Origin of the sequence: Microbacterium sp. SSM24 (assembly GCF_025989145.1) — a bacterium.
Lineage (GTDB): Bacteria > Actinomycetota > Actinomycetes > Actinomycetales > Microbacteriaceae > Microbacterium.
Genome location: NZ_JAPDNQ010000001.1, coordinates 792972 through 905208 on the forward strand (window position 1 = coordinate 792972; position 112237 = coordinate 905208).

Consider the following 112237-nt stretch of genomic DNA (forward strand, 5'->3'; position numbering starts at 1 on the left):
CGGGCCCCTCGAGCTGCTGTACACCCGCACCGCCGTCATCATCGGCGTCGTCTACAACTACCTGCCGCTGATGATCCTGCCCCTGTTCGTGGCCTTCGACCGCGTCGGCCCGGCGCTGCGCGAGGCCTCCAAAGACCTCGGTGCAGGCAAGCTCATGACGTTCTTCCGTGTCACGCTGCCCCTGTCGCAGCCGGGCATCGTCGCCGGTGTGCTGCTGGTGTTCATCCCGCTGATGGGCGACTACATCACCGCGACGGTCCTCGGCGGCGCAAAGGGCAACATGATCGGCCAGCTCGTCGCGGGGCAGTTCCAGACCGCGCAGAACTGGGCGCTCGGATCGGCGATGGCGGTGCTGCTCATGCTCATGATCATGATCACCGTCGCGGTGTGCGCCCTGCTCCTCTGGCTCGTGGCGATGCCGTTCCGCGCCCGCAACCGGCTGATCCTCGGGCCTGCCACGGAGTCCGATGAGACGGATGCTGCACCCGCAGCCGCACTGGAGGCGACCTCGTGACCGCGCAGACCCAGACCGAGACGATCCTGCAGGCCCAGGCTCGCGAAGGCCGTCGGAGTTCCTCGCCGCGGCGTCGCGCGCGCAAGCCGTGGTCGGACGTCGCGTTCGGCGTGTGGGGAGTGCTGGTCATGCTCTTCCTGTTCCTGCCGATCATCGTGATCGTCGTGCACTCCTTCAACACCGGGCGTCTGCTCGCAGTGTGGGACGGGTTCGGCTTCGACGCCTTCGGCACGATCCTGACGAAGCCGGCGATCCAGAACGCGGTGCGGGTCTCGCTGATCACCGCCCTCATCGCCGCGATCATCGCGACGGCGCTGGGAACGCTCGCCGGCATCGCGATGGCACGCCACCCCGGCAAGTGGGTGTGGTGGTTCCTGGGGCTGCTGCTCCTGGTGTCGGTGACGCCCGAGATCGTCGACGCGGTCGCGCTGCTGCCGTTCATGGTGTTCCTCGGACAAGACCTCGGCATCACCATGTTCAACGACGGCATCGTGCGCCTGTCCGTCGGCTCGTCGCTGTTCGCGACGGCGGTGGTCTCGTACATCGTCCGCGCCAGGCTGGTGGGTCAGGACGCGCGCCTGGAGGAAGCATCCGCCGACCTCTACGCGAAGCCCTTCACGACCTTCCGACGGGTCACGCTCGCGCTGGCGATGCCCGCGGTGCTCGCCGGGTTCCTGCTCGCCTTCACGCTGAGCCTCGACAACACGATCGTCGCCGCGTTCGTGCAGGTGTCGGGCACGACGCCGTGGCCGGTGTACGTGCTCAGCGCGCTGCGCACCGGTCTTCGGCCCGAGATCGCGGCCGTGTCGACGATCATGCTCCTGCTCACGCTCGTCGCCCTCGCGCTCGTCGCGCTGGTGCTCAAGCGCGCCGGAGACTCCGCGACGCAGATCGCCCGCACGATGACCGGCGGCTGATCGCCGGTCATCCGCACCACGGCCGAGCCGCGGCATCCGTCCCCGATCGCGAAGGTTCCTCCATGCCGTACGCCGACCTCGTCTTCACGGGCGGACCCGTCTTCACCGCCGACGCCGTTCGCTCGCGCGCCCGGACGGTGGCGGTGAAGGACGGGCGGATCGTGGCCGTGACGGGCGACGACTTCGCGCACTTCGTCGGACCCAGGACCGAGCTGGTGGACCTGCGAGGACGGATGCTGCTTCCCGGCTTCCAGGACGCGCACGTGCACCCGGTGTGGGGCGGGCTCGACATGCTGCGGTGCGACCTCGCCGAGTACGGCACGGCGGACGAGTACCTCGAGGCGATCGCGGGGTACGTCGCCGCGCATCCCGACGACGAGTGGATCCTGGGCGGCGGGTGGCAGATGTCGGCCTTCCCCGGCGGCACGCCGACCGCGGCGGCGCTCGACGCCGTCGTCCCCGATCGACCGGCGTTCTTCCCGAACCGCGACGGCCACGGCGCGTGGGTCAACTCGGCCGCGCTCCGCCTCGCCGGGATCGACAAGCGCACGCCCGACCCGGCCGACGGGCGGATAGAGCGCGACGCCGACGGCTCCCCCTCCGGCACCCTCCACGAGGGCGCGATGGGCCTGGTCAACCGGCTGCTCCCCGAGGAGCCGCTGGAGCGCCTCACCGAGGCGCTCCTCGTCGGCCAGCGATACCTGCACTCCTTCGGCATCACCGCCTGGCAGGATGCCATCGTCGGATCGTACGGGGATGCCGGCGACCCCGGCCCGGCGTACCTGAAGGCAGCGGCGGACGGGACCCTGACGGCCCGCGTGGTCGGCGCGATCTGGTGGGACCGCACGAAGGGCCTCGAGCAGATCCCGTCGCTCCTCGACCGTCGCGAGCGCTATCGCGGCGGGCGCTTCGCGGCGACCTCGGTCAAGATCATGCAGGACGGCGTCGCCGAGAACTTCACGGCCTCGATGCTCGAGCCCTACTGCGACGGACACGGCCATTTCACCGACAACTCGGGCATCTCCTTCGTCCCGCCCGAGGTGCTGAACGAGGCGGTGCCGATGCTGGACGCCGAAGGGTTCCAGGTGCACTTCCACGCCATCGGCGACCGGGCGGTGCGCGAGTGCCTCGACGCCGTCGAGCACGCGATCGACCGCAATGGCCGCGGCGATAATCGCCACCACATCGCGCACATCCAGGTGGTGCATCCCGATGACATCGGGCGGTTCCGCGAACTCGGCGTCGCCGCGAACATGCAGTCGCTGTGGGCGGCACTCGAGCCGCAGATGGTGGACCTCACCCTGCCGTTCCTGGGCGAGCCGCGCAGCGCGTGGCAGTACCCCTTCGGCGACCTGCTGCGCGCCGGCGCGGTGCTCGCGGCGGGCAGCGATTGGTCGGTGTCGACACCCGACCCGCTGGCGGCGATCCACGTCGCCGTGAACCGCCGGTCGGCGCCGGGTCACGAGGAGGGCGAGTACGACGCGTTCCTTCCCGAGCAGGCCATCGATCTCGCCACCTCGCTGACGGCCTACACGGCCGGATCCGCGTGGGTGAACCACCTCGAGCACACCACCGGCACGATCGAGGCGGGCAAGTTCGCCGACCTCGTCGTCCTCGACCGCGACCCCTTCGCGCGCCCGGCCGAGGAGATCGGCGCGACGCGGGTGCTGCAGACCTTCGTCGAGGGCGACCGCGTGTACGCGGCGCCCGACGCCTAGCGCGGCATCCGTCCCTTCCGCCCCTCCCCGCCCGCCCCTCCCGCCCGCCCCTCCCCTCCCCTTCCGTTTGTGCGGGCGAATGTGCGCTGCGCCTTGTGGCCAGGCGCACATTCGCCCGCACAAACGGACGGGGGTCGCACAGGGCGTCCGGGCGACGGAAGGATTCGCGACACCGGGGGCTCCCACGTCGAGCGCCCGGCGGCCATGATCGAATCACCCGACCTGACAGGGAAGTGATATCCGTGGGCACGACCGTCTTCGAACGACAGCGGCCGGCAGCATCCGTCATCCGTCACGCGCTGGCGGACACCGCGCATTCGGTGTTCTGGCGCGACGACCTTCCGCCCGAGCTCCTGCCCGACCGGCCCCCGCTCGCCGGCGCGCACCGCGCCGACCTCGTGATCGTCGGCGCCGGCTACACCGGGCTGTGGACGGCGCTGCTCGCGAGCGAGCGGGACCCCGGCGCGCGGATCGTCGTCGTCGAGGCTCAGCGGGTCGGCTGGGCGGCATCGGGCCGCAACGGCGGATTCTGCGAGGCGAGCCTCACGCACGGCCACGAGAACGGCATGGCGCGCTGGCCAAAGGAGATGCCCACGCTCGATCGCCTCGGGCTCGCCAACCTCGACGCGATCGAGGCATCCGAGGCGCAGTACGGCATGGACTTCCACTTCGAGCGCACCGGCCAGTTCGCGCCGGCCGTCGAGCCGCACCAGGTCGAGTGGCTGCGGGAGTGGGCCGCCGAGGGCGAGGACGGCGTCGTCTATCTCGATCAGGCCGAGGCACAGGCATCCGTCAACTCGCCCACCTATCTCGCCGCCGTGTGGGAGAAGAACGCCTGCGGGATGCTGCACCCTGCCCGTCTCGCCGCGGAACTCGCCCGGGTGTGCGAGGAGCGCGGCGTCGAGATCTTCGAGCGCACGCACGTGACGGGACTCGAAACCCCCGGCCCGACCGGCGTATCCGTCGTGACGGATGCAGGTCGCGTCGACGCCGGCCGCGCCGTGCTCGCGACGAACGTGTTCCCGTCGCTCATCAAGCGCAACCGACTGATGACCGTGCCGGTGTACGACTACGTGCTCATGACCGAGCCGCTCACCGACGCGCAACTCGCCTCGATCGGCTGGGGCGACCGGCAGGGCATCGGCGACATGGCCAACCAGTTCCATTACTACCGGATCTCGAAGGACAACCGGATCCTCTTCGGCGGCTACGACGCGATCTACCACTACGGCCGCAAGGTGCGCCCCGAGTACGAGAACCGCCCCGAGACGTGGGAGACGCTGGCGAACCACTTCTTCACCACCTTCCCGCAGCTCGAGGGCCTGCGCTTCACGCATCAGTGGGCGGGCGCGATCGACACCTCGACGCAGTTCACCGCGTTCTTCGGCACCGCTCGCGACCGGCGCGTCGCGTACGCGGCCGGCTTCACGGGTCTCGGCGTCGGCTCGACGCGCTTCGCCGGCGATGTGATGCTCGACCTGCTCGACGGCGTCTCGAACGAGCGGACCGAGCTCGAGATGGTGCGCAAGCGGCCCCTCCCCTTCCCGCCCGAGCCGGCGGCGGCGATGGGCATCAACGCCACGCGCTGGTCGCTCGACCGCGCCGACCACAACCTCGGCAGGCGCAACCTGCTCCTCAAGACGCTCGACGCGCTCGGTCTGGGGTTCGACTCGTGAGCCCGCTCGCGCCGGGTGCGGGAACGGATGCCGCATCCCTCGACCTCGCGCTCGCCCCGGTGCCCGCCGAGCAGGTCGTTGTGGGCGCACCGCGGGCCGGCGCCGTCGAGCTCGGCGAGCTCGGCGGCGTCGAGATCGGCGTCTGGGAGCACACCCCCGGCGTCTCGACCGACGTCGAGGCGGACGAGGTCTTCGTCGTGCTGTCGGGCGCGGCCACCGTGTCGTTCGACGACTCGGCGCTGCCCGACCTCGAGCTGCGCGCGGGCTCGGTCGCGCGTCTCACCGCCGGCATGCGCACGACCTGGACCGTGCGCGAGACGCTGCGCAAGATCTATCTCGCGCCGTAGGCCCCGGGGCGAGCCCGCCGAGTCGCCAGAACACGCCGAAGCGGGTACCCGCCCGCCGGCGTGTCTTGGCGACTCGAGGCCGTAACGAGCGCGCGCGAGGTCAGCGGCCGGCGCTGCGGCGCACGAGCAGCGCGAGGTGCAGCGCGGTTTGCGTCTCGCCGTCGTCGAGGTCGGCCCCCAGCAGCTCCTCGATGAGCGCGATGCGCTGGTAGAACACCGAGCGCGAGAGGTGCGAAGCGGATGCCGCGGCCGTGCGATTGCCCGGATGCGCGAGCATCGCCTCGAGCACGTCGAGCAGGTCGCCCGCGCGCGTCAGATCGTGCACGATCAAGGGTGCCAGCATCCGCTCGCCGTGCTCCAGCACGCGGTGGTCGTCGCGCAGCGCCGTCACCAGCTGCACCAGCGGGCGGTTCTCGGCCCGGCGCAGGTGTGGTCCCTTGGCGCTTCGGCGGCGGCGTCCGCGCGCGAGGTCGACGGCGTCGTGGAGCGAGGCGAGGGCCGCGTCGAGTCCCTCGGCCGCACGGCCGACCGACACGGTGAAGCGGTCCGCGTCGGTGCCGGGCTCGACGAGCGAACCCGCGAAGGCGATCGCCGCCTCGTCGTCGAACACGGTGTCGGCGGGGAGCGAGAGGAGCATCGCCGTGGCGGGAGCGACGACGCCGTCCGGCGCCGAGCCGGCGAGGGCCCGGCCGCGAAGGGCGCGGGCCGCGGCATCCGCTCGCTCCGCGGGCACCGCAGCGCCCGATGCCACGATGCCGTACAGCCGCGCGCCGCGCAGCGGGAGACCCGCCGCCTCGAGCCGGGCGGCGGCACCGCCCGCACCGGCGAACCGGCCGGCGAGGAGGCCGTCGACCAGGCGGCGACGTCCGACCCGTCCCCATTCGTCGGACTCGCCGTCCGCGAGGCGTCCGACCGCGAGCGCGATGGCGCCCTGTTCGAGCACGGCGGTGCGTCCCGCCGGATGGTCGGGCCCGGGAAGCGCGATCAGGTTGCCCCAGCGCACTCCGCGCGCTTCGACCGGCACGATCAGCCAGTCGTCGGCACCGGGCGCCGCCCCGCGCTCGCGCCGCTGCTCGGACCGGCGATGGGCGGACCGCGAGCGCAGCTCCCATTCGGTGAAGAGCTCCTCCTCGAGTGCGAGCGGCACTTCGGCGGCGACGACCTCGTGCCCGAGGTTCTCGAGGATCACGGGAGCGCCGAGCGTCTGCGCGAGTTGATGCACGATGAAGTCGGCGGGCGAGCCGCGCAGCACCAGCGCAGTGAAGCGCTCGCGCACCTCGTCGCGCGAACGCAGCGCGTCGCTCTGGCCCGTGATGATGCGCCCGTGCACGGCCTCGGTGATCGTGATGAACTTCAGCTCGCGGTGCAGGACGATCAGCGCCAGATTGCGCTCGCGCGCGGCCTCGACGACCACGGCGGGCACGTAGCGGTAGTGGGTGCCGAGCTCGAGGATCAGCCCCGAGAGGCCGGCGTCGTCGAGCTCGCCGATGAAGCGTCGCAGGTCGGCGGGATCGGCCGGCCACGACGATCCGGTCGAGAGCAGGAGCTCGCCGCCGTCGAGGAGGCGGGCCACTCCGGCGTTGTCGGAGACATGCAGCCAGCGCACCCGCGCGTCGAGCGCGTCGTCGCCGACGAGGACCTCGGGAACACCCTGGACGACCGCATCGAGCGAGATCACCTCCCGCACGGTGGGGAGGGTCTCGAGGGCGGATCCGGCGACCAGACGATCCGTCTGGATCGCTCGATCTTCGCGACGGTCGGGCACCGTGGCACCAACTTCTGCTCTGACAAACTGGGCGCACTCAGCCTAAACCATCCCCGGTCGATTTGTCCGGACGAGTCTCTGGGAGCACCCCATGATCCCGACGAACCGCGCGTCTCGGAGCCCCCGGTGACGGACGTCCTGGCGCGCCCGACCGCTGACGCCGGCGCAGACGGCCCCGGGCGCCCCCTCCCCGACCTCGAGTCCGATGCGCGCATCCGGGCGGACGACCGCGGTCACGTGTTCCACTCGTGGAGCGCACAGGCCGTCATCGATCCGCTGCCCGTGGCGGCCGGAGCAGGCTCGACGTTCTGGGATTACGCCGGGAACGCGTACCTCGATTTCAGCTCGCAGCTGGTCAACCTGAACCTCGGGCACCAGCATCCGGATCTCGTCGCCGCGATCCAGCGGCAGGCCGGACGCCTGGCGACCATCCAGCCGTCCATGGCCAACGACGTGCGCGGCGAGCTGGCACGGCGGATCGCCGCTGTCGCGGGCGACGGCTTCGAGAAGGTGTTCTTCACCAACGGCGGCGCCGATGCGAACGAGAACGCCGTGCGCATGGCGCGACTCGTGACCGGTCGCCGCAAGGTGCTCTCGATGTACCGCAGCTACCACGGCAGCACCGGGGCGGCCATCGCGCTCACCGGCGACCCGCGCCGATGGCCGAACGAGCCCGCCGACGGCTCGACGGCGAAGTTCTTCGGCCCCTACCCGTACCGCTCGGCGTTCCACTCCTCCTCGCCCGAAGAGGAGAGCCGGCGCGCGCTGGAGCACCTCGAGCAGACGATCGTCCTCGAGGGCGCGAGCACCATCGCCGCGATCGTGATCGAGACGATCGTCGGCACGAACGGCGTGCTCGTGCCTCCGCCCGGCTACCTCGCCGGTGTACGCGAGCTCTGCGATCGCTTCGGGATCGTCTACATCGCCGACGAGGTCATGGTCGGGTTCGGGCGCGTGGGCGAGTGGTTCGCGTTCCAGGCGTTCGACGTGCAACCCGACCTGATCACCTTCGCGAAGGGCGTCAACTCGGGGTACGTGCCGCTCGGCGGCGTCGTCATCTCCGACCGGATCGCGGCGCACTTCGACACCCTGCCGTTCCCCGGCGGACTCACCTACTCCGGGCATCCGCTGGCGTGCGCGGCCGGAGTCACGACCTTCGAGGTCTTCGAGCGCGACGGCATCCTCGAGCGCGTCCGCGACCTCGGCGCGCGCGTCGTCGAGCCACGCCTGCACGACATCGCGTCGCGGCATCCGTCCGTCGGAGACGTCCGCGGCAGGGGCCTGTTCTGGGCGATCGAGCTCGTGAGCGACCGCGAGACCCGCGAGCCGCTCGTGCCGTTCAATGCGAGCGGACCGGATGCCGCGCCCGTCGCCGCCGTCGCCGCCGCGTGCAAGCGCGACGGCGTGTGGCCCTTCACCCACTTCAACCGGGTGCATGTGGCACCGCCGCTCGTGATCGGCGAGGACGACCTGCTGCGCGGGCTCGACGTGATCGACCGCGCCCTTTCGCACGCCGACGCGTACGTCCGCTGAGCCCCGGCGACGTCCCGCCCACCGGGGGCAATCCGCCGAGTAGCCCGGCTCCGAACAAAAAGCAACCCCGTGCATCCGAGGCATCCGATGCGCGGGAATGAATAGAGAGCAACTGAGGTTATTCCTGTACTCAGCGCAATCAGGTGCTGCAGGAGGGGACTGTGGGTAAGAACTACGTCGACATCGAGAACGACCGCGGAGAGATGCTGCGCTACCGCAAGCACACCAACGGTCGCGGCCTGATCGCGCATGGCGCGAAGGTGCACCCCAGCGCCGTCGTCGAAGCCGGGGCGTACGTCGAGCCGGGCGTGCAGATCGCGGCCGGCGTTCACGTCGGCCGCGGGGCATGGGTGGAATCGGATGCCGTCATCGGCCCCGACGCCGACATCGCTCCGCACGCGCACATCGGACCGCGCGCCGCCATCGGCGCCGGAGCGAAGATCGGCGTGCGCACGCACGTCGGCAGCGAGGCGCGGGTGGCCGTGGGCTCCCTCATCGGCGACGACGAGACGATCGGCGACGGCGAGCGCGTCGCGACCGATCCGCGCGGACTCCGCCTGGCCGCCTAGTCACCCTGCCACCGCGCTAGGGTGGCGCGAATGAGGCGCGGGGTGTGGGCGGCGGCCGTGGTGCTCGGCGCCGCGGCCCTGATCGCCGTCGCCATCTGGGTCTCCCAGTCCATCGACGAACCCGGGGATGCCGCGCCCGGGCCCTCCGCGACAGCGGCGCCCGACGGTCCGGCCGCACCCGAGCGGCCAGCCGCCGCCTTCCCGCTCACGGTGCTGTACGTGTACGACGGCGACACGATCCAGGCGCGGATGCAGCAGCCCAACGACGTCGTCACAACGGCGAATCCGATCCGGATCCGGCTGATCGGCGTCGACACCCCCGAGGGGACTCCGACCACGGAGTGCTGGGCCGACGAGGCGCGCGCCCATCTCGCGCAGCTGCTCCCCGAGGGCTCGACCGTCTGGGCCGCGCCCGACCGCGACACCTGGGACGACTACGACCGCCGTCTGTTCAACCTCTGGACCGAGAACGGCGCCTTCGTGAACCTCGAGCTCGTCGCCGCCGGAGACGCCGAGGCGATCCGCGTGCGGCCCAACGTCGCGTTCTACGACCTGCTCGCGAGTGCGCAGGCCGAGGCCGAGGCATCCGGAGCCGGACGCTGGGGCGCGTGCGACTGAGCGCTACGCGAAGAGGAAGAGCACGAAGCCGATCAGCGGCAGGGTTCCCTGGGTCGCCGCAGCACGCAGGTACTTCGCCCCCGTCGTGATCAGCACGAGCGCGGCCGCGACCATCGAGCCGAGCGAGAACAGCACGAGCGCGAGTCCCGCCGCGCGCAGCGCGGAGTCCTCACCGCCCGCCAGGTAGAGCACCAGGCCGATCGCGGTGCCGATCGCGAGGAAGAGGTTGTAGAAGCCCTGGTTGTAGGCCATGGGCTTGGTGATGTCGGCCGCGGTCTGGTCGGGCAGGCCGAAGCGCTTCCAGATGCGGGGCTGCGACCACTGCACGCTCTCCATCACGAAGATGTAGACGTGGAGCAGCGCGGCGAGCGCGGCGAAGAGTGTGGCGAGGATCGCGACCATGAGCGAACGATAGCGCCCGGCTACGCTGAGGCCTATGACGAAGGGCGGCGGTTCGCACCCGCGAAAGGGCGGAAAGGGACGGGATGCCGCCTCCGGCCGTCCCGCGGGCAAGCGGCCCTCCCCCGGGAAGTCGCAGCCGAAGTCGCAGCCGAAGCGCACCCCGCGTCCGTCGCCCGCGCCGTCGCCCGAGCCCCCCGCCCCACCCGCCGAGCGCTTCGTGCTCGGTGCGATCCCCGGTGCGACGCCCGGCAAGTGGATCGACCTGTGGAACGAGCGGATGCCGCACACGGCCCTCGAGCTGATCCCGCTCGCCGTGCCCGATCAGCGCCGCGCTCTCCTCGAGGGCGAGGTCGACGCGGCGCTCGTGAGGCTGCCGCTGGACCGCGCCGACCTCCATGTCATCGCGCTGTACGACGAGGTGCCCGTCGTCGTGACGGCCGCGGACTCCGCTCTGACGGTGGCCGACGAACTCGATCTCGCCGATCTCGAGGGCGAGATCGTGATCGTGCCGGGGGACGACGTGCTCGGGCTCGAGGTTCCCGGCGCGGTCGCGCCGTCCTTCGCTCCCCCGGCCGACACGGCCGAGGCGATCGCGACCGTGGCGGCGGGCGTCGGCGCGGTGATCGTGCCGATGTCGCTGGCGCGCCTGCACCGCCGCAAGGATGCCGACTACCGGCCGCTGCGCGACGGCCCGATCTCGTCGGTCGCCCTGGCGTGGGTGGCCGACCGCACGACCCCCGAGGTGGAGGCGTTCGTCGGCATCGTCCGCGGCCGCACCTCGAACTCGTCGCGCTGATCGCATCTCGGGTGCTTCTGCCGGGCGCGGCCCGCTCTGGACAAGAAGGTCCGCACAGACGAAAGCGGGGGATGTCGCCGACCTGGGTCTCTGCGACATCCCCCGTGTTCCTGCCCTGAGAGCCGTGCGCCCCCCGACGCGTCCCCAAATCTCCGGCCCTCCGCTCCCAGTCGCCGTCGTCCCCAGAACTCCGGCGTGCGTGAGCAGTCCCGATGATCAAGAGCCGCTCCCCTGAGGGCTGATACATCGATGCGAAGAAAATTCTGCGTGACACCTCCGACATCGCATCGATGCCCGAAGTCGCCGCGTCAGAATCCGGCGCCGTGCACCTGGAACGGTGCGACGATGCCCGTGCGCTCGACGGCGTCGGCGAGTGCTTCGGACGGTGCGACGCCGAGGGCGAGCCCCTCGTGCATCGCGCCCAGCAGCTCGCATGCGACATCGTCGGCCACGATGACCGGCGCGGCGACGACGGAGCGCGTGCCGGCGTGCAGCCAGATGCGCGCCATCCCGATCGCCTCCTCGCCCCAGCGCACCGACGAGCGCCCGACCTCGCACGCGGACAGCACAACGGTGTCGGGCACCTGGCGCATGAGATCGATGTCGTAGCCGAACAGCGTGCCGTCCGCGAGCTCGAGACCTGAGAAGAACGGGTTGTCGACGGCGTGCCGGCCGTGTGCGGCGACGTGGAGCACGTCGACCGACGACGCCAGCGCGGTGACGCGGTCGACGGATGCCTCACCGACATCGAGCGTCGAGGCTCCCGCCCACACGGATGCCGCCGCCTCGACCTCTTCGCGGCCGCGGGCCACGCGCGGCCCGACCGCGAATCCCGCCGTCGCGTGCGCGAACGTCCCGCCGCGGCGCACCCGCATCCGCATCCACCGCGAAGCCGATACGGCGAGGGCGAACGGGTGCGACCGCATGCCGGGCAGCATCGCCCACGGGATGCCGCTCAAGACGCCGGGAGCGGTGATGACGATGCGCCGGCGGCCGGCCCGTGCGATCGGGGCGTCGAGCAGGGCGGCGGAGAGTTCCGCGAGCCGCGCGTCCAGCGAACGGCGCACGATGGGCGCCATCGGTCCGCTGCGGACGGATGCCGCCATGTCGAGGTCGGCGCGGAGCCCGGCCGGCGAGCGGTCGCGGTCCCAGCCCGGCAGCCGCACGACCTCGGCGGTCTCCGAGGTCACCACGAGCGCCACCAGCTCCGCGCGCGAGTAGACGTATGCGATGTGCGCCGCGTCCGCGGGGAGCGCGGCCTGCAGCGCGTCGAGGGTGGCGGGTCGCTCGAGCGCGGCGCCGCCCGTCGCCGACCACTGGCGTTCCCGCGCCCGCTCGCGCAGTGCGGCGGCACGCGGCTGCGCGAGCCACTCGTCGCTCAGGTCGTCGGCGCGGATCAGGCGGAGCTCCGACAGTTCGCCGGCGAGCTCGGGATCGGGCGGAGGCCGCAGCGGCACGACCTGCTGGCTCAGGTGACGTGCGCGCTCCGACCACTCGAAGACCACCGCCGGGTCGCCCGACTCCACGGCCGAGGCCAGGCCGGCGTAGATGAGTCCTGCCCCGTGCATCCCCACCGAGCTCTGCAGGTCGAGGCTTCCGAACGACCCCTGCCAATCCGCGAGGGTCGCGAGGCCGGATGCCGCGTGCCTGCGCACCAGCGCCGGGCGCCGCGCCGCGCGAGCCCGCGCCGCCCGCGCCTCGTGAGCGAGCAGCCGCACGTCGATCGAGGCGGACGCGGAGGGCCGGATGCGTCGCACCGCCGGCTCGCCGTGGTCGGCGAGCCAGAGCTCCAGCGCGAGCCGGAGGGCGGCGGCCTCGTTGCGGAAACGGTGGCGATCGAGCGCGGCCGCCGCGTCGGAGACCTCGTCCGTCGAAGGAGGGTCGGCAGCGGCATCCGCTCGCAGCAGCGCCCGGAGGCGCACGCCCTCGGCACGCACCAGCCAGGCGTCGTTGCCCAGGGCGCGGAAGCGGTCGGCAGCGGCGCCGGCCGCCACCGCAGCGCGATCCGGCGCGTGATGCAGCAGGGACCGGGCGAGGTTGAGCTCGGCCTGCGCGCTGTCCGACGGCATGTCGAGCTCCCCGAACGTGACCGCGACACGGCCGAGGATCGCCTCGGCCTCGGTCGTCAGCCCGGCATCGCGCAGGACCTCGGCGCGATCGAGATCTCCGACGGCGGCCCCGACCGCGGTGTCGCCGACGTTCGCCGCGGCGCTCACCATCGCCTGCAGCGCTCCGACGAGATCGCCCGAGAGCATCGCCACGTACCCGAGGTTGTGCCGCGCCTGCGCCTCGGCCACCGGCATCCCCGCGGCGGCGAACATCTCGGCCGCGCGACCCAGATCGTCCTCGGCGTCCTCGAGCCGGCGGTGCCGCATACGTACGAGACTGCGATTCACGCGGGTGTTGGCCTCGGCGACGGGATCGTCGGCGAGCGCCTCGATGGCGCGCGTGAGCCATCGCTCGGCATCGTCCAAGCGCCCCGCTTCCGTGGCGAGCGCTCCCAGCTGGCCGGCCAGGATCGCGACCGTGTGATCGGTCAGCCCGCCACCCGCGAGCGCCTCGCGGCAGATCCGCTCAGCCTCGGCCACGTGACCCGTGCGCGCCAGGACGTACGCGCGCGTCCCCGTGATGCGCGCCCGCAGATTGGCCTCCTCGGCCGCCGCAGCGGCGCGGTCGAGCACCTCGCCGGCCGCGTCGAACCGGCCGCGGTTGACGAGGTCCACGGCCTGCTGATGGAGATCATCCGCCGAGCCGGTCACTCCCCTATCTTGGCGGCTACGGCCTCGGCGTGAACTCCAGCTTCTTCGCAGCCTCCCGCAGCGCCTTCTTTCGCTCGTCCGGCGTCTTGAGCGATCCGTGCATCAGATCGGCCGCGATCGCCTGCGCGAGCCGCCCGGCGATGTACGGCGCCGCGAACGACGTGCCGCTCCAGATCGCGAAGCCGCCGCGCCAGTCGTCGGGGTCGAGGCTCTGCCGCGGCAGGGTCCCGGTGATCCCGGCCATGTCGCTGAGGTCGTCGCGCGTTCCGGCCTGGATACCGCCGACGAAGCCGGGCGACGTGCTGAACACCGCGACCCCGGGCGCGTATGTCCGCACCCAGTCGCCGACGTTGCTGAACAGTGCCACCGATCGGTCGTTGGGATTGAGCGCGCCGACCGACACGTGCGGCGCGGCGTCCACGAGCTCCTCCATGGCCGCCGGGGCGCCCGGGTAGGCCCAGAGCGCGGCGGGGAACGCAGGACGCTCGGTCGAGTCGTTCCCGGCGGAGCAGACGATCGCGCACCCCAGCGCGCGCGCCTCCTCGAGGAGAGCGCCCAGGGTGGCGTCGTAGTGCTCGTCGTCGGGGGTCTCGTGGTAGTACCCGAGAGAGATGTTCATCACGTCGATGGCCTTGCCCTGGGGGTGCTTCATCCACTCCACGAGCAGGCGCACCGCCTCGAGGAAGTCGCCCTCGAGCACCGTCCCCTGGCTGTTGGCGACGCGGACGGCGACGATCTCGGCGTCGGGGCACAGCTGGTGCACGACGCCCGCGACGAACGTGCCGTGACCGGCCGCCTCATCGAGGAAGCCGTCGAGCGGTCCCGCCTGATCGGGGTAGACCTCGGGGTTCGTGTCGGGATCGGTGAGTCCGATCGGACCCGCCGGCGACATCGGGTCGCGCATCACGACGGGGGCCTTGAGCCACGCGTGGTCGCCGCAGCCCGTGTCGAGCACGGCCACCACGGGGCGACGGCCCTTCACGTGGGCATCGGAGGTCCGAGCGGGACGGGGGCCGACGTACGTGACGATCTCACGGCCGCCGCTGCCGGGTTCGGCGTACGCGTCGGGCCCCGGAGCGTTCGTGCGTCCATACGGGTTCGTCCGACCGAACGGGTTCGTGCGACCGAACGGGTTGGTGCGACCGAACGGGTTCGTGCGGCCGTACGGTCCCAGCGAGAGCACGTGGTCCAGGCCCACGCCGCGCGGCAGCGTCGGACGGGCCGCCTTGAGCAGGCGCCACGCGTCGACCGGCGGCACGGGCTGATCGTCGGCGTCCTCCTTCGGATCCTGCAGGATGTCGGCACGGAACAGCGGCGGCACCCGGCCCGCCTCGCGATCGGCGCCTGCCCCGCGCTCCGCCTCGCCGAGATCGATGCGACCGCCGTGGAGCGGGCGCACGCGCACCGACCAGCCGAACTGACGCGCCGCGACGTTGAGCTCCCGCTCGACGCGGCCGAGCTCCTCGGCCGCGCTCACCAGCAGGTGCTTCGGGGCGTAGTCGGTCGGATAGGCCGTGATCCCGGGCTCGGGCTCGATCGACGGATCGAGACCCACGCCGAGCGGCTTGGTGGCCTCGTATCGGCTCTGCCATGTCTGGTTCGGCGGGCGCCGCGGGGGGTTGTCAGGCGTCTGGTCCGACATGCACTGCTCCTCTCAGGGCGGAGCCGCGCCCAGTCGCGGCATCCGTCGTCATCACACCTCGAACTGCGGCGTCTGGAAGTCGCGCAGCTCCCCGGTGGCATCCTTCACGACCAGGCGCAGTCGCGCGACCCCCGGCGTGACCTCTTCGAAGGCGAAGCGGCCGTGCTCACCGGGCTCGGCGGTCCACTCGCGGTCATCCTGCACCAGGCGGATCGCAAGGGCTGAGGCATCCACCCAGCCGTCGACGCGGCGTCCGCCGCCCTCGGTGCCCGACAGGTGCAGCAGCACGCTCGTGGTCCCGTCGCTGAACTGCAGCGTGGATGTCTCGGTCTCGCTGCGCACCGCACCCAGCGCCTCCTCCACGAGGGTCAGCAGCGCGTACTCGCGCGACAGATCCTCGACGGCGACGGCGGCGACCATCTGGTCGACCAGATCGGCGGGCATCGGATCGACGTCCTCCCACATCCGGCGCATGCGTGCGAAGAGGGCCGCGTCCGCGGCGAAGTCCTCAGTCTCCATCGTCGTCTCCTGACCATCCGTCGCCTTCGAGTACGGCGCGGAGCTTGGCGAGACAGCGCTGGCGGGTCGGCCCGATGGACCCGATGGGCATCGCCAGATCCTGGGCGATGCGCGCATAGTCGGGTCGTTCCTCGAACGCGACGATCCGCAGCAGGCGCTGGCATCGTTCGTTGAGCGTCGCCACCGATGTCCACAGGCGACGGGATTCGTCGTCTGTCGCGGCGGTCTGCTCGGCGGATTCGTGGACGGGCAGATGGGGTTCGAGAGACTCGGCCTCGGTCGCATCGGCTCTGCGGTGCTGCTTGCCGACGCGCCACGCCTCACGGCGCGCGCACATCGTCAGCCAGCCCGAGACCGCCTGCGGGTCGAGGATCGTCTCATGACGGCGCACCAGCGTCAGCCACGTCGTCTGCACGACGTCCTGAGCGAGCGCGGCATCGAGACCGTACGCCCGCACGACGTGCCACAGGGGCGGCGTCATGAGGCGCACGAGCTCGTCCATGGCGCGGCTCTCGCCTTCGCGCCACCGCACGAAAAGTGCGGCGGCACGCTCCCACCGCGCCGGCTCGACGGAGTCGGCGCGGGCGTCGGGGCGCGCACGCGTCATAGGGCCCATTGTGTCCACACCAGACAGGAGTGCGATAGTGCGGGACTGATACACGCCGTCATGAGGTTTTCGCAAGATCGCACGATCGGATGCCGCCGCCTAGAATTCACGGCATGACGACCGCTCCGCTGCTCTACGTGTGCGTGCGGCCGCAGCTCGGCGCCGCGGCCGCGGAGTACGAGTCGTTCCGCACCGCGATGCACCTCGACGACGACACCCTCGGCCACCACGATCTCGTGCGCCAGCCGCTCCCGGATGACGTCTTCGAGCGCTACAGCGGGTTCCTGATCGGCGGCAGCCCGTTCAACCTCGCCGATCCCGAGTCGACGAAGACCGAGGTGCAGCGCCGCCTCGAGGCGGACCTCGAGCGCATCGCAGCGCGGGCCGCGCAGGCCGACGGCCCGGCGGCGCTGTTCACCTGCTACGGCATCGGGGTCGTGACGCGGATGCTCGGAGGCGAGGTCAGCCGCGCCTACCCGGAGGACACCGGCCCGGTCTCCGTGGAGCTCACGCCGGCCGCGGCATCCGACCCGCTCTTCGGAGGGCTCGCCCACCGTTTCACCGCCCTGACCGCGCACAAGGAGGGCACGGCGACGGTCCCTGCCGGCGCGAAGCTCCTCGCGGTCAACGACGCGTGCCCCGTGCAGGCGTACCTGGTCGGCGACCGCCTGTACGCGACGCAGTTCCACCCCGAGCCGACGACGAAGGCGTTCACGGAGCGCATGGCGGTGTACCGCGACGACGGCTACTTCGAGGCGAGCGCCTACGAGGAGATCGCCGGACGCGTGCTGGCGGCATCCGTCACCGAGCCGGTGCGTCTGCTCCGCGCCTTCGCCCGCCGGTTCGGCGCGACGGCCTGATCAGACCTCGGCGTTGCGCACGTCGGCGGCCCGATGCAGCACCGTGCCGACCAGCGGCACCGCGATCACGATGACCGCGACGATGATCGCGGTCACGCCGATCGCCGTGCTCTCGGGCTCGAACGCGAGGCGGCCGACGCCGATCCACACCAGTCCCCAGGCCATCGCGAGACCCGGCGCGATGCGCCAGTGGCTCGCCCACGCGATCGCGACGCCGATGACCGCGACCACGATCAGCACCAGGATGCCCCACAGCGTCGCCGACTCGTCGGCATCGGCCGGCACGATGGTCGTCAGCCACGCGGTGGTGTTGGCGACCGTCGCAAGGGTCACCCAGCCCAGGTGCAGTCCCGTCACGCCGTCGATCAGCAGCGCGTCGATCCAGCCGCGTCCCGGCTGCACGACCGCGCGGCGGAACGTGACGCCCAGCAGCGCCAGGAGCAGGACGATCGCCAGCACCGTGAGGGGCAGCGTCGCGAATTGGGCCGTGACGAGCCAGAGCCCGTTCAGCACCATCGTGCCGGCGATGAGCCAGCCCAGCGCGCGCTGCCGCGTGCGTGAGCGCTGGCGCGGGAACGCCTGCCACACCGAGTAGGCGAAGAGCCCGACGTAGATGACCGACCAGATCGAGAACGCCGAGCGCGCCGGCGCGAGGTACGACCCGTCCGCGTCGAGCGCCCCGTTCTGCAGATCCTGCACGGCCGTGCCGCCGAACAGGCCGGTGCCTACCATCGCGGCGACGATCATGAAGCAGAAGGCGCTGATGACGACGATCTGGCGGAGGAGATCCTTGGCGGCCATTCCTCCACGCTAGGAACCGTCGGCTCCGGGTGCACCCGGTTGACACCCCGCGCGGGCGGGTATACCCCGCGCTCAGGCCCCGCCGGGAGGGTCGAGCAGCAGGCCGATGCGCTCGTCGAGGTACCGGTCGAGAGCGACGTAGCCGCCGGCCGCGCTCCAGCGCACGCTCGGCACCCCTTCGACGAGGGCGAGTGGACCGGATGCCTCACCCCGGTCGACGGCGTCAGGCTGCAGCATCCGCCACCCGATGTGCACCGTCGCGCCCTCGTCGAATCCGCCGCGGCGGGCGGCCGCCGCGAGCTCGGCCCGCGCGCGCTGCGCCACCGCCGTGTAGCCGCGACGCGCCTCGGTGCGGGCACGCACGATGTCGCCCGTCGCGAGCACGCCGTCGTCGGTGAGCAGCAGCACGCCGAGGTGCCAGGCGGTGCCGCGGGGAACGATGCGCGGCGCGCGGGCCAGGCCGAGGATGCGGCGAGGCTCGACGAGCTCGCCGAGCCCTTCGCGCGGGGCACCCGCCAAGCGGACGCGCGCCGTGCCGAGCAGGTCGGCGACGGTCATGCCGCGTCGTCCTCGACGGGGACGGCGGGACTCTTGCTGCGCTCACCCCGGATCGTCATGGCGATGAGCGGGAACAGCAGCACCGACAGCATGCCGGCGCCGACGAGCAGCGCCGCGGAAGCCGACGAGAGGATGCCCTCATCGACGCCGATCGCGGTGACCGCGACGATGATCGGCAGGCCGGTGGCCCCGAGGAAGGCGATCGAGAGGCGGTCGCGGCGCGTCGCGCCGGGTGGTGCCGCAAGGGTCGACGGCACCCCGCGCACGAGGAAGAGCACGACCAGCACGACCGGCAGCAGGAGGAAGAGCACGGGGTTCGCGAGGAGCGACGCCAGGTCGAACGTGACGCCGGTGTAGATGAAGAACACCGGCACGAGGAACCCGAACGCGACGGCCTCGACCTTGCTCTCGACCGCCTCGCGATCGGCCTCGGCCGCGTCGCGCATGATGAGCCGCCACACGATGCCGGCCGTGAACGCACCCAGCAGGATGTCGAGATCCAGCACGACGCTCAGCGCGATGAGTCCCGCCAGGATCACGAACACGACGCGGATCGCGAACTGGCCCGACGTGTGCAGCGTCGCGTTCACGAACCGGTGCATCGCGCCGCGCGGCATCCGGAAGGCGAGCCAGATGGCGAGACCGGCCACCACGCAGAACAGCACGAGAACGATCGTCTCGACCCCCGGCGACTTGCTCCCGAGGAACAGGGAGATCGCGATCAGCGGACCGAACTCCCCCACCGCGCCGATCGCGAACATCGTGCGGCCGAACGCCGTCTTCGACTCCCCCGCATCGCGCAGGATCGGCAGGATCGTTCCGAGAGCGGTCGAACACAGCGCGATGCCGATGATCACGGCCTCCTCGCCCGGCGCGATGAGCCACGCGAGGGCGATGCCGAGCGTGAGGCTGATCAGCCAGCCGCCGACGGAGCGTCGGCCGGTGCGGCCGCGGAACACGGTGAACTCGATCTCGGAACCGGCGACGAAGAACAGCATCGCCAGGCCGTACTCCGAGAGCGTGTCGATGAACGCGTCGGGCTGGGCCCAGCCGAGGACGCTCGGTCCGACAAGGATGCCGAGGACGAGCTCGAACACCACGATCGGCACCCGCACCCAGCGCCCGATCCCGCGAGCGAGCAGCGGCGCGAGCACCCCGAGGATCGGGATCAGCAGCAGGGTCGGCTCGAGGTCGTCCACGCACACACCCTAGCGAGCCGGCCGTCCTTCCGTTTGTGCGGGCGAATGCGCGCCTGCGGGCGATGCCAGGCGCACATTCGCCCGCACAAACGGAAGGGGCAAGGGGGTCAGGCGGGGTGGGGCTCGGCGACGGGCTCGGCGGGGGCGTCGAGCTGCTCGGGGTGGGGGGTGAGCTCGGCCGCCTCACGGTGGTGTCCGATCAGCGCCAGGATCACACCGCCGACGAGCCAGCACGCCAGCACGGTCCACTGCACGGCGGTCGCGGCATCCGGGAAGTACATGACCGACCGCAGCAGCGTCGCCGACGCGCCCGGCACGAAGAACTGGCCGATCGCGCCCCACGGTTCCGGCAGGAACTGCGGCGGCTGGGCGGCCGCGGCGATGGGGTTGGCGATGAGCATCGTGATGACCGCGCCCACCGCGATGCCGGGAGGACCCATCACAGCGGCGAGGCCGACGATGAGAGCGGATGTCGCGCTCACCCCGAGCGCGATCACGGTCGCGTTGAGCAGCCAGTCGCCCGTCAGCATCCCGAACCACGTCTGCATCACGAGCGTGATGAGCGCGCCGGCTGCGGCGCCGAAGACGACGAGCCCGACGAGACGGCGCACGACACCCTGCACCAGCAGGGTGAGCAGGATGCCCCCGATCATTCCGCCCAGCACGAGGGGGAAGACGGATGCCGCGAGCCCGGCGCCCGTGCTGTCGCCCTCGGCGAGCGGCACGACATCGGTGATCGTGACGGTGGGGATCTGCGGGGGTGCGCCCGCGGCGCCCTCGGGAAGCTGCGGCATCTGGCCGGCCTGGAGAGCCCCGACGATCGCGGTCAGCTGGTCGGTCAGCGCCGTCTTCGCGGCGGAGTCGATCTGCGACTGCAGCTGCGTCGCCACCCCGCGCAGCGCGGCGGCGGCGACGGGACTCGCGGCCGTCGCGACGAGCACCTCGGGCTGATCGCCCAGGAGGATCGCACCGTAGATCTGCCGCGTCTCGATGAGGTCCACGGCCTCGTCGCGCGAGTCGACGGCCTGCAGGGCGAAAGGCGCGGGGTCCTGCTCGGCGAGCTTGCCCTCCACCATCGACACCGCCTCGGCCGGCCCTGCGATGCCGACCGGCAGGTTCTGCGGCTGCGAGGTGGCCGCCGGCCACACGAACGCCATCACCACAACCGCGACGACGAGCGCGCCGATCACACCGAACAGGGCCGCGACGCTCCACGTGGTGCGGGGCGGGCGTCCCGCGATCGAGCTGTTCATGGCAGCTCCTTTCGAAAAGAGAATGGTTATTCTGTTTGCCAGAATAACAGAACCGGTATTCTCTTTCCATGCCCAAGGTGACGGAGGCCTACCGCGAGGCCCGGCGCGACGAGATCGCGCGAGCGGCTTTGCGATGCCTGGAGCGCAAGGGCGTCCACGACACCTCGATCGCCGACATCGTCGAGGAGTCAGGGCTGTCGACGGGCGCGATCTACTCGCACTTCACCAACAAGGCCGAGCTGGCCAAGTACATCGTCGGCCGCTACCTCATCGTGCGGATCGACGCGCTCGAGGCCGCAGGGCGCGCCGGTGTCGTTCAGCCCCCGCGGCAACTCCTCGCCGCGATGCTCGGCATCCTGACCGAGGACGGACTTCCCGCGCCCGTCATCGTCCAGTTCTGGGGCGAGGCGATGGCCGACCCCGAGATCCACGCCGCGATGACGAGTACGGCCGGCCGCCTGGGCGCCTCGCTCGCCGCCGCCGTCACCCCCTGGGTTCGCGAGAGGCTCGGAGACGAGGCATCCGACTCCGCCGTCGCTGAGCGCACCGCGCAGACGGCCCGCACCATCGCCTCACTCGCGCAGGGGTACATCGCCAACACGGCGGTGTTCGGTCCGCGCGACGTCACGGAGTACGTCGAGTCGGTCGTCGACGCACTCGGCGACTGAGGCTCAGGCCTCGATCGCGCGACGCGGTCCTGCCGGACGCAGCCGCGGCGGGCGTACGTGCGAGCCGCCGCGGATCTCGCCGTGCAGGCGCTCCATGCGGTCGTCGAGCTCAGCGGCCGTGTCGGCGGCATCCTTGAGACTGTCGAGCAGCTCGGCCGGGACGTTGGTGTCGTACTTGTAGTAGATCTTGTGCTCGAGGCTGGCCCAGAAGTCCATCGCGATCGTGCGGAACTGCACCTCGACGGGAACGTCCACACGCCCGCTCGAGAGGAACACCGGCACCGACACGATCGCGTGCAGGCTCTTGTATCCGTTCGGCTTCGGCTCGGCGATGTAGTCCTTCACGGCCAGCACTTCGATGTCGTCCTGCGCGGTCAGCAGGTCGAACAGCCGGTAGGCGTCGGCGACGAAACTGCACGTGACCCGCACCCCGGCGATGTCGGTGACGCTCTGGCGGATCGACGCGAAGTCCGGCTCGATCCCCTTGCGCTGCACCTTCTCGACGAGGCTGTCCGGCGACTTCACGCGGCTCGACACGTGCTCGATCGGGTTGTAGTCGTGAACGAGCTGGAACTCGTCGCGCAGGATCCCGAGCTTCGTCTCGACCTCCTGCATGCCGAATCGGTACTCCATCAGGAACCGCTCGAACTCGTCCCGCAGCTCCCGCAATTCGGCCGCCGAGACCGTGATCGCCATATCGTCCGGACTCGCTGCGTGCGCCGAGGGCGCCGTGTTCGCCATGCGCTCCACGCTAGGCATGGTGCCTACGAGAGTGCTGTGAACGGGGCCTCATTCCTTCAGCGCATCGAGCGCCCGCTGCGCATCGGCCGCGGCTGTGCGGGCTCGGGATGCCGCGTTCCGCCGCTCGTCCTCGATGGCGGCGAGTGCGGACTCGGCGGTGGCGCGGTCGCCCTCGAGCCGCTCGAGATCGCGGCGCAGATCGTCGATGCGCTCGGACACGTGATCGACGCGCTCCTGGAGCTTCTGGTGCTTCGCGTCGATTCGTGCGAGCTCGCGCTCGGCCTCGTTCGCGGCCCGTTCCGCCTCGCGCGCCGCCTTCTCGGCCGCCTTGCGCGCGCGGCGCTCCGCGAGGTCGTCGGGCGCGGGAGCGGCCGCGACGCCCGGCAGCGAGCCGCCGACGGCATCCGCGAGATCGGACGGCTCGAACGTGCCGGCCTCGATCGCCGTGACGAGGCGCGCCGTCATGACGGCGGCGGCGGCCGCGGCATCCATCACCGCGGCGTTGACCGTCTTCTCGACATCGTCTCGAGCCGCACCGCTGACCGCCACACCCGCGTCCTTCGCCAGGTCGACGGCCTGGGTCGCGAGGGCCGCGACGAGCTGGCGCCGCTGCCTGCCCAGGCGGGAGAGCTCGGCGGCATCGAGGTCGTCCTGCGCCTCGCGCAGCGCCGCCGACAGTTCGAGCGCGTCGGCGAGCTGCCCCTCGCGGGCGAGCAGGTTCACAGCCCACGCGGCCACGGTCGGCTTGCGCAGCGCCTTCACCTGCGCGGCGATCGATCGGTCGGCCATGCCCGCCTCGCGGTTGCGCGCGGCGGTGAACTCGGCGGGCGGGAGCGCATACAGCTCCGCCGCGATCGCGTCGAGATCGGAGCGGTCGGTCACACGCCCATCCTGTCCCACCGGTCGCGGTTGCGGCTGCCCGGTCGCATAACTCCTGCACTTCCGTGCGCGGGTGAGGCGTGTGGGCCGGAGTCGCGCGGCGAGAGCGCCCGGGACCTCGCGAAGTGCAGGAGTCATGCGCCGCGATCGCGATCCGGATGCCGCGGCCCGGCCGGCCTCAGCCCACCAGCACCGACGCCGCCTGGCGTGCGGCGCCGAGCGCGACGTACTCGCCCGGGGCCGGCACCTCGACGTCGAGACCCAGGACGAGCGGCGCGATCGCGCGCACCGCCTCGGACTGCGCGCCCCCGCCGATGAGCAGCGCCCTCTCGAGCGGAACCTCCAGTCCACGAAGCGCCTCGAGCCCGGCGGCGAGGCCCGAGAGCATGCCCTCGACCGCGGCGCGCGCGAGGTTCTCGCGCGTCGTCGAGGCCAGCGTCATGCCGGTGAGCGCGGCCGTCGCATCCGGAAGATTCGGCGTGCGCTCGCCCTCGAAGTACGGCACCAGCGCCAGTCCGTCCGCTCCGGGCTCGGCCGTCAGCGCGAGCCGTGAGAGCTCGGCGTGGTCGACCCCGAGGAGGCCGGCGACCGCGTCGAGCACGCGCGCGGCGTTGAGCGTCGCGACGAGCGGCAGGAACCGTCCCGTGCAGTCGGCGAACCCGGCGACGGTGCCGGTCGGGTCGATCGTGCGCTCGTCGCTCACCGCGAACACCGTGCCGCTCGTGCCGATGGAGACGACGACGTCGCCGGAGCCGGCGCCGAGCCCGAGGGCCGCACCGGCGTTGTCGCCGGCTCCGCCGCCGACGCGTCGGCCGTCGCCGTCGAGCACCCACTCGTGCGGGCCGAGGACGCGAGGGAGAACGGCGTCGCGACCGAGCGCCGCGATGAGGAGCTCTCGGTCGTAGCCGCCGGTCGCGGGGTCCCAGTATCCGGTGCCCGAGGCATCCGACCGGTCCGTCACGAGCTCGTCGAGCACGGGACCTCTCGGCGACTGATCTGCCGGCCCGAAGCCGCGCAGGCGCCACGTGAGCCAGTCGTGCGGCAGAGCGACGGCCGCGACGCGCGCGGCGTTCTCGGGCTCGGCATCCCGCAGCCAGCGCAGTTTCGTGATGGTGAAGGAGGCGACCGGCACCAGGCCGGTGCGCTGAGCCAGCGCGTCTGCTCCGAACTCGGCGATCAGGTCGGCCGCGGCGCCGGCCGAGCGAGTGTCGTTCCACAGCAGGGCGTCGCGGATGACCCGGCCCTCGGCGTCGAGCACGACCATGCCGTGCTGCTGTCCGCCGATGGCCCACGCCTCGACGTCAGCGAGCCCGCCTGCCGCGTCGACGGCAGCCCGCAGGGCGCTCCACCACGCCTCGGGGTCGACCGAGGATCCGGCCGGGTGCGACGCCCGCCCCTCTCGTGCGACGGCGCCGGAGGCGGCATCCGTCACGACGACCTTGCACGACTGCGTCGACGAATCGACTCCCATGACGAGGCTCATGTGCGCTCCTTCACGCGATAGATCAGACCGAGTCGCCAAGACACGCCGGCCGCGTGCGCGAGCAACGACGTGTCTTGGCGACTCGATGCGGGTCAGCGAGCGCCGAGCAGGTGCTCGGTCGCGAGCTGCTGCAGCCGCACGAAGCCGCCGCCCTTGCCGCCGAGGTACACGTCGGTGTCGAAGTCCTCGTAGGCCGAGCGGTCGGCGAGGAAGTCGTCGTACGACTCGCCCGGGTTCAGCGTCGGGGTGGAGAGCTCGTCGACCTTCGCGGCGGCGAGCGCCTCCTGCACCTCGGGGTCGGCGCGGAATGCCGCGGCACGCTCCTTGAGCAGCAGGTAGGTGCGCATGTTCGCGGCGGCCGACTCCCACACGCCCACCTCGTCCTCGGTGCGCGAGGGCTTGTAGTCGAAGTGGCGCGGTCCGTCGTACGCCGGCACGCCCCCGGGCCCGCCGTTCTCGAGCAGGTCGACGAGCGCGAACGCGTTGTGCAGGTCGCCGTGACCGAACACGAGGTCCTGGTCGTACTTGATCCCGCGCTGGCCGTTGAGGTCGATGTGGAAGAGCTTGCCGTGGAACAGCGCCTGCGCGATGCCGGCGGCGAAGTTGAGTCCGGCCATCTGCTCGTGGCCGACCTCCGGGTTGAGGCCGACGAGCTCAGGACGCTCGAGCGAGTCGATGAAGGCGATCGCGTGGCCGAGCGTCGGCAGCAGGATGTCGCCGCGGGGCTCGTTGGGCTTCGGCTCGATCGCGAAGCGGATGTCGTAGCCCTTGTCGGTGACGTAGTCGCCGAGCAGGTTCACGGCCTCGCGGTAGCGCTCGAGCGCCTGGCGGATGTCCTTGGCCGAGTCGTACTCGGCGCCCTCGCGCCCGCCCCACATGACGAAGGTCTTCGCGCCGAGCTCGGCGCCGAGGTCGAGCTGGCGGAAGACCTTGCGCAGCGCGAAACGGCGCACGTCGCGGTCGTTCGCGGTGAAGCCGCCGTCCTTGAACACGGGCGCCGAGAAGAGGTTGGTGGTGACCATCGGCACGATCAGGCCGGTGTCGGCGAGTGCGCCCTTGAGGCGGTCGATCTGGTTCTGACGCTCGGCCTCGGTCGATCCGAAGGCGAACAGGTCGTCGTCGTGGAACGTGAGGCCGTAGGCGCCGAGCTCGGCGAGCTTCTCCACGACGTGGACGACGTCGAGGGCGTGGCGGGTGGGGCCTCCGAACGGGTCGGTGCCGTTGTAGCCGACAGTCCAGAGACCGAACGAGAACTTGTCGTCGCGAGTGGGGGTGGGCATGACGCTCCTGGGTTCGACGGTGAACAAAATGTTGTTGAAGACAACCTATACGAGATCGGATGCCGCGTCCAGCGTCGGTCGTGCGGTCGACCGGTGGCGAGAGATCCTGTCGCGCGTCCGATACTTTCGAGCGTTAGCATCGACCCATGTCGGACACTCCTCGCGTCACGCTGGCCGAGATCGCCGCCGAAGCCGGCGTCTCCCTCGCGACGATGTCGAAGGTGCTCAACGGTCGCACCGACGTCGCCCCCGCCACGCGCGCCCGGCTCGAGGAGCATCTCAACCGCCACGGCTATCGGCGCCGCACCGCCGCCCAGCGCAGCGAGGTCGTCGAGCTGGTCTTCCACGAGCTCGAGGCGAGCTGGTCCATGGAGGTCATCGAGGGCGTGGAGGAGGTCGCGCACGCGGCGGGCCTCTCCGTCGTGCTGACGGTGAGCGGCGACCGGCACGCGCCGTCGTCCGACTGGATCGACGGCGTCCTCCGCCGCCGTCCCGTGGGCGTCGTCCTCGTGTTCTCCGACCTCGAAGCCGGATACCGCGAGAAGCTGCGGTCACGCGGCATCCCGTTCGTGATCGTCGACCCGGCGGGCGACCCGTCGCCCGACGTGCCCTCGGTGGGATCGGCGAACTGGTCGGGCGGCCTCATGGCGACACGCCACCTCATCGAGCTCGGCCATCGCCGCATCGCCGCGATCACCGGCCCCGAGGACATGATGTGCTCGCTCGCCCGCGTCGACGGCTACCGCTCCGCGATGAACGCGGCCGGGCTCCCCATCGACCCCGGGCTGATCCGGTTCGGCGATTTCCATCCGGGCGGCGGCGAGCGCCACGCGCGGGAGCTGCTGGAACTGGCGGACCCCCCGACGGCGTTCTTCGCGGGCAGCGACCTGCAGGCGCTCGGCGTGATCGCGGCGGGATCGGCCGCAGGACTCAGCGTGCCGGACGACCTCTCGGTCGTCGGTTACGACGACATCGCGCTCGCGCGGTGGATGAGCCCGCAGCTGACCACCGTGCACCAGCCGCTGCGCCGCATGGGCGAGGAGGCGACGCGACTCGCGCTGCGCCTCGCCGACGGCGCGACGGTCGACACCCTCCGGATGGATCTCGCGACGCACCTGGTCGTGCGCGGCAGCACGGCGCCCTTCGCGCCCTGAGCCCCGGTCGCGGCCGTGCCGCGTCACACGAATGGCGGGTCAGGCGGCGCCGGACCGACCATTCGTGAGACACGCTCCGCCCGCACCGGCGTGTCTTGGCGACTCGAGTCAGTGGTCGGGCGTCACCTCGACCGCCGCGTGCAGGGCGCGGGTGTGGTCGACGTATCGCGGGGCGCCGGTGATCCGGACCGACCGGGTCGCGACGATCTCTCCGCTGGACCGGCCGAACCCGAGCACGATCTCGCCCGGCTCGACCACCCGTCGCCCGTCCTGGCCGGTGAACGCCGCAAGGTCGGCCGGAACCTCGAACGACACCCGGACCCGCTCCCCCGCCGCCAGCGGCACGCGCGTGTAGCCGATGAGGCGCTGCACGGGCCGCACGGTCGACGCGACGGGGTCGTGCAGGTAGAGCTGCACCACCTCGACCCCGGCGCGATCGCCCGCGTTGCCGACGTGGATCGACACCGCGACCGATCCGTCCGGCGCCATCGACGACGCCGAGGATGCGGCATCCGACCACACTGCCGGCGCGTAGCCGAGACCGTGGCCGAACGGGAACGCCGGGGAGGGATCGATGCTCGACACCTCGGTGCGGCGCGCGAGCGTCGCCGCGAGGTACGTCGACGGCTGCGCGCCGGGGTCGCGCGGGATGCTGACGGGGAGCCGCCCGCTGGGATTCACCCGCCCGCTCAGCACACCCGCGATCGCGCCGGTTCCCTCTTCGCCCGCGAAGAACGTCTGCACGATCGCCGCGGCGCGCTCGGGCGCGTCGCCGAGGGCGTACGGACGCCCGGCGAGCAGCGTCACGACGGTCGGCACCCCGGTGGCGAGGATCTCGTCCAGCAGCCGCTGCTGCGCACCCGGGAGCGTGAGGTCGGCGACGTCGCAGCCTTCGCCGCTCGTGCCCCGCCCGAAGAGCCCGGCTCGATCGCCGAGCGCGAGGACGACGAGGTCGGCTTCGGATGCCGCGTCCCGCGCAGCCGCGAAGCCGTCGGTCTCGCCGCCGTCGATCGAGGTGCCCGCCGCCCAGACGATCTCGGCGTGCGGGAACTCCGCGGCGACGGCCTCCCGCAGCGTCGGAAGGTCGATCCCGACGGGGAGTTCCGGATGCCGCACCCCGACGTGGGCGGGGAACGAGTAGCAGCCCAGCACGGCGAAGGGATCGACCGCGGTCGGGCCGATCACCGCGATCCGCGCGGCGTGCGCGATCGGGAGCAGCCCGTCGTTCTTCACGAGGACGACGGCCTCCTCCGCGATGCGCCGGGCCAGCGCGCGGTTGGCCGGAGGATCGAGATCGACGAGCCCGCGGACGTCGTCGGCGGCGGCATCCGGGACCGCGGCGAGGGCCTCCGGGACCGGCGTCCACGACGGGTCGAGCATTCCGAGCGCCGCCTTCTGGAGCAGGACCCGCCGGAGGGCCCGATCGACCAGGGCCGGGTCGACGCGGCCGTCCTCGACCGCCGCGACGAGGTCGGGCCCGAAGGTCTTCACGGTCGGGAGCTCGACGTCGATGCCCGCCGCGAGGGCGGCGGCGGCGGCATCCGTCCACCCCTCGCTGTGCCCGTGCAGCTGCGACAGGAAGGCGATCGAGAAGTAGTCGGCGACGACGGTGCCGTCGAAGCCCCAGGTGTCGCGCAGAAGTCCCGTGAGCAGCGAGGCGTCCGCGGCGGTGGGCACCCCGTCGAGATCGGTGTACGAGTTCATCACCGAGCGCACGCCGCTCTCGCGCAGCGCCATCTCGAAGGGCGGGAGCAGCACGTCCGCCAGCTCGCGGGGTCCGACCGACACGGGCGCCAGGTTCCGTCCCGCTCGCGACGCCGAATAGCCGACGAAATGCTTGAGCGTCGCGATCACGCCGGCCCGCTCGATCCCCTGGATGTACGCGGTCGCGACCGTGCCGACGAGGTACGGATCCTCGCCGATCGTCTCCTCGACGCGCCCCCAGCGGGCGTCGCGCACGACATCGAGCACCGGCGCGAGGCCCTGGTGCACGCCGACCGAGCGCAGGTCGGCGCCGATTCTCGCACCGAGTTCGCGCACGAGATCGGGGTCGAAGGTCGCGCCCCAGCTCAGGGGGACGGGGTACGCCGTCGCGCCCCACGTCGCGAAGCCCGCGAGGCACTCCTCGTGGGCGACCGCGGGGATCCCGAACCGGTTCGCCGCCATGATGCGCTGCTGCGCGCGCATGAGCGACAGCGCCCCCACGGCGGGGTCCACCGGCGCCGTGCCGAACGGACGCGTGAGCTGGCCGAGGCCCGCGGGAAGGATCGCTTCGAGATCGATGTCGTCCGACAGGTCGTGCTGGTGCGGAGCGACGTCTTCGCCGTCGTCGGATGCCCCGACCCACACCCCGTAGAGCTGCGCGATCTTCTCGGCGACGGTCATCGCACCGATGAGCGCATCGACGCGCTCCGCGAGGGGGCGCGCGGTGTCGCGCCACGCGGCATCGACCTGGACGTCGTTCAGCGTCATCCCTTCACCGCCCCGGTGAGGCCGCCGACGATCTGCTTCTGCATCGCGAGGAAGAAGATCAGCGCGGGGATCATCGCGAGCGACGTGTAGGCGAGCACGGCTCCGGTGTCCTGCGAGTACTGCGACGAGAACTGGGTCACGCCGAGCGGCAGCGGCCAGAGCTCCTGCGGGAGCGTGCCGGTGCTGATCACGAGGAGGGGCAGCAGGTAGCCGTTCCAGCTGCCGACGAACGCCAGGATGCCGACGGTCACGAGACCGGGCCGCGACAGCGGCAGCAGGATGCGCCAGAAGAAGCCGAGACGCGTTGCGCCGTCGATGACGGCGGCCTCCTCGAGCTCGTCCGGGATCGCGCGCAGGAAGGGCACGAGGATGATGATCGTCGTCGGCAGCGCGAAGGCGATCCCCGGGATGATCACGCCGAGATAGGTGCCGTGAAGGCCCATCGTGCGCAGCAGCAGCGTGAGCGGCAGGGCGGCCACCGTCAGCGGGAACATCAGTCCCGCCGCGAACAGCGTGTAGAGGCCCTCGCGCCCGCGGAACGAGTATCGGGCGAGGACGAACGCCGCCATGATCCCCGCGATGACGACGCCGGCCGTCGTGGCGAAGGCGAGGACGCCGCTCGCGAACACGTTGCCCCAGAACCGCGGCGCCGACAGCACGGTGAGCCAGTTCTGCATCGTCCATGGATCGGGCATCCCCGCCGGGTGCGCGTTGAGGTCGGCCGTGGTGCGGAAGCCCCCGATGAAGACGTAGAGCACCGGCCCGACGGCGACGGCGGCGATGACGAGGGCGATCAGGTAGACGAACGGCTGACCCCAGTCGAAGCGGCGGCCGGCGGGCTCGGCCGCGCGCGGCATCCCGGTGACGAGAGTGGTGGTGGCGGTCATGGTCAGCGGACTCCGCTCGTGAGGGCTCCGCGCAGGTCGCGGCGCAGGGCGAGGCGCTGGTAGACGAGGGCGACGACGAGCGAGATGACGAAGAGGATCACGGCGATGGCGCTGCCGTAGCCGGGCTGACCGGCGAACTGCCCCTGCTGCACCATGTAGGTCGCCATCGTCTCGGTCGCCATTCCGCGGACCGTGGGGGCGACGGTGACCCAGACCATGTCGAAGACCTGCAGCGAGCCGATGATCGACAGGAAGGCCCAGATGCGGATGGTCGGGGCGAGCAGCGGGATCGTGATGTGCCGCTGGATCTGCCACCACGAGGCGCCGTCGAGCTGCGCCGCCTCGGAGAGCTCGTCGGGCACGCCCTGGAGTCCCGCGAGGAACAGCAGGATCGCGAAGCCGATGTACTTCCACGTGAGGATGAAGAAGATCGTCCACAGCGCGATGCCGGGATCGGCGAGCCAGTTGCGGGTGAGCGCTCCGAGACCCACGGCCTCCAGGATCGCGTTGACCGCGCCGTTGGGCTGGAGGAGGAGCTTCCAGGACAGTCCGGCGATGACTTCGGCGAGCACGTAGGGCACGAAGATCAGCAGGCGGAGGGTCGCGCGGCCGCGCAGAGGCCGGTTGAGCAGCAGGGCGATCCCGATCGCGATCGGCCCCTGCACGAGCAGCGACATGATCAGGATGAAGAAGTTGTTCCCGATCGCCTTGAGGAATTCGGGGGTCGTCAGAGCGCGGACGTAGTTGTCGAACCCGACGAACCGCTCCGGATCGGCGAGGTCGTCCCATTGGAACGCCGGCGGCAGGTTGTAGAAGCTGTAGACCGCCGCGAGGATCACGGGCAGGATCACGAAGCCGAGGAACAGGATGAGGGCCGGGGCGACGAGGATCAGGATCTCGAGGCGCTTGCGGCCTTCGCGCCGAGGGGTCCGGCGCCGGGAGGGTGAGGGACCCGGGCCCGCGGAGACCGCGGGCCCGGGGGTGAGAAGAGCCGTCATCGTCAGAGCGTCGCCGCAGCGTCTTCCATCTTGGTGACGACGTCCTCGGGGGTTCCGGCTCCGCCGAAGAGGTTGACGATTCCCTCGTTCATCGCGTTGCCGACCGTCGTGCCGTAGGCCGTGTCCAGCCACAGCTGGACGAACGACGAGGCGGCGAGACCTTCGGCGACCATCTTGAGGTTGGGGTCCTCGAGGGATGCCTGGGCCTCGGCCACGGTCGGAATGCCCGCGCCGCTCGCGGCGAACTTCGCCTGCACCTCGGGGCTCATGATGTAGGCGAGCAGTTCGGCGCACTCCGGCGGTGCCTCAGCGGAGCATCCGAATCCGTCGCCGCCGCCGAGAGCAGCGGTCGGGTCGCCCGCGGAGCCCTCGATGCCGGGGAACGGGAACCAGCCGAGGAAGGCGGGGATCTCCTGGTCGGGCGTGAGTCCGCCGATGACCCCGGCGTTCCAGTGGCCCATGAGCTCCATGGCGGCCTGGCCGTTCGCGACCAGACCGGCCGAGCTGCCGGCCCCGGTCTGGGCGGGCGTTCCGAGGAAGCCCTCCTGGAACGGGTCGATGCCGAGGAAGTCCTCGAGCTGCTCGCCGGCCTCGACGAAGCACTCGTCCGAGAAGTCGAACTCCGTCTCGGCGGCCTGCAGCGTCTCGGGCGAGCACGTGTGCAGCGCGAACTGGTACCACCAGTGCGCGGCTGGCCACTTGTCGCCGGCGCCCACGGCGATGGGGGTGATGCCGGCCTCGCGCAGGTCCCCGACCACGTCGATCAGCTCGTCGAGGGTCGTGGGGACCTCGACGCCGGCCTGCTCGAACAGCTCGGTGTTGTACCAGAAGCCCTCGATGCCGAACGTGAACGGGATGCCGTAGGTCTCACCGCCGACCTGCCACGGGTTGACCGTCGCGCCGACCGACGCCACGGTGTCGCCGATCACGTCGTCGAGCGGCATGAGGTAGCCGTTCTCGACCTGGTCGCGCAGCTCGCCTCCCGGCCACACCTGGAAGAGGTCGGGCGGGTCTCCGGCGGCGAGGGCGTTGGGGATGAGCGTGCGCTGCAGCTCCTCGTTCTGGTAGCCGGTCTGCTCGACGGTCACGCCGGGATTCGCAGCCTCGAACTCGGCTGCCACCTCCTCCCACACGGCGGGCATCGGGCCGGAGGTGGCGTTGTGCCACCACGTGATCGTGACGTCTTCGCCGTCTTCCCCGCCGTCGCCGCCGTCGCCGGAACCGGCGCAGCCGCTGAGGGCGCCGATGGCGAGACCGGCCGCGGCGAGACCTGCCGCGAGCCGCATCCTGCTGCGTGTGTTCATCTTCGAACCTCTCGAAAGTTTCGACGTCTGCGTCGAAAGTGATGTGGACGGTGCCAGAGTACGTCCACGGGGATTTGGAGTCAAGAGCAACAAATACCGGGCGGGTGCGCGCTCGCCCGTACAGTGAGGGACGTGACCGATCCGTCCCCCGCCGAAGGCGTCCGCCAGCGCAACCTCGCGAGGCTGCTGCGGCTCGTCCACCTCGAGGGACCCCTGTCCCGCGCGACGCTGACCGAAACGACGGGCCTCAATCGCTCGACGATCGCCGACCTCGTGGCCGAGCTCGTGCGCGCCGGGCTGGTCGAGGAGCGCGCACCCGACCCGTCTCGCCGTGTCGGCCGCCCCTCCCCGGTCGTGGCGATCGCGTCCCGCGTCGTCGCGGTCGCCGCGCACCCCGAGGTCGACGCCCTCACGATCGCGGCGGTCGGTCTCGACCGCGAGATCGTGCGACGCGAGCGGATCGACCTCGATCACGTGCTCACGCCCGAGGAGACCGCCGCACTCGTGGCGCAGAAGATCGCCGAGTGGCGCGCCGGGCCGCTCGGCGACGCGCACATCGTCTCGGTCGGGCTCGCCGTGCCCGGACTCGTCCGCACCGCGGACGGGCTCGTGCGCAACGCTCCACACCTTCTCTGGACCGACTCCCCCGTGCGCGACCTCGTCAGCGCAGCGACGGGCCTGCCGACGGTCGTCGGCAACGACGCGACCCTCGGCGCCCTCGCCGAGCACCTCTACGGGGCGGCGCGGGGCATCGACCACGTCGTCTACCTCAACGGCGGCGCGAGCGGCATCGGCGGCGGGCTGATCGTGCACGGGATGCCGGTGGCCGGCGCCGGCGGCTACGCCGGCGAGTTCGGGCAGAACCGCCCGGGCATCGCCGCCGAGACCGACCGCCGCGCCCGCGGCGGCGTGCTCGAGGATGAAGTCAGCCGCACGCTGCTCCTCGACGCCGTCGGGCTCACGGCCGCCGACGAGCCCACGCTCGCCGAGGCGCTCGCGGCCTCGGCGGATCCCGCCGTCGCCGCCGAGGTCGCCCGGCAGCGCGGCATCCTGTCCACCGCCCTCGCCAACGCGGTCAACGTGCTCAACCCCTCCGTCGTCGTGCTGGGAGGTTTTCTGGCCACCATCGCCGCCCCCGACCTCGACGGGCTCATCGCCGCGGTCGGCGCCCAGGCGATGCCCGCGAACATGGAGGGGCTCGGCATCCGCGTCGCCTCCCTCGCCGAGGATCGCCTGCTCATCGGGGCGGTCGAGGCCGCGTTCGAGCCCCTGCTCGCCGACCCGACCGGCGCCGCCTGAGCGGTACACCCGTCTCCGCGCACCCGCGTATGCTGCGGCCCGTCGGGTCCGTTTGTGCGGGCGAAATGCCGCGCCGCCGGCCCGTGAGGCGGCCACACGCCCGCACAAACGGAACCGGCGCCTGAGCGGTACACCCGTCTCCGCGCACGGTCAACCGGGGGGACGGATGCCGCGCCCCCGCGCATGCTGAGGGCTGGAGGTCCTTCATCATGAGCGATCCGAACCCCTTCCCGTCCGAGCCGCTGGCACCGCACCCTGACGAGCCGCTCGCGCCCCACCCCGTCGAGCCGACGTTCCCGTCGCCACCCGAGCCGACGGTGCCCACCGCCGCCTGAAGCCGCCCGTCGGCCCCCGCCGGGTCCGTTTGTGCGGGCGAAATGCCGCGCCGCCGGCCCGTGAGGCGGCCATACGCCCGCACAAACGGACGTGACCCCTCCGGGCGGACGGTCCGCCGCATCCGGCACACGAACCGGACGAACCGTCATGGCCGCGGTGCGGGCACGCGGGTATCGTCGGGGAAAAGCCCGACGGAAGGCCCACCATGTCGACCACGACCGAACGCCAAGCCCGCACCGAGGCGGAACTGCAGCAGATGGCCAAGGACCATCTGTGGATGCACTTCGCTCGCCAGTCGGTGATGACCGACGGCCCCGGCGTCCCCATCATCGTCAAGGGCGAGGGTCACCACATCTGGGACTCGAAGGGCAAGAAGTACATCGACGGCCTCGCGGGTCTGTTCGTGGTCGCGGCCGGGCACGGCCGCAAGCGCCTCGCCGACGTCGCCGCCAAGCAGGCCGAGCAGCTCGCGTTCTTCCCGATCTGGTCGTACGCGCATCCGGCCGCGATCGAGCTCGCCGACCGCATCGCCTCGTACGCCCCCGGCGACCTCAACAAGGTGTTCTTCTCGACCGGCGGCGGCGAAGCCGTCGAGACCGCGTTCAAGCTCGCCAAGTACTACTGGAAGCTCAAGGGCCAGCCCACCAAGCACAAGGTCATCTCGCGGTCGGTGGCTTACCACGGCACGCCGTCCGGAGCCCTCGCGATCACCGGCATCCCGGCGATGAAGTCGATGTTCGAGCCCCTGACGCCCGGCGGCTTCCGCGTGCCGAACACGAACTTCTACCGCGCCGAGGACATGGGCGCGCCCACGGGCAGCCTCGAGGAGTTCGGCGTCTGGGCGGCGGACCGCATCGAGGAGATGATCCAGTTCGAAGGCCCCGACACGGTGGCCGCGGTGTTCCTCGAGCCGGTGCAGAACTCGGGCGGATGCTTCCCCCCGCCCCCCGGCTACTTCCAGCGCGTGCGCGAGATCTGCGACAAGTACGACGTGCTGCTCGTCTCGGACGAGGTCATCTGCGCGTTCGGGCGCATCGGCCACATGTTCGCGTGCGACGCCTACGGGTACCAGCCCGACATGATCACGTTCGCCAAGGCAGTCACCAGCGGCTACTCGCCCCTGGGCGGCACCGTCATCAGCGACCGCATCTACGAGCCGTTCGCCCACGGCGACCGCGCGTTCTACCACGGCTACACGTTCGGCGGGCACCCGGTCTCGAGCGCGGTCGCCCTCGAGAACCTCGACATCTTCGAGGAGGAGGGCCTCCTCGAGCGGGTGCGCGAGAACTCGCCGGTGTTCCGCTCGACGCTCGAGCAGCTGAAGGATCTGCCCATCGTCGGCGATGTGCGCGGCGACGGTTACTTCTTCGGCATCGAGCTCGTGAAGGACAAGACCACGAAGGAGACGTTCGACGACGACGAGTCCGAGCGCCTGCTGCGCGGGTTCCTGTCGAAGGCGCTCTTCGACGCCGGACTGTACTGCCGTGCCGACGACCGCGGCGACCCCGTCATCCAGCTCGCGCCGCCGCTGACCATCGGCCCGAGCGAGTTCACCGAGATCGAGCAGATCCTGCGCTCGGTCCTGACCGAGGCGTGGACCCGGCTCTGAGTCATCCCGTGACGCCCGGTGGGAATGCCCGCCGGGCGTCGCGGCGTTGTGCCCCGGCATGACCACAGTCGGAATCATCGGAGCAGGACACATCGGATCGACCCTCGCACGGGGCCTCGTCGATCGCGGCTACACGGTCGTGATCAGCAACTCGCGCGGACCGGAGACGCTCACGGCCCTCGTCGACGACCTGGGCGCGAACGCCTCGGCGGCGACGGTGACGGATGCCGCGGCAGCCGGCGACGTCGTCATCGTGACGGTGCCGCTCAAGGCGTACCAGGACATCCCGGTCGAGCCCCTCGCCGGGAAGATCGTGCTCGACACCAACAACTACTACTGGGAGCGCGACGGCCGGATCGCGGTCCTCGACGACAAGCAGGCCACGACCACGGGTCTCCTGCAGGACCACCTGCCCGGCGCGAAGGTCGCCAAGGCCTTCAACCACATCACGTCGAGCGACATCCTCACGACGGGCTCCACGGCGGGCACCCCCGACCGCCGCGCTCTGGCCACCGCGAGCGACCACCCGGATGCCGCGGCCTTCGTCGCCGCGCTGTACGACGAGTTCGGATTCGACGTCGTCTACATCGGCTCGGTCGGCGAGAGCTGGCGCGTCGAGCGCGACCAGCCCGCCTACGTCACCCGTCAGACGAAGTCCGAGCTCGAGGAGAACCTCGCCCGCGCGACCCGCTGACGCGGTTCTTCCACGCCTGCGGGCGCATAACTCCTGCACTCTCGCGCCGGGCGCCGCGCGCGGTCCCGTAATCTCGCGCACGCCGCCGCGGGACGTCGAGGATCTTCAGGAGTTATGCGCCCGCGGGCGGCTAGAGCGTCGCGGCGAAGGGGTCGAACTCGGCGGGCAGGGAGCCGACCTCGTCGACCGTGCTCTCCACCTCGACGAACGCGCGCGCCTCGACGGACTCCTCGATCGAGAGGAGCGTGTCGAGCACGTGGTACCCGAACCGGCCGGTCGCGACGTGCGGGCGACCGGCCCGGATCGAGCGGGCCATGTCGAGCAGGCCGAGTCCGCGCCCGGCGAGCACCCCCTCCTGCGCCACCTCGTCCACCTGCTGCACGATCGGCGCAGGCGGCACGACCGCCTCGCTGAGCGGGCGCGTGATCGTGATGGCGCCGCCGAACGTGTTGGGATCGGGGATCACGAGCGTTCCCTCCGTGCCCGTGATCTCGACGACGCCGTGCCGCAGCAGCGGCGAGTCGGTGCTGTACAGGCTCTGCGCCTGCCCGCCCTGCTCGAACGCCATGAGCAGCGAGACGGTCGAGGGCACCTCGACGGGGAACTCGTCCCCCGCAAGGGGTCCGACCTGCACCGCGCGGGACTCGCTGCCCTTCAGGCCGAGCGCGGCGACGGCGGCGACCGGTCCGAACACGTGCACCAGCGCCGAGACGTAGTACGGGCCCATGTCGAGAAGGGGGCCGCCGCCCACGGCGTACAGGAACGCCGGGTTCGGATGGAAGATCTCCGGCCCCTGCCACTGGAACGACGTCTGAGCGAACAGCGGTCGCCCGATGTCGCCGCGGGCGATCGCACGCTTGGCTGTCTGCACGCCCGGGCCGAGGACCGTGTCCGGCGCGACGCCCACTCGGAGGGATGCGGCATCCGCCTTCTCCAGCAGCCCGAGCGACGACGCGCGGTCCACGCCGATCGGCTTCTCGGTCCACACGTGCTTGCCCGCGGCGATGATCGCCTCGGACACCTCGACGTGCACCGCCGGGATCGTCAGGTTGACCACGATCTCGATTTCGGGGTCGCCGAGCACGACGTCGACGCCGCCCGCCTTGGGCACGCCGTACTTCGCCGCCTGCTCGCGCGCACGGTCCACGAGGAGGTCGCCGATGGCGATCACCGTCACGTCCGGGAAGCTCGTGAGGCTCTTGAGGTACTGGTCGCTGATGTTTCCCGCGCCGATGATCCCGACGCCGACGGGCGCCGCCATCAGCGGGCCGCCCGCTCGTCGAGGAAGACGCGGCTCTGCTCGATGCCGTCGAAGAGGTCGCCCGAGTAGGCGTCGAACTCCACGATGGCGAACTCGAGAGCGGATGCCGCGTCCAGCGCCTGCGCGAGGGGGACGGCGCCCGTTCCGGCGGGCACCTGGTCGGCCGGCGGATACGCCTCCACGGCTTCGGGGTCGAGCGTCCCGTCCTTCACGTGCACCGCGACCACGCGGTCGCCGAGCCGCGTGAGCAGCTCGGCCGGGTCCACGCCGGCGCGGGCCGCCCAGTAGAGGTCGACCTCGAGCACGACGCGCGGGTCGAGGAGCTCGGCGAGCAGCTCGAGGCCGGTCTGCCCGTCGATGTGCGCCTCGAGCTCGTGGGCGTGATTGTGGTAGCCGACGCGGAGCCCGCGGCCCGCCGCGATCTCGGCCGCGGCGTTGAGCAGGCGCGCGGTCTCCTCGATCTGCGCGCGCGACTCCCAGCGGGCGGGCTCGGTGTAGGGGTCGATGACCGTTCCCATGCCGAGGGTCTCGGCGGCGTCGAAGACCTCGTCGGGGCTCGGCACGGGGATCTTGGTCCCGCTGCCGTCGGGGTTGACGAACGACTCCGAGGCGAGGAACGCGTGGCCCGTCGGTGCGACCAGGCCGTTCGCGGCGAGGGCCGCGGCGAGGGGCTCGGCGCGGCGCACGAAGTCGTACGGCTCGACGGCGGTGAAGCCGCGGCGGGCGACCTCGGCGAGGGTGCCGTCGAGATCCGCCTCGAGGGCGTCCTTGACCGTGAACAGCTGGACGGATGTGAGTGCCGGCATGGAACCTCTCCTCGGCGGTCGACGATGACGCGCGCCCGCTGTCGAGCGCTGCTCAGAAACGCTACCAGAAAACCTCCACTCGGAGGTTTTCAATCGCATAGGATGCCAGCATGCCCGCAGATCCCGCACCGGACGACGCCGCGCCCCGCACGCGCGGGCCGTACGCGAAGGGACTCGCCCGCCGCCAGCAGATCCTCGACCTCGCGATCGACGTCTTCGCGCGGCGCGGCTCGGCCGGGACGAGCCTGCGCACCATCGCGCAGGAGCTCGGCGTCTCGCACGCCGCGCTCACCCACTACTTCACCTCGAGGGAGCAGCTGCTCGTCGAGGTGTACCGCGAGGCGGAACGCCAGAACGCCGAGGCGCGGCCGCACGCCGTCGATGCGTCGCCGGTGGAGATCATGACCGCCTCGGCGCAGCGGAACCACTCCGTCCCCGGGCTGGTGCAGCTGTACTCGACTCTCGTCGCCGCCGCGCTCGAGGACGGGCACCCCGACGCCACCGAGTTCGCGACCGAGCGCTTCGCCCGCGTGCGCGCCGACCTCGTCGAGCGCGTCGCGCGCAACCAGGCGACGGGGCGCCTGCGCGACGACGTCGACCCCGAGGCGGTCGCATCGCTCGTGATCGCGGCATCCGACGGCCTGCAGGCGCAGTGGATGCTTGACGAATCCGTGCCGCAGTCGGAAGCACTGGATCTGCTGGCGCGTCTGCTCGCGCCCCACCGTGCTGGGAGCACGTCGCAGGACTAGAATTCCTGCGTGGGGACCATCTACTACGGCGGCGCGGCCACCCCGATCCATATCGAGGACCGCGCCCTCGCGCACCTCAAGGTCGTCATCGCGACGAAGCTGCGCCGCGACGAGAGCTTCACGCTGTCGTGGCGCCATCCCGACGACCAGCCTCGGGGCCGCAGCACGATCTGGCTGCACCCGTCGATCCCGCTGCGCTTCGTCTTCGACGATCCCGAGCCGACGAACCTCAGCCGGGAGTGGATCGAGCACCTCGCCAACTCCGCGAACTCCTCCGGCGGGATCTCCCTCGTCGCCGAGCACTTCGACACGGGTCCCGTGCCGCTCCCTTCCACCGAGAGCACAGCGGATGTCGCGCTCGGCACCGTCGAGGTCGAGAGCCTCGATGTCGAGCGGCTTCGTGTCGCCGGCGAAGAGGTCACCGCGAAGGACGTGCCCTCGAGCTGAGCTCGATCACTCGGGTGCGGGGGCGCTCTCCTCGGGCGGCTCCGGGAGGATGGTCAGGCCCGCGGGGCCGCTGGCCGCCTGCATCAGCTCCTCGACCCACAGCCGGTTGATGCGCGGCATCCGGCTTCCGAAGAAGTGGAACTGGAGCGGCACCGACGGGTGGATCCAGAAGCTGCGACGACCGCTGCCGTCGCCGACCTCGACGTCGAACATGAAGGGCTCGGCGCGGCGCAGCTTGTTCATGACCACGATGCGGAGGTGCGCCAGCGTGCGGTCGTCGATGTCGACGGCGTTCGACGCGGTGTCGTAGATGAACCTGCCCATGCGAGGAGCTTACGGGTGCGGGGTCAGCGCGGCGCGAAGGCCGCGTGGAACAGTGCACGAGCGCGGTCGGCGACGGCGGGCCGAGCCGGGGGGTCGGCGCGCGCGATCTCGGTCGCGAGCATGCCGATCGCCATCATCACGTCCTCGGCCTCGAGGTGGGCGCCGATGCGTCCGGCCGCGCGCTCGCGGTCGACCAGCCGCGAGACCACGGCCGCGAAACGCTCGCCCAGCGGGACCACGCGCACGTCGTGGAGGTCGGCGGTGATCAGCTCGATGAGGGCGGTCGAGACGACGGCCTGATCGACCACGCGGTCCATGAGGTCGTCGATCGTGCGCTCCGGCGGGGACGTGTAGTCCTCGAGGTCGCCGACGTTCTCCTCGAACACGGCGACGGCGAGCGCGGTGCGGTCGGGGAAGTGGCGATAGAGGCTGCCCTGCCCCACGCCGGCGCGCTTGGCGACCGCGCTGAAGGGCGCATTGAGGCCGCCGTCGGCGTACACCTCGCGGGCAGCGGCGATGAGGGCTCTGCGGTTCTCGGCAGCGGCTGCCGGACCGCGATTCGCACGGGGGGACGCGGGGCTCGGCACGGGTGTAGCCTAGTACCGGACACTGATGTCCGGTCGAAAGGATGACATCATGGGCAACCCGAAGCCGCTCACGGGCGACTCTTCGATCGCAGACTGGCTGGCCGATCCGGCCGGGAACGCGATCCTGACCGACATGCTCGCCCAGGGCGGCCAGACTCCGGACGTGTTCAAACCCGTCCGCCGGCTGGCGATCAAGCGCCTCGTCAAGATGAGTCGCGGCGCGTTCACGCAGGAGATGCTCGACGACCTCGTGCGACGGGTCGCCGCAGGCGAGCTCCCGGAGGGCGGCGGCGAGGTTGCCGAAGGTGGCGCGGGCGCGGCATCCGTCGAGACCGGTGCCGACACCGACGCGGCCGTCGCTCTGCGCGAGTGGACCGAGCGCATCGACCAGGGCCGCTTCTCCGGCCGCACCGTGATCGTCACGGGTGCGGGCTCGGGCATCGGACGCGCGACCGCATCGCGCGTCGCCCGCGAGGGCGGCCGCGTGATCGCCGTCGACGTCAGCCAGGAGCGCCTCGACGAGTTCGCGACCGAGCACTCGGGTGCCGACATCGTCACGCTCGTCGCCGACATCACCGACGACGCGGGCGTCGCACGCATCGTCGAGGCGGCGGGCGACACCATCGACGGTCTGGCGAACATCGCCGGGATCATGGACGACATGACACCCGTGGCGGACGTGACGGATGCCGTGTGGCAGCGCGTCTTCCGCGTGAACGTCGACGGCACCATGAAGCTCATGCGCGCGGTCGTGCCGGCGATGCTCGCCCAGGGCGGCGGGTCGATCGTGAACACGGCGTCGGAGGCCGCGCTCCGGGGATCCGCGGCCGGGGTCGCGTACACGGCGTCGAAGCACGCGGTGGTCGGGCTCACGAAGTCGAGCGCGTTCATGTACGGCCCGAGCGGGGTGCGCGTCAACGCCGTCGCCCCCGGTCCCACGATCACGAACATCGAGGCCAGCTTCGGGTCCCCCCTCGGGGCCGACCGCATCCAGACGGCGATGGCCGTCATGCCCGATCCCGTCGAGGCAGACGCGCTCGCGGCATCCATCACGTTCCTGCTGTCGGACGACGGCGTCAACGTCAACGGCGTCGTGCTCGCGAGCGACGGAGGCTGGTCCGCGGCCTGAGTCGCACCCCGCCCTTGAGTCGCCAAGACACGCCTCGTGGGGCGACGCCCGTACGGCGTGTCTTGGCGACTCGGCACTCAGGGCACGTCAGAAGGGCCAGACGAGGGGCACGTAGAGAACGGCGACGGCGAGGAAGAGCGCCACGAGCGGCAGTCCGAGTCGCCAGTAATCGCCGAACCGGTAGCCGCCGGGCTCCATCACCATGAGGTTCGCGGGGGTCGCGATCGGCGTGAGGAACGCCGCCGCTCCGGCGACGGTGAGCGCCATCATGAACGGCTGCACCGACACCTCGAGGGCCGAGGCGACCGCGACCGCGATGGGCGCGACGATGAGCACCGTGGCCGTGTTGCTGATGAGCTGCCCGAGGATCACGGTGATGAGGCAGAGCGCGAGCAGCGCGATGCGCGGACCGGCATCGCCGAGCGCATCGAGGAGCGCCTGGGCGAGCAGTTCGGCGGTGCCGGTCTGCAGGAAGGCCGTCGACAGCGGGATCATCCCCGCCACGAGCACGACGGTGGTCCACGAGATCGCGTGATACGCCTGCCGCGGCGACACGGCCCGCGTCAGCACGAGCGCGCACGCCGCGAGCAGCGCGGCGACCGCAGGGGGCACGACTCCGGTCGCGAGCAGGACCACCATCGCGACCAGCACGAGCAGCGACCGCTTGGCGCCGTTGCCGAGGGGGACGGACCGACGCAGCCGCGACGGGTGGTCCACCGCGAGCACGCCCGGCGCGTCGGAGTGCCGCGAGAGGTCATCCCACGCGCCCTGGAGCAGCAGCGCATCGCCGGCCTGCACCACGAATTCGCCGCCGCGCAGGAGCTCGTCGCCGCGGCGCGCTGCGAGCACGACGAGGTCGCCGTCGGGCGTGGTCATGCCGGCGCACACGCGCGAGCCGATGAGGGGCGAGCGGGGGGCGACGACCACTTCGGTGACGCCCGTGGACGGTCCGACGATCAGCCCCGTGTCGAGCGAGAGCGAGTACTGGTCGCGCAGAAGCCGCGCATGACGCACGAGGTCGACGGGCATCAGCGCCCCGGCCCGTACGGGAAGGACGCGTCGGCCGAGAAGCAGGATCACGACCGTGCCGAGCACGATGGGGATGCCGACGAGCGCGAACTCGAAGAACCCGAACGGACGACCGCCCGCCGATTCGGCGAACTCCGACACGATGATGTTGACCGGGGTTCCCGTCAGCAGCAGCAGGGACCCGGCGGATGCTGCGAACGCCAGCGGGATCAGGAGCTTCGACGACGCGATCCCGGCGCGGGCGGCGACGACGACGACGAGCGGCAGCAGCGCGGCCGTCGCCCCGTTGACGCTGATGAGGGCCGACACGCCCGCCACGAGCAGCGCGACGACCACGAGCAGGCGACCGGGGCGCTTGCCTGCGCGGCCGATCACCATCTGACCCGCCCACGCGGTGACCCCGGACGCATCCAGCGACTCGCTCACCACGAAGAGCGCCGCGATGAACAGCACCGTCGGATCGCCGAATCCTGCCAGCGCCTGCGGGAGCGTGAGGATCCCCGTGAAGTAGAGGGCGAGCGACACCCCGATCGCGACCACGCCGATCGGCACGCGATTGCTCGCGAACGCGACGATCGCGAGACCCAGGATCATCAGGGTTGCGGCGACGGGGTCCACGTCGCCACTGTATCGAGCGGGTCTCGACCGCGTGCGTCGCCGCGACTCCGCTGCGGTTCCGTCCGCGGCGGGCGGAGGGCGGGCAGGCGGGCAGGCGAGCTCGCGGGTGGATCAGCTGCGGAGGGTCGCGAGGCCGGCGACGTCGTAGGCCAGTTCGACGGCCTCGAAGATCGCGGCGTCGATGGAGCGGGGCGCGAAGGCGTCGCCGATCGTGACGACGCGGGGGGCGGCATCCATCGTCTCCAGCACGACCGACGCGCGCGGCTCGATCGCCACCACGGCGTCGAGACCGTCGAGTCGGGCGCGCTCCCCCGTGAGCGTGTCGCGGAGGTCGAGGGCGCCGGGTTCGACGAGATCGACGCGTGCGGACGAGCGACGCCGGAATCCGCCGTGCGACCCGAGCCGCTCGAGCAGCAGCGGCCGGTCGTAGCCGGCGCCGATGTGGGGGAACACGGTCTCGAACGGCGTGATCAGCTCGAGCTCGTCGACCGCACCGAGAAGCGTGAGCACGACGCCCGCGGCGTAGGCGGTCCCGTCGGCGTCGACCACGGCGATCCGGCGGCCGAGGTGTGCCGGTTCGGTCGCCGCCGTGAAGGCGTCGACCGTCCCGCTGGGCGGGAAGCCGTCGCGGTACGCCCCGCCGAGCGCGAGGGATGTCGTGACGGGGGCGGTGGCACCGGTCGCCACGACGATCCCGTCGGCACCGAATCCGCGAAGCGCCTCGGCTGTCGCGTCCACGCCGAGGCGCACATCGACCCCGGCCGCCGCGAGGTCGCGCACGAGGTCGTCCACGAGCAGACCGACGCTCTCGCGGCCGGGCACGCGGCGCGCGAGCCGCAGCTGGCCGCCGAGGTCGGCGGTGCGCTCGAGGAGCGTGACGTCGTGGCCATCCGACGCGAGTTCGACGGCGGCGCGCATGCCCGCCGGCCCGCCGCCGACGACGACCCACCGCTGCGGAGCCTCGGCGCGAGGGCGCTCGCCGCGCTCCGCCTCGCGCCCCGCCAGCGGATTCACCGTGCACGACATCGGGAGACCACGGCTGCCGCGTCCGAGGCATCCCTGGTTCAGGCGGATGCAATGACGGATGCCGCTCCCCACGGCCGCCGTGCCGTGGACGAGCTTGCGGCCGAGGTCGGGGTCGGCGATCTGCGCGCGCGTGAGCGCCACCATGTCGGCGATGCCCGAGGAGACGACTTCCTCGGCCTCCTCGACGGAGCGCGCGGCCCCCACCCCGAACACGGCGACGTCGAGGTTGGCGGCCTTGACCGCGGCGACGTCGTCGCGCAGCCATGCGTACGGCATCGGCGACGACGGGAAGACGTAGTGCACGTTGTGGTACCCGCCGGCCGCGAGGTCGAGGAAGTCGATCCGCGCGTCGGCTCGCAGGCGCGTGATGATCTCGAGCATCGCAGCGCCGTCGAGACCGTCGGGGTGGAACTCGTTCGCGACGATCCGGATGCCGACGGGATAGTCGTCGCCCACGCGATCACGGACCGCGCGGAGCACCTCGCGCGGGAAGCGGGTGCGCCCCTCGAGGTCGCCGCCGTACGTGTCCGCGCGGGCGTTGTACAGCGGCGAGAGGAACTGGTGCAGCAGGTACCCGTGCGCCATGTGGATCTCAACGCCGTCGAAGCCGCCGTCGCGGGCGTTCTCGGCCGACACCGCCCACCCTTCGACGACCGATCGGATGTCGTCCACGCTCATCGCCCGGGTCGCGTGCGCCGTCGACGGCGACAGTATGCGCGACGGGGCATACACCGTCCCGGGACCGTCGGGACGGTCGGACTGCGCCTGCGCGCCGTGGTGGTTGAGCTGCACGAACACGCGGGAACCGGCATCCCGGATCGCATCGGTCATGCGTCTGCTCGCCGCGACCGACTCGGGACGGAACGCATCCTGGAAGCCGCGGATCGACCCCGACGGATGCACGAAGTGGTTGCCCGCCACGAACAGGCCGCAGCCGCCGCGCGCGCGCCGCACGAAGTAGGCGGTCTCGCGATCGGACTCCACCCGGTCGGAGTACTGCTTGGAATGCGCGGTCTGCATGATGCGGTTCGGCACGGTGACCGACCCGATCTGCAGCGGCTCCGACAACACCCGCGACGTGGCGCTCATCCTCCGAGCCTACGTCCGGTCCTCCCATTCCGTTTGTGCGGGCGAATGCGCGCTCAGCGACAGCACCAGGCGCACATATGCCCGCACAAACGGACGAGACGGTCGGGAGGAGGGTGTCAGAGCGAGGCGAGGGCGCGGTCGAGGTCGGCGATCAGGTCGTCGACGGACTCGATGCCGACCGACAGGCGAACGAGCTCCTCGGGCACGGCCAGATCAGTCCCCCGCACGGACGCGTGCGTCATCTCGTCGGGGTAGTTCATGAGCGACTCGACGCCGCCCAGCGACTCCGCGAGCTGGAAGAGCCGCGTCGACTCGGCGAAACGGCGAGCGGATGCCGCATCCTGCAGCTCCGCCGAGACGATCCCGCCGAAGGAGCGCATCTGCCGCGCGGCGAGGTCGTGCCCGGGGTGTCCGGGCAGCCCCGGGTAGTGCACGCGAGCGACCTTCGGGTGGCGGTCGAGGAACTCCGCGACGGCCTGCCCGTTCTCGCTGTGCCGCTGCATCCGCAGGGCGAGCGTCTTGACGCCGCGCGTGGTGAGCCAGGCGTCCATCGGACCCGACACGGCGCCGGCGGCGAACTGCAGGAACTTCGCCTGCTCGTACAGCCCGTCGTCGTTGAGCACGAGCGCCCCGCCGACGACGTCAGAGTGCCCGCCGAGGTACTTGGTGGTCGAGTGCACCACGACGTCGGCGCCGAGGGCGAGCGGCTGCTGCAGCGCCGGGGTCGCGAAGGTGTTGTCGACGACGACGAGCGCGCCGGCCGCGCGACCGAGCCGCGCGAGGCCCGCGATGTCGGTGATGTGCAGGAGCGGATTGCTGGGCGTCTCGACCCACACGATGCGTGCCGGACGCTCGCCCAGGGCGGCCTCGACAGCGCCGAGGTCGCGCATGTCGACGACCCGCACCCCCACGCCCCACGGGCCGAGGACGCGGGCGATGAGACGGTAGGTGCCGCCGTACACATCGTTGCCGAGCAGCACCTCGTCACCGGGCTTGAGCACGGCCCGCAGCAGCGCGTCCTCCGCGGCGAGACCCGACGCGTAGGACAGCCCGTGAGCGCCGCCCTCGAGTGCGGCGAGCTGCGTCTCGAGCGCGGTGCGCGTCGGGTTGCCGCTGCGGCCGTACTCGTAGCCTTCGCGGAGTCCGCCGATGCCGTCCTGCGCATACGTGGTCGAGAAGTGCACGGGCGGGATGACCGCGCCGGTGGTCGGGTCGAACCTCTGGCCCGCATGCACGGAGCGGGTCTCGAAGCCGGGGAACTGGGTCGGGTCGCTCATGCGCGTGATCCTTCTGTCGGGTCGGCGGTGCCGGGGGCGTCGTCGACGTCGAATCCGCGTTCGCGCATCCAGTCGTCGTCGTAGATCTTGCTGAGGTAGCCGCGGCCGTGGTCGGGCAGGAGCACGACCACGACGGCCTCGGCGGGGAGGTCGCGGGCGACGCGGAGCGCGCCGACGACGGCCATCCCGCTCGAGCCGCCCACGAAGAGGCCCTCCTCGCGGGCGAGTCGCCGGGTCATCGCGAAGGACTCGGCGTCCGTCACCCGCTCGTAGCCGTTCACGACGGAAGGGTCGTAGGTCTCGGGCCAGAAATCCTCGCCCACCCCCTCGACGTGGTAGCCGTGAACGGGTCCGCCCGAGTAGATCGAGCCCGCGGGATCCACGCCGATGACCTGGACCTCGTCCCGCGAGACCTCGCGCAGGTACCGGCCGGTTCCGGTGATCGTGCCCCCGGTGCCGATCCCGGCGACGAAGTGCGTCACACGGCCGTCGGTGTCGCGCCAGATCTCCGGGCCGGTGGTCTCGTAGTGGCCGCGCGGTCCGTTCTGGTTGGCGAACTGGTTCGGCTTGAACGCACCGGGGATCTCGCGGGCCAGGCGATCCGAGACGCCGTAGTACGAGCGAGGATCGTCGGGCGGCACATCGGTGGGGGTCATCACGACCTCGGCGCCGTAAGCCTTGAGCACCTCGACCTTCTCGCCGGCGAACTTGTCGGGCACGACGAAGATCATGCGGTATCCGCGCTCGACGGCGACGAGCGCCAGGCCGACGCCGGTGTTGCCGCTGGTGGGCTCGACGATGGTGCCGCCGGGACGCAGGAGGCCGTCGCGCTCGGCGGCGTCGATGATGGTGCGGGCGATGCGGTCCTTGGCGGAGCTGCCCGGATTGAAGTACTCGACCTTGGCGAGCACCGTGGCGGAGATGCCCTCGGTGACGCGGGTGAGCTGGACGAGAGGGGTGTTGCCGACGAGGTCGGCCACGCTTCTGGCGTAACGCACGGATGTGTCCTCGGTGTCGCCGCGCGCGGGCGCGGGGTCTGCTGTCGGGGTCGCGGAGGCGTGCCTGGAGGCACTCAGCGACAACAGCGACAGGTCAACACATCCACGAGTCTAGCCCGAGGCCCTGCCGGGCGTCACGGACGAGGACGTTCGTTCCCCTCCGTGACGCTCGACGGGGTCACCACGTGGTGACGTACTCAGACGGCCGCGACTGCGCCGCCTGTTCGATGAGCGGCAGCGACCTCCCCACCGCCTGCGAGACGCGGCGGCGCACGTCGGGCGACGTCAGCTCGTAGGCGTCGAAGTCGGTGTCGGACGCGTACACCCCGATCGGCAGCGTCAGAGCCTGGAAGAACCCGAACAGCGGGCGCAGCTGGTGCTCGAGGATCAGCGCGTGACGCTCACCGCCGCCGGTGGCCGCGACGAGCACCGGCTTCCCGACCAGCTCGTACTGCCCGACGAAGTCGAACAGGTGCTTGAACAGCCCGGTGAACGACGCCCGGTACACGGGGCTGGCCGCGACGAGCACGTCGGCGGATTCGATCCGCTGCAGCGCCCGCTCCACGTCGGGTGCCACGTCGTCGCGGCGCAGCGCCCCCGCGAACGACGGACCCAGCGCCGCGATCTCGACGAGCTCCGTCTCCGCGCCGGTTCTCGCGGCGACCTCGTCGAGGATCGCCCGCACGAGCGCCGTCGTGCGCGACGGCTCGTGCAGCGACCCCGAGACTCCGACGACCCGCAGCGGCTGCACGTCGGTCACGATGTCTCCGCAGCGGGGGCGACGGGCCGGCCGATCGACAGCATGAGCCGGTTCGCCCAGTTGAAGAACGCCGCCGCGTGGATGACGTCCGAGATCTCCAGGTCGTCGAGACCGGCATCCCGCAGCCGCTGCACGTGCACCGCGTCGAACGCGATCGGGGTCGCCGTGAGGGCGGCCGAGGCCGCGACGATCGCGTCCCATCGCTCGCCGAGCTCCGCCGAGATGCCCTCGTCGAGGAGCAGGTCGACCAGGTCGGCGCGCTTCGAGTAGTGCGCCGCGAAGCGCGCGTGCACCGAGGCGCAGAACACGCAGCCGTTGACGCGGGATGCCGCGGCGGCGGCCAGCTCGCGCTCCGCTCGCGGGAGTCCCTCCCCGACGTTGTAGAAGATGTCCTTGTCGACGAGGGTGCGCGCCCGGAGGATCTCCGGGTCGCGCACGAGGAGCCGGAAGTAGTCGCTGGACGCGCGCGGGCGGTCGACGAGCCCGTCGTAGTGGCGTTCGGTGAGCTCGTCCGCGGGGAACGGCTCCAGCCACGGCACCCAGCCCACCTCGGCACGCGTGAAGGCGTGGGGGTGCGGGGCGTCGTGGACGAGCGTGCGGACGTCGGTCGTGGTGCCGGTCATGCCGGGACCTCCTCGAGGGCGGGGGTGGTCAGCTCCAGCACGCGCAGCCCGGCGGCCACGCGCTGCTGGAAGGCGAGGAACGAGACGAGCTGGGACAGCGTGACGATGCCGTCGACGCTCCACCCGGCATCGAGCAGTCGGTCGAGGGCGGCGGAGCCGGCCTCACGCGGACGCACGGTGAGCAGGTGCGCGTGCGCGAGGGCGGCGGTGAGCCGCTCGCCGAGGGCGTCGCGGGCCGCGAGACCGGGTTCGTAGCGACGGCCGTCCGTGCTCTCGTCCCGCAGGCCCGCTTCGACGTAGGTGCCGAACGGGCCGGCCGTGGCGGAGGCGGATGCTTCGCCCGCGACGACCTCCGCGCGCGCAGCATCCGCCGCCGAGGCAAGGCCCGCGTAGTGGGCGGCCGTCGCGTCATCGGCGGTGACGCGCGTCGCGAAGGCGGCGACGAGCAGCCGCTCGACCAGCGGGAACTCGCGATCGTCGAGGGGCGCGATCAGCGCGTCGGAGCTGGCCTGCAGCTGCGCACGGGTGACCGGCCGGCGACGGCGCAGGTGCGCGATGTCGCCGTCGGGGCGCAGGCCGGCGAGCCGGTCGACCGTGTCGGAGGTGAGGGTGGTCATGCGTTCTCCTTTTCGAGAGGGGTGAGTGAGACGTCGCGGGTCGACCAGCCGAGCGCGGGGGCGACCTCGCCCGCGAACAGCTCGATCGACCGCAGCACGAAGTCGTGCGGGGCGTCGACCGAGTGCACCTGGAAGGCGACCTCGGTGGCCCGGGCGAGGGTCGCGTCGGCGGCCAGGGACTCCGCGACCTGCTCGGGCGTGCCGAGGTGCGTGTCGAGCGAGGCGATCAGCTCGTCGAGGGTGTCGCCGGGGATCGTCTGCCCGGCCCGGCGGAATCCTGCGGCGGCGCGGCGCAGACCCACCTCGGCGAAGCGCAGGGCGTCGGCGCAGTCGTCGGCGACGAACACGGTCCGCGACGCCGTCACGCGCGGCGCGACACCGGTCGGCAGCGCGTCGACGTACGCGTCCACGATCGGATCCTGCAGCCGGGCGAGCGGGGCCGTGAGGTCGTCGGCCGGCCGCGGCTGCGTGCGCGAGAGGAGGAGACCGTGCCCCGCGAGGCCCGCGCGGGTTCCCCCGGCCACGGAGAAGGTCGCCTGCCAGAGGCGATCGGCGAGGGACGCGGCATCCGGATACAGCGTGTTGCCCCCGCCGATCTCGCGTCCCGCGAGCGCGTCGAGCAGCACGGCGAGCTTGCGGTCGTACGCCGCAGCCTTGTCGGCGACGTCCAGCCCGAACGGGACGAAGGACGACGGGGTGCCGCCGCTGCCGAGCCCGAGGTCGATGCGGCCACCCGAGAGCAGGTCGGCGACCGCCGCGTCCTCGGCGACGCGCACCGGGTCCTCCAGCGGCAGGGTGACGACCCCGGTGCCGAGTCTGATCTCGGTCGTCGCCGCCGCCGCGTGGGCGAGGAAGACGAAGGGCGACGGAAGCCCGCCCTCGGCGGCGTGGAAGTGGTGCTGCGCGACCCACGCACGCTGGATGCCGAAGCGCTCGGCGTGACGCACCTGGTCGGTGGCGAGACGGAACCTCTCCGCCGCGGGGGCGTCGTCGAGAAGGCGCGTGAAGAACGCCAGTGTGGGTGCGGTCATGCCGCGACCTCCGATCGTCCGGGCACGGCGGCGAGCAGCTCGCGCGTGTAGTCGTGGGCGGGGCTGGTGAAGATGTCCTCGGTGGTCCCGGCCTCCACGACGCGTCCCCGCCGCAGCACCGACACCGTATGGCTCAGACGCCGCACGACGGCGAGGTCGTGCGAGATGAACAGGTACGTCAGGCCGAGCTCCTGCTGCAGCGACTCGAGCAGTTCGAGGATGCGAGCCTGGACGGTGACGTCGAGGGCCGACACCGCCTCGTCGAGCACGACCACCTCGGGGTCGATGGCGAGGGCGCGCGCGATCGCGACGCGCTGGCGCTGTCCGCCCGACAGCTCGCGCGGCGAGCGCTCGAAGACGTCGGCGGGGAGGGCGACGCGCTCGAGGAGGGCCGCCGCACGCTCGCGGCGGGACGCGCGGGTACCCTCGCGGAAGTTCTGCAGCGGCTCGGCGACGATGCGCCCCACGCTCTGCCGCGGGTCGAGCGACGAGAACGGGTTCTGGTACACGAGCTGGATGCGCCGGCGCAGATCCCGCAGCGCGGACCCGCGCAGGTCGGCGATGTCGGACCCGTCCAGCGCGATGCTGCCGCCGTCGGGGTGGAGGAATCGCGTGACCAGCCGGGCCGTCGTGGTCTTGCCCGATCCCGACTCCCCGACGAGCGCGTGGGTCGTGCCCCGGCGCACCTGGAACGAGACGTCGTCGACGGCCCGGAACGGTTCGGCGCCACGCACCGCGAACTCCTTCACGAGGCCCTCCGCGACGATCGCGTACGGGTTCTCGGCCGCGGCGGCCGCGGCGTCCCGCAGGAACAGCGGCGGTGCGGGGCGGCGGAAGTCCGTCGCGGCGAGCGCCGGCGCATCCGCGAGGAGCTGACGCGTGTACGCATCGGACGGAGCGGACAGGATGCTGTCGCTCGCCCCCTGCTCCACGATCTCGCCGTCCTTCAGCACGACGATGCGCTGCGCGCGGTCCGCGGCGACGCCGAGGTCGTGCGTGACGAGCAGCACCGACGTGCCCTCCTCGCGCCGGAGGTCGTCGATCAGGTCGAGGATGCGCCGCTGGACGGTCGCGTCGAGCGCGCTCGTCGGCTCGTCCGCGATGATCAGCCGCGGACGCAGCGCGATGGCGATCGCGATGAGCACGCGCTGGCGCATGCCTCCCGACAGCTCGTGCGGATACTGGCGGGCGCGCAGCGCCGGGTCGTCGAGGCCGACGCGCTCGAGCAGCTCGAGCACGCGCGCACGGATCGCGGCGCGGTCGCGCTCCCCGCCGCCGGAGCGGCGATGCAGCCGCAGGATCTCGCCCACCTGCACGCCGATCGGGCGCACCGGGTCGAGCGAGGCGGCGGGATCCTGCGGAACCAGCCCGACCTGCACGCCCCGCACGCTCTGGAGGCGCTTCGGGGACCAGCCCGAGATGTCGACGCCGCCGAGCGTGACGGCGCCGCCGTCGGCCCGGCCGCCCTCGGGCAGCAAGCCGAGCACCGCGTGCGCGGTGGTCGACTTCCCCGATCCGGACTCCCCGACCAGCGCGACCACCTCGCCTTCGCCGACCTCGAAGCCGACGCCGTGGACGACCTCCCTGCGGCCCGTGCGGGTCGCGTACGAGACCCGCAGGCCCTCGATGCCGAGCACGCTCATCGCGGCCCCCTTCCGATGGACTGGCTGATGCGGTTGGCGCTGAGCACGACGATCACCACGACGAGGCCGGGGAGGGTCGTGAGCCACCACGCGGTGGCGACGTAGTTGCGGCCCTCGGCGATGAGCAGACCCCACTCCGGCGTGGGCGGCGGTGCGCCGTAGCCGAGGAAGCCGAGCGTCGAGATCGCGAGGATCGCGGCGCCGAACTGCAGCGCGGCGAGCCCGATGACGGCGCTCAGCGAGTTGGGCAGCACGTGGCGGGAGAGCACCGAGACGAACGTTCCGCCGGTGCCGAACGCGGCCTCGACGTAGTCGGTCCGGCGCACGCGCACGACCTCGGAGCGCGAGAGCCGGGCGAACGAGGCCACGCTCCCGACGCCGACCGCGATGGCGGCGTTCACCGTGCCGAAGCCGAGCAGGATGATGATCGACAGCGACAGCAGCAGGCCGGGAATCGACAGCAGCACGTCGACGACGCGCATGAGGATGTCGTCGAGCACCCCGCCGACGGACCCGGCGATGACGCCGATCAGGGTTCCGGCCGCGAGCCCCACGGTGACCGCGATGAGCGCCCCGGACAGCGAGTGGATCGCCCCGTAGACGACCCGTGCGTACAGGTCGCGGCCGATGGCGTCGGTGCCGAACCAGTGCGCCGCGCTGGGCGGCAGCAGCTTGTCGGCGGGGACCCCTTCGATCGGGTTCTGCGTCGTGAACAGCCCCGGCACGATCGCCCACAGCACCGCGACGGCGACCACGGCGATCGCGAGCACGAGGGTCCACGACGGGCGGCGCCCGAGCGCGAACAGCCGGGCCGCGGACGAGCGCCGCTCGGGCTGCCCCTGCGGAGCGCCGGCGTCGCGCGCGAGCGGGTCGAGGACGGTTCCGGATGCCTCGTCCTCCGCGGATCGCCGCGCGGCGGCATCCGCTGTGTCCGTCGTCAGCTGTGCGCTCATGCGGGCACCTCCACAGGGGTCGGAGCGGTCCCCACGGCCGGCCCGCGGCGCGAGGTCTCACGCAGTCGCGGGTCGAGCACGGGGTACAGGAGGTCGACGACCAGGTTCACGACGACGAAGGTGAAGGCCGCGAGCACCACGATCCCCTGCAGCACCGGGATGTCCTGGTTCGCGACGGCCTGCTCCGTGACGCGGCCGATGCCCGCACGGCCGAACACCGTCTCGGTGACGACCGCGCCGCCGATGAGCTCGCCGAACAGCACGCCCGCGATCGTGAGGGTCGGGAGGATCGCATTGCGCGCGACCGACCTCCACAGCACCCACGACGGCGACGCCCCCTTCGCACGCACCACCGTGACGAACGGCTGCAGCTGCACGTCGTCGATGCTGCGCACCAGGATCTGCGCCAGCGGCGCCGAGATCGGCACGGCCAGTGTGATCACCGGGAGGATCAGCCCGGCCACGGGGTCGGCGCCGACGATCGGCACCCACCCCAGGCCGAACGAGAACACCTGGATGAGCAGGATGCCGAGCCAGAACACCGGCACCGAGACGAACACCCCCGGCAGCGACCGCAGCCCCGAGCGCAGCCATCCGAACGGCGACAGCGTCGACAGGAACGCGATCGCCGCCGCGATGACGGCCGCGAGCAGGAACCCCAGGCCCGCCAGCGCGGCCGTCGCCGGCAGCGCCTCGCCGATCAGGTCGAGCACGCCCGTGCCGAACTGCGTCGAGTAGCCGAAGTCGCCCTGGACGTAGCCGCTGAGGGTCGCCCAGTACTGCTCCCACCACGACGAGTCGGCGCCGTACGCGGTGCGGATCTGCTCGATCTGCTCGGCGTTGAGCCCCAGGGACGGGTCGTCGTACTTGATCAGGATCGCATCGCCCGGCAGCAGCTGCAGGAGGATGAAGGTGGCCGTGAAGGCCGCGATCAGAACGATCGCGGCCTGCCCGGCGCGTCTCAGCGCGTAGCGCATCTGCTGGCTCCCGCCGCCTACTGCTTGTCGAGCCAGACGTCGTAGAAGAGCGGCCGTGCGACCGACTCGAACTCGACGCCGTGGACATAGGGGGCGGTGCCGTACACCTGCGGCTCCTCGAACAGCGGGATGACGTACGCCTGCTCGGCGAGGTAGTCCTGCACCGCCTGCGAGGCCGCGATCCGCTCGTCGGGGTCCGGCGTCGACGCGACGGCCTCGAGGAGGCGGTCGAGCTCCGCGTCATCCGACAGCAGGGTGTTGCGGTTCGTCGTGTGGTACTGGCTCTTGATCACGTCGAGGTCCGCGCGTCCGACCATCGAGTGGTAGAGCGGGGTCTTGAGCGGGTCCTTGATGTCCTCGGCGTAGGTGCCGGCATCCGCCGCCTTCACGTTCAGCTCGACGCCGACCTTCTTGAGCTGCTGCGCGACCAGTTCGAGGGTCTGCTTCGAGAGCGGCTGCGGCGCGGCCTCGTACACCGTGAGCGACAGGCGCTCGCCGTCCTTCTCGAGGATGCCGTCGTCGCCGGCCGTCCAGCCGGCCTCTTCGAGCAGGGCAGCCGACTTCTCCGGGTCGTACGCGTAGAACGCGGACTCGTCCTTGTAGCCGACGGCCGACGAGCTGAGCGCCGACGTCGCCACCGGGTAGTTCTCGGTGAAGATCGTGTCGACGACCTCCTGCGCGTCGACGGCCGCGACGAGCGCCTGGCGCACGCGGATGTCGCTGAGCAGCGGGTTCGTGAAGCGCAGGCTCAGGGCGTTGTTGACGCCGCGGGTCTGCGGCGCGTGCACGTCGAATCCGGCGGAGGCGACGCGCTCCTCGTCGAACGCCTGCACGTAGCGGATGTAGTCCGCCTGGCCGGCGAGCAGCGAGCCGATGCGCACGCTGTCCTCGGGGGTCACGATGAGGTGGATCTCGTCGAGGTACGCGCGGCCCTGGTGGTCGAAGCTCGGCGGCGCCCAGTTGTAGTCCTCACGCGCCGCGAGGGTGAGCTCGGTGCCGAGCTTCTCGTCGGTGATGACGAATGGTCCCGCGCCGACGATGTCGGTGGCGTTGCCGGCGCCGAACTCCTCGAGCGTCAGGTCGAGCGTGTCGGGCGAGAGCAGGCCCGAGTTGATCGTCGACGTCGCCTGCAGGAAGCCGGGCGCGGGAGCCGAGAAGCGGAACGTCACGGTGTCGTCGTCGACGACCTCGCTCGAGGCATAGTTGTTGATCGCCTCCGAGACCGTCAGTCCGAGATCCTCGTTGCCCAGGCCGTAGGTGTCGAAGTTCTTCGCCACGGCTTCGGCGTCCAGCGGCGTGCCGTCCGAGAAGGTGACGTCGTCGCGGATGTCGAACGTGTACTCGGTCGCGTCCTCGTTCACGGTCCACTCGGTGGCGACCCACGGCTCGATCTCGAGCGTCTCCGGGTTCTGCCACGTCAGTCGCGCCGCGATGTTGTTGACGAGACCGCCATTGGGATAGAACCCGGCCTGCGGCGGGTAGAGGTTCGTGTAGGTCTGGTGCTCGAGGTAGGTGAGCGTGCCTCCGGTGACGGGATCGCCGGCGGCGCCTTGCGGTTCGCTCGTGGCGGCGCCGGAGGCGCACGCGGTGAGCGAGGCCGCGACGGCGACCGCGACGACGCCGGCGAGGGCGCGTGCTGCGGGACGGGACATGGTTACTCCTGAGTGGTTCGGATGCCTGGTGCGGCGGGACGGTGTGGCCACGCTACGGACGGTCCCGGGCCGCTCGCGCGGCCGTGCGTCACCGCCCGTCACCCGTTGCATCGGGGGGTCACGCCGCTTCACGGGGCGTAACACGCGGTGCGCGCGGCGCTCGGGGTCGTGAACGGAGGAGATGTCACGAAAGGAGGAGGAAGGGCACGGCATCCGTCCTCCTTTCGCGACATCTCCTCGTTTCATCACCGCGCGAGCCCCCTGCCCGCACGCGGAAACCCCGCGCCAGCCCGTGACGGGGCTCAGCCGACGGCGACGGGGGCGTGCGCGAGCCGGGGCGCGCCCAGCGAGAGTCGATCGCGCAGGGTCGCGCCGCTGCGGCCCAGCAGTCCACGGCGGCGCAGCTCCGGCGCCGCGAGCGCGGTGAACGCCTCGAACTGCGCCGGCTGGAACGCCGACAGCACGTTGAAGCCGTCTGCAGCGCCGGCGTCGCGCCACTGCTCGAAGTGATCGGCGATCGCCGCGGGCCCGCCGACTACGAATGCGGCGGGCACGGCGTGAGCGGCGATCAGGTGCCGCCAGGTCAGGTCGACCCCGGCCCGTCGTCCGGTGCGGTCCTGCACCACTCGCACCGTGCTCGCCGCGACCTCGGCGAAGGCCCGGGCCGTCGCCGCCGGGACCGTGTCGTCCACGGCGGCGCGCCGCGACGGATCGTCGCCCGCCGCGCCGGCAGCGTCGAGGAACGAGGCGAGCGATCGGTTCGGCGGAAACGCCACCCGGTCGCGGTTCCCGCCGCCGTCATCGATCGGCACGAGCAGCAGCAGCCGCTCGACGATCCCGCGGGCCGCGGCATCCGTCTCCGCCACCACCGGGAGCACGGGCACGACGACCTTCAGCTCGTCGGGATCGCGACCGGATGCCTGTGCCAGGCCTCGCAGCTCGGCGCGCGCGTCGATCGCCGAAGCCAGGGTCGGCGCGGCGATGAGCGCGAAGTCCGCCTCGGTCGCGGCGAGCGCGCGGGAGCGCGGGGACGTGCCCGCGTGCACGAGCGGAAGGTGTCCCTGCGGCGGACGCGCGACGTTCAGCGGACCCTCGACCCGCACGTGCGCGCCCTCGAACGCCGCGGCGCGCAGTCGCTCGGGGTCGATGAGCACGCCGGCGGCGGCATCCGCGATCCAGGCGTCCTCGTCCCATGACTCCCACAGCAGCCGCAGCGCGCGCACGAACTCCTCGGCGCGGTCGTAGCGCGCGGTGTTGTCGGCGTGGGAGTCTCGGCCGTGGTTGGCGGCCGCGCGCGGCTCGGCGCCGGTGACGAGGTTGACGCCCGCGCGCCCTCCGGTGAGGACGTCGAGGGATGCCGTCGCCCGCGCGGTCGCGTACGGATCGGCGTACGTGGAGTTCACGGTGGCGATGAGGCCGATCCGCTCGGTCACTCCCGCGAGGTACAGCACGGCGCTGAGCGGATCGATCCGCGCGAGCAGGTACGGATCGCGGTACTCGAGATCCGGTCCGGTGGCGAGCCAGTCGCCGAAGAAGAGGTAGTCGAGCCCGGCATCCTCGCCCAGCCGGGCGATCCGGCGCAGCACCGCTGCGTCGGTGTGCGGGTCGGCGTGGGCTCCCGGATGCCGCCACCCCGACGGGTACGCGCCCAGGGTGCGGACCATCGCACCGACGATCAGCGGCTCGCTCACAGACGCGTGACCTCGGCCGACGGGGTGGTGCCGACGGCGACCAGGCGGCCGCGCGAGTGGGACCACTGGCTCCACGAGCCGGGATACACGGTCACGTCGATCCCCGCGATCGCGCCCGCCAGCGCCGTGTGCGACGCGGCGATGCCGGACCCGCAGTACGCGGCCACGGCGACGCCGTCCACGACGCCCGCCGCCGCGAACTCGGCGCGGATCTCGTCGGGCGAGCGGAAGCGCCCGGCGACGAGGTGCGTGGTGGTCGGCAGGTTGACGGCGCCGGGGATGTGCCCGGCCACGGGATCGAGCGGCTCGGCGTCGCCGCGGTAGCGCTCCGGCGCGCGCACGTCGAGGAGGACGCCCTTCCACGGCCAGTCCTCGACGTCGTCGATGTCGGCGACCCCGTGCTCGATCTCCTGCAGCTCCACATCGCCGCGGCGGGGGAGCACATCGCCGGTGTCGAGCGGAAGCCGCTCGGTGAGCCAGCCGCGCAGGCCGCCGTCGAGCACGCGCACGTCCGGGAGACCCGACCGCGTCAGCACCCACCACGCACGCGCGGCGGCGACCGAGTGCAGATCGTCGTACGCCACGACGATGTCGCCCTTGTTCACACCCCACCGGCGGGCGGCCTCCTGCAGCTGCTCGCGGGGCGGGAGCGGATGCCGCCCCTGCCGCGGATCGTCGCGGCGCGCGAGTTCGCGGTCGAGGTCGACGTACACGGCGCCGGGCAGGTGGCCGTCGAGGTATGCGGGGCGTCCCTCGGGCACGTCGAGGCGCCAGCGCACATCGAGCAGCCGGACGGTGCGCTGCTCGCGCAGGAGGTGTGCGAGGTCGAGCGGCGAGATGAGCGGGGAGGCCATGCGCCCATGCTCACGCCCGCGAGCGTTACCGGGAACCGTGCGCCGTCATGCACCGCGACGAGGCGTCACACGACGTGACGCAGCGCAACACGGCGTCACGCAGGAATACCCGCGCGATTCGTTTGTACGAAATCGACGTTGCATTCGCCTCTCACAGTCGATTTCGTACAGACGAACCGTCGCGGCCCGTCACGGGCCGTCACGGGCCGCCGAGGAGCACCTTCATGCGCGCCAGGCTCGCCTCGGACTCCGCCAGCAGGCCGCGCAGCTCGTCGACGGTCGCCGTGTCCGCGGCGGGGTCGGGTGCCGCAGGCGCGGGGACGGATGCTGCCACCGGCGCATCCGCGGGGGCCGGCGTCGCAGGGGCCGGCGTCGCGGCATCCGTCGCTGCATCCGGCGCAGCCGCATCGCTCTTGCGCGGCGAGAGGAAGAGGTTCGCGAGGTAGCCCGTGAACGTGCCGAAGATGCCCACGCCGATCACGATCACGCCCGATCCGACCAGGCGCCCCAGATCGGTGACGGGGTACTGGTCGCCGTAGCCGACGGTGGAGATCGTGACGATGACGTACCAGAGGGCGTCGGACGCCGAGGTGATGTTGGCGCCCTCGGCGTACTGCTCGATGCGCAGGATCGCGAGGCTGCCGAACTCCAGCACGAGGATGCCCATCAGCAGCAGCACCAGGAGCGCGCTCCCGGCCCGGTCTTTCGTGACCGTGTTCCAGACCGCGCGGATGCCCACCTCGCGGAGAAGACGCGACACGCGAACCAGCCGGAAGACGCGCAGGATCTTCACCTGCGGGAAGGGCAGACTCGCAAGCAGGTCGGCCCAGCCGAAGTGGCGGAAGAAGTAGGCGCTCGCCGACGGGGCGGTCAGGATCCGGTAGATGAAGTCGCCGAGGAAGATCGCACTGAACAGCGCGTTCATCACGGTGAGGATCTGCTGGAGTGCGGGGTCCTTCACGAAGGCGTAGACCAGGACCAGGTTGAAGATCGAGATCACCGACAGGATGCCGATGAAGATCTCGTAACCGGTGTTCTTGAGTTCGGAGCGCGGTGCGGACATGCCTGGATTCTGGCACCGCGGGCATCGCCGTCCCGGGGTGATCTTCCCGAGCCCGCAGGCGCCGAGAGTGTTAGCGTGAGGCTCGATCCTGTCGAGAGGCGGTGGCCATGACCGAGACGCTCGGCGTCGTGCTGCGCCTCCTGCTCGAGCTGATGGCCGGTGTCGCCATCCGCGAGCCGAGTGCCCTGGCCTTCGCCGCCGCCGCGATCGCGGCCGTCGCGGTCCTCGCCATCACGCTCGCCCGGGTCGAGCTTCCGGTGTCCGCGACCGGGTCGTCGCCGCACCCGCTGCGCGCGATCGACGTCTCGGTGCGGCTCACGCAGAGCGATCCGGATGCCGCGGGCCACGCGCGTCCGCGAGCGCCCGGCGCGGCGGCCCCGGCCGCCTGATCCGAGTCCGCCCTCCGCCCGCCTGCGGGCGCCGTTCGGCGCACCCGGTGTCTCGTGGCCACTCGCCACGACCCAGACACCGACCGAACGGACATTCCCATGGACCTCTACGCCTTTCCCCCGCTCGCCGCGATCCTCGACGCGGCGTACTCCGGCCTCCTCCTCCTCGCCGAGCTGCTCCAGCCCCTCGCCGGCGACGCCGCGGCCGCGGCATCCGTCATTCTCGTCACGCTGCTCGTGCGCACGGCGCTCATCCCGATCGGCATCGCACAGGCCAAGGCCGAGCAGAACCGCAGCCGCCTCGCGCCGCAGCTGCGCGAACTGCAGCGGCGCCACCGACGTGATCCCGAGCGCCTGCAGCGCGAGACGATGAAGCTGTACTCCGATGAAGGCGTCTCGCCGTTCGCCGGATGCCTCCCGATGCTCGCGCAGGCTCCCGTGCTCGCCGTCGTCTACGCGCTCTTCGCGTTCGCCGCGATCGCCGGACACCCGAACGCACTGCTCGCCGAGCATCTCGCCGGCGTCTCGCTGGGCACGGGACTGTTCGCGGCGGTCGGCGCAGGCACGGCGACGCTCGCGACGTTCGCCGTCTTCGGCGTGCTGATCGCCGTGATCGTGGTCACCGCCGAGATCACGCGGCGCGCGTTCCGCGCACCCGATGCGGAGAGAACGGATGCCGCGCCCCTGGCGGGAGCGGCCGGACGCCTGGTCGGCGCCCTGCAGTTCACGACGGCGGTGATCGCGGTGTTCGTGCCGTTGGCCGCCGCCCTCTACCTCGCCACCACCGTGGTGTGGACCCTGGTGCAGCGCCTCATCCTGCGCCGCCGGTACCCGCTCTCGCCGGCGTGACCGCGCGGAGAGAGTTGTCACGAATCGAGGAGATGTCACGAGGGGAGGATGCCGCGAGCCCGAATTCTCCTCGTTTCGCCACATCTCCTCCTTTCGTGACCCGAACCCGTGCGAGTCCGGTCAGGCGTCGGACTTCTCACTCCGGCCGTGCTTGACCGCCATCGTGAGCAGGCGCACCCCCGCGCCGAGCAGGATGAGGTTGATGACCATCTGGATCGTGACGATCACGCGTCCCGTCTGGCTCACCGCCGCGATGTCGCCGAACCCCACGGTCGCGAAGACCGTCACCGTGAAATACAAGGCGTCCATACGGGTGAGCTCCTGCGTGAAGCTCGACGGGACGTTGTGCTCCAGCAGGAAGTACGTCGCCGCGAAGACGAGCAGATAGAGGGGCGCGATCACCGCGAGCGCCTCGATCGCCCGGAGGCCGGGCTCGACCGCCCGGATGATCGCCAGCACCTGCCACACCGAGACGGACACGAGCACGCCGGCGGCCACGACCATCGCGACCGCGGGCGGGAGCGTGTCGAGCCACTCGAGGGGGATGACGAAGTACAGCGTGACGAGGACGACGGCGGCGATCAGCGCGCGCAGCAGTCCCCATGCGACCACGCGTCGTCGCTGAGCCCGGCTGAGCCGATCGATCGGGGGCTCGCTCATCCACGCTCCTTTCTGTCGAGTCAACGTTGGCCCCGCAGGCGCCCGCGGGCCATCACCCACGCCGAGTGACGTGCGACCCGGCGGCACACGTTTTCGGCACGGCGCGCGGCGGTGGGATACTCGTCGGGTGCCGCAGCCCTCTCGCGGACCCCGATCATGAGCATCCCGGATCCCCGCACCGTCGCGCGCCTCAGCGTCGTGGGTCCCGGCCGTGTCGGCCGGGCCGCCGCCCTCGCGTTCACCGCCGCGGGCTACGCCGTCTCCGGTCCGTCCGGCCGCGGCGAGCCCGTTGCCGAAGCCGACGCCGTGCTGCTGTGCGTTCCCGACCGCGAGATCGGCGCCGTCGCCGCCGCCCTGCGCGGCCGAGGAGCGCTGCTCGGCCACACCTCGGGGGCGACGCCGCTGGCCGGCTCGGGCGTCGACTTCGGCCTGCATCCGCTGCGCTCGTTCGCGGGCGCGGAGGGAGCGGATGCCTTCGCCGGCGTCGGCTGCGCGGTGGCGGGAGTCTCCCCGCAGGCCCTGCGCACGGCCGAGGAGCTCGCCCGGGCGGTCGGCGGGACCCCGTTCGAGGTCGCGGACGACCAGCGCGCGGGCTATCACGCCGCGGCATCCATCGCCTCGAACTTCCTCGTCACGCTCGAGGCCGCCGCCGAGCGGGTGGCCGCGGCGTCGGGACTGCCCGCCGACTTCCGCGCACACCTGGCACCGCTCGTGCGCGGGACCGTCGAGAACTGGGCCGCGCACGGACCCCGGGCGGCGCTCACCGGCCCGATCGCACGCGGGGACGAAGAGACCGTTCACCGTCAGCGCGAGGCGGTCGCGGCCCGGGCACCCGAGCTGCTCGCCCTCTTCGACGAGCTGTCCGACCGCACGCGCGCGCTCGTGCGCAGCGAGGAGACACCGGCATGAGGATCGTCCGCACCGTCGCCGATGTGCGCGCCGCCGTGCGCGACGCCCGTTCGCGCGGCGCCTCGATCGGCCTCGTGCCGACGATGGGCGCACTCCACGACGGTCACCTCTCGCTCGTCCGCGCTGCGCGGGCGGCGAACGGCCTCGTGGTGATGTCGCTGTTCGTCAATCCGACGCAGTTCGGCCCGAACGAGGATCTCGCGGCATATCCGCGCGACGAGGAGCGCGACGCGCGCCTCGCCGAGGACGCGGGAGTGGACGTGCTCTTCGCTCCGCCGGTCGCGGAGGTGTACCCGCAGGGGTTCGCGACCTCGATCCATGTCGCCGGCCTCACCGACGTGCTCGACGGCGCGTCGCGCGGTGCCGGGCACTTCGACGGGGTCGCGACGGTCGTGACGAAGCTCTTCCAGATGGTCGCGCCCGACGACGCGTACTTCGGGCAGAAGGACGCGCAGCAGGTGCTCGTGATCCGGCGCCTGGTGCGCGATCTCGACATGCCCGTGACCGTGGTGGCCTGCCCGACGGTGCGCGAGCCCGACGGCCTCGCGATGAGCTCGCGCAACGTGTACCTCGACCCCGAGTCCCGCGAGCGGGCGACGGCGCTCAACCGCGCGCTCGACGCCGCCGAACGGGAGGTGGCGGAGGGACGGACGGATGCCGCAGCCGTCCTCGCCGCGGCATCCGCTGTGCTCGGCGCAGCCGGAATCGAGCCCGAGTATCTGGAACTGCGCTCCCCCGACGACCTCCGCGAGGTCGCCCGCGTCGCCGGGCCGACGCTCCTCGCTGTCGCGGCCCGCGTCGGACCTGCGAGACTGATCGACAACCGCATCCTGGAGGCCGCCCCATGAGCACAGGACCGCTGAGCCCCGCCGCTCCCGCATCGCGCCCGCGCATGACGTTCGGTGGACTCGCCGCCCTCAAGGCGAACCGCGAACCCATCGTGATGGTCACGGCGTACGACTACCCGAGCGCGCAGATCGCCGAAGCCGCCGGCGTCGACATGGTGCTCGTCGGCGACTCGGCCGCGATGACCGTGCTCGGGCACGAGAGCACCGTCCCGGTCACGGTCGACGAGATGGTCATGCTCACGGCGGCCGTGCGACGAGGCCTCTCGACGCCTCTCCTGGTGGCCGATCTCCCGTTCGGCTCGTACGAGGGATCCGACGAGCAGGCCGTCGCGACGGCGCAGCGCTTCGTCAAGACGACGGGATGCGACGCCGTGAAGATCGAGCGCGGGGGCTCGTCGGTCGACCGCGCCCGCGCGATCGTGGCAGCCGGGATCCCGGTCATGGGCCACGTCGGACTGACGCCGCAGACCGCGGCGACCATCGGCGGCTACCGCGCACAGGGACGGACCGCCGAAGAGGCGGTCGCGCTGTGCGAGAGCGCGGTCGCGCTGCAGGATGCCGGGTGCTTCGCCATCGTGTTCGAGGCCATCCCGTCCGCCGTGACCGAGGCGATCATGCCGCGTCTGGAGGTGCCGGTGATCGGCATCGGCGCCGGACCCGCGGCCGACGGACAGGTGCTGGTGTTCCACGACCTGCTCGGCATCTACGACGGCCACGCCGCGCGGTTCGTGAAGCGCTACGCCGACGTGCGGTCCGCGATGCTCGCCGGGGTCACGGCGTACGCCGACGAAGTGCGCTCGCGCGCCTACCCGGCTCCCGAGCACGGCTACGGGATGCCGGCCGAGGAGGCCGCTCGCCTGCGCGCGATCCTCGACGCCAGCACGCCCCCGCAAGCCCGCCGCGCGTAGGCGAGTGCCGGGTCAGTCGATGAGATGCTCGTGGACGGCGCTGCTGAGCGAGGTCCCGTTGAGGTCGAGGTAGAGCTCGCGCTCCGTGACCGACAGCGTCATCGTGTTGCGGCGGTCGATGGCGGCGACCGCCGCGTCGATGAAGCCGGGGTCGAACGCGTACAGCCGGATCGCCTCGGCGTCGTGGATGCGCTTGCCGGCCCAGGGCGCCATCACCTTGGCGGGATCGCGGTGCGTGTACACGACAGTGCGATCGGCGAGCCTGCTGCCGTAGTGCAGGCGCTCGGCGTCGGGTGCGCCCACCTCGATCCACGCGGTCACGCGACCGGTCATGTCGCGCACGAGGACGGCCGGCTCATCGGTCGCCGCGACGCCCTCGGTGAACACGATGCCCTCTTCGTACTCGAGGCAGTACGCGAGCACCCGCGTGAGCATGAAGGCATCCGTCTCGGACGGATGCCGCGCCACCCGCAGCGCGAGCTCGTCGTAGACGCCGCGATCGACGTCGGCCAGCTGCACCGTGAAGGTGTGGATCGTCGCCCCGAGCGCCATTGCTCCAGCGTAGGGTGCTCGGGAGGCGCGCTCGTCATGCGCGACTCCCGTGCCCCCCGAGCAGCGAGGCGCATCCCCCCGGATTCGACCTCGCCTTCCGAAAACGTCGGCATCCCGTAGCCGACGTCTAACCCCTATGAGTCGGCGACCGCGTCGATCATGACGGCGGAGCGGATGATCGACGTCGAAGCCGCTGAGATCGGACCGGGATACAGTCGCTGACATGGCCGCGGTCGTCCTCGCGCTGGACTCCTTCAAGAGCTCGATCGACGCCGCCGACGCGGTCGAGGCGCTGCGCGAAGGCTGGGTCTCGGTCGACCCGGGACGAGAGCTGACGCTCCTCCCGATGGCCGACGGGGGTGAGGGCACGCTCGAGGCGTTCGCGGCGGCGGTGCCGGATGCCGTCCGCATGCCGGTGACGGTGACCGGTCCGGAGGGGCGCCGGGTCGCGGCATCCTGGCTCCTCCTTCCGCCCGCCCCGGGCACACCGGACGGGACCGCCGTGGTCGAGCTCGCCTCGACGTCGGGCATCGAGCTGCTGGGCTCCCCGCCGCGCCTGCGCCCGCTGGATGCCGGCACGCGCGGTTTCGGCGAGGCGATCGCCGCGGCCCTCGCGCACGGCGTCTCGCGCCTCGTGCTCGGCATCGGCAGCAGCGCCTCGACCGACGGCGGCATCGGCATGCTGACGGCGCTGGGCGCGCGATTCACGGATGCCGCATCCGGCCCGATCACGACGGGCGGGCGTGGACTGCGGTCATTGGCAGCCGCCGACCTCAGCGGGCTGCCGCCGCTCCCCGCCGGCGGCGTGACCGTGCTGACCGATGTGACGAATCCGCTGCGGGGCGACCGCGGCGCCGCCGCCGTCTTCGGACCGCAGAAGGGCGCCGGCCAGGACGAGATCGCGCTCCTCGACGCGGGGCTCGGCCGGCTCGCGAACCTCGTCGACGTCGATCCCGACACCCCTGGCGCGGGTGCGGCGGGCGGCACGGGGTTCGGGCTGCTCGCGTGGGGAGCGGGGCTCGTGCCGGGAGCCGACGCCGTCGCCGAGCTCATCGGACTCCCGGAGGCGGTGGCGGCGGCATCCGTCGTCGTCACCGGCGAGGGATCGTTCGACGGTCAGTCCGCGGCGGGCAAGGCGCCCGACCTCGTCCGGGCGCTTGCCCGGGATGCCGGCGTGCCCGTTGTGCTCGTGGCGGGGCGGATCGCCGCCGACGCCGATGCGTCCGGATTCGCTCACGCGATCTCGCTGACCGCGCTGGCAGGATCGGGCGCCGCCGCTCTCGCCGAGCCCGCGCGCTGGCTCTTCGCGGCGGGCGCCGAGCTCGCCCGTCGGTTCCCCGCCTGAGCACCCGCACCCCGCACCCGCACCCGCACGCGCTCCCGTCGAGTCGCCAAAACACGCCGTACCGCTGGGCAGCGAGACGGCGTGTCTTGGCGACTGGGTCTGCCGACGGCGACGGGGCGCTGCCGGCGGCGGGGTCAGGTGCGCGTCACCCCGCGGCGGCGCGTGACGAGCACGTACAGGCCGAGCACGATGATCGCGCCCAGGATCGAGCCGATGATGCCGGCGGCCTGCAGGAATCCGCCGTTGGGGTCGGCACCGAACAGCAGGTAGCCGAGGAAGCCGCCGACGAACGATCCGACGATGCCGAGCACGATGGTCAGCAGGATCCCCATGCTCTGCTTGCCGGGGATGACGGCGCGAGCGATGAGACCGGCGATGAGGCCGATGAGAATGAGGCCCAGGATTGTCCAAAGCATGATGTCCTCCGTTGTCCGCCCTTGGTGAGGGCTAGAAGGACGTTAGCGGGCGCGCTCCGCGCCGGATCGCCCGTTGAAAACCGGGTCGCCAAGGCCTATCATCTGCCGCCGCACGGACGCGGATCCGTCAGGACGCGGCATCCGCCTTCATCTCGGGGCACGTGCCACCGGGGTCGGTCGCCAGCTCGAAGTGCCAGCGCTCGTTGGCGTACGTCTGGCAGATGCCGTACTTCCAGCCGTGCTGCGAGAGCCACAGCTGGGCGTCGAGGGAGCCGATGTCGACCGCGTCGCCGGTGACGTGCCGGGAAGCGTCAGGCGTCGCGACGAACTGCCGTGCGACGTCCTCGCTGCCGTACCGCTCGACCGCGTCGTCCAGCAGCCACTGCTGGTAGCGGGCCGACCGCCAGCCGCTCGTCACGTCGAAGCCGACGCCGTCGGTCGCGGCATCCGCTTCCGCCTGTCGCATCGCGCCGAGGAGGGCCGGATCCAGGTGCGCGATCGCGGGGAGTGCGTCGTCGGCCAGCGTCACCGTCGCCCCTTCGGCGATATGCCCCGCCGCTTCGCTGGGGAGGAAGGGAGCGGATGCCGCGGCCGTCGTCGCGCGCACGCCGACGACGACGAGCACGGCCAGGAACGCGGCCACTCCCACTCCGATGGTCAGGAACACGAGACGGCGGAGGCGTGCGGGACGATCGAGCATGCGTCCATCTCACGCGGGCGCGTGTTGCGACGTCGTACGCGGATTCGCATACGTCGGCGATATGCGCCCCCGCCTAGGCTGGGCGCATGCGGGTGCTGATCGTCGAGGACGAGCTCTTCCTCGCCGAGGCGATCCGTGACGGCCTGCGCCTGGAGGCGATCGCCGCCGACATCGCCGGCGACGGCGACACCGCTCTCGAGCAGCTCTCCGTCAACGCGTACGACGTGGTCGTGCTCGACCGCGACATCCCCGCACCGAACGGCGACGAGATCGCGCGGCGCCTGGCCGGCGAGCCCGAGAGCCCGCGCATCCTGATGCTCACCGCCGCCGACCGGCTCGACGACAAGGCGAGCGGCTTCGAGAGCGGGGCGGACGACTACCTCACCAAGCCGTTCGCGCTGCAAGAGCTGGTGCTGCGCCTGCGCGCACTCGGCCGGCGGCCCGCGAAGAGCACCCCGCCTGTCGTGGAGCTCGGCGGTGTGCGGCTCGACCGGTTCCGGCGCGAGGTGTACCGCGACGGCCGGTACATCGCCCTCACGCGCAAGCAGTTCGCCGTGCTCGACGTGCTGATGACCGCCGGCGGTGGCGTCGTGTCGGCCGAAGACCTCCTCGAGCGCGCGTGGGACGAGAATGCCGACCCCTTCACGAACGCGGTGCGCATCACGATCTCGACGCTGCGCAAGCGCCTCGGCGAGCCGTGGGTCATCGAGACGGTGCCGGGCGTCGGCTACCGGATGAGCGCATGACCGAGCGTCCGCGGGGGATGTCGGTGCGCGTCAAGCTCGCGCTGAGCTACGCGGGCTTCCTCGTCGTCGCCGGGATCGCGCTGTTCGCGGTCGGATTCCTGCTGCTGCGGTTCGTGCCCAACGGAAGCCTCACGGTCGACGGCGGCGGCTGGGCGCCGAACCGCGCCAACCTGCTCGAAGTGTTCGTGCGCTACGCCTGGTGGGCGCTCGCGCTGCTGCTCGTCATCGGCCTCGTCGGCGGCTGGCTGCTCGCCGGCGTCGTGCTGCGCCCGCTCGACCGCATCACCGACGCCGCGCGGCGTGTGCGCGACGGCCGACTCGATCACCGTGTCGCGCTGCCGGGGGCGGGCGACGAGCTCACCGACCTCGCCGACACGCTCGACGCGATGCTCGACCGCGTGGAGCACACCGTCGAGGAGGAGCGGCGCTTCGCCGCGAACGCCTCGCACGAGCTCCGCACGCCTCATGCGATCATCCGCACGGTCGTCGAGGTCGCGCAGGCCGACCCCGAGGGGCGCGATGTCGACGAGGTGCTGCGTCGCATCGGCGCGACGAACGAGCGGGCCATCGCGACCACCGAGGCTCTCCTCGCGCTCGCCCGCGTCGCGCGGGGCGGCGCGCTCGACGCCTCGACCGTCGACCTCGCAGTGCTCGTCGCCGACGCGGTGGAGGACGAGCGGGCGGATGCCTCGGCCCGCGGCATCCGCTTCACCACCTCTCTGGATCCGGCATCGGTGACCGGCGAGCGCGGGCTGCTCGAACGGCTCGTCGCGAACCTCGTGCACAACGCCGTCGTGCACAACGCGGCCGGCGGGTGGGTGCGGGTCGGCGTCACGGCCGGAGCGCGCGCGGAGCTCGTCGTCGAGAACGGCGGACCCGTGCTGGCGCCGGCGCTCGCCGCCACCCTCACCGAGCCCTTCGTGCGAGGGGCCGGGCGCACGCGGGGCACGGGCGACGGATCGGGGCTCGGCCTCGCGATCGTCGCATCGATCGTGCGCGCCCACCACGGTGAGCTCGCCCTCACCGCGCCGCCGGAGGGCGGCCTTCACGTGCGGGTGACGCTCCCGCGCTGACGTCGGGCGAGCGCCGCCACGAGCCGCGGGACCGCCATCGCGAGCACGCCGACGGTCGCGCCGACGGTGTTCCACCACACGTCGTCGCCGTCGGGCACGCGTCCCGGGATCGACCGCTGCGCGAACTCGACCGCCGCCGACAGTGCGAACGCGGCGAGGATCGCGACGAGCCAGAACCGTCGCGGCAGGAGGAGTGCGAGCGTCGCTCCCAGCGGGACGAACAGGAGCACGTTGAGCGCATCGTCGATGTCGCCGAACGGCAGCACGACGAGGAGCGGATGCCCCACCTCGACCATCGACCGCACGAACAGCCCGCGCAGCGGAGCGGCGATCGAGGGCGGCGCGAGCGTGAGCAGCGTGATCGCGGCGGCGAATGCGCCGGCGACGAGCAGGCGGATGCCGCGCCCCCGCGACGTGCTGAGGTCGGTCATGTCGAGCCCTTCCGCGGGCTCTCGGGCGAGCCTGCGCGCTCCAGTCCACGCCGCGCGATGTTGCGGGAGCGTATGCGAATCGCGCGCTATGACCGCGACGCCGGAGCGACGCCCGCGGCGTAGACCTCGACGAGCCGCCGCGCGAGGGCGGGCGCGGCATCCGGATCCTGCTCGACGATGCGTGCGAGCACGCCTTCGCGCACGAGGGAGACCAGACCGTGGACGACAGCCCAGCTCAGCAGCGACCACTCGTCCGCGTGGGCATCGGCGACGTCGCCCACGGCGGTGCGCAGCCGCCCCAGCGCTCCGCGCTGCGCCTCGATGAGGGCGTCGTCGTCGGCATTGAGCTCCGAGCGGCGGAACATCAGGTCGACCAGAGCCGGATGCTCCAGCCCGAAGTCGACGTAGGCGCGGCCGAGTGCCGCGAGCGGCGATTCATCCGCGTCGCCCTCGCGGATCGCTGCGGCGGCGAGCGCGGCGTCGAGCTGGTCGAACCCGGCGGTCGCGACCGCGGTGAGCATCCCCGCCCGGTCGCCGAAGAAGTGGGCCGGCGCCGCATGCGACACGTTCGCCCGCCGGGCGACAGCGCGCAGGCTGACCGAGGCGTGCCCCTTCTCGGCGAGCTCCTCGGAGGCGGCGCGCAGGAGTGCGTCTCGGGCGGAGGTCGGCGGCGGGGTGGGCTCCATGCGTCGATGCTGTCACGAAGTGCTTGACAGTGTCAACCCGTCCCTTCGCGAGACACGCTGTCCGAGCCGTGGGGTAGCCTCGCCAGCACGCCGATCCCCTGCTCGGCGCCGAGGTCGTCCGCCTGGTGGACCAGAGCTGGGGACCCTGGCCCGAGCTGTACTTCCCGCGGCGCGATCCCGAGGGCAACGAGTTCTGCCTGCAGTGATTTCGCACGCACCGAGTTCCGAGCACAGAGGAGATGCCGATGAGTGACACGAACAGCGAGCCGAGGGGGATCTCCGCGGCCGCGTTCCACCGCGCTGGGGGCGTCGCCGACTGGCGCGTGACCGGCACCGGTCCGCAGGCGGTCTTCACGGCGACCTCGCTGACCCACGCGGCACGGCTCGTCGACCCGATCGCCGCGGCCGCCGAGCGGTTCGGCGTGCGACCCGACATCGACGTGCGTCCTGAAGGCGTCGTCGTGCGCGTCCCGTACCCGGAGTCGGAGGGCATCCCCGCCGGGTCTCCGGCGTTCGCCGCCGCCGTGTCCACGGCCGCCGCCGAGCTGGGACTCACTCCCGACCCGTCGCTCGCGCAGTCCGTCGGGGTCTACGTCGCCCAGCATTCTCAGGCCGACGTGCGGCCGTTCTTCACCGCGGCGCTCGGCTACGAGCCGTTCGGCGACACCGACGCCGTCGACCCGCTCCGCTGCGGCCCGCAGCTCGCCTTCAATCCGATCACCGGAGACGTCCCCGCCAGGGGTCGCACGCACTTCGACGTCTTCGTGCCGGCCGACCGGGCGCAGGCGCGAGTCGATGCCGCGCTCGCCGCGGGAGGGAGGCTCGTCGACGATTCCCACGCGCCCGCGTGGTGGTCGCTGGCGTCGCCCGACAACCACGGCGTCGACATCGCGTCCTGGACCGACACGTACGAGTGAGCGGGCCGGGCCCTCGCCGTTCTGCGCTCGCGCTCGGGATCAGTCCGCTCGGGCCGCCGGATCGGCGGGAGCCCCGAAGCTGTGGTCCGCGATGATGCTCGCCGCGGCGCCCGACCGCAGGAAGTCGAGGAGCTCGCGCCCAGCGGCAGGCTCGCTCGCCGCTGCCGCGACCGCGCCGGCGAAGACCGTCTCGATCGCGCAGTCCGCGGGAAGGGTCCCGAGGATCCGGATGCCGCGCTGCCCGATCAGCTCGCTCAGTTGCTGGAGGCCGAGATCGACCTCGTTCTCGGCCAGCAGCCGCGCGACCGGGACGCCGGGCCGCGCCTGCACGAGGCGACCCTCGAGTTCATCGGTGAGGCCCCACCGGGCGATCATGTCGACCAGCGCTGTGCCGCTCGGGCCTGTCGAGTAGCCGATGCGGGGTGCGGCGCGCAGCGCCGCACGGAGCTCGCCGGCATCGCGGAACGCGTGAGCCTGTGGCGCCGCGCCTGCCTCGGCGTCGCCGCCGGGGACGGCGACCGCGACCTGCGAGACCAACAGCGGAACGAGCGTCGCCCCATCGACGTGACCCGCAGTGGCCAAGCGGCGCAGAGCCGGCTCGGCCAGGAAGACCAGGTCGAACGCCTCACCCTCGGCGACGCGGCGCGCGGCATCCACTCCACCGACGGACTCGATCTGCAGCGCCGGAAGCCCCGCGAGCGATGCGGCACCGGCGAGGTCGGCGAGCACCGATCTCGTCGCCATCGACGAGATCGCCCTCATGCCGCCTCGTCGAAGGACTCGGCATCGACCTCGACGGACTGGGCCGCGCTGTAGCGCGGACCCGAGACCGTGGCCGTGTCGATGAGCTCCCCCGCACGAGCGAGGATCCGCGGATCCACGACGAGGTCGACCGCGGCGAGGTTGTCACGCACGTGGGACGCCTGCGTGGACCCCGGGATGGGGACGACGTGCTCACCGCGCGAGAGCAGCCACGCGAGCGAGAGCTGAGCCGGCGTGCAGTCCGCCTCCGCGGCGAGGGACCGCCAGGCGGGGAGCAGCGCCGCATTCGCGGGCCAGTGCGCGGCCTGGAATCGCGGCATCGCGCGCCGGATGTCCTTCGGCGCCAGCTCGTCGGGGTCGTGCACGGCATCGGCGAGGAACCCGCGGGCGACGGGCGAGAACGCCACGAGCGCGACGCCGGATCGCCGCGTCGCCTCGAGCATGCCCAGTTCGGGATTGCGGCTCCACAGCGAGTACTCGTTCTGCACGGCTGCGATGGGCGCGACAGCCTGCGCTTCGAGGAGCCGTTCGACGGACACCTCCGACAGGCCGATGCGGCCGATCTTGCCGGCATCCACCAGCTCCGCCAGCGCCCCCACGCTCTCGCCGATCGGCACCTGCCTGTCCCAGCGGTGGAGGTAGTAGAGGTCGATGTGCTCCACCTCGAGGCGAGCGAGCGAGGCATCCACCTGCGCACGCAGCGTCTCGGGGCGCCCGTCGATCGTCTTGACGCCGTCCACCAGGGCCATGCCGCCCTTGCTCGCCAGAACGACCTCGTCGCGGCGGCCGGCGATGGCGCGGCCGACGAGCTCCTCGTTGCGGCCGCCGCCGTAGAGCGTCGCGGTGTCGAGAAGCGTGACGCCGTGATCGAGCGCCGCGCGGATGAGTGCCACACCGTCGTCGACCGACGGGGACACCCCGTACGCATGACTCAGCGACATGCAGCCGAGGCCGATGCGGGGAAGGATCACGCGAGCTGCTCCTCGAGCGCACCGAGCACCCAGTAGCAGTCGATGACCTGACGCAGCGAGGAGTTCGGTTCGCGCCCCTCGCGGATCGCGGAGACGAACTCGCGGTCCTGCAGCTCGATGCCGTTCATGCTGACCGCGACCTTCGACACGTCGATCCGCTCGTCGCGGCCGTTGTAGAGGTCGTCGTAGCGCGCCAGGTAGGTGTCGGTGTCGCCGATGTAGCGGAAGAACGCGCCGAACGGTCCCTCGTTGTTGAACGACAGCGACAGCGTGCAGATCGCCCCGGACTCGCTCTTGAGCTGGATCGACATGTCCATCGCGATACCCAGGACGGGGTGGATCGGTCCCTGGATCGCATTCGCCTGCACGATGCGGCCGGCCTGATACGCGAAGAGGTCGACGGTGTGCGCGGCGTGGTGCCACAGCAGGTGGTCGGTCCACGACCGCGCCTCACCCTTGGCGTTGGTGTTCGTGCGGCGGAAGAAGTACGTCTGCACGTCCATCTGCTGCACGGCGAACTCGCCGGCGAGGATGCGGTTGTGCACGAACTGGTGCGACGGGTTGAACCGGCGAGTGTGGCCGACCATCGCCACACGGTCCGACGCCTCCGCTGCCGCGAGGGCGGCTTCGGCATCCGCCAGCGAGTCCGCGAGCGGGATCTCGACCTGCACGTGCTTGCCCGCCGCGAGCGCGGCCTGCGTCTGCGCGGCATGCTGCTGCGTGGGGGTGGCGAGGATCACCGCGTCGACGTCGTCGCGCTCGAGGACCGCGTCGAAGCCGATCACGGCGTGGGGCACCCCGTACTTCTCTGCCACCGCCTGCGTCGGCTCCGGCCGGGTGCCGCTGACGACCGTCACCTCGGCGTCGGGGATGTTCGCCAGGCCGTCGAGGTGCTTCATCCCGAAGGCGCCGGCGGCGCCGACGACCGCGACGCGAACCTTGTCGCTGCTCATGAACGGACTTCCTCCAGCGGGGTGCTCACGCGGTCGGACTCGACGGTGCGCGGTGCGGTCGGGTTGCTGAGCACGAGGTGGCCGACGGCGGTGTTGGATGCCGGCACGTGGTAGAACCTGTGCCCGACCGAGGGGGCCTCGCCGCCGAACTGGTCGTCCATCGCGCCGCGCGCGATCAGCCAGTCGACGAGCTCGATGCCCTCCGATCCTGCCTCATCGACGTACTCCATGTGCGACCACTCGGTGAGGCCCAGCGGGTCGGCGATGAGGTGGTCGAGGAACGCGTTGTCCCACTCCTCGTTGATGAGGCCGGCGCGCGGACCCTGCAGCTGGTGGCTCATGCCGCCCGTCCCCCAGATCTGCACGTTGAGCGCGGGGCCGTCCCACTTGTCGAGGGCGCGGCGGATCGCACGGCCGAGCTCGTAGCAGCGGCGCCCCGAGGGCACGGGGTACTGCACCACGTTGACGGGCAGCGGGATGACGCGGCACGGCCATTCCTCGACGTCGCCGAAGACGAGCGACAGCGGAACGGTGAGCCCGTGGTCGACGACCATCTCGTTGACGAGGGTCAGGTCGAAGTCGTCCTGGATGACGGACTGCGCGATGTGGGCGGCGAGCTCCGGGTATCCCTTCACGTCGGGCACCGGGCGCGGCCCGTAGCCCTCGTCGGCGACGGGGTAGTGCGCGCCGGTCCCGAGCACGAAGGTCGGGATGATGTTGGAGTCGAAGGCGGTGGCGTGGTCGTTGTACACGAGGATGATGACGTCCGGCGTGTTCTCCTTGGCCCACTCGCGGGTCCAGCGATAGCCGTCGAACACCTTCTTCCAGTACGGCTCCTCGGTCTTGCCGAGGTCCATCGCCGCGCCGATCGCGGGCACGTGCGACGTGAACAGCGCCGAGGTGAACCTCGCCGGCGCGTCGGGCCGCATGACCTCCGACTTCTCGGTCGAGGGCGGGGTCCAGCCGTCGAGGTCCTTCAGCCGATTGCCCTCAGGACGGCGTCCGCCGCCGACCATCATGTCGCGATAGGCCGCTTCCGACATCCCGGTCATCGAGCCGGCCATCTGCTGGAAGCTCAGGCCGTGCGTGGCGCCGATCTTGCTCAGGAAGTAGATGTTCCCGCCCTCGCGGATGCACGCGTTGAGGTCGAGGTCGAGCACGCCCTGACGCTGGGCGGGAGTGAGCGGCCACTCGTCGAGGTACGCTTCGCGGTCGGCGAGGTACCGTTCGCGGTTCTCGGGCTTCATGAGCGACATCGAGAACTGGTTGAGGTGGTACCCCTTGCGAGCCTGCTCGGCGTCGAAGATGGTCGTGCCGGGAACGTTCTTGTAGGGCTTGTCGAGTGCCATGTCATGCTCCTGCGGTGTATGAGGATTGCGCCCAGTACAGCCGCGCCGGGTTGTCGACCAGCAGCCTGCGCTGCAGGTCGGGGGTCGGGGCGATCTGCGGGATGTAGTCGACCAGCAGCCCATCGTCGGGCATGTGATCGGTCAGGTTGGGGTGGGGCCAGTCGGTGCCCCAGAGGACGCGGTCGGGGAACTCCTCGACCACGCGACGTGCGAACGGCACGACATCCGTGTACGCGTGCTGCTCACCGTCCAGCGCGCGCGGACCCGTGACGCTCAGCCGCTCGGGGCACGACACCTTCGTCCACACGTTGGGGTTCTCCCGCATGAAGCGGAGGAAGAGGGCGAACTCGGGTCCGTCGGGATCCTTCGTCACATCGGGGCGTCCCATGTGGTCGACGACGACGTCCGTCGGGATCGCCGAGAAGAAGTCGTACAGCTCGGGGAGGTCCTCGGCCTCGAAGTAGATGACCACGTGCCAGCCCAGCGGCGCGATCTTCGCGACGATCTCATCGAGCGAGTCCGTGGGAACGCGATCGACGAGGCGCTTGACGAAGTTGAAGCGGACGCCGCGCACTCCGGCCGCGTGCAGTTCGGCCAGCTCGTCGTCGGTCACGTCCCGGCGAACCGTGGCGACGCCGCGGGCGCGGCCGTCGCTGCGGCGCAGCGCGTCGACGAGCGCGCGGTTGTCGGCGCCGTGGCAGGTGGCCTGGACGATGACGTTGCGATCGAACCCCAGGTGATCGCGCAGGGCGAAGAGCTGCGCGGCGGAGGCGTCGCACGGCGTGTACTTGCGCTCGGGGGCGAAGGGGAACTCCCCGCCGGGACCGAAGACGTGGCAGTGCGCGTCGACGGCGCCGGCCGGCATCCGGAATGTCGGCGTGCTGGGTCCGTCGTACCAGTCCAGCCACCCCGGCGACTTCTCGAAGCCGCCGCTCGTGGCACCGTGCACGATGGTGTCGACGTCGCTCACGGTCAGTCCTCCACGTACTCGAGGCCGGCCGCTGCCAGCGGCTCGCGCATGCCGTAGAGGTCGAGCCCCAGCACGCCGTCGCGGAACTTCTGGCGCTTCGATTCCTCGTTCGCCTCGCGGAGAGCGGATGCCTCGGCCACGGCTCCGACGAGCTCACGCGGGACCACCACGACGCCGTCCACGTCGGCGACGACCACGTCGCCGGGGTTCACCACGGCGTTGGCGACGACGACCGGGACGTTGACCGAACCGAGGGTCGCCTTCACGGTGCCCTTGGAGTTGATGGCTCGCGAGAAGACGGGGAAGTCCATCTTCTCGAGGTCGGCGACGTCGCGGACGCCGCCGTCGATCACGAGCCCCTTGCAGCCGCGCGCCGTGAGCGAGGTCGCGAGGAGTTCGCCGAAGAAGCCGTCCTCGCTCTCGGTCGTGCAGCCGGCGACGATGACATCGCCTTCCTGCACCTGCTCCGCGGCCACGTGGAACATCCAGTTGTCGCCCGGCTGCAGCAGCACCGTGACGGCCGGACCGCACAGCTTCGCACCGGTGTACGCGGGGCGGATGTACGGCCGCAGCAGCCCGACCCGGCCCATCGCCTCGTGGATCGTCGCGACACCGAACTGCGACAGGCGCGAGACGTCGGCCGGGTCGGGGCGGTCGACGCGGGTGCGGACGATGCCGAGGTTGTTCAAGCGCTGCGTCATGGGTTCTCCAGGGTGGGGCTCAGAGGCCGCGCGCCACGAGGGCGCGATTCAGGCGCGGGTAGACGCGGCGCGCGTTCCCCTCGAAGACGGCACTGCGCTGCGCGTCGTCGAGGTGGGGCGTCGCGTCGACGTACCGCTTGGTGTCGTCGAAGTAGTGCCCGGTGCGCGGGTCGATGTCGCGGACGGCGCCGATCATCTCGCTGGCGAAGAGGATGTTATCGGCGGGGATGACCGTGGTGAGCAGGTCGATCCCGGGCTGGTGGTAGACGCACGTGTCGAAGAACACGTTGTTCAGCAGGTGCTCTTCGAGGTCGGGCTTGCGCAGCGCCATCGCGAGGCCGCGGAAGCGCCCCCAGTGATACGGGGCCGCCCCGCCGCCGTGCGGGATCACGAACTTCAGGTCCGGGAAGTCGCGGAACAGGTCGCCCTTGAGCAGCTGCATGAACGCGGTCGTGTCGGCGTTGAGGTAATGGTCGCCGGTGGTGTGGAAGACCGGCTTGCACGACGTGCTGACGTGGATCATCGCGGGGAGCTCGTACTCCACGAGCTTCTCGTAGATCGGGTACCAGGAGCGGTCGGTCAGCGCCGGTGCGGTCCAGAATCCTCCGGACGGGTCCGGGTTCAGGTTGACCGTGACGACGCCGAGATCGTTCACCGCGCGGTCGAGTTCGGCGAGGGTCGTCTTCGGGTCGACACCGGGCGACTGCGGCAGCATCGCGCCGGGCAGGAACCGATCCGGGTAGAGCTGCGCGACGCGCGCGACGAGGTCGTTGCAGATGCGCGCCCAGGTCTCGCTCACGGCCAGATCGCCGATGTGGTGCGCCATGAACGATGCACGCGGGCTGAAGACCGTGAGATCGCTGCCGCGCTCGTTCATGAGCTTCAGCTGGTTCGCTTCGATCGTCTCGCGGATGTCGTCGTCGCTGATGCGGAGAGTCGCCGGATCGGGAGCATCCGCGACGCCGTCGGCGAAGGCGATCTGCAGGTCACGCCACGCTCCCAGCTGCGCCGGCGCGGTCGTGTAGTGGCCGTGGATGTCGATGATCAACGCGCGGGTCCTCGTCACTGCGGAGCGGATGCTGTCGCCACGACTCTAAATCGCGCGAGGCGTGTGGTCCAATAGATTCATGTGCCGCTGCGAATAGATGGGATCGATGGATGCCGCTTCCTGATCTGAACCAACTGCGCACGTTCGTCGTGCTGTACGAACTGCGGAGTCTGACGGCGACCGCGGACCGGCTGCACGTCACGCAGCCCACCGTGAGCTACACCCTCCGGCAGCTGCGGCAGCGATTCGGCGATGACCTGTTCCACCGGCAGGGCCATGTGATGGTGCCGACGCCGCGTGCGAGCCGGCTGTTCGGCCCGCTGCACGAGGCGCTCGCGCAGATCGACGCGACGGTGAGCAGCCCGGACGAGTTCGATCCGGCGACGTTCGACGGCGAGCTGGCCCTTGCGCTCACCTCGATCGGCGAGCAGACCTTCCTTCCGCCGATCATGCCGGCGCTCGCGCAGGCGGCGCCCCACCTGCACTTGAAGGTCGAGCGGCTCGACGCGGACCTGGTCGCGGACGGCCTGCTGCGCGGAACGATCGACCTCGCCGTCACCGTGTCGCTGATGGAGTCGCCGCATCTGTGGCGCACCCCGATCCGCAGCGTCGAGTACGTCGCGCTGTCGTCGGAGGCGTACCCGTTGCCGACGACGGGCCCGCGCATGTTCGAGGGGCGCCGGTTCGTGCGGGTCTCGGCCCGCGGCGGACACGTCTACCCGCTGCAGGCGATGATCGAGCAGGGGCTGATGCCGCAGGTGAAGCTGACCGTCGAGGAGTACGCCACCGTTCCCGCCGTCCTGGAGGCGACCGATCTCGTCGTGCTCCTCCCGCGGCATGTCGCCGACGTCTTCTGCGGCTGGTTCCCCGGGCTGCGCATCGCCGAACTGCCGTGGCCCGCGCGCAGCACTCCGGTCGCGATCTACTCGCGCGGCGAGGCGAGCCTGTCGCCGGCGCAGCGCTGGTTCCGCTCCGTGATGTTCGACGCGGTCGCTGCCGGCGAGTACCGCGTGGCGTAGGCCCGTTGCGCTCGACCGCGCCGGGCGAGGGGTCAGTCCTTGCGGCGGTTCCAGCTCGCCTTGGCCGGGGCGAACGGGCTCCGCACATGGATCGACCACGTCGAATGCGGGTGCACCGTGAGGATCGCGCGCTCGAACCACGCCTGGGCGTCGTCGGAGAGCCCCGGGAGCACGGCATCCTTGTCGACGTCGTCCTGGGGGCGAGGACGCAGTGCCTTCCACGTCAGCTGGACCTCGGGAGCGCCCGTCGGGATGCCGTCGATCTCGAGCACCGCGCGATCCCAGGGCAGCTGGAGGCGCGGATCGCGGCGGTACATCCACGCGGCATCCGTGCCGTCCTCGACATTCAGCTGCAGCACCCACGCTCCCGTCTCGTCGTCGCGGATGCGGATCGGCTGAAGGTCGGTCTCGAGGTCGGCATCGGCCCACGCCACGACCGCGTCCTGGCCCGCCGGCGCCCACGCGCTGAATCCGGAGGGGAGAGCCTCGATCAGTGCGCCGAGGTGGGCGGGCGTCGTGCTGACGTCCGTATTCGGGCGTTCGCGGATGCTGCGCCCCAGCCAGTGATCGAGGGCAGCCCCGCCCGACAGCCACCAGCGCGCAGAACTCGGCCCGAGCAGATCCGCGGCGGCGCGGGCCGGCAGCGGGACCCAGGGCGTCGCGGGATCCGGCGCGGGTGAGGACATGCACCGAGGCTACTGCCGCCGCGGAAGGCTCGGGGCGCGGCTCGGTGCGGGTCGGTGCGGTTCGGTGCGGTTCGGTGCGGGTCCGAGCGGCGCACGTCCGCGGGGCCGCAGCGCGCGGGTGCGCGGAACGACGACGGGCGGCGCGGCACGACCGCGACCCGTGCGATCCTTGGCGCATGGCCAACTCGCCCTCCGGCGACTCGATGACCGAGCGCATCGTGCGTGTGCTCGAGACGTTCACGGCCGAGCGTTCGATGCAGTCGGCCTCCGAGATCGGACGTCGCGCGGGTCTTCCGTCGTCGACGGCTCACCGGATGGTGGACGAGCTCGTCGACGCGGGCCTCCTCGAGAGGGACGAGGACCGTCGGGTGCATCTCGGCATGCGCCTGTGGGAGCTCGCACTGCGCGGCTCGACCGCGCTGCGGCTGCGCCAGGCCGCGCTTCCGCACATGGAGCAGGTGCAGGCCGACATCGGCGAGCACACGCAGCTCGCCGTGATGGAACAGGACGAGGCGCTGTTCCTCGAGCGCCTCTCGCATCCCGACGCGGGCGCCAACATCACGCGCGTGGCCGGCCGGCTTCCCCTGCATGCGTCCTCGTCGGGGCTCGTGCTCCTGGCGCACGCTCCCGCCGCGGTGCGCGAGCGCGTGCTCGCCGGGCCCCTGCGGGCACTCGCGCCCGAGACGGTGACCGATCCTGCGCGCCTGCGACGACTGCTCGCCGACGTGCGGCGCGCCGGGGTGGTGGTCGCACCGGGCTCCGTCGAGGCCGTCTCGACCGGCGTGGCCGTGCCGATCCGCGACGCCGGCGAGGTGATCGCAGCACTCTCCGTCGTGCTCCCCCGCGAGACGGCTCCGGATGCCGCGATCGCGGCCCTGCGCGCGGCTGCGACGGGGACCGAGGCGGCGCTGCGCGTTGATCGACGCTGACGCCCGCCTCACCTCTGCCCTCCACGTGTCTTGGCGACTGATGGAGGGACTACGGTGACTCCCGTTGAATGGGAGCATGCCCCGGGCCGGCGAGCGGCGGTCGACACTGGGATGCAGCATCCGCCTGCCGTCGAGGGAGACGACCATGTCCACCATCCGCACCCGTGTCGCCATCGTCGGCGCCGGCCCCGCCGGGCTGCTGCTCTCGCACCTGCTCGCGGCATCCGGCATCGACTCGATCGTGATCGACAAGCGCAGCCGGGAGGAGATCGAGTCGACGATCCGGGCTGGCATCCTCGAACAGGAGACGGTGCGCGTGCTCACCGAGTCCGGCGCGTCGGACCGGGTGAACACCGTGGGGAGCCGCCACGACGGCATCGAGCTGCGCTTCGACGGTCAGGGTCATCGCATCGACTTCCCCAGTCTCACCGGTCGTGCCGTGTGGCTCTATCCCCAGCACGAGGTGCTGAAGGACCTCATCGCGGCGCGGCTTGCTGCCGGGCAGGACATCAGGTTCGAGACGAGCGCGGTCCGCGCCGAGGCTGTCGATTCGGATCGGCCGGTCGTGACAGCGACGAGTCTCGACGGCGAGGAGCTGCGGATCGAGGCGGAGTTCGTCGTCGGCGCTGACGGGTCGCGCAGCGTCGTGCGCGAAGCGGTCACAGGCGCCTCGCGGGAAGGCGGATTCTTCCGCGAGTACCCGTTCGCGTGGTTCGGGATCCTGTGCGAGGCGCCGCCCAGCGCCCATGAGCTGATCTACAGCAACTCGCCCGACGGGTTCGCGCTGATCAGCCAGCGCAGTCCAACGGTGCAGCGGATGTACTTCCAGTGCGACCCCGACGCAGACCCGAACGCGCTGTCGGACGCGCAGATCTGGGACACGCTGCAGGCGCGCGTTCCCGGCACGACCCTGGCCGAGGGGCCGATCTTCCAGCGGGATGTGCTGCGGTTCCGCAGCTTCGTCGCCCACGAGCTGCGCCGCGGACGTGCCGCCCTGGTCGGCGACGCGGCCCACACCGTGCCGCCGACCGGCGCGAAGGGCATGAACCTCGCGGTGGCGGATGTCGTGCTCCTCGAACGCGCGCTGCGCGCACTGCTGCTCGACGACGACGAGCGCCTCATCGACGGCTACGCCGAGCGGGCGCTGAAGCGCATCTGGAAGGCGCAGCACTTCTCGTGGTGGATGACGAGCATGTTGCACGTCACGGCCGAGGCATCCGACTTCGACCGCCTGCGTCAGCTGGGCGAGCTGCGCTCGGTCGTGGAGTCCGTGGCGGGTCAGACGTACCTCGCCGAGGCCTACACCGGGTGGCTGCACGAGGCATGACGACCGCACGGTGAGGCGGCGCGGGAGGCGAGTCGCCTTGCGCGCGTGGAGCCGTCGCCGGCGGTGAGCCGCGTGGCGTCCCGAACCCGGGCGAGCGCCCGCTCGCGCACGTGGGCCCGTCGCCGGCGATGAGCTGCGTGCCGTCGCGAACCCGGGCGAGCGCCCGTTCGCGCACGTGGAGCCGTCGCCGGCTGCGTGCGCCGCGTGGCGTTCCGGGGTCAACGCGAAGGGCCAGCGTCCGTCGCGCGTTCAGCCGTCGCCGGCGGTGCGCCATGTGGCGCGCCGGCCACAACGCATTGGCCGACCTTCCTACATACCCGTCCCGCCGCTGCGGGCGTGCGCTCTCGTTCATCCGCTGCGGGCGGCGTGGTGTGTGGCGTGGTGTTGTCGGAGGCGGGTGGGTGAGGTGGTGGTGGGTCGCCATCGGCCGGTGGTGTCCCACCAGGAGGGGCCGCGGATTTCGGGGATGCCGTTTCGCATGCGGATGGTCCAGCCGCTGGTGTCGAGGGTGCGGTGGTGGTGCCAGCACAGCAGGACACCGTTGCGCACACGTTCGTAATATGACCGTATGAACAAGCCCCGCTCGGCAGCGATCTACGCGCGCATCTCGTCGGACCCTACCGGGCAGGCTCTCGGTGTGCAGCGACAGCTCGAAGACTGCCGCAAGCTCGCAGAGGATCGCGGATGGACGGTGGCCGCGGAGTACGTCGACAACGATGTGTCCGCGTACTCCGGGAAGCAGCGCCCGGAGTATGCGCGGATGCTGACCGACATTCGCGACGGGCTGCGCGATGCCGTGCTGGTTCACAACATGGACCGGCTCACACGGCGACCGGTTGAGCTCGAGGAGTTCGTGGCCGTGTGCGAGCGGGCGGGAGTGCGCCAGGTCAACACCGTGACCGCGGATGTGGATCTCGGGACCGATGACGGTTTGTTCATGGCGCGGATCTTCGCCGCGTTCGCCGCGAAGGAGTCCGGGCGGAAGTCGGAGAGGCTACGACGTAAGGCCCGCCAGAACGCCGAGCTAGGTAGGCCCGGTGGTGGAGCGAATCGCCCCTTTGGATACGAGGCCGACAAGATCACCGTCAACCCCGTCGAGGCCGAGATCATCCGCGAAATCGCGGGACGCTACATCGCGGGCGAGTCGGCGCGGTCGCTGGCCGCGGAACTCGAGGAGCGCGGCATCCCGACCTCGAGCGGCGCCGCCTGGCGATCAACGACCGTGCGCGGCATCCTCCGCGCACCCCGGATCGCGGGCCTGCGATCGCACCACGGGGAAGCGGTCGCGGAGGCGATATGGGAGCCGATCATCACCCGTGAGCAGCACGAGCAGATCATGGCCGCGTCAGCGACCAAGCAAGCCGCAGGACGCAGAGCGCCACGCCGCTACCTGTTGTCGGGGATGCTCAGGTGCGGGAAGTGCGGCGGCAAGCTGTTCTCGTCGGCACGCGGCCAGGAGCGACGGTACGTGTGCATGTCCGGGGCGGACCACCGGGGATGTGGCGGCATCACGGTTGCCGCCCCACCAGTAGAGGAATGGCTGACCGCAGCGGTGCTTTACCGACTCGACACTGCGGACATGCAGGCCGTTCTCACCGGGCAGCGTGCAGACGACGCACGGCACGGGGAACTTGCCGCCGACCACGACCGGCTACGCGCCCGAATGGAAGAACTTGGGCAGATGTTCGCAGAAGGCGAGATCTCACGCCTGGAATGGAAAGCGGCCCGGGACCCGCTCGAGCATCAGATCACCGCGACCGACCAGCAGATCGCGCGGCTTGCCGGATCGAGCACACTCGAAGCAATCGTCGGGCAAGGCGTCGCCCTCACCGCGGGGTGGGAAGGGATGAACCTCGAGCGACAGCACGCGATCATGCGTGCGGTGTTGGACTACGCGATCATCATGCCCGCGACGAAACTGGGACGGTTCGATCCCGAGCGGATCAGCCCAGTGTGGGTGCTGTAGGACCCGCCGGCCTCCGCGGGTCCCTCCGGGATCCCGCTGCCGGCCCGCCGGGTCCGAGCAGCGCCCGCACACGGTCGAGGACGGTCGAGTCCGACACGTGCACAGGTACGCCCTGCGCTTCACAGGTCCGCGTGACCCAAGCGGCCAGGGCGACCGGATCCACAGCGCCCATCATCGACCCCACTGCGCCCACACCGTGGGAGGCCCCTGCCAATCGTCCGCCTGGGATGAGTCCCAGATCTCGTGCGGAGTGTCGCCAAGGTGCTCTGATGCTTGATTGAGCACGTCTCCACGACTTGGGCCGGTGAACCGGATCTGGGCTGGTTGGAAGCCCTGCGCGACGTCGTATCGATGCGCGCCGAGATCGCGAGTGTCCGCGTCCGCGAAAGTCTTCGCTACGTACTTTGCGAGATAGCCACCCGCGATCCGGGCCTCCGAGAGCGAAGACGATCCGACAGGCAGATTGCTCAGCAGTTTGATCGAGATGAACCCGTGGGCCCAAGCATCCTCGATCATCCGGCGCTTGATGAAGCGTCCCACCGCGAAGTGCGCGTGCAGGCCATGACCGGACGGATGCCACTCCGGCACCCACGCATACGGGAGCGGATCACCACCCAGCCGAGCCCGCAGATCGCGGAAGAACTCGCCCAGGTGTTCACGGATCAGCGCAGGATCATGGTTCCCGTCACCGCGGTACGTGAGGGTCCCGAGTCGGTTGAGCACGTTGGCCGCGCAATAGCGACGGAGCTTCGTGCGGGCACGACGAGCAGCCTCCGATGCCGCACGTTCGGGATCAACTGCGTCACCGCGCGCGACGTAATCGGGGACACGGCGCGTAGACGCGCGAAACGATCCACCGCCTTCAGCCGCTGCGGGAACGAGAGTGAAGGACCACCCCGCATCCATGCGAACGAGCGGAGCCAGATAGGAGGGTGACTGGGAGACCACGAGCGACCTGTTCTGAGGCGTGCCAACAAGGGCGGCCCAACGGGTCGTGTAGTTTCGCGCGATTATTTCCAGACACTGGCCGAGTAGTGCCGCGCAGCCCTCCCAAGCAAGGGCTCCTCAGTTTTGGTTTCGCTCGCTAGGACTTGGGTACGGTCTCCATCAGCACGAGCTCTGGCTCAGTCAAGCAGAATGCTGAACGTTTCGTCAAGATGCGTGCACAATGCATAGCCAGGCCTTCCAGATCATGCAGATTCAGCGATATCGCTTGAGCAATCAGTACGCGTACGCGGACTGGACCACAAGGTCTGCAACGAACGCCGCGAGGATCGTGAGGACGACCCCTGCGAGCGCGATCGGCCACGTCCTCCAGCCCTGGCGTCGCCACACGATTAGTGCGGCAAGCGTGAGTGCGGTAATGAGAGCGACCGCAATCACGAGTGCAACGCTCGCTGCATAGTCGAGCTGATAATCGCAGCGACGACTGCAGCCAACGGAGTACATCCCCAAGAACCACACGTAGAACAGGGCGAACGCTGAGACCAGGATCTGCGGCACGATCAGCACGCCGACCACGATGTCGTATGGGGTGTCGCCGGTTGCCTTGGACCGATCAGAAGAGACCATGGCGACAGTATCCATCGTCTAGCTTCGGCACCCTCGCGTCGACGTAGCCGACACGCGAGGGGGTGATAGGAAGGGCCGGATCAACGGACCGCGGACGGGTGAGCTGCCGCGGAATCGCTGCGCGATTCCTTGCCGCCGACGGGCTTGGAAAAGTTCCGAGTTACGTTGCAGATTCAAGTCAAGCGGGCGCTTCGCGCCCCGCTGTCGAGATTCGATCGAGCGCCTTCTTCAGCCGGGCGTCGAACACCGGAATCTCGTCTGCTTCCTGATTCGAGATATACACGTCGCGGACAGTGTCGGCGACTTCAGCTATCGCCCGTCGCGACTTCTTGCTGTTTAGATCCACCGTTCGATCGCTGAAGTGGAGGTCCGGGACGGCGTCTCCGACTACCGCATCAGCCGCCTCCCAAGTGAGATTGTCGCTCTCCTCAAAGTCGCCCATCTTCGCGAACGCTACTGCCGTCACCGCGCACCGCACGGACTCCTGCTCCCGCCAGTTGGGAGGCAGCGTGAGCGTTGCAAGGGTTTGCACCAAAGTCTTCAGCTCCGAATCCTCGACTAGCCCTTGAAAGAGCGCATTCGCGATGAGCACTGTCCGCCGTTGATCTAGCGCCCACGACTGATAGAGCAGCACAATGCAGCCAGCCAGGACCAGGCCAAATTCCAGCAGGCCGACCCAGAAAGTCAGCTGTAACGCGATTGCCAGACCAATCCCCAGGAGCGGCAGCCACACGCCTCGCCGAAAGTTCCGCTCGGCGCGAAGTCGGTCGTATTCCTGATACTGATCGGGATTGCTCTTCCAGAGCTGCAAGGCCGTAGCGTCTAGTCGGCCCAAGATCTTGGCGGACTCATAGTGGAGGGACATCGTGGCCGGAAGCCCCGCCTTCACATACGCACTGGTGACTGCATCGCTGATGGGAGCAAGGTATCGGCTGACATCAACCCGTTTACGCACCCACATGAAGAGCGCGCGCGCCGCCCTCCCATCGGGAACATCCGCCCGAGTCTCGGCCCGAACGAGAGGTCGCAACAGCAGCTTTCCGAAGTAGGTAGACAGCGGCTGCGTGGCGAGCCCAACGAGATACGCCGCAAAGGCGAGACCGCCGAAGACGTAAACGACAGGGACAGCGCGCAGTGCCTCGGCTACCCACTTCAGGCCGGGGAAGAGTCCCGCCAGGTCGGACCAATTCGGCACCGCAACAAGGAAGACGCACGTCATCCACATTGCGCCGATCGACAGTGGAGTACGCGCTTCCCGAATACCCGGCATCACGGCCGACAGTAGGTTCACTCAGACCCCTTAGTTTGCAGCCGACGTCCATATGCTACGAGAGGGCGTATTCACAACTTGCACCGTTGTCGGTGTGGGTGGGTCCGCCGTGGGCGTGTTCGTGGACGTGGTGGATCTCGCACCATGCGGCCGGGACGTGGCAGCCGGGGATGATGCAGCCGCCGTCGCGGAGGGTGATGGCTTTGCGCTGGTGCGGCCCGAAGACCCGGTCGATGGTGTGGATCGCGCGGATCCGGCCGGTCTGGTCGCTGGTGACGCGTTGGATCGTGCCGGTGCAGGCGACGTGGCGGGCCACGGTGAGGGGGACGGGTTCGTCACAGCCGTCGAGGTGCGCGTGCCCGGTCCCGGTGCGCAGGTCCTGCTCGGTGACGGAGACCACGAGCGTGGGGGCGGCGCCCCCGATCGTCGGCGCTTCGGCGGAGCGGGCCGCGACCGTCAGGATCGTCGCGAACGCGTCGTGCTGCCGCTGCACCCGGGTACGCGGATCAGCCTGATCCTCGAACGGCGCCTCCCGGTCATCCCACCCCGCCGGCACCCCCGGCACCCCCGCGTCGTCGACGACGGTGTCGACGGCGGTGTCGACGACGGTGAAGTGCGGTCCGGTGGGTGTTTCGGGTCCGTCGCCCTTGGGGTTGAGGATGGCGTGGAAGAGGGTTTCGAGTTGCCCGGCGACTTCGGGCAGCAGCTGCCCGCGGATGGGGACCAGTCCGTCCCGGCACACCCCGAGGGTCAGTCCTCGTTTGCGCAGCGCCCGGGTCTCGCGGGGTTCGGCACCGTCCTGGTCCAGGAACATCGCCCACACCTGCGCCTGCACCCGCAACTCATCCGCGCCCGGTGGTGGTGCCCCATCGCACCCGGCACCGCGGGCGGCCGCGGCCAGCTCCGCCTCGGCCGCCCGCCGCGCCTGGGCCGCACACCCCGCCCCGTCCAACGCAGCCACCACCGCGGCGAGCCCGTCGACCCCGACCGCTCCCGAGGCGAGCGCCTCACGCATCGCCGGATACGCCGCGGGCAGCACCTCGCCCGTCGTCGGCGCGACCGGCTGGGCCACCGCGCCCGCGCCGCGCAGCACCTCCGCGACAGTCCGGGACGACTGCCGGGTCACCCGCTGCACCAATTCCTTCACCGACCGGCAGCCGTGCACGGTGGTGATCCGCTCCGCGTGCGGCGCAGCATCCGCCCGCACCACCACCTCACCCACCACCCCCACCAGCACCGCGTCGACCAGCCGTGAGACCGCGGCGACCTGCGCCAACAACCCCAACAACTCAGGATCGTCCGCTGCGCGCAACCCGGCACCGTCGAACACCCCGGTGGCCGCGTCGCCAAGCAGGCGTTCCACCTGCTGCAGGGTGTCGGCGAGGGCGTCCATACCTCCGAGACTGCCACCCACCACCGACATCCGAACCCCAGAAAACCCCCAGATCAACAAACCAAAGCAAACCTGTGGACAACCCGATTCCCACTCCCCTGTGGAGGAACCGACACACCCCAGAGGAGGTCGCCGAGGCCCATCGCGCCGGCCGGAATCGCATGCCCGAATCGGCGAGCCCCGACGCCGCGAACGCCTCGGCGAGCCCCTCGGCGAGCCCCCGACGCCACCAATGCCCCGGAGCCCGCCAGCGCGAACGCCGCGCCTGCGCGAACGCGCCGAAGACCCCGGTTCCAATCGGCGCCACAACACCCCTCACCCCAACGCGCCCTTACCGCCCAGCGCATCTCCACCACCCCGATCCCCCGACACGGAAGGGAACCCGAGCGAATCCCGCTCGGGGCGATCTATCTCGCGGTCATCACCCGAGGTTTCCGCCGGTACCCGCAGGCGATCCACGAGGACGAGGAGATCGGCACGCTCACGCACGGCGGGGCAGAGGTGAGCGCCACGCGCGCTCCGTGATCTCTCCCGGCCGCTCAGCCGGAGAAGGCGATTCTGCGCAGCAGTTCCACCAGCACCGCGCGATCATCGTCGGCGAGCTGCGAGTGGAGCGCGCGCTCGGCACCCAGCACGGCAGCGCGCGCTTCGGCGAGCAGCGTGCGTCCTGCCGCCGTCGCCACGACCACATTCGCGCGACGGTCTCGCGAATCGGGCCGCCGTTCGACGAGTTCGCGCCCCTGCAGGTCGTCGACGAGCGCGACGACCTGGCTCGGGTCGAGGCGCAGGTGGTCGGAGATCTCGCGCTGCGAGGGCCCCACCGCTTCCGCCGCCATCGAGAGCACCGAGTAGGAGCGCACCCGCAGGCCGAAGTCGGCGAGGGCGGCGTTGCCGGCGGCGATCGACAGCGCGTTGGCGCGCGCGATCAGGAAGCTCAGATCATCATCGAGGCGGGTCGTCGACTCTCGCTCGTCGGTCCCTGCGCTCGTCATGCGTCGATGGTAGCAAGGATGAGTCTCGCAATCATTGACTTTCTCAATCATTTTATGCTCCAATGGTCTCGTCACCGAGAGGACCCCCATGTCACTGCAGGACAAAGTCGCCATCGTCACCGGATCCGGCCGCGGGCTGGGCCTGGCCTACGCGCAGGAACTGGCGCGGCAGGGAGCATCCGTCGTCATCAACGACGTCGACGAGGCCACCGCCGCCGAAGCGGTCGCCTCCATCGAGGCACTGGGCGGCCGCGCGGTCGCCGTGGTCGCACCGGTCGGTCCGACCGAAACCGCCCAGAAGCTCGTGGCCGCCGCCGTCGAGAGCTTCGGCCGCCTCGACATCCTCGTTACCAACGCCGGCGTGCTGCGCGACACCGTGCTGTGGAAGATGAGCGACGACGACTTCGATACCGTCATCACCGTGCACCTCCGCGGCACCTTCACGTGCGTGCGCGAGGCCGCGACCTGGATGCGCGAGAACGAGGTCGCCGGCCGCATCATCTGCATCGGCTCCCCCACCGGTCAGCGCGGCAACTTCGGCCAGACCAACTACGCCGCAGCCAAGGCCGGCATCGTCGGCATGGTCCGCACGTGGGCGCTCGAGCTCAAGCGCGCCGGCATCACCGCGAACGCCGTCATCCCGGTCGCCGCCACCGCCATGACGGCGACCGTCCCCTACTTCGCCGCCGCCGTCGAGGCCGACGCCGCCGGCGAGCCCATGCCCGCCTTCTTCCGACACGACCTCGGCTTCGGCACCTCCGACGACGTGGCCGGGCTCATCGCGTACCTCGCATCGGACGCCGCAGCCGGCATCACCGGCCAGGCGATCGGCATCGGCGGAGACCGTCTGCAGCTGTGGTCCCACCCCGAGGCCGTCTTCACGACCTACCGCGAGGGCGGCTGGTCGTCCGAGGCGCTCGACGAGGAGGCCGCCGAGATCTTCGACGGCCGCCAGCAGTCCGTGGGCGAGAAGTTCCCGCCGCTTCCCGCCGAGCTGGAGCGCCCGAAGGCCTGATCTTCGGATGCCGCGGACGAACCCGAACCCCGCGGCATCCGAATCCACGACAGAGACGAGAACCCGCACATGACGCGCTACGAACCGGCGATCGACGTCGACGCGCTGACCGCGATCGACGTGCACGTCCACATCGAGGTCGACGGACACGGGCACCACTCGCTGCCCGGAGACCTCGTCGACGCCGCCTCGACCTACTTCTCCGCCGACGGGCCGAGGCCCGACCTCGACTCGGTCGCGGCCTACTACCGCGAGCGCCGCATGGCCGCCGTCGTCTTCACCGTCGATGCGGAGACCCAGCTCGGGCACGCGCCGATCTCCAGCGACGAGGTCGCTCAGGGCGCCGCACGCAACAACGATGTGCTGATCCCGTTCGGTTCCGTCGATCCGCGGCGCCCCGACGCCGTCGACCGCGCGCGCCGCCTGATCGACGACTCAGGGGTGCGCGGCTTCAAGTTCCACCCGACCGTGCAGGGGTTCGACCCGAGCGACGAGCGGCACTACCCGCTGTACGCAGTGCTGCAGGATGCCGGTGTCCCGGCACTCTTCCACACCGGCCAGACCGGGATCGGCGCGGGTCTCCCCGGCGGCCGCGGCCTGCGGCTCGGCCTCTCGAACCCGATCCTGCTCGACCCGGTGGCCGCCGACTTCCCCGACCTGCAGATCATCATGGCCCACCCCTCGGTCCCGTGGCAGGACGAAGCGCTCTCGGTCGCGACCCACAAGCACAACACCTGGATCGACCTGTCGGGCTGGAGCCCGAAGTACTTCCCGGACTCGCTCGTGCGCGCCGCGAACTCGTACCTGAAGACCCGCGTGCTGTTCGGCAGCGACTTCCCGCTGCTCACCCCCGACCGGTGGCGCACGGACGTCGAGCAGACCGCGCTCAAGCCGGACGTCATGCCGGGAATCCTCAAGAACAACGCCGTGCGCCTGCTCGGCCTGGCGTCCTGACCGAACGGAGCACCAATGACCACCACCATCGCCTACGACGCGATCTCCGGCCTCGCCGGCACCGACCTCGGCTGGTCCGAGTGGCTCGAGGTCACGCAGGACCGCGTGAACCTCTTCGCCGACGCGACCGACGACCACCAGTGGATCCACACCGACCCGGAGCGCGCGAAGGACGGGCCCTTCGGCGCCGCGATCGCGCACGGGTTCCTGTCGCTGTCTCTCGCGGTGAAGTTCTGGACCGAGCTGCTCGACGTGACCGACGTGACCACCAAGGTCAACTACGGCCTCGACAAGGTGCGCTTCATCTCGCCCGTCACGGTCGGTGCGCGCGTGCGGATGAACGCCGTCGTCGCCGAGGTGACCGAGATCCCCGGCGGGTACCAGCTCGTGGTCGACCAGACGATCGAGATCGAGGGCGGCTCGAAGCCGGCCGTGGTCGCACGCGGGCTGTACCGCTTCTACGCCTGACGCCCCGGGGCGGGCGAACCGTCCGCCCCTCCCCTATCCTCGCCTCGGACGCGTCGATGCGTCCGCCTCCTCGACGAAGAGAACCATGCAGACTCACGGACTCGGATCCTGGCTCCCCCGCCGCCGTCTCAGGAACCCCGACAAGACCGCGCTGATCCACGGCGATGGGCAGCAGCTGTCGTACGCCCAGCTCGCGCACACCGCAGAGCAGATCTCCGCGATCCTGGCCGAGCACGGCATCCGCGACGGCGACCGCGTCGCCTATCTCGGTGAGAACAGTCCCGAGTTCCTCGCGACGCTCTTCGGCACGGTGCGGATCGGGGCCGTGTTCGTCCCGATCAACACCCGCCTGGCCGCTCCCGAGATCCGCCACGTGCTGGCCGACTCCGGCGCGACCGTGCTGCTGCACGACCCCGAGTTCACCGACAGGCTGGCGCCGGTGCTCGAGACGCTGGACGTCCAGGTCGTGCAGACGGGAGCATCCGGTCGCCACGGCGCCTCCGGGCTCAGCCGCCTGCTCGCCACCGCGCGCGAGGTGCCGGCTGCGGTGGAGACCTCACCGCAGCATCCCGCCGCCATCGTCTACACCTCCGGCACCACCGGGCGGGCGAAGGGCGCGGTGCTCACCCACGGCAACCTGACCGCCGTCGCTCTCAACTGCATCGTGGACTACGACGTCGACTCGAACGACGTCGCCCTCATGATCTCGCCCCTCTTCCACGTCGCCTCGCTCGGCATGGGGGCGCTCCCCGTGATGCTCAAGGGCGCGACACTCGTGCTCGAGAAGGGCTTCGAGGCCGGTCGCGCGCTCGACCTGATCGAGCAGCACGCGGTGACGATGATGTCGGGCGTGCCGACCACGTACCAGCTCATCGCCGACCACCCGTCGTGGTCCACGACCGATGTGTCGACCCTGCGCCGGCTGACGTGCGGCGGCTCGGCCGTGCCGTCGCGCATCATCGAGGCCTTCGAGGCGCGCGGCCTGGCGTTCACCCAGGGCTACGGCATGACCGAGACCTCGCCGGGCGCGACCTCGCTGTCGCCGGCGATGACCCGCGCGAAGGCCGGGAGCGTGGGGCTGCCGCACTTCTTCACCGACGTGCGCGTCGCCGCGGAGGACGGCTCGCCTGCGCCCACGGGCGAGATCGGCGAGATCCAGATCTGGGGCCCGAACGTGTTCGCGGGCTACCACGGGCTTCCGGATGCCTCGGCCGCCGCCTTCACGCCCGACGGCTGGTTCCGCTCCGGCGATCTGGGCCGCCTCGACGAGGACGGCTACCTCTACATCGCCGACCGGCTCAAAGACATGATCATCTCGGGCGGCGAGAACATCTATCCGGCCGAGGTCGAGAACGTCCTCACCGGGCTCGAGGGCGTGACCGGCGCCGCGGTCATAGGCGTCCCGGACGACCGCTGGGGCGAAGTCCCGATCGCCGTCGTGACCGTGCGCGACGGTGTCCGCGTCGACACCGACACCGTCCGCGCCGCGCTGACCGATCGGATCGCGCGCTACAAGATCCCCACGCGTGTGATCGTCGTCGCCGACCTCCCCCGCACCGCGTCGGGCAAGGTGCGCAAGAACGACCTGCGCGAGCGGTACGGCGCGGGCTGAGACCCGGGTCTCGCCTCAGCGCTCGAACACGACCTCTCCCGCGACCACGGTCACGGCGGTCTGCAGCGACACGATCGCCTCGGCGGGGAGGGTGAACGGGTCCGCTGTCGCGACCGCGATGTCGGCGCGCTCACCCACCCGGATGCGGCCGGGCCGGCCGAGCACGAGCTCGGTCGATCCGTTCGTGTACGCGCTCAGCGCCTGGGTCAGCGTCAGCGACTGATGCTCGGCGTCGAGGGTCGGCGGTGTCGCGCCGGGGGGCAACGGCGGCGCCTCGATCCCCGGAGGGAGCGGCGCCCAGCGGTTGACCACCACGTGGATCGCGAGCCACGGGTCGGCCGGCGACACCGGCCAGTCCGAGCCCATCGCCAGGTCGGCCCCGCCATCGGCCATCGTGCGGAAGGGGTAGCCCTGCAGCATCCGCTCCTCTCCGATCATCTCGACGACGAACGGGTCGGGTGCGGCCCACAGTCCCTGGATGTTCGCGGTGATCCCGAGCGGCCCGAAGCGCCGCGCGTCGTCGGGCTGCACCATCGACAGGTGCGCGACGTGATGGCGGCGTCCGGCGCCGTTGGCGGCGCGCGCGGCTTCGATCGCGTCGAGGGCCACGCGGATGCCGCGATCGCCCATGATGTGCAGGTGCAGCGCGAACCCCGCGGCGTCGAGCTGGAGCACGAACTCCCGGATGGTGTCCTCGTCGAAGTGCAGCTCCCCCGTGAAGCCGTCGTGGGTGTGGTTGGAGTACGGCTGGAGGAGAGCCGCGGTCTCGCCGTGCGGAACCCCGTCGATCATGGCCTTGGCGGTGCCGGTGTCGAACCCCGCGGCGGCGTTCTGCTCGCGCAGCTCGACGAAACGCGCGACGAGTGCCGGCACGCCCTCGCGCTGCAGACCGGGCGCGATCCACAGGGCGCCGGAGGTCTGGTCCTTGAGCGTGCCGTCGGCGATGCCCCGAAGGAACGCCGGGGTGCAGTCGGCCTTGCCGTTGTACTCGCCGAGGATCGCCTCATGCCAGCCCGTGATCCCGAGCGTCCAGAGGTGCTCCTGCGCGTTGAGGAGCCCCGCGTACATCGCGTCGTCGGTCTCGGGAGGGATCACGCGCCCCACGAGCTCCGCCGCGGTCTCGTTCAGGTAGCCGACCGGATCGCCGTCGTCGTCGAGGTGGATGTGGCCGTTGTGCGGCTGAGGGGTGTTCCGGTCGACGCCGGCGAGCTCGAGCGCCTTCGAGTTCACCCACAGCGTGTGGTGGCCGTTGTCGCTGAGTGCGACGGGGCGGTCCGGCACGATCTCGTCGAGCTGCTGCCTGGTCGGCAGCGGGAAGAGCTCATGGCTCCAGCCGCCTCCGGTCAGCCACTCGGCGTCGCTGCGCTGTGCCCCTTCCCGGATGAGGCTGAGGGTCTCCGGCACCGTCGTCGCCGGCGTGAGGTCGATGCTCAGCCGCTCGACGCCCGCGAACACGGCGTGCGCGTGCGCGTCGACGAAGCCGGGGTGGATGAGCCCGCCGCGCGCATCGATCACGCGGGTCGCGGCATCCGCTGTGTCGCGCACGTCGGCGTCCGAACCGACGCGGAGGATGCGGCCCGCGCCGATCGCGACCGCGGTGCTCGACGTGAGCGTCTTCCCGTCGAAGACGCGTCCGCTGACGATGATGGTTTCGGCGCTCATGGCTTTCCTTCGGCGATGTGGAATCGGTGGGGAGGGCGTCGGCGGTCAGACGAGCCGGAAGACGCGGATGACGACGTGCCCCGGCTCGGCTCGGGCGTACCCGACGAACTGGGATTCGGTGAGCCACTGCAGCTCGGGGTGCTCGGTGCGGAAGACGAAGGCGGTGCGGTAGTAGAGCTCCTCCTCGCCGACGTCCTCGCCGGCGAGCATCCGCTCGAAGGTCGCGGCATCCGTCCGCCAGATGCCGCGGTTCACGACCTCGACGCCGGCGGATCCGCCGGTCACCTCGGCCTCGATGACGTAGCGCGCGTCGAGCGTCACGGTGAGGCCCCGGCCGTGCCACCAGTCGCCGCCGCTGTCGAGGATGCGCCCCCGCAGCCGCGGGCCGTCGAACGTTCCACCCGACACCCGGGCGAAGTGGAGTCCCTCGCCGGGAGTCGAGCCTCCGAGCGGAACCTCGTCGTCGACGGCGCAGCGCAGCTCGAAGCAGTACTCGAAGGCGGGGGTCATCAGTTCGGCGGTCATGGGACTCTATTCACTCGGGGACGACGGCACTGCTGCGGGTCACGGTCGGAAGCGACTGGGTCCTGCCGAGGCGGCGGCGCTTCGGCGTCCATCCTTCCCGAGGGATGGAGTCCAGCAGCAGACGGGTGTACTCGGCCTGCGGGTCGTCGAGGATGTCGGCGGCCGTGCCGAACTCCTCGATCCGCCCGGCGCGCATCACGACGACCTGGTCGCACAGGCGGCGGATCACCGTCAGGTCGTGCGTGATCATCAGCAGCGCGACACCGGTCTCACGACGGATGCTGTCGAGCAGGGTGAGGATCTCGACCTGCGTCGTCACGTCCAGCGCCGAGACCGCCTCGTCGAGCACGAGCAGCACAGGGTCGGCGGCGAGCGCGCGCGCGATCGCGACGCGCTGCCGCTGCCCACCCGACAGCGCACGGGGCCGGACGTCGAGCAGCGCCTCGTCGAGCCGCACGTGCGCCATCAGCTCGCGGATACGCGCGTCGACCTCCCGCTTGTCCGCCCTGCGCCGGTGCACGCGGACCGCTTCGGTGAGGCACTGCCGCACGGTCTGACGCCTGTCGAGCGACTGGTACGGATCCTGGAACACCATCTGCGCGATCTTCGCCCGATGGCGGCGGTCCCGTCCGCTGCGCGCGGGGACGCTCCAGTCCTCGCCGCCGACCGTGATCGTGCCGCTGTCGGCGCGCTCGAGGCCGAGGAGCACGCGCGCCGTCGTCGACTTCCCCGAGCCGGACTCGCCGACGATGCCGAGCGATCCGCCCGCGGCGAGCCGCATCGACACGCCGTCGACGGCGACGAGCGTCTCACGACCGCGAGCGGCGCGCACCTGGTACGACTTGCGCAGATCCTCGATCGTGAGGATCGGCGCCTCGGCTGCGGCATCCGCTCCGATCGGCGTGCCCTCGTCGAGCGCCGCCGACATGAGGAGCTTCGTGTACGGGTCCTTCGCGTCCTGCCGCATCGTGGCGGCCCGCAGGGTCTCCACGATCCGCCCGTGCTGCATGACGTTGACCCGGTCGCAGACGGCTCCGGCCAGCGCCAGGTCGTGCGTGATGAACAGGAGCGAGAGGTCGCGGTGCGCGCGCAGATCGGCGATGACCGCCATCACCTCTTCCTGCGTCGTCACGTCGAGGGCGGTGGTGATCTCGTCGGCGAGGAGGATGTCGGGATCCATCGCGAGCGTCGCCGCGATCATCACGCGCTGCAGCAGGCCGCCCGACAGCTCGGCGGGGAACTGCCGCATGCGCCGCGCGGGATCGGTGATCCCCACCTCGTCGAGAAGCTCGCGCGCGCGTCGATCGGCGGTCGCGGCCTTCACCCCCGCGACGTGGACGAGCGCCTCCGTCAGGAAGTCGCCGATCGTCCGCAGCGGGTTGAGGTGCGCGCGCGGGGTCTGGAAGATCATGCCGAGCCGTCGCGCGCGCACGTCACTCAGCGCCCGGGTGCTCATCGAGCCGATGTCCTGCCCGTCGATCCTGATCGCGCCGGCCGTGGTGAAGCCCTCGGGAAGCAGTCCCGCGACGGCGCGCACGGTCAGCGTCTTCCCCGAGCCGGACTCGCCGACGAGGCCCACGGCCTCGCCGCGCCCGACCGTCAGGCTGCTGCCGAACACCAGCTGCCTCGGCCCCGGCGCGAAGATGTCGAGATCCTCGATCTCGAGCACGGCATCCGTCATCGCTCACGCTCCTCGACCCAGATGGTGACCCTCGCGCCGATGACGCCGACGGCGAGCACGGTGGCCACGACGAAGATCGCCGGGAACACGGACTGCTCGGGCGCCCCGGCCAGGATGCTGGCCTGCCCGGCGGCGATCATCGATCCCCAGTCGGGAGCGGGAGGCTGCTGCCCGAGGCCGAGGAACGAGATCGCGGCGAGGTCGAGCATCGCGTACCCGAAGCCGACGGCCATCTGCGCCGCGACGAGCGGGATGAGGGCGGGGAGGAGATGACGCAGCAGCATCGCGGCGCTCGACACCCCCTGCACACGCAGGGCCGCGAAGTACGGCTTCCCGAGCTCGCGAGACGCCGCGGTCTGCGTGAGACGCGCGACCACGGGGATGTACGCGATGGACAGCGCCACGATCGGGGCGACGAGCCCCTTGCCGAACATCGCGACGGCCAGCACGGCGAGCACGAGACCGGGGATCGCGAAGATCACGTCGACGATGCGGGCGAGTCCGCCCGACACCCAGCCCCCGAACCACGCGGCCGTGACCGCGAGCGAGAGTCCCAGGATCGTCGACAGCATCACCACGACGATCGGGGCGAAGACGCTGGCCTGCGCGCCGACGAGCACTCGGGAGAGGATGTCGCGGCCCACGTCGTCGGTGCCGAAGAGGTGCTCGAGACTCGGCGCACCGTTCACGGGGCCGACGTAGAGCTCGTCCGCGGGGTACGGCGCGATCCACGGGCCGATGATCGCGATGACCACGATGATCCCGAAGACGACGAGCGCGGCGACGAACGTCCAGTCCTTCTTCGCGACGCGGCGTGCGACGCCGGGCACGGCGCCCTGGGCGATCTGACCGACGCTCATGCGTTCATCCCCTCGGACAGACTCGTCGGATCGATCGCGAAGCTGATGAGGTCGGCGACGGCGTTGAGCACCACGAAGATCACGACGAGCAGCAGCGACACGATCTGCACGACGGGGAGGTCGGCGCGCGCGGCGGCCTGCACGAGCAGCGAGCCGATTCCGCCGAGTCCGAACGCGACCTCAGCGATCGCCGACGCAGCGAACAGCCCCGCGATCGTGGTCCCCGAGATCGCGAGGAGCTGCGGCGACGCGTTGCGGAAGACGTGTACCCCGAAGATCCGCCGCGCCGGGATGCCGCGCACCCGGGCCGTGTCGACGTGCTCGGAGTGGAGCTGCCCGATCAGCGCGCTGCGTGTCACACGGCTGATGTAGGCGACGAAGAGCACCGCGAGCGAGATCGCGGGCAGCACGAGATGCCACAGGCGATCCCAGAACCCTTCGCCCGCCCCGTACACGGGGAACCAGCCGAGCGTCTTCGCGAAGATCCAGATCAGCAGGATCGCGACGACGAACGTGGGCAGGGCCATTCCCAGCGAGGTGAGGACGGCGACGGTGCGGTCGGTGCGGGCGCCGCGCGTCGCGGCCAGGATGCCGGACCCGACGCCGAAGATCAGGATCAGCACCACGGTCAGCAGGACGAGCTGGAGGGTGATTCCGAAGCGCGGGGCGACGAGCGAGACGACGTCGGTCTTGTACACGAACGACCGGCCGAAGTCGCCCTGGAAGACACCGCTGAGCCACATCCAGTAGCGGGCCCAGACGGGATCGTCCAGGTGATACTCGAGGCGGATCTGCGCGACGAGCTCGGGGGTCGGCTTCGCGCCGCCGGCGAGCGCCGCGATCGGGTCGCCGGTGAGGAGCACCGCAGAGAAGATGACGATGCTCGCGAGGAACAGCGTCAGCACGAGTCCGCCGAGTCGCCCCAGCAGGGTGCGGGTGAGAGCGTTCACTTCCCCTGTCCTCCTTTCCCACGCATGGTGTGTGTCATCCTGCCGGGGCCGCGGTCGCCGAGCGACGCCCGCAGCCCCGGCAGGTCGTGTCACTTACCGCCGAGGTGCAGCGCCCACGGGCTGCTGTACGCAGCGACGGAGGTGACGACTCCGGTCAGATCCTTGTTGATGTACGTGAGCTGGTAGGCGCCGGCGAGGGTCACCTGCAGGTAGTCAGGTGCGAAGATCTCCTGCGCGGCGACGAACTCGTTCGCGGCGGTCTCGGCGTCGACCGCGTTGCGGGCGGCCGTCATGTGCGCCGTCACGTCGGGGTTGTCGTACCCGCTCCAGTTGAAGATGCCGCCGAGCTGCTCGGGAAGGAGGAACAGCGACGGGTAGCCGATCACTCCGGGGGTCTCGAGGTAGCCCTGCGTCGCCACGAAGTCGACGCCTTCGCGCTTGCTCGGGTCGTAGAAGAGCGCCCCGAAGTCGGATGCCTGCATCTCGTTGATCTCGATATCGAGGCCGATCTCCTTGCCCGCGCTCTGGATGATCGCAGCGGTCTGCTGGAACTGCGGAGCCCCCGCCACCACGGCGAGCACGAGCGGCACGCTGACGTCCTCGCCGCTCTCCTCGACGAGCTTCTTCGCGGCCTCGATGTCGACCTCGGGCGTGGCGAGCGCGTCATAGCCGGCCTGGTAGATGTCGGCCTCTTCCATCGACTGGAAGGAGAACTCCGGCACCAGGGTCTTCTGCACGTAGCCGAGCCCGTTCACGACCGTCTCGAGGTACTTCTCCCGGTCGATCGCCAGGTTGAGCGCCTGCCGGATCTTCGGGTTGGCTGCGGCACTGGTGGAGGATGCCGGACCGAAGCTGTACGACGAGGTCGAATGGCCCACGACCAGCGTGCCCGCGCCGTCGCCCTCGAAGGCCGCGCGGGAGGTCGGCGGCACGTTGATGGCGCCGTCGATCTCGCCCTGCGTGAGAGCGGTGGCGAGCGTGGAGCCGTCGGAGACGAACGTGTAGGTGAGCTCCTTCACGAGCGGCGCGCCGTTCCAGTAGTCCTCGTTCGCCGTCGTGACGATGTCGCTGCCGGGTGTCCAGCCGCCGTCTTCGAGCTTGTACGGTCCGGTGCACATGAGGCCGCCGTCCGAGGTGCCGACGGCTTCGCCGACCTTCTCGCCGAAGGCCTTCTGCATGACGGCGCCCCCTTGCCCCGCGAGCGCATCGCGGAACGTGGAGTCGGGGGCGACGAAGCGCACGGTCACCTCGTTCGGTCCCGTGGCCACGATGCCGACGGCGGGATCCGGCACGACGAGGGCGAACGCGCCGTACCACTGCGAGGCGGGGTTCGTGCTCTGCTGCAGGCTGTAGACCACGTCCTCGGCGGTCACGGGGCTGCCGTCCCAGAACGTGACGTCGTCGCGCAGGGTGATCACGAACGTGGTCGGGTCGACGAACTCCGCGGTCTCGGCGATGCCGGGCTCGATGGAGAAGTCGGGCTGGAGCGACAGCAGGTTGTCGCACAGGTTGGGGATGATGAGGTTGGCCGAGTTCGCCGGGTTCAGCGTGGCCGGCTCGCCCTCGGCGATCGCCCAGGTGACCTCGTCGACGGGCTGCGTGCCCGCGGGCTGGGCGTCGACGAGGGTGATCTCGTCGTTGCCGGCGCCGTCGTCGCTGCCGCCGCCGTCTCGGGGCGCGCAGGCGGTGAGCACGAGCAGCGATGCGCAGGCGACAGCGGCTGCGGCGATTCCGATTCTCTTCATGCTGGTGTTCCGTTCGGATCGGGTGGTGCGGTTGGGTGGTGAATTCGGGTGGGGTTACTGCAGGAGGAAGACCCGGATGGCGACGTGGCCGTCGTCGTCCCGGGCCATGCCGACGAACTGGTTCTCAGCGAGCCAGCGGTGGGCGGGAGCATCCGTCTGGAAGACCGGAGCGGTGCGGAAGTAGAGCCCCGCTTCGTCCTCGGGGATGTCCTCGCCGTTCTCCATCCGAGCGAGCTGCTCGGCCGTTGCGCGGAAGTATCCGCGGTTCAGGATGTCGATCACGGCGCCGTCGTCGGCCCGGAGCAGGTAGCGCGCCTCGAGCTGCGCCGTGCCGAAGCGCTCGACGGCCCAGTCGCCGCCGCCGCTGAGCACCTCGCCGTTGAGGCGGGGACCGACCACCGTGCCGCCGGAGACGGGGGTGAAGGAGAGCTTCTCCTCGGGACCGCGGCCGATCTCGTAGTGCGGGTCGATCCGGGCGCGGATCTCGAAGACGAACTCCAGGGTGGGCTCGAGCATCACGACAGGTCTCCTTCGAGGACGGTGAGGGTCAGCGAGAAGGCGTCGGTGCCGCCGAGGACGAGGGACTGGGTGTTCGCGAGCGTCTCGCCCCACGTCCAGGGGTCGGCGCCGGTGCCGGTCTGCGGCAGGAACTCGGGATAGTCGCTGCTGCTGACGTGCACGCGCAGCCGGTGCCCGGCCTGCAGTCGGTAGCCGATCTGCCCGAGATCGAGGTCGAGCGTCTCGGGACGGCCGGCATCCCGGAGCTGGAGCTGACCGCGGGCGATGCGCAGGGCGGTCCCGTCGGGCGCGACATCCAGCAGCCGCACGAAGAAGTCCATGACCGGCCCGTCCGACGACACCCGCGCGCGGGCTGTCACGGGACCCGCCAGGTCGATGTCGGCGCCGAGCGGCGCAGACTCGAAGCGCAGCACGTCCGCGCGGTCGCCGATCGCCGCCTCGTCGGGCTTGTAGAGCAGGAACGAGAAGGCATCCGGAACGCTCGACGGGACGAGGTCGGCCGGGTCGTGCACCCAGTGCGCGGTCGCGGCCGACTCCGGTCGCGACGGCGCGAGCTCACCCGCCTCGGTCGCGAACAGCTCGACCGCGCGCGTCCCCTCCGGCGGCCACGACGCGCTCTCGCGCATTCCCGTCGTGCCACCGAGGTTCCACGCGACGCGCGGGATGTCGGCCGGAGACCCGTTCCCCCGAACGAACACCTCGAAGAAGGCGAGCGTCGGGTCGAGGGTGCGCGGCAGGAGCGCGCGGATCTGCTCCTCGCTGCGGTCCTCCACGCGATCGTCGTCGTCGTCGAGCAGCTCGAAGCTCTCGTGGTCCATCGGCTCGATGCGCAGGTAGTGGTGCGCGTCCCAGTTCGGGCGCTCCTTGATCCGCTCGACGTCGGCCCACGACAGCGGCGCGCAGTTGTCCCACCAGCCGATGGTGTGCAGCACGGGCACCGAGCGACCCGCGAACGGGTCGCCCTCCGGGAAGCGGGGCAGGTGGACCGGGCGCGGGTACCACTGGTCGTACGAGAGACCGCGGTAGCCGACCTGGGCGATGAACTCCTCGGCCTGCGCGGCGAAATCGCGACGGGACCAGTCCGGCTCCCACAGCACCATGTCGTTGTCGAAGAATTGGGTGAGCGGGTACATGAAGGTCACGCCCCACTCGACCGGGCGGGTGCGCTCGGCGCCGTCGCGACGCACCGGCTCCCCGAGCCCGGTGCCGGTGACGCGAGGCGAGATCGCCTTGAGCGCCGGATGCCCGCTGGCGGCCGCCGCCCACTGGGTGTAGCCGTAGTAGCTGTCGCCCCACATCGCGACGCGGCCATTGGACCACGGCTGCCGGATGATCCACTCGATCGTCGCGTGGCCGTCGTCGACCTCGTTGACGAAGAGCAGCGCGTCGCCGCCGGAGCGGAACTTGCCCCGCACGTCCTGCGCGACGACGCGGTAGCCGTGCTTCGTGAAGTACTCCGCGACCAGGGGGATGAAGCAGTACACGCCCGACTTGTCGTAGGGCAGGCGGATGAGCACGGTGTCGCCGGGGGTGTCGTCGGCGTCGTCGGGTGCGCCGGGGAGGTAGATGTCGGTGGCGAGGAGCACGCCGTCGTCCGCGCGAACCCGCGCCGGGAACGAGAGCGGACTCTCCGGCATCGGGGGGATTCGCACAACCTCAGGCATGTCATTCCTTCCACATCGCGGCGGCGTCGCCGGCGTTGAGACCACACGTTATGCATCGATTTCAAGTTAGTCAAGTCCGACTAGACTAGAATTAACCGCGTCGTTACAATCGCCGAAGAGGTCGTGCGTTTCCGCCGACGCCTGGCCGAGAGGAGCACCGCCGATGGCACGCCCATCCGTCGCCGTGGAGCGTCGCGAGCAGATCCTGGACGCGACACTGACCACGATCGCCGAGCACGGCATCCGCGGCGCCACCCTCGACCGCATCGCCGACACCGCCGGCATGTCCCGCGGCCACGTGCGGCACTTCGTGGGCAACCGCGACCGGCTGCTCCTCGACACCGCGGTCGCGGTGTTCGCCGACGAGAGCGGTGAGCCCGGCTCGATCCTCCCCCCGGATGTCGCCGACATCGACGGAGCCCTGGACTACCTCTTCGGTGTGCCGTTCCTGTCCCCCGACCGCGAGAACGCGGTCGTGCTGGGCCTCGTGGAGCTCTCGCGCACGACGCCCGAGATCGCCGACGTGCTCACCACCTCGTACACGGCGACCCGCACACAGCTGGCGCAGCTCGTGGCCCAGGAGCATCCGGATGCCCCAGCCGACGCCTGTCTCACGGTCGCGTACGGCGTGCTCACCTGCGCACTCGGCTCGGTCTTCCTCGGCGACTTCGACGCCGACCCGGGGCGCATGGTCCATTCCCGCGCCGCCGCCGAGGCGCTCCTCGCCTCGCTCTGACGAGCGGCCCGACCGCGCGCGGCGAGTCAGGTCCCCTGCGCGAGCAGGCAAGCGCGATGTCTGCGCCCGCGCCGAAAGTCGTCAGGATCCGGGGGTCTCACGTTCTCGAGGGACGTGCGCTCCGGCGGCGCGTCAGCCCTCGGAACGCGTCGGGCGTTCGGCCTTCACCCGCTTCTTCGCCTCCCGCTCGGCCAGCACCGGCACGAAGTCGCGGACCTTCGCCGACGTCATCTCCCCGCGGACCTCGTCCACGATCGCGGAGATGCGCTCGGGCGGGACGTCGGGATACTTCTCGGTCAGACGGACGAGGATCTCGCGGAACGCGGTGTCCTCATCGATGCCCTTCTCGGCCACGACCCCTCCTCATGCTCGGTGACCGAAGGCTACTCCGTGATGGTGAACGTGTCGCCGACGTCGCGCCGGTGACGACCGCGAGAGAGACCTCGTGCGCGTCGAGGGGCTCGAGAACGTGATGCGGGAGTCTCAGCGGGCGAGACGCGGCGAGTTCTATCGCTGTTCTGGCCGACCGAACCTTCGGGCCACCAGATTGGTCACCGCCTCGACAAGCGCCTGGTCGCCGGGCTCGACTCCCGGGTCGAACTCGATGCCTCCGCGCAGAGGAGCGGCATGGATGTCGAACAGCTTCAGGATCTCGCTGGCCCGCTCTGCGTATCCCTCGACCTCCATGGTCATCGAGACTCGCACCGGGATCTGATCGGCGATCCGAGAGATCTCGGCGGGATCGACGTCCGCGCGCTCAATCATTGAGAACCGTCCCTCCGGCGCTCATGCATCCGTCCCTCTGGGTGAGGATGTTTCCCGCGCTGTAGATCTTCCATTTCACGCTGCGGGACGAGTACTTGTAGAAGTGATCCGTCGCTGTGGGCGAGGTGTAGACCACCAGCGAGCCGTTGTAGAACTTCAGCTGCGCAGCGTTCTCTACGGCGGCTCGCACGTAGACGACTTGGCCGGTAGCGCAGGTCCGCGAACCTTGGACGGTCGTCGCGTCTGCATATGCTGCTCCACTGACGCCGTTCAGCGCAATCGCGAGCCCAACACAGGCACCCGCAATGAGCCGAAGAGGGTAGTTCGTCATCTTCTTTGTCCGTTCCCCGGGGGGATGTATCGACGAGTCTCCCCGCCGACCGCACAAGGGTCAACCACGACGCGAGGAGAAATGAGCCTCAGCGCCCGCAGCCCTTCGCCATCGTCGATGCGGGCTCTTCGACTCGCCAAGACGGGCCGAGTCCTAGCCGGAGTTCGCGACGTCACCCCGGCGAGACGTCGACCCTATAGGCAGGCTCGGACTCCATGAGGTGGACAGGCAGACGTTCGAGCGCACCGAGAAGCCGAGCGCCGATGTGTACCGGCAGGTCGTGCAGCGCTACCGGTCAGACGTCGGCGCCTGACGGGGGCCCGACCGGGCACCCACTAGCGGCTGACGAGTGCGCGGCGCGTGACGAGTCGGTTCAGTCGCTCGGACATGAGCACGCCCAGCACCACGAGTACGGCGAGGAAGAGCGGGAAGATCCACATGCCCACCCAGGCGGAGACCACGCCGAAGAGGGGTGGGGCGAAGGTGGAGCCGGTGTAGGCCGCGGCCATCTGGATGCCGATGATCGCCTGCGAGTTGCGTCGGCCGAAGTTCACCGGAGTGGAGTGGATGATGGCCGGGTAGATCGGCGCGCATCCGAGCCCGGCGAGCACGAGCCCGGCGAGCGCGAGCACGTCCGTCGGCAGCGGGACGGCCAGGAGGACGATGCCGAGGCCGACGGTCGCGAAGCCGCCGCGGATCATCAGCCTGTCCCCGACCCTGTCGGCGACGAAGCCCGCCAGGAATCTCCCGGCGGTGATGCCCAGCAGGAACAGCGCACCGAAGGCCGCCGCGGTGGCAGGCGCTACTCCGCGGTCGGCGACGAGGTACGTCGATGCCCACAGGATCGCTGTGCTCTCCAGCGCGCAGTAGGCGAAGAAGGCGGTGAGGATGAACATCACGCCGGGGATCCGAAGCGCCTGCATGAGCGGTACATGGCCGGCTCCTCGCCCTGCGGGCTCGTCGACGTCCTGATCCCCATCGGCCGCCGGGTCGGCCGCTGCCGCACCACTCGGCACGATGGGGTTCACCTTGCCCCACAGCGGGATGCTGAGGAGAAGCGCGAAGGTGAGGACCGCCTGGATGATCCCGACGATGAGGTAGGCGCTCGACCAGCCCATCCCTGACGACAGCGTGTAGCCCATGATGAACGGGCTGATCGATGCGCCGAGCCCCCAGCATGCGTGGAGCCAGTTCATGTGCCGCGCGGCGTAGTGGAGCGCCACATAGTTGTTGAGCGCCGCATCGACCGCGCCGGCGCCCAGGCCGAAGGGGATCGCCCACAGGCACAGCATCCAGAACGAGTCGCTCAGGGAGAAGCCCACCAGCGCCGCGGCGGTCATCCCGACGCTCACCGCGGTCACGACGCCGACGCTGAATCGTCGGGTGATTCGCTCGGAGGCGAGGCTCGACACGATCGTGCCGAATGCGATGATCATCGACAGGATCCCGGCGAACGCGACCGGCACGCCCAGACTCTGGTGCATGACCGGCCAGCCGGCGCCCACGAGGGAGTCGGGCAGTCCGAGGCTGATGAAGGCGACGTAGATGATCGCCAGGAGGAGCGAGTACACGGAGAGTGCGCTGCCTTTCGTCAGGACGCCTGGGCACGGCGATCACTGGTGCGCCGCACGAGGATCAGACTAACCAGGTGGAGCGGGCCGTCTCTCGCAGCACCGGCGGCACGCTCAGCCGGGATGAGGCGTCGAGACGCGTCTGACGATCGTGTCAGGTGCTCTCGCGCAGTGGCGCCTCCACGTCGTGGGTCGGCTCCGCGCGGCTCGCGGCCGTCGCCGCCGGCGCCCCGCCGATGAGCTCGGTCGCCTGACGGCGGAGGAACCCGGCATAACCGCCCGGGGTTCGCCCCACCGACCTTCCCGAGGTGATCACCTCGGCGCCGTCGTCTCCGAGGATCGCCGCCCCTCGCGCCCGGCACCGGGCGACGAGGTCGACGTCCTCGTGCTCGCCGATCGACGCGAACCCTCCCGCGCGGAGGTAGGTGCGCGCTCGCACGCCGAGGTTCGCCCCGTGGACGTTGCGGTTCCGCCTTCCCGTGGCGTGCGTCTGCAGCCATCGTTCCCGCTGGATCGGGAGGATGTCGTCGAAGTCCGGTCGCACCGTGCCCAGGTAGACGTCCGCCGTGCGGGCGATCGCGCGATGGTGGATGAGCCAATGCGCAGGCACGCGCGAATCGGCGTCGGTGTTCGCGAGCCAGATCCGCTCGGCCGGCACACCGGCGAGCGCACGAAGGCCCTCATCCACGCCGAGGCGACGGGCGCCCCCGACGCGGACGTCATGGCACTCGATCAGGGGGAAATCGAACCCCGCTGCGATGTCGCGCGAAGCATCCGTGCAGGCATCCAGCACGATCCGCACCTCGCACGTCAGGTCTGCTTCGCGGGCGGTCGCCACCGCCGAGGTGAGTGCGCGCAGGCAGCGTCCGAGCAACTCGGCCTCGTTGCGAACGGGGACGACGACGACCATCGCCTCGACGGGAAGGGGCCTCATACGAGGCCCTCGCGCTGGGCGGCCGAGAGAGCTGCTGCGGGGGCGAAGACCTCGAGCACGAAGTCGCGCTCGCGGTGCGTGAGGACTGTCTGCCACTGGATCAGCTCGTGCAGCGCATCGTGCACATCGTCGCCGGTCAGCGGGTACTCGGCGACGGGGTGACGCCAGTGGCAGGCGACCACGCAGCCCTGTTCGCTGAGGGACTCCGCCGCCCGGTGGATGAGCTGGTTCAGGTCGGACCGCGTGAGGTAGTACCCGACCTCCGACACCACGATCGTGTCGAACTCCCCCTCCGGCCAGTCGCCGGGGGCAGTGCCCTGCAGCACGGTGACGCGCGCATCGTGGTCGAGCCTTCGGCGCGTCCTCGCGACGGCGACCGCGGCGGCATCCATCGCCACCACGGTGTCCGAGCGCGGCGCGAACTCTGCCGTGAGGACCCCCGTGGCGCAGCCCACCTCGAGCACGCGACCGAGGTGCTGAGAGGGCAGCGACGCGAGCAGGATCGCTCTCTTGCGCTCCTCGTACCATCGCGATTCGAACCCCCAGGGATCGCTCGCGTTGCGGTCGTAGAAGGCGTCGAACCAGGCGGCGTCGAGCCCGCTCGGTTCTGAGCGCTCCTCGCTCTCGAGGAAGAAGATCTCCGCGTCCCGTTCGAAATGGGAGCGCATGCCCGCGTGGAGCAGCGCTTCGTCGCCGGGCTGCGGCGAGAGGGCTCGGGTCTGGGTCGGGTGGCACGCGATCGCTCGCCGCTTCAGATCGGTCTCGTCGGACCCGAGGCGGAGCGCGCGGGCTCGCGACCAGGGCAGAGAGGTCGCATCTCCCCAGTGCCACGCCCACACGGGGTACCCGAGATGACGGATGCCGCGGGGAGCGCACACCGCGGCGCAGACCTCTGCGACGATGCGGTGATCGCGGTGCCCGTCCGCCGACCACGGCGCCACGATCAGCACCCGACCCGCCGTGCGAGGTGCCGGTTCGTCGACGACACGTGCGATCTGCGCGCGCAGCTCGGCGACGTGCTCGTCGAGCCGGCCGTCGGGCAGGCCGAGGAAGCGGAGGTCGCCATCCGGTGCGACGAGCGTGACGGCGCGCTCCGTCTCGATCCTCCGCAGGTGCGCCAGCTGCTCAGGTGTGTGGCTGGGCGATGCCGGGTGCGATCGCTCACCGTCGCTGGCGACCACGACCATCACCGGGATGCCGCGCTTCGTCGCCCGCGCCATCAGCCCGGCTGCTCCGAGGGTCTCGTCGTCCGGGTGCGCGGCGACCACCACGAGAAGGTCGAGCACCGTATCCAGCTCCTCGATGTCGCGCCGTTCCAGCTCCTGCTGCCAGTACGCCTCCGGGGTGCCCGGGTCGAGATGGCTGAATCCGGCGCTCATCGCGAGATCTCCGACTCGAGCGCCAGTCGCCCCAGCCGAGCCGCGTCCCGCATGCCGTGATGCTGCCGCAGGTAGAGGTGCAGGTCGGCGACGCGCCGCGCGTGGGGCTCGTCGGCGACGAGCGGCAGCGGGCCGAGCGCGGCATCCGATTCGTGAAGAACCAGCGTCGCAGCATCCACGATGATGCCTCGGACACGCTCGGCGAGCAGGCGCATGTCGATCGCGCTGTCGCTGTCGATCAGGTCGGCAGCTTCCTTCAGCACCGCGCGGGCGGCCCAGAGGGCGGCATCCGCCCGGCCCAGATGGACCATCGCCGCCTGGTCGGCCCGCTCGGAGGCGGCCGCTCCGGCGAGCGCGTCCCGCAGCTTCAGAGCTCCGCCCCACCAGCACGCGGCGACCGACATGCCGCCCCACGCGAATCCGGGTCTGCGCAGATACCATCCGCTGTCTCCGACAGGCACGGCGGGAGAGCGCGCGAAGTCGACCGGTGCGCTCACGATGCCGGGCAGTCCTCGCGCAATCCAGGGTCCGCCATGCACGACGACGCCTTCTGCTCTGAGCGCGACGGCGAAGAGGCGCCGTTCCTCTCCGACGAAGGCGGTGACCAGTGCGTGCGAGAGGTGCGCCGCGAGTGAGCACCACGGCTTGGTGCCCTCGAGGATCCACCCGGATGCCGTCTCGCGCGCACGAACCTTCAGGCCCGCGCCTTCGGCCGCGAAGACGCCCCACGAAGATCCGGCATCGACTCCGATCGACCGCAGCCGCCAAGGATCCCGGTCCGAAGCGAGGTCCGTCCCGGCCTGCGACAGGATTCCGAGCGCGTCCAGGTGCGGTTCCAGGATGCGCGCTGACGCGACGTCCTGAAACGCGGTGTGGGCGAGAAGCTCCCAGAGGGCCGCCGTCGCACCGCCTCCGGAGAGCGGCGCGGTGCGCCCGACCTCGACGCACCACGCGAGCGCGGCCGGGACCCCGGCACCGGCGCGACCGCCGCCGTCCGGTGGGATCGGCATCGACGTTGTGGCGCGGGATGCCGCAGATGCGGAGAGCGACACGTGCGACGTCGTCGTGACTGCGGGCAATCGGGACCTCCTGTCCGCGACGCTAGACGGTCCGCCGACCGCGGCAGCGGGGCTTGACAGGGAACCACCCGGGTCCCCGCGGCCCGGCCGCCTGCGCGCGCGGACTAGGAGCGCTCGAGCTTCGGGTCCGCGTCCGGGTCGTCCGTGTCCGGGTCCGGGGCGTCCGCGTCCGAGGCGTCCGCGTCCGAGGCGTCCGCCATTCCCGGCCCGGGCCCGGGCCGGACAGCGGCTGTGTCCGCGATGTCGATGCGGGGTGCGCTGCTCCCCTTCGACACGACGATGCGGGGCGCGGCATCCGCCTCTGTCGAGTTCTCCGCTCGCAGGAGCTGATCGCGACGCTTGTCGTCGGCGCTCATCTCGTCTTCGGTCGATTCCGTCATGGCTCCAGACCCCCGCCTCTTCCTCGTCGTCGGACAAGTCTCGAAGAGCCCGCGCGGATGGGGCAGGGCATTGACCGGGCCGCCTTCGTCTGGCATGGCGACCGGCCACGGGAGAACGGCGGCGGCTACTGCCTCGCCATGGCGATGCGCAGGCGTTCGTCGGGATCGATCAGATGGTCGTGACCGTCCTCGCCGGTATCGATCTGCACCCAGCTGATCTTGCCGGTGAAGCGACTGTCCTGCGCTGTGTAGTCGGCGCTGACCGGAGTGCCGGACTCGTAGCCCACGTCGGTGGTCTCGTCCGCCGAGAAGATCATCGGCTGCGTGGCGCCGACGCGTCCTTGGCCGACGGCGGCACCGTCGTAATACAGGGTGACGTCCCCTCCCTTGGCAAGACCGCCGCCGTCGTAAGCGAACTCCGCTCGCACCTGGTGCGTGCCGGCGGCCAGGACCGTCTCGGCCGAGGTGGTGAACTGATGGATGCCCAGCAGGTTGTATACGAACGTCGCCTTCCCGCCGTCGAAGTAGAGGCTCCATCCTCCGAAGCGGCCGCCCTGGGCGATGATCACCCCTTCCGCCCCGCGCTCGGGGACGTCGATCTCCGCCGTGACGGAGAAGGACTTGTTCTTGATGCTGATGACGCTGTTCTCCGACAGTCTCCCCATGCCGGGGAACAGGAGCTGAGATGTGCCGTGGATCAGGGTCGGCCGCCCGGCCAGCTCCGGGTTCAGCCGTTCGGCTCCTCGGTCATCGATCGGCAGCACGTTGTACTTGACGGCTTCGATCAGCCACAGTCGTTGCAGCTCGTGCAGCTTCTCGGGTTGCTCGGCCACCAGGTTGCGGGCCTGGCTGAAGTCGACCGTGCCGTCGTAGAGCTCCCACACGTCGTCGTCGAACGCGGCGAGCGCTCCGCCCGTCATCACCCAGGGCGTCCGGTGCTTGGTGACAGCGCTGAGGCCTTGGAAATAGATCCCGCGGTTGCCGAACATCTCGAAGTACTGCAGGTCGTGACGCTCCGGCGTCGACGGCTCGTTGAAGGAGTAGACCATGCTCGTCCCCTCCATAGGCGACTGCAGCACTCCGTTGACCATCGTCGGCTCCGGGAGCCCGGCCACCTCGAGGATCGTCGGCGCCACGTCGATGACATGGCTGAACTGGGTGCGCTGACCGCCCCGCTCGGAGATGCCGGCCGGCCAGTGCACGATCGTGCCGTTGCGGGTGCCGCCCCAGTGCGAGGCGACCTGCTTCGTCCACTGGAAGGGCGCGTTCATCGCCCACGCCCATCCCACCGCGTAGTGGTTGTAGGAGGTCGGTGAACCGAGCTCGTCGATCTTGGAGGTCAGGAACTCCGGCGTCTCGAGCGCGGCCATCCCGTTGAAGTTGGCCATCTCGTTGAAGGCGCCGTTGATCGTGCCCTCGGCGGACGCGCCGTTGTCGCCGATGATGTAGTAGATCAGGGTGTTCTCGAGCACCCCGAGCTCATCGATCGCATCGATGACCCGGCCGACGTGGTGGTCGGTGTGCTCCATGAACCCGGCGTAGACCTCCATCTGGCGCTCGAGCACGGGCTTCAGCTCGGCGGGCATGTCGTCCCAGGCCGGGATCTCGGCGTGCCGTGGAGTGAGTTCGGTATCGGCCGGGATGACCCCGAGCTCCTTCTGCTGGGCGAAGGTGCGTTCGCGCTGCGCGTCCCAGCCCTCGCTGAACTTCCCCTTGTACTTGTCCGCCCACTCCGGCGGCACATGGTGCGGCGCGTGCGTGGCCCCCGGTGCGAAGTAGACGAAGAACGGCTTCTCGGGCATGAGCGCCTTCTGGGTACGGATCCAGCTGACAGCGCGGTCGGCGAGGTCCTCCGTGAGGTGGTAGCCCTCTTCCGCCGTGGCGGGCGGCTCGACCGGCGTCGTGCCGTCGTACAGGGCTGGCTCCCACTGGTTGCTCTCGCCCCCGATGAAGCCGTAGAACGTCTCGAACCCGCCGCCGGCCGACGGCCACGCGTCGAACGGACCCAT

General features: G+C 71.0%; 109 protein-coding genes and 1 pseudogene (2 of these 110 only partly in view). 37 read left to right on the forward strand and 73 right to left on the reverse strand.

What is annotated here, in order from left to right:
• From OL358_RS03675 to OL358_RS03695, 5 genes are all read left to right on the forward strand, one after another.
• On the forward strand, positions 1 to 514 hold the 3' portion of the coding sequence (locus OL358_RS03675) for an ABC transporter permease (RefSeq protein ID WP_264708572.1). 437 nt of this gene lie to the left of the window's left edge; only the last 514 of its 951 coding nucleotides appear in the window; its start codon lies beyond the left edge, outside the window; its stop codon occupies positions 512 to 514.
• Positions 511 to 1431: an ABC transporter permease gene (locus OL358_RS03680; RefSeq protein WP_264708573.1), complete on the forward strand. Its 921-nt coding sequence runs from the start codon at positions 511 to 513 to the stop codon at positions 1429 to 1431. Before OL358_RS03675 ends, OL358_RS03680 begins: the two co-directional genes overlap by 4 nt.
• A gap of 62 nt (positions 1432 to 1493) precedes the next feature.
• A complete protein-coding gene (locus OL358_RS03685; RefSeq protein ID WP_264708574.1) occupies positions 1494 to 3149 on the forward strand; it encodes an amidohydrolase in 1656 nt (551 codons plus the stop codon).
• Between the two features lie 242 nt (positions 3150 to 3391).
• Positions 3392 to 4825 (forward strand): NAD(P)/FAD-dependent oxidoreductase, encoded by a 1434-nt coding sequence (locus OL358_RS03690; RefSeq protein ID WP_264708575.1) that lies wholly within the window; start codon positions 3392 to 3394, stop codon positions 4823 to 4825.
• Positions 4822 to 5172, forward strand: coding sequence for a cupin domain-containing protein (locus OL358_RS03695; RefSeq protein WP_264708576.1), 351 nt, complete (start codon positions 4822 to 4824; stop codon positions 5170 to 5172). The genes OL358_RS03690 and OL358_RS03695 overlap by 4 nt, the downstream gene beginning before the upstream one ends.
• Positions 5173 to 5272: 100 nt before the next feature.
• Here the strand turns inward: OL358_RS03695 and OL358_RS03700 are convergent, their stop codons facing one another.
• The gene (locus OL358_RS03700) at positions 5273 to 6937 is read right to left on the reverse strand and encodes a PucR family transcriptional regulator (protein ID WP_319805425.1); all 1665 of its coding nucleotides are present in this window, start codon (positions 6935 to 6937) and stop codon (positions 5273 to 5275) included.
• Positions 6938 to 7063: 126 nt separating this feature from the next.
• On the opposite strand from OL358_RS03700, the gene OL358_RS03705 reads away from it, so the two are divergent.
• The 3 genes from OL358_RS03705 (at position 7064) to OL358_RS03715 (ending at position 9657) form a co-directional block, all read left to right on the forward strand.
• Positions 7064 to 8470 (forward strand): aspartate aminotransferase family protein, encoded by a 1407-nt coding sequence (locus OL358_RS03705; protein ID WP_264708577.1) that lies wholly within the window; start codon positions 7064 to 7066, stop codon positions 8468 to 8470.
• 161 nt (positions 8471 to 8631) lie between these two features.
• A complete protein-coding gene (locus OL358_RS03710) occupies positions 8632 to 9039 on the forward strand; it encodes a transferase (protein ID WP_264708578.1) in 408 nt (135 codons plus the stop codon).
• A gap of 30 nt (positions 9040 to 9069) precedes the next feature.
• Positions 9070 to 9657 (forward strand): thermonuclease family protein, encoded by a 588-nt coding sequence (locus tag OL358_RS03715; RefSeq protein ID WP_264708579.1) that lies wholly within the window; start codon positions 9070 to 9072, stop codon positions 9655 to 9657.
• A 3-nt stretch (positions 9658 to 9660) separates the two neighbouring features.
• Here the strand turns inward: OL358_RS03715 and OL358_RS03720 are convergent, their stop codons facing one another.
• A complete protein-coding gene (locus OL358_RS03720; RefSeq protein ID WP_264708580.1) occupies positions 9661 to 10059 on the reverse strand; it encodes a DUF1304 domain-containing protein in 399 nt (132 codons plus the stop codon).
• Between the two features lie 34 nt (positions 10060 to 10093).
• Between OL358_RS03720 and OL358_RS03725 the strand changes: the two genes are divergently transcribed.
• Positions 10094 to 10855 (forward strand): LysR family substrate-binding domain-containing protein, encoded by a 762-nt coding sequence (locus tag OL358_RS03725; protein WP_264708581.1) that lies wholly within the window; start codon positions 10094 to 10096, stop codon positions 10853 to 10855.
• A gap of 308 nt (positions 10856 to 11163) precedes the next feature.
• On the opposite strand, the gene OL358_RS03730 is transcribed toward OL358_RS03725, so the two are convergent.
• From OL358_RS03730 to OL358_RS03745, 4 genes are read right to left on the reverse strand one after another with little or no spacing between them, the layout of a single operon-like run.
• Positions 11164 to 13614, reverse strand: a complete 2451-nt coding sequence (locus OL358_RS03730; protein WP_264708582.1) for a CHAT domain-containing protein — start codon at positions 13612 to 13614, stop codon at positions 11164 to 11166.
• Between the two features lie 16 nt (positions 13615 to 13630).
• Complete coding sequence (locus OL358_RS03735) at positions 13631 to 15256, reverse strand: S8 family peptidase (RefSeq protein WP_264708583.1); 1626 nt, start codon at positions 15254 to 15256, stop codon at positions 13631 to 13633.
• Positions 15257 to 15307: 51 nt separating this feature from the next.
• Positions 15308 to 15775 (reverse strand): hypothetical protein, encoded by a 468-nt coding sequence (locus OL358_RS03740; RefSeq protein ID WP_264708584.1) that lies wholly within the window; start codon positions 15773 to 15775, stop codon positions 15308 to 15310.
• A complete protein-coding gene (locus tag OL358_RS03745; RefSeq protein ID WP_264708585.1) occupies positions 15765 to 16382 on the reverse strand; it encodes an RNA polymerase sigma factor in 618 nt (205 codons plus the stop codon). The genes OL358_RS03740 and OL358_RS03745 overlap by 11 nt, the downstream gene beginning before the upstream one ends.
• Before the next feature lie 113 nt (positions 16383 to 16495).
• Between OL358_RS03745 and OL358_RS03750 the strand changes: the two genes are divergently transcribed.
• The gene (locus tag OL358_RS03750; RefSeq protein WP_264708586.1) at positions 16496 to 17242 is read left to right on the forward strand and encodes a glutamine amidotransferase-related protein; all 747 of its coding nucleotides are present in this window, start codon (positions 16496 to 16498) and stop codon (positions 17240 to 17242) included.
• On the opposite strand, the gene OL358_RS03755 is transcribed toward OL358_RS03750, so the two are convergent.
• From OL358_RS03755 to OL358_RS03770, 4 genes are all read right to left on the reverse strand, one after another.
• A complete protein-coding gene (locus OL358_RS03755) occupies positions 17243 to 18043 on the reverse strand; it encodes a tryptophan-rich sensory protein (protein ID WP_264708587.1) in 801 nt (266 codons plus the stop codon).
• A gap of 72 nt (positions 18044 to 18115) precedes the next feature.
• On the reverse strand, positions 18116 to 18601 hold the full coding sequence (locus OL358_RS03760; protein WP_264708588.1) for a glutaminase: 486 nt from the start codon (positions 18599 to 18601) through the stop codon (positions 18116 to 18118).
• A complete protein-coding gene (locus OL358_RS03765; protein ID WP_264708589.1) occupies positions 18598 to 19800 on the reverse strand; it encodes a cation:proton antiporter in 1203 nt (400 codons plus the stop codon). The genes OL358_RS03760 and OL358_RS03765 overlap by 4 nt, the downstream gene beginning before the upstream one ends.
• A gap of 107 nt (positions 19801 to 19907) precedes the next feature.
• A complete protein-coding gene (locus OL358_RS03770) occupies positions 19908 to 21053 on the reverse strand; it encodes a hypothetical protein (protein WP_264708590.1) in 1146 nt (381 codons plus the stop codon).
• Between the two features lie 68 nt (positions 21054 to 21121).
• Here OL358_RS03770 and OL358_RS03775 point away from each other — a divergent pair, with 68 nt between their 5' ends.
• A complete protein-coding gene (locus tag OL358_RS03775; protein ID WP_264708591.1) occupies positions 21122 to 21721 on the forward strand; it encodes a TetR/AcrR family transcriptional regulator in 600 nt (199 codons plus the stop codon).
• Positions 21722 to 21724: 3 nt separating this feature from the next.
• On the opposite strand, the gene OL358_RS03780 is transcribed toward OL358_RS03775, so the two are convergent.
• The 4 genes from OL358_RS03780 to xylA form a co-directional block, all read right to left on the reverse strand.
• Positions 21725 to 22462 carry a GTP pyrophosphokinase family protein gene (locus tag OL358_RS03780; RefSeq protein ID WP_413631335.1) on the reverse strand — a complete coding sequence of 246 codons (738 nt, stop codon included), beginning with the start codon at positions 22460 to 22462 and terminating at the stop codon, positions 21725 to 21727.
• 48 nt (positions 22463 to 22510) lie between these two features.
• Positions 22511 to 23344, reverse strand: coding sequence for a transposase (locus OL358_RS03785; protein ID WP_264708592.1), 834 nt, complete (start codon positions 23342 to 23344; stop codon positions 22511 to 22513).
• Positions 23345 to 23519: 175 nt separating this feature from the next.
• The gene (locus tag OL358_RS03790; protein ID WP_264708594.1) at positions 23520 to 24824 is read right to left on the reverse strand and encodes a xylulokinase; all 1305 of its coding nucleotides are present in this window, start codon (positions 24822 to 24824) and stop codon (positions 23520 to 23522) included.
• A gap of 92 nt (positions 24825 to 24916) precedes the next feature.
• A complete protein-coding gene (gene xylA / locus OL358_RS03795) occupies positions 24917 to 26104 on the reverse strand; it encodes a xylose isomerase (RefSeq protein WP_264708595.1) in 1188 nt (395 codons plus the stop codon).
• A gap of 146 nt (positions 26105 to 26250) precedes the next feature.
• On the opposite strand from xylA, the gene OL358_RS03800 reads away from it, so the two are divergent.
• Entirely contained in the window at positions 26251 to 27258 is a 1008-nt protein-coding gene (locus OL358_RS03800) for a LacI family DNA-binding transcriptional regulator (protein WP_264708596.1), read from the forward strand.
• Between the two features lie 108 nt (positions 27259 to 27366).
• Here OL358_RS03800 and OL358_RS03805 read toward each other — a convergent pair whose 3' ends face one another.
• From OL358_RS03805 to OL358_RS03820, 4 genes are read right to left on the reverse strand one after another with little or no spacing between them, the layout of a single operon-like run.
• Positions 27367 to 29730, reverse strand: coding sequence for a beta-glucosidase family protein (locus OL358_RS03805; RefSeq protein ID WP_264708597.1), 2364 nt, complete (start codon positions 29728 to 29730; stop codon positions 27367 to 27369).
• Complete coding sequence (locus tag OL358_RS03810; protein ID WP_264708598.1) at positions 29727 to 30617, reverse strand: carbohydrate ABC transporter permease; 891 nt, start codon at positions 30615 to 30617, stop codon at positions 29727 to 29729. Before OL358_RS03810 ends, OL358_RS03805 begins: the two co-directional genes overlap by 4 nt.
• 2 nt (positions 30618 to 30619) lie before the next feature.
• A complete protein-coding gene (locus tag OL358_RS03815; RefSeq protein ID WP_264708599.1) occupies positions 30620 to 31615 on the reverse strand; it encodes a carbohydrate ABC transporter permease in 996 nt (331 codons plus the stop codon).
• A 2-nt stretch (positions 31616 to 31617) separates the two neighbouring features.
• Positions 31618 to 32919, reverse strand: a complete 1302-nt coding sequence (locus tag OL358_RS03820; RefSeq protein ID WP_264708600.1) for an ABC transporter substrate-binding protein — start codon at positions 32917 to 32919, stop codon at positions 31618 to 31620.
• 132 nt (positions 32920 to 33051) lie between these two features.
• Here OL358_RS03820 and OL358_RS03825 point away from each other — a divergent pair, with 132 nt between their 5' ends.
• From OL358_RS03825 to OL358_RS03840, 4 genes are all read left to right on the forward strand, one after another.
• On the forward strand, positions 33052 to 34218 hold the full coding sequence (locus OL358_RS03825; RefSeq protein ID WP_264708601.1) for an ROK family transcriptional regulator: 1167 nt from the start codon (positions 33052 to 33054) through the stop codon (positions 34216 to 34218).
• A gap of 209 nt (positions 34219 to 34427) precedes the next feature.
• The gene (locus OL358_RS03830) at positions 34428 to 34553 is read left to right on the forward strand and encodes a hypothetical protein (protein ID WP_264708602.1); all 126 of its coding nucleotides are present in this window, start codon (positions 34428 to 34430) and stop codon (positions 34551 to 34553) included.
• Positions 34554 to 34759: 206 nt separating this feature from the next.
• Positions 34760 to 36163, forward strand: a complete 1404-nt coding sequence (locus tag OL358_RS03835; protein WP_264708603.1) for an aspartate aminotransferase family protein — start codon at positions 34760 to 34762, stop codon at positions 36161 to 36163.
• Positions 36164 to 36209: 46 nt separating this feature from the next.
• On the forward strand, positions 36210 to 36857 hold the full coding sequence (locus tag OL358_RS03840; protein WP_264708604.1) for an NADPH-dependent F420 reductase: 648 nt from the start codon (positions 36210 to 36212) through the stop codon (positions 36855 to 36857).
• A gap of 130 nt (positions 36858 to 36987) precedes the next feature.
• Here the strand turns inward: OL358_RS03840 and OL358_RS03845 are convergent, their stop codons facing one another.
• Positions 36988 to 38118 carry a Gfo/Idh/MocA family protein gene (locus OL358_RS03845; RefSeq protein ID WP_264708605.1) on the reverse strand — a complete coding sequence of 377 codons (1131 nt, stop codon included), beginning with the start codon at positions 38116 to 38118 and terminating at the stop codon, positions 36988 to 36990.
• Complete coding sequence (locus tag OL358_RS03850) at positions 38118 to 38924, reverse strand: sugar phosphate isomerase/epimerase family protein (RefSeq protein WP_264708606.1); 807 nt, start codon at positions 38922 to 38924, stop codon at positions 38118 to 38120. Before OL358_RS03850 ends, OL358_RS03845 begins: the two co-directional genes overlap by 1 nt.
• Before the next feature lie 110 nt (positions 38925 to 39034).
• On the opposite strand from OL358_RS03850, the gene OL358_RS03855 reads away from it, so the two are divergent.
• Complete coding sequence (locus OL358_RS03855) at positions 39035 to 39673, forward strand: TetR/AcrR family transcriptional regulator (protein ID WP_264708608.1); 639 nt, start codon at positions 39035 to 39037, stop codon at positions 39671 to 39673.
• Positions 39674 to 39682: 9 nt separating this feature from the next.
• Positions 39683 to 39991 (forward strand): annotated as a pseudogene (locus OL358_RS03860) (hypothetical protein); the annotation flags it as partial.
• 135 nt (positions 39992 to 40126) lie between these two features.
• Here OL358_RS03860 and OL358_RS03865 read toward each other — a convergent pair.
• Positions 40127 to 40444 carry an ATP-dependent DNA ligase gene (locus OL358_RS03865; protein WP_264708609.1) on the reverse strand — a complete coding sequence of 106 codons (318 nt, stop codon included), beginning with the start codon at positions 40442 to 40444 and terminating at the stop codon, positions 40127 to 40129.
• A gap of 23 nt (positions 40445 to 40467) precedes the next feature.
• Entirely contained in the window at positions 40468 to 41031 is a 564-nt protein-coding gene (locus OL358_RS03870; protein ID WP_264708611.1) for a TetR/AcrR family transcriptional regulator, read from the reverse strand.
• A 49-nt stretch (positions 41032 to 41080) separates the two neighbouring features.
• Here OL358_RS03870 and OL358_RS03875 point away from each other — a divergent pair, with 49 nt between their 5' ends.
• Positions 41081 to 42160 (forward strand): SDR family NAD(P)-dependent oxidoreductase, encoded by a 1080-nt coding sequence (locus tag OL358_RS03875; RefSeq protein ID WP_264708613.1) that lies wholly within the window; start codon positions 41081 to 41083, stop codon positions 42158 to 42160.
• Between the two features lie 87 nt (positions 42161 to 42247).
• On the opposite strand, the gene OL358_RS03880 is transcribed toward OL358_RS03875, so the two are convergent.
• From OL358_RS03880 to OL358_RS03950, 15 genes are all read right to left on the reverse strand, one after another.
• Positions 42248 to 43807 (reverse strand): SLC13 family permease, encoded by a 1560-nt coding sequence (locus OL358_RS03880; RefSeq protein WP_264708615.1) that lies wholly within the window; start codon positions 43805 to 43807, stop codon positions 42248 to 42250.
• A gap of 111 nt (positions 43808 to 43918) precedes the next feature.
• A complete protein-coding gene (locus tag OL358_RS03885) occupies positions 43919 to 45922 on the reverse strand; it encodes an NAD(P)-binding protein (RefSeq protein ID WP_264708616.1) in 2004 nt (667 codons plus the stop codon).
• Between the two features lie 116 nt (positions 45923 to 46038).
• Positions 46039 to 47199 (reverse strand): cystathionine gamma-synthase, encoded by a 1161-nt coding sequence (locus OL358_RS03890; protein ID WP_264708618.1) that lies wholly within the window; start codon positions 47197 to 47199, stop codon positions 46039 to 46041.
• Positions 47196 to 48197, reverse strand: a complete 1002-nt coding sequence (locus OL358_RS03895; RefSeq protein WP_264708619.1) for a PLP-dependent cysteine synthase family protein — start codon at positions 48195 to 48197, stop codon at positions 47196 to 47198. Before OL358_RS03895 ends, OL358_RS03890 begins: the two co-directional genes overlap by 4 nt.
• A gap of 178 nt (positions 48198 to 48375) precedes the next feature.
• Complete coding sequence (gene msuE / locus OL358_RS03900) at positions 48376 to 48957, reverse strand: FMN reductase (RefSeq protein WP_264708621.1); 582 nt, start codon at positions 48955 to 48957, stop codon at positions 48376 to 48378.
• The gene (locus tag OL358_RS03905) at positions 48954 to 49580 is read right to left on the reverse strand and encodes an alkylhydroperoxidase domain protein (RefSeq protein ID WP_264708623.1); all 627 of its coding nucleotides are present in this window, start codon (positions 49578 to 49580) and stop codon (positions 48954 to 48956) included. The genes msuE and OL358_RS03905 overlap by 4 nt, the downstream gene beginning before the upstream one ends.
• Positions 49577 to 50197, reverse strand: a complete 621-nt coding sequence (locus tag OL358_RS03910; RefSeq protein WP_264708625.1) for a CMD domain protein — start codon at positions 50195 to 50197, stop codon at positions 49577 to 49579. The genes OL358_RS03905 and OL358_RS03910 overlap by 4 nt, the downstream gene beginning before the upstream one ends.
• Entirely contained in the window at positions 50194 to 51228 is a 1035-nt protein-coding gene (locus OL358_RS03915) for a putative FMN-dependent luciferase-like monooxygenase (RefSeq protein ID WP_264708626.1), read from the reverse strand. Before OL358_RS03915 ends, OL358_RS03910 begins: the two co-directional genes overlap by 4 nt.
• Positions 51225 to 52871: a dipeptide ABC transporter ATP-binding protein gene (locus OL358_RS03920; RefSeq protein ID WP_264708627.1), complete on the reverse strand. Its 1647-nt coding sequence runs from the start codon at positions 52869 to 52871 to the stop codon at positions 51225 to 51227. The genes OL358_RS03915 and OL358_RS03920 overlap by 4 nt, the downstream gene beginning before the upstream one ends.
• Entirely contained in the window at positions 52868 to 53824 is a 957-nt protein-coding gene (locus OL358_RS03925; RefSeq protein WP_264708628.1) for an ABC transporter permease, read from the reverse strand. The genes OL358_RS03920 and OL358_RS03925 overlap by 4 nt, the downstream gene beginning before the upstream one ends.
• On the reverse strand, positions 53821 to 54801 hold the full coding sequence (locus tag OL358_RS03930) for an ABC transporter permease (protein WP_264708629.1): 981 nt from the start codon (positions 54799 to 54801) through the stop codon (positions 53821 to 53823). Before OL358_RS03930 ends, OL358_RS03925 begins: the two co-directional genes overlap by 4 nt.
• A 17-nt stretch (positions 54802 to 54818) precedes the next feature.
• Positions 54819 to 56453 (reverse strand): TIGR04028 family ABC transporter substrate-binding protein, encoded by a 1635-nt coding sequence (locus tag OL358_RS03935; protein ID WP_264708630.1) that lies wholly within the window; start codon positions 56451 to 56453, stop codon positions 54819 to 54821.
• Between the two features lie 302 nt (positions 56454 to 56755).
• On the reverse strand, positions 56756 to 58144 hold the full coding sequence (locus OL358_RS03940) for an NtaA/DmoA family FMN-dependent monooxygenase (RefSeq protein ID WP_264708631.1): 1389 nt from the start codon (positions 58142 to 58144) through the stop codon (positions 56756 to 56758).
• Positions 58141 to 58998, reverse strand: coding sequence for a sulfurtransferase (locus OL358_RS03945; RefSeq protein WP_264708632.1), 858 nt, complete (start codon positions 58996 to 58998; stop codon positions 58141 to 58143). The genes OL358_RS03940 and OL358_RS03945 overlap by 4 nt, the downstream gene beginning before the upstream one ends.
• Before the next feature lie 199 nt (positions 58999 to 59197).
• Positions 59198 to 60061, reverse strand: a complete 864-nt coding sequence (locus OL358_RS03950) for a potassium channel family protein (RefSeq protein ID WP_264708633.1) — start codon at positions 60059 to 60061, stop codon at positions 59198 to 59200.
• Positions 60062 to 60168: 107 nt separating this feature from the next.
• On the opposite strand from OL358_RS03950, the gene OL358_RS03955 reads away from it, so the two are divergent.
• Both OL358_RS03955 and OL358_RS03960 read left to right on the forward strand, forming a co-directional pair.
• The gene (locus OL358_RS03955) at positions 60169 to 60450 is read left to right on the forward strand and encodes a DUF6412 domain-containing protein (protein ID WP_264708634.1); all 282 of its coding nucleotides are present in this window, start codon (positions 60169 to 60171) and stop codon (positions 60448 to 60450) included.
• A 99-nt stretch (positions 60451 to 60549) separates the two neighbouring features.
• A complete protein-coding gene (locus OL358_RS03960; protein ID WP_264708635.1) occupies positions 60550 to 61299 on the forward strand; it encodes a YidC/Oxa1 family membrane protein insertase in 750 nt (249 codons plus the stop codon).
• 120 nt (positions 61300 to 61419) lie between these two features.
• Here OL358_RS03960 and OL358_RS03965 read toward each other — a convergent pair whose 3' ends face one another.
• Complete coding sequence (locus OL358_RS03965; protein ID WP_264708636.1) at positions 61420 to 61959, reverse strand: potassium channel family protein; 540 nt, start codon at positions 61957 to 61959, stop codon at positions 61420 to 61422.
• Positions 61960 to 62115: 156 nt separating this feature from the next.
• Here OL358_RS03965 and OL358_RS03970 point away from each other — a divergent pair, with 156 nt between their 5' ends.
• From OL358_RS03970 to panB, 3 genes are read left to right on the forward strand one after another with little or no spacing between them, the layout of a single operon-like run.
• Positions 62116 to 62868 (forward strand): DUF2520 domain-containing protein, encoded by a 753-nt coding sequence (locus tag OL358_RS03970; protein WP_264708637.1) that lies wholly within the window; start codon positions 62116 to 62118, stop codon positions 62866 to 62868.
• Positions 62865 to 63716: a pantoate--beta-alanine ligase gene (panC, locus tag OL358_RS03975; RefSeq protein ID WP_264708638.1), complete on the forward strand. Its 852-nt coding sequence runs from the start codon at positions 62865 to 62867 to the stop codon at positions 63714 to 63716. The genes OL358_RS03970 and panC overlap by 4 nt, the downstream gene beginning before the upstream one ends.
• On the forward strand, positions 63713 to 64624 hold the full coding sequence (gene panB / locus OL358_RS03980) for a 3-methyl-2-oxobutanoate hydroxymethyltransferase (RefSeq protein ID WP_264708639.1): 912 nt from the start codon (positions 63713 to 63715) through the stop codon (positions 64622 to 64624). The genes panC and panB overlap by 4 nt, the downstream gene beginning before the upstream one ends.
• Before the next feature lie 12 nt (positions 64625 to 64636).
• Here panB and OL358_RS03985 read toward each other — a convergent pair whose 3' ends face one another.
• Entirely contained in the window at positions 64637 to 65176 is a 540-nt protein-coding gene (locus OL358_RS03985) for a YaeQ family protein (protein ID WP_264708640.1), read from the reverse strand.
• Between the two features lie 223 nt (positions 65177 to 65399).
• Between OL358_RS03985 and OL358_RS03990 the strand changes: the two genes are divergently transcribed.
• Positions 65400 to 66521 (forward strand): glycerate kinase, encoded by a 1122-nt coding sequence (locus OL358_RS03990; protein ID WP_264708641.1) that lies wholly within the window; start codon positions 65400 to 65402, stop codon positions 66519 to 66521.
• A 134-nt stretch (positions 66522 to 66655) separates the two neighbouring features.
• Here the strand turns inward: OL358_RS03990 and OL358_RS03995 are convergent, their stop codons facing one another.
• Positions 66656 to 66937, reverse strand: a complete 282-nt coding sequence (locus OL358_RS03995; RefSeq protein WP_264708642.1) for a GlsB/YeaQ/YmgE family stress response membrane protein — start codon at positions 66935 to 66937, stop codon at positions 66656 to 66658.
• Positions 66938 to 67064: 127 nt separating this feature from the next.
• The gene (locus tag OL358_RS04000) at positions 67065 to 67637 is read right to left on the reverse strand and encodes a M15 family metallopeptidase (protein ID WP_264708643.1); all 573 of its coding nucleotides are present in this window, start codon (positions 67635 to 67637) and stop codon (positions 67065 to 67067) included.
• A gap of 86 nt (positions 67638 to 67723) precedes the next feature.
• Here OL358_RS04000 and OL358_RS04005 point away from each other — a divergent pair, with 86 nt between their 5' ends.
• Positions 67724 to 68383, forward strand: a complete 660-nt coding sequence (locus OL358_RS04005; RefSeq protein ID WP_264708644.1) for a response regulator transcription factor — start codon at positions 67724 to 67726, stop codon at positions 68381 to 68383.
• Positions 68380 to 69456: a sensor histidine kinase gene (locus OL358_RS04010; RefSeq protein WP_264708645.1), complete on the forward strand. Its 1077-nt coding sequence runs from the start codon at positions 68380 to 68382 to the stop codon at positions 69454 to 69456. The genes OL358_RS04005 and OL358_RS04010 overlap by 4 nt, the downstream gene beginning before the upstream one ends.
• Here OL358_RS04010 and OL358_RS04015 read toward each other — a convergent pair.
• Positions 69429 to 69887, reverse strand: a complete 459-nt coding sequence (locus tag OL358_RS04015) for a VanZ family protein (RefSeq protein ID WP_264708646.1) — start codon at positions 69885 to 69887, stop codon at positions 69429 to 69431. The genes OL358_RS04010 and OL358_RS04015 overlap by 28 nt on opposite strands.
• An 86-nt stretch (positions 69888 to 69973) precedes the next feature.
• Entirely contained in the window at positions 69974 to 70573 is a 600-nt protein-coding gene (locus OL358_RS04020) for a TetR/AcrR family transcriptional regulator (protein WP_264708647.1), read from the reverse strand.
• 245 nt (positions 70574 to 70818) lie between these two features.
• On the opposite strand from OL358_RS04020, the gene OL358_RS04025 reads away from it, so the two are divergent.
• Positions 70819 to 71490 carry a VOC family protein gene (locus tag OL358_RS04025; RefSeq protein WP_264708648.1) on the forward strand — a complete coding sequence of 224 codons (672 nt, stop codon included), beginning with the start codon at positions 70819 to 70821 and terminating at the stop codon, positions 71488 to 71490.
• 39 nt (positions 71491 to 71529) lie between these two features.
• Here the strand turns inward: OL358_RS04025 and OL358_RS04030 are convergent, their stop codons facing one another.
• From OL358_RS04030 to OL358_RS04060, 7 genes are read right to left on the reverse strand one after another with little or no spacing between them, the layout of a single operon-like run.
• Positions 71530 to 72252, reverse strand: coding sequence for a substrate-binding domain-containing protein (locus OL358_RS04030; RefSeq protein ID WP_264708649.1), 723 nt, complete (start codon positions 72250 to 72252; stop codon positions 71530 to 71532).
• Positions 72249 to 73223: an aldo/keto reductase gene (locus OL358_RS04035; RefSeq protein ID WP_264708650.1), complete on the reverse strand. Its 975-nt coding sequence runs from the start codon at positions 73221 to 73223 to the stop codon at positions 72249 to 72251. Before OL358_RS04035 ends, OL358_RS04030 begins: the two co-directional genes overlap by 4 nt.
• Positions 73220 to 74176 carry a Gfo/Idh/MocA family oxidoreductase gene (locus OL358_RS04040; protein ID WP_264708651.1) on the reverse strand — a complete coding sequence of 319 codons (957 nt, stop codon included), beginning with the start codon at positions 74174 to 74176 and terminating at the stop codon, positions 73220 to 73222. Before OL358_RS04040 ends, OL358_RS04035 begins: the two co-directional genes overlap by 4 nt.
• On the reverse strand, positions 74173 to 75525 hold the full coding sequence (locus OL358_RS04045; protein WP_264708652.1) for a protocatechuate 4,5-dioxygenase subunit alpha/beta: 1353 nt from the start codon (positions 75523 to 75525) through the stop codon (positions 74173 to 74175). The genes OL358_RS04040 and OL358_RS04045 overlap by 4 nt, the downstream gene beginning before the upstream one ends.
• A 1-nt stretch (position 75526) precedes the next feature.
• Positions 75527 to 76495 (reverse strand): amidohydrolase family protein, encoded by a 969-nt coding sequence (locus OL358_RS04050; protein WP_319805426.1) that lies wholly within the window; start codon positions 76493 to 76495, stop codon positions 75527 to 75529.
• A gap of 2 nt (positions 76496 to 76497) precedes the next feature.
• The gene (gene ligK / locus OL358_RS04055; protein WP_264708653.1) at positions 76498 to 77196 is read right to left on the reverse strand and encodes a 4-carboxy-4-hydroxy-2-oxoadipate aldolase/oxaloacetate decarboxylase; all 699 of its coding nucleotides are present in this window, start codon (positions 77194 to 77196) and stop codon (positions 76498 to 76500) included.
• A 19-nt stretch (positions 77197 to 77215) separates the two neighbouring features.
• Positions 77216 to 78244: an amidohydrolase family protein gene (locus tag OL358_RS04060; RefSeq protein ID WP_319805441.1), complete on the reverse strand. Its 1029-nt coding sequence runs from the start codon at positions 78242 to 78244 to the stop codon at positions 77216 to 77218.
• Between the two features lie 110 nt (positions 78245 to 78354).
• Here OL358_RS04060 and OL358_RS04065 point away from each other — a divergent pair, with 110 nt between their 5' ends.
• Positions 78355 to 79263 (forward strand): LysR family transcriptional regulator, encoded by a 909-nt coding sequence (locus OL358_RS04065; protein WP_264708655.1) that lies wholly within the window; start codon positions 78355 to 78357, stop codon positions 79261 to 79263.
• A gap of 32 nt (positions 79264 to 79295) precedes the next feature.
• Here OL358_RS04065 and OL358_RS04070 read toward each other — a convergent pair whose 3' ends face one another.
• Positions 79296 to 79949, reverse strand: a complete 654-nt coding sequence (locus OL358_RS04070; protein ID WP_264708657.1) for a hypothetical protein — start codon at positions 79947 to 79949, stop codon at positions 79296 to 79298.
• Positions 79950 to 80125: 176 nt separating this feature from the next.
• Between OL358_RS04070 and OL358_RS04075 the strand changes: the two genes are divergently transcribed.
• The 3 genes from OL358_RS04075 (at position 80126) to OL358_RS04085 (ending at position 84171) form a co-directional block, all read left to right on the forward strand.
• A complete protein-coding gene (locus tag OL358_RS04075; RefSeq protein ID WP_264708658.1) occupies positions 80126 to 80878 on the forward strand; it encodes an IclR family transcriptional regulator in 753 nt (250 codons plus the stop codon).
• A 145-nt stretch (positions 80879 to 81023) separates the two neighbouring features.
• Positions 81024 to 82205 carry a 4-hydroxybenzoate 3-monooxygenase gene (locus OL358_RS04080; RefSeq protein ID WP_264708659.1) on the forward strand — a complete coding sequence of 394 codons (1182 nt, stop codon included), beginning with the start codon at positions 81024 to 81026 and terminating at the stop codon, positions 82203 to 82205.
• A gap of 568 nt (positions 82206 to 82773) precedes the next feature.
• A complete protein-coding gene (locus tag OL358_RS04085) occupies positions 82774 to 84171 on the forward strand; it encodes a recombinase family protein (RefSeq protein WP_264708660.1) in 1398 nt (465 codons plus the stop codon).
• 171 nt (positions 84172 to 84342) lie between these two features.
• On the opposite strand, the gene OL358_RS04090 is transcribed toward OL358_RS04085, so the two are convergent.
• The 5 genes from OL358_RS04090 to OL358_RS04110 all read right to left on the reverse strand — a co-directional run bounded on the left by OL358_RS04090 (position 84343) and on the right by OL358_RS04110 (position 89398).
• Complete coding sequence (locus OL358_RS04090) at positions 84343 to 85077, reverse strand: hypothetical protein (protein WP_264708661.1); 735 nt, start codon at positions 85075 to 85077, stop codon at positions 84343 to 84345.
• 315 nt (positions 85078 to 85392) lie between these two features.
• The gene (locus OL358_RS04095; protein ID WP_264708662.1) at positions 85393 to 85743 is read right to left on the reverse strand and encodes a hypothetical protein; all 351 of its coding nucleotides are present in this window, start codon (positions 85741 to 85743) and stop codon (positions 85393 to 85395) included.
• 178 nt (positions 85744 to 85921) lie between these two features.
• Positions 85922 to 87034, reverse strand: a complete 1113-nt coding sequence (locus OL358_RS04100; RefSeq protein ID WP_264708663.1) for a hypothetical protein — start codon at positions 87032 to 87034, stop codon at positions 85922 to 85924.
• A gap of 34 nt (positions 87035 to 87068) precedes the next feature.
• Positions 87069 to 88406 (reverse strand): HNH endonuclease signature motif containing protein, encoded by a 1338-nt coding sequence (locus OL358_RS04105; protein WP_264708664.1) that lies wholly within the window; start codon positions 88404 to 88406, stop codon positions 87069 to 87071.
• A gap of 539 nt (positions 88407 to 88945) precedes the next feature.
• Positions 88946 to 89398, reverse strand: coding sequence for a MarR family winged helix-turn-helix transcriptional regulator (locus tag OL358_RS04110; protein ID WP_264708665.1), 453 nt, complete (start codon positions 89396 to 89398; stop codon positions 88946 to 88948).
• A gap of 88 nt (positions 89399 to 89486) precedes the next feature.
• Here OL358_RS04110 and OL358_RS04115 point away from each other — a divergent pair, with 88 nt between their 5' ends.
• The 4 genes from OL358_RS04115 (at position 89487) to menE (ending at position 93447) form a co-directional block, all read left to right on the forward strand.
• Entirely contained in the window at positions 89487 to 90413 is a 927-nt protein-coding gene (locus tag OL358_RS04115; protein ID WP_264708666.1) for an SDR family NAD(P)-dependent oxidoreductase, read from the forward strand.
• 69 nt (positions 90414 to 90482) lie between these two features.
• On the forward strand, positions 90483 to 91367 hold the full coding sequence (locus OL358_RS04120) for an amidohydrolase family protein (RefSeq protein WP_264708667.1): 885 nt from the start codon (positions 90483 to 90485) through the stop codon (positions 91365 to 91367).
• A gap of 15 nt (positions 91368 to 91382) precedes the next feature.
• Positions 91383 to 91835 carry a MaoC family dehydratase gene (locus tag OL358_RS04125; protein WP_264708668.1) on the forward strand — a complete coding sequence of 151 codons (453 nt, stop codon included), beginning with the start codon at positions 91383 to 91385 and terminating at the stop codon, positions 91833 to 91835.
• Between the two features lie 85 nt (positions 91836 to 91920).
• A complete protein-coding gene (gene menE, locus OL358_RS04130; RefSeq protein WP_264708669.1) occupies positions 91921 to 93447 on the forward strand; it encodes an o-succinylbenzoate--CoA ligase in 1527 nt (508 codons plus the stop codon).
• 15 nt (positions 93448 to 93462) lie between these two features.
• Here the strand turns inward: menE and OL358_RS04135 are convergent, their stop codons facing one another.
• The 8 genes from OL358_RS04135 to OL358_RS04170 form a co-directional block, all read right to left on the reverse strand.
• Positions 93463 to 95109, reverse strand: a complete 1647-nt coding sequence (locus OL358_RS04135) for an amidohydrolase (protein ID WP_264708670.1) — start codon at positions 95107 to 95109, stop codon at positions 93463 to 93465.
• 45 nt (positions 95110 to 95154) lie between these two features.
• Positions 95155 to 95634, reverse strand: a complete 480-nt coding sequence (locus tag OL358_RS04140; RefSeq protein ID WP_264708671.1) for a DUF3237 domain-containing protein — start codon at positions 95632 to 95634, stop codon at positions 95155 to 95157.
• Positions 95635 to 95644: 10 nt separating this feature from the next.
• The gene (gene nikE / locus OL358_RS04145) at positions 95645 to 97315 is read right to left on the reverse strand and encodes a nickel ABC transporter ATP-binding protein NikE (protein ID WP_264708672.1); all 1671 of its coding nucleotides are present in this window, start codon (positions 97313 to 97315) and stop codon (positions 95645 to 95647) included.
• Positions 97312 to 98175: an ABC transporter permease gene (locus OL358_RS04150; protein WP_264708673.1), complete on the reverse strand. Its 864-nt coding sequence runs from the start codon at positions 98173 to 98175 to the stop codon at positions 97312 to 97314. The genes nikE and OL358_RS04150 overlap by 4 nt, the downstream gene beginning before the upstream one ends.
• On the reverse strand, positions 98172 to 99125 hold the full coding sequence (locus OL358_RS04155; protein ID WP_264708674.1) for an ABC transporter permease: 954 nt from the start codon (positions 99123 to 99125) through the stop codon (positions 98172 to 98174). The genes OL358_RS04150 and OL358_RS04155 overlap by 4 nt, the downstream gene beginning before the upstream one ends.
• Positions 99126 to 99214: 89 nt before the next feature.
• Positions 99215 to 100870, reverse strand: a complete 1656-nt coding sequence (locus tag OL358_RS04160; RefSeq protein WP_264708675.1) for an ABC transporter substrate-binding protein — start codon at positions 100868 to 100870, stop codon at positions 99215 to 99217.
• Between the two features lie 54 nt (positions 100871 to 100924).
• Entirely contained in the window at positions 100925 to 101386 is a 462-nt protein-coding gene (locus OL358_RS04165) for a DUF3237 domain-containing protein (protein WP_264710233.1), read from the reverse strand.
• Positions 101386 to 103026 (reverse strand): CocE/NonD family hydrolase, encoded by a 1641-nt coding sequence (locus OL358_RS04170; protein WP_264708676.1) that lies wholly within the window; start codon positions 103024 to 103026, stop codon positions 101386 to 101388. Before OL358_RS04170 ends, OL358_RS04165 begins: the two co-directional genes overlap by 1 nt.
• 190 nt (positions 103027 to 103216) lie before the next feature.
• Between OL358_RS04170 and OL358_RS04175 the strand changes: the two genes are divergently transcribed.
• Positions 103217 to 103789, forward strand: coding sequence for a TetR/AcrR family transcriptional regulator (locus OL358_RS04175; protein WP_264708677.1), 573 nt, complete (start codon positions 103217 to 103219; stop codon positions 103787 to 103789).
• A gap of 132 nt (positions 103790 to 103921) precedes the next feature.
• On the opposite strand, the gene OL358_RS04180 is transcribed toward OL358_RS04175, so the two are convergent.
• From OL358_RS04180 to OL358_RS04220, 9 genes are all read right to left on the reverse strand, one after another.
• A complete protein-coding gene (locus OL358_RS04180; protein WP_264708678.1) occupies positions 103922 to 104143 on the reverse strand; it encodes a three-helix bundle dimerization domain-containing protein in 222 nt (73 codons plus the stop codon).
• Positions 104144 to 104296: 153 nt separating this feature from the next.
• Complete coding sequence (locus OL358_RS04185) at positions 104297 to 104554, reverse strand: hypothetical protein (protein WP_264708679.1); 258 nt, start codon at positions 104552 to 104554, stop codon at positions 104297 to 104299.
• A complete protein-coding gene (locus tag OL358_RS04190) occupies positions 104547 to 104744 on the reverse strand; it encodes a hypothetical protein (RefSeq protein WP_264708680.1) in 198 nt (65 codons plus the stop codon). Before OL358_RS04190 ends, OL358_RS04185 begins: the two co-directional genes overlap by 8 nt.
• Positions 104745 to 105220: 476 nt before the next feature.
• Complete coding sequence (locus tag OL358_RS04195) at positions 105221 to 106456, reverse strand: MFS transporter (protein WP_264708681.1); 1236 nt, start codon at positions 106454 to 106456, stop codon at positions 105221 to 105223.
• 154 nt (positions 106457 to 106610) lie between these two features.
• On the reverse strand, positions 106611 to 107390 hold the full coding sequence (locus OL358_RS04200; RefSeq protein ID WP_264708682.1) for a glycosyltransferase: 780 nt from the start codon (positions 107388 to 107390) through the stop codon (positions 106611 to 106613).
• Positions 107387 to 108769 (reverse strand): bifunctional PIG-L family deacetylase/class I SAM-dependent methyltransferase, encoded by a 1383-nt coding sequence (locus OL358_RS04205; RefSeq protein WP_264708683.1) that lies wholly within the window; start codon positions 108767 to 108769, stop codon positions 107387 to 107389. The genes OL358_RS04200 and OL358_RS04205 overlap by 4 nt, the downstream gene beginning before the upstream one ends.
• Positions 108766 to 109848: an acyl-CoA dehydrogenase gene (locus OL358_RS04210; protein WP_264708684.1), complete on the reverse strand. Its 1083-nt coding sequence runs from the start codon at positions 109846 to 109848 to the stop codon at positions 108766 to 108768. The genes OL358_RS04205 and OL358_RS04210 overlap by 4 nt, the downstream gene beginning before the upstream one ends.
• 104 nt (positions 109849 to 109952) lie before the next feature.
• Complete coding sequence (locus OL358_RS04215; RefSeq protein WP_264708685.1) at positions 109953 to 110228, reverse strand: hypothetical protein; 276 nt, start codon at positions 110226 to 110228, stop codon at positions 109953 to 109955.
• A gap of 125 nt (positions 110229 to 110353) precedes the next feature.
• Positions 110354 to 112237, reverse strand: the 3' portion of a protein-coding gene (locus tag OL358_RS04220; protein WP_264708686.1) for an arylsulfatase. 483 nt of this gene lie beyond the right edge of the window; 1884 of the gene's 2367 nt are visible here — the last part of the coding sequence; its start codon lies beyond the right edge, outside the window — the gene reads right to left on this strand; it ends in the stop codon at positions 110354 to 110356.

Excerpts from the sequence above, each read along its gene's own strand:
- OL358_RS03685 (WP_264708574.1), top strand. The coding sequence starts at position 1,494 with ATGCCGTACGCCGACCTCGTCTTCACGGGCGGACCCGTCTTCACCGCC.
- OL358_RS03715 (WP_264708579.1), top strand. The coding sequence starts at position 9,070 with ATGAGGCGCGGGGTGTGGGCGGCGGCCGTGGTGCTCGGCGCCGCGGCC.
- OL358_RS03720 (WP_264708580.1), bottom strand. The coding sequence starts at position 10,059 with ATGGTCGCGATCCTCGCCACACTCTTCGCCGCGCTCGCCGCGCTGCTC.
- OL358_RS03725 (WP_264708581.1), top strand. The coding sequence starts at position 10,094 with ATGACGAAGGGCGGCGGTTCGCACCCGCGAAAGGGCGGAAAGGGACGG.
- OL358_RS03735 (WP_264708583.1), bottom strand. The coding sequence starts at position 15,256 with ATGTCGGACCAGACGCCTGACAACCCCCCGCGGCGCCCGCCGAACCAG.
- OL358_RS03740 (WP_264708584.1), bottom strand. The coding sequence starts at position 15,775 with ATGGAGACTGAGGACTTCGCCGCGGACGCGGCCCTCTTCGCACGCATG.
- OL358_RS03745 (WP_264708585.1), bottom strand. The coding sequence starts at position 16,382 with ATGACGCGTGCGCGCCCCGACGCCCGCGCCGACTCCGTCGAGCCGGCG.
- OL358_RS03750 (WP_264708586.1), top strand. The coding sequence starts at position 16,496 with ATGACGACCGCTCCGCTGCTCTACGTGTGCGTGCGGCCGCAGCTCGGC.
- OL358_RS03755 (WP_264708587.1), bottom strand. The coding sequence starts at position 18,043 with ATGGCCGCCAAGGATCTCCTCCGCCAGATCGTCGTCATCAGCGCCTTC.
- OL358_RS03760 (WP_264708588.1), bottom strand. The coding sequence starts at position 18,601 with ATGACCGTCGCCGACCTGCTCGGCACGGCGCGCGTCCGCTTGGCGGGT.
- OL358_RS03770 (WP_264708590.1), bottom strand. The coding sequence starts at position 21,053 with ATGAACAGCTCGATCGCGGGACGCCCGCCCCGCACCACGTGGAGCGTC.
- OL358_RS03775 (WP_264708591.1), top strand. The coding sequence starts at position 21,122 with ATGCCCAAGGTGACGGAGGCCTACCGCGAGGCCCGGCGCGACGAGATC.
- OL358_RS03780 (WP_413631335.1), bottom strand. The coding sequence starts at position 22,462 with ATGGCGAACACGGCGCCCTCGGCGCACGCAGCGAGTCCGGACGATATG.
- OL358_RS03790 (WP_264708594.1), bottom strand. The coding sequence starts at position 24,824 with ATGAGCCTCGTCATGGGAGTCGATTCGTCGACGCAGTCGTGCAAGGTC.
- xylA (WP_264708595.1), bottom strand. The coding sequence starts at position 26,104 with ATGCCCACCCCCACTCGCGACGACAAGTTCTCGTTCGGTCTCTGGACT.
- OL358_RS03800 (WP_264708596.1), top strand. The coding sequence starts at position 26,251 with ATGTCGGACACTCCTCGCGTCACGCTGGCCGAGATCGCCGCCGAAGCC.
- OL358_RS03805 (WP_264708597.1), bottom strand. The coding sequence starts at position 29,730 with ATGACGCTGAACGACGTCCAGGTCGATGCCGCGTGGCGCGACACCGCG.
- OL358_RS03810 (WP_264708598.1), bottom strand. The coding sequence starts at position 30,617 with ATGACCGCCACCACCACTCTCGTCACCGGGATGCCGCGCGCGGCCGAG.
- OL358_RS03815 (WP_264708599.1), bottom strand. The coding sequence starts at position 31,615 with ATGACGGCTCTTCTCACCCCCGGGCCCGCGGTCTCCGCGGGCCCGGGT.
- OL358_RS03820 (WP_264708600.1), bottom strand. The coding sequence starts at position 32,919 with ATGAACACACGCAGCAGGATGCGGCTCGCGGCAGGTCTCGCCGCGGCC.
- OL358_RS03830 (WP_264708602.1), top strand. The coding sequence starts at position 34,428 with ATGAGCGATCCGAACCCCTTCCCGTCCGAGCCGCTGGCACCGCACCCT.
- OL358_RS03835 (WP_264708603.1), top strand. The coding sequence starts at position 34,760 with ATGTCGACCACGACCGAACGCCAAGCCCGCACCGAGGCGGAACTGCAG.
- OL358_RS03845 (WP_264708605.1), bottom strand. The coding sequence starts at position 38,118 with ATGGCGGCGCCCGTCGGCGTCGGGATCATCGGCGCGGGAAACATCAGC.
- OL358_RS03850 (WP_264708606.1), bottom strand. The coding sequence starts at position 38,924 with ATGCCGGCACTCACATCCGTCCAGCTGTTCACGGTCAAGGACGCCCTC.
- OL358_RS03855 (WP_264708608.1), top strand. The coding sequence starts at position 39,035 with ATGCCCGCAGATCCCGCACCGGACGACGCCGCGCCCCGCACGCGCGGG.
- OL358_RS03865 (WP_264708609.1), bottom strand. The coding sequence starts at position 40,444 with ATGGGCAGGTTCATCTACGACACCGCGTCGAACGCCGTCGACATCGAC.
- OL358_RS03875 (WP_264708613.1), top strand. The coding sequence starts at position 41,081 with ATGGGCAACCCGAAGCCGCTCACGGGCGACTCTTCGATCGCAGACTGG.
- OL358_RS03885 (WP_264708616.1), bottom strand. The coding sequence starts at position 45,922 with ATGAGCGCCACGTCGCGGGTGTTGTCGGAGCCGCTGCAGATCGGGTCG.
- OL358_RS03890 (WP_264708618.1), bottom strand. The coding sequence starts at position 47,199 with ATGAGCGACCCGACCCAGTTCCCCGGCTTCGAGACCCGCTCCGTGCAT.
- OL358_RS03905 (WP_264708623.1), bottom strand. The coding sequence starts at position 49,580 with ATGACCGGCACCACGACCGACGTCCGCACGCTCGTCCACGACGCCCCG.
- OL358_RS03910 (WP_264708625.1), bottom strand. The coding sequence starts at position 50,197 with ATGACCACCCTCACCTCCGACACGGTCGACCGGCTCGCCGGCCTGCGC.
- OL358_RS03915 (WP_264708626.1), bottom strand. The coding sequence starts at position 51,228 with ATGACCGCACCCACACTGGCGTTCTTCACGCGCCTTCTCGACGACGCC.
- OL358_RS03920 (WP_264708627.1), bottom strand. The coding sequence starts at position 52,871 with ATGAGCGTGCTCGGCATCGAGGGCCTGCGGGTCTCGTACGCGACCCGC.
- OL358_RS03925 (WP_264708628.1), bottom strand. The coding sequence starts at position 53,824 with ATGAGCGCACAGCTGACGACGGACACAGCGGATGCCGCCGCGCGGCGA.
- OL358_RS03930 (WP_264708629.1), bottom strand. The coding sequence starts at position 54,801 with ATGCGCTACGCGCTGAGACGCGCCGGGCAGGCCGCGATCGTTCTGATC.
- OL358_RS03935 (WP_264708630.1), bottom strand. The coding sequence starts at position 56,453 with ATGTCCCGTCCCGCAGCACGCGCCCTCGCCGGCGTCGTCGCGGTCGCC.
- OL358_RS03945 (WP_264708632.1), bottom strand. The coding sequence starts at position 58,998 with ATGGCCTCCCCGCTCATCTCGCCGCTCGACCTCGCACACCTCCTGCGC.
- OL358_RS03950 (WP_264708633.1), bottom strand. The coding sequence starts at position 60,061 with ATGTCCGCACCGCGCTCCGAACTCAAGAACACCGGTTACGAGATCTTC.
- OL358_RS03955 (WP_264708634.1), top strand. The coding sequence starts at position 60,169 with ATGACCGAGACGCTCGGCGTCGTGCTGCGCCTCCTGCTCGAGCTGATG.
- OL358_RS03960 (WP_264708635.1), top strand. The coding sequence starts at position 60,550 with ATGGACCTCTACGCCTTTCCCCCGCTCGCCGCGATCCTCGACGCGGCG.
- OL358_RS03965 (WP_264708636.1), bottom strand. The coding sequence starts at position 61,959 with ATGAGCGAGCCCCCGATCGATCGGCTCAGCCGGGCTCAGCGACGACGC.
- OL358_RS03970 (WP_264708637.1), top strand. The coding sequence starts at position 62,116 with ATGAGCATCCCGGATCCCCGCACCGTCGCGCGCCTCAGCGTCGTGGGT.
- panC (WP_264708638.1), top strand. The coding sequence starts at position 62,865 with ATGAGGATCGTCCGCACCGTCGCCGATGTGCGCGCCGCCGTGCGCGAC.
- panB (WP_264708639.1), top strand. The coding sequence starts at position 63,713 with ATGAGCACAGGACCGCTGAGCCCCGCCGCTCCCGCATCGCGCCCGCGC.
- OL358_RS03985 (WP_264708640.1), bottom strand. The coding sequence starts at position 65,176 with ATGGCGCTCGGGGCGACGATCCACACCTTCACGGTGCAGCTGGCCGAC.
- OL358_RS03990 (WP_264708641.1), top strand. The coding sequence starts at position 65,400 with ATGGCCGCGGTCGTCCTCGCGCTGGACTCCTTCAAGAGCTCGATCGAC.
- OL358_RS03995 (WP_264708642.1), bottom strand. The coding sequence starts at position 66,937 with ATGCTTTGGACAATCCTGGGCCTCATTCTCATCGGCCTCATCGCCGGT.
- OL358_RS04000 (WP_264708643.1), bottom strand. The coding sequence starts at position 67,637 with ATGCTCGATCGTCCCGCACGCCTCCGCCGTCTCGTGTTCCTGACCATC.
- OL358_RS04005 (WP_264708644.1), top strand. The coding sequence starts at position 67,724 with ATGCGGGTGCTGATCGTCGAGGACGAGCTCTTCCTCGCCGAGGCGATC.
- OL358_RS04010 (WP_264708645.1), top strand. The coding sequence starts at position 68,380 with ATGACCGAGCGTCCGCGGGGGATGTCGGTGCGCGTCAAGCTCGCGCTG.
- OL358_RS04015 (WP_264708646.1), bottom strand. The coding sequence starts at position 69,887 with ATGACCGACCTCAGCACGTCGCGGGGGCGCGGCATCCGCCTGCTCGTC.
- OL358_RS04020 (WP_264708647.1), bottom strand. The coding sequence starts at position 70,573 with ATGGAGCCCACCCCGCCGCCGACCTCCGCCCGAGACGCACTCCTGCGC.
- OL358_RS04025 (WP_264708648.1), top strand. The coding sequence starts at position 70,819 with ATGAGTGACACGAACAGCGAGCCGAGGGGGATCTCCGCGGCCGCGTTC.
- OL358_RS04030 (WP_264708649.1), bottom strand. The coding sequence starts at position 72,252 with ATGAGGGCGATCTCGTCGATGGCGACGAGATCGGTGCTCGCCGACCTC.
- OL358_RS04040 (WP_264708651.1), bottom strand. The coding sequence starts at position 74,176 with ATGAGCAGCGACAAGGTTCGCGTCGCGGTCGTCGGCGCCGCCGGCGCC.
- OL358_RS04045 (WP_264708652.1), bottom strand. The coding sequence starts at position 75,525 with ATGGCACTCGACAAGCCCTACAAGAACGTTCCCGGCACGACCATCTTC.
- ligK (WP_264708653.1), bottom strand. The coding sequence starts at position 77,196 with ATGACGCAGCGCTTGAACAACCTCGGCATCGTCCGCACCCGCGTCGAC.
- OL358_RS04065 (WP_264708655.1), top strand. The coding sequence starts at position 78,355 with ATGCCGCTTCCTGATCTGAACCAACTGCGCACGTTCGTCGTGCTGTAC.
- OL358_RS04070 (WP_264708657.1), bottom strand. The coding sequence starts at position 79,949 with ATGTCCTCACCCGCGCCGGATCCCGCGACGCCCTGGGTCCCGCTGCCG.
- OL358_RS04075 (WP_264708658.1), top strand. The coding sequence starts at position 80,126 with ATGGCCAACTCGCCCTCCGGCGACTCGATGACCGAGCGCATCGTGCGT.
- OL358_RS04080 (WP_264708659.1), top strand. The coding sequence starts at position 81,024 with ATGTCCACCATCCGCACCCGTGTCGCCATCGTCGGCGCCGGCCCCGCC.
- OL358_RS04085 (WP_264708660.1), top strand. The coding sequence starts at position 82,774 with ATGAACAAGCCCCGCTCGGCAGCGATCTACGCGCGCATCTCGTCGGAC.
- OL358_RS04090 (WP_264708661.1), bottom strand. The coding sequence starts at position 85,077 with ATGGATGCGGGGTGGTCCTTCACTCTCGTTCCCGCAGCGGCTGAAGGC.
- OL358_RS04095 (WP_264708662.1), bottom strand. The coding sequence starts at position 85,743 with ATGGTCTCTTCTGATCGGTCCAAGGCAACCGGCGACACCCCATACGAC.
- OL358_RS04105 (WP_264708664.1), bottom strand. The coding sequence starts at position 88,406 with ATGGACGCCCTCGCCGACACCCTGCAGCAGGTGGAACGCCTGCTTGGC.
- OL358_RS04110 (WP_264708665.1), bottom strand. The coding sequence starts at position 89,398 with ATGACGAGCGCAGGGACCGACGAGCGAGAGTCGACGACCCGCCTCGAT.
- OL358_RS04115 (WP_264708666.1), top strand. The coding sequence starts at position 89,487 with ATGTCACTGCAGGACAAAGTCGCCATCGTCACCGGATCCGGCCGCGGG.
- OL358_RS04120 (WP_264708667.1), top strand. The coding sequence starts at position 90,483 with ATGACGCGCTACGAACCGGCGATCGACGTCGACGCGCTGACCGCGATC.
- OL358_RS04125 (WP_264708668.1), top strand. The coding sequence starts at position 91,383 with ATGACCACCACCATCGCCTACGACGCGATCTCCGGCCTCGCCGGCACC.
- menE (WP_264708669.1), top strand. The coding sequence starts at position 91,921 with ATGCAGACTCACGGACTCGGATCCTGGCTCCCCCGCCGCCGTCTCAGG.
- OL358_RS04135 (WP_264708670.1), bottom strand. The coding sequence starts at position 95,109 with ATGAGCGCCGAAACCATCATCGTCAGCGGACGCGTCTTCGACGGGAAG.
- OL358_RS04140 (WP_264708671.1), bottom strand. The coding sequence starts at position 95,634 with ATGACCGCCGAACTGATGACCCCCGCCTTCGAGTACTGCTTCGAGCTG.
- nikE (WP_264708672.1), bottom strand. The coding sequence starts at position 97,315 with ATGACGGATGCCGTGCTCGAGATCGAGGATCTCGACATCTTCGCGCCG.
- OL358_RS04150 (WP_264708673.1), bottom strand. The coding sequence starts at position 98,175 with ATGAGCGTCGGTCAGATCGCCCAGGGCGCCGTGCCCGGCGTCGCACGC.
- OL358_RS04160 (WP_264708675.1), bottom strand. The coding sequence starts at position 100,870 with ATGAAGAGAATCGGAATCGCCGCAGCCGCTGTCGCCTGCGCATCGCTG.
- OL358_RS04165 (WP_264710233.1), bottom strand. The coding sequence starts at position 101,386 with ATGCTCGAGCCCACCCTGGAGTTCGTCTTCGAGATCCGCGCCCGGATC.
- OL358_RS04170 (WP_264708676.1), bottom strand. The coding sequence starts at position 103,026 with ATGCCGGAGAGTCCGCTCTCGTTCCCGGCGCGGGTTCGCGCGGACGAC.
- OL358_RS04175 (WP_264708677.1), top strand. The coding sequence starts at position 103,217 with ATGGCACGCCCATCCGTCGCCGTGGAGCGTCGCGAGCAGATCCTGGAC.
- OL358_RS04185 (WP_264708679.1), bottom strand. The coding sequence starts at position 104,554 with ATGATTGAGCGCGCGGACGTCGATCCCGCCGAGATCTCTCGGATCGCC.
- OL358_RS04200 (WP_264708682.1), bottom strand. The coding sequence starts at position 107,390 with ATGAGGCCCCTTCCCGTCGAGGCGATGGTCGTCGTCGTCCCCGTTCGC.
- OL358_RS04205 (WP_264708683.1), bottom strand. The coding sequence starts at position 108,769 with ATGAGCGCCGGATTCAGCCATCTCGACCCGGGCACCCCGGAGGCGTAC.
- OL358_RS04215 (WP_264708685.1), bottom strand. The coding sequence starts at position 110,228 with ATGACGGAATCGACCGAAGACGAGATGAGCGCCGACGACAAGCGTCGC.